Annotated in this window: 90 protein-coding genes, 1 tRNA gene and 1 pseudogene; 33 read left to right on the top strand and 59 right to left on the bottom strand. The window is 69.6% G+C overall.

Annotated elements, in window-relative coordinates; all coding sequences use genetic code 11:
• Positions 1-343: 343 nt before the first annotated feature.
• Positions 344-1,624: a tyrosine--tRNA ligase gene (gene tyrS / locus AWC24_RS01100; RefSeq protein WP_085081660.1), complete on the bottom strand. Its 1,281-nt coding sequence runs from the start codon at positions 1,622-1,624 to the stop codon at positions 344-346.
• A 17-nt stretch (positions 1,625-1,641) separates the two neighbouring features.
• Entirely contained in the window at positions 1,642-2,253 is a 612-nt protein-coding gene (locus AWC24_RS01095) for a DNA-3-methyladenine glycosylase (protein ID WP_085081659.1), read from the bottom strand.
• An 87-nt stretch (positions 2,254-2,340) separates the two neighbouring features.
• Between AWC24_RS01095 and AWC24_RS01090 the strand changes: the two genes are divergently transcribed.
• From AWC24_RS01090 to AWC24_RS01080, 3 genes are read left to right on the top strand one after another with little or no spacing between them, the layout of a single operon-like run.
• Positions 2,341-3,105: an ABC transporter ATP-binding protein gene (locus tag AWC24_RS01090; RefSeq protein ID WP_085081658.1), complete on the top strand. Its 765-nt coding sequence runs from the start codon at positions 2,341-2,343 to the stop codon at positions 3,103-3,105.
• On the top strand, positions 3,039-3,869 hold the full coding sequence (locus tag AWC24_RS01085; RefSeq protein ID WP_085081657.1) for an ABC transporter permease: 831 nt from the start codon (positions 3,039-3,041) through the stop codon (positions 3,867-3,869). The genes AWC24_RS01090 and AWC24_RS01085 overlap by 67 nt, the downstream gene beginning before the upstream one ends.
• The gene (locus AWC24_RS01080; protein ID WP_085081656.1) at positions 3,869-4,489 is read left to right on the top strand and encodes a TetR/AcrR family transcriptional regulator; all 621 of its coding nucleotides are present in this window, start codon (positions 3,869-3,871) and stop codon (positions 4,487-4,489) included. The genes AWC24_RS01085 and AWC24_RS01080 overlap by 1 nt, the downstream gene beginning before the upstream one ends.
• Here AWC24_RS01080 and AWC24_RS01075 read toward each other — a convergent pair.
• On the bottom strand, positions 4,455-4,679 hold the full coding sequence (locus AWC24_RS01075) for a Trm112 family protein (protein ID WP_085081655.1): 225 nt from the start codon (positions 4,677-4,679) through the stop codon (positions 4,455-4,457). The two genes, AWC24_RS01080 and AWC24_RS01075, sit on opposite strands and share 35 nt — an antisense overlap.
• Positions 4,676-7,663, bottom strand: a complete 2,988-nt coding sequence (locus AWC24_RS01070; protein WP_085081654.1) for an acyl-CoA synthetase — start codon at positions 7,661-7,663, stop codon at positions 4,676-4,678. Before AWC24_RS01070 ends, AWC24_RS01075 begins: the two co-directional genes overlap by 4 nt.
• 113 nt (positions 7,664-7,776) lie before the next feature.
• On the opposite strand from AWC24_RS01070, the gene AWC24_RS01065 reads away from it, so the two are divergent.
• A complete protein-coding gene (locus AWC24_RS01065; protein ID WP_085081653.1) occupies positions 7,777-9,555 on the top strand; it encodes an ABC-F family ATP-binding cassette domain-containing protein in 1,779 nt (592 codons plus the stop codon).
• Between the two features lie 30 nt (positions 9,556-9,585).
• On the opposite strand, the gene AWC24_RS01060 is transcribed toward AWC24_RS01065, so the two are convergent.
• Entirely contained in the window at positions 9,586-10,230 is a 645-nt protein-coding gene (locus AWC24_RS01060) for a M15 family metallopeptidase (protein ID WP_407663444.1), read from the bottom strand.
• Between the two features lie 119 nt (positions 10,231-10,349).
• Here AWC24_RS01060 and AWC24_RS01055 point away from each other — a divergent pair, with 119 nt between their 5' ends.
• Together AWC24_RS01055 and AWC24_RS01050 are read left to right on the top strand one after the other, a co-directional pair.
• Entirely contained in the window at positions 10,350-11,111 is a 762-nt protein-coding gene (locus AWC24_RS01055; RefSeq protein WP_085081651.1) for a siderophore-interacting protein, read from the top strand.
• 89 nt (positions 11,112-11,200) lie between these two features.
• Entirely contained in the window at positions 11,201-11,680 is a 480-nt protein-coding gene (locus tag AWC24_RS01050) for an MPT63 family protein (RefSeq protein WP_085081650.1), read from the top strand.
• 3 nt (positions 11,681-11,683) lie between these two features.
• On the opposite strand, the gene argH is transcribed toward AWC24_RS01050, so the two are convergent.
• The 13 genes from argH to AWC24_RS00970 form a co-directional block, all read right to left on the bottom strand.
• Positions 11,684-13,096, bottom strand: coding sequence for an argininosuccinate lyase (gene argH / locus AWC24_RS01045; protein WP_085081649.1), 1,413 nt, complete (start codon positions 13,094-13,096; stop codon positions 11,684-11,686).
• Entirely contained in the window at positions 13,093-14,289 is a 1,197-nt protein-coding gene (locus AWC24_RS01040; RefSeq protein WP_085081648.1) for an argininosuccinate synthase, read from the bottom strand. Before AWC24_RS01040 ends, argH begins: the two co-directional genes overlap by 4 nt.
• 29 nt (positions 14,290-14,318) lie before the next feature.
• Positions 14,319-14,804: an arginine repressor gene (locus tag AWC24_RS01035; RefSeq protein ID WP_085081647.1), complete on the bottom strand. Its 486-nt coding sequence runs from the start codon at positions 14,802-14,804 to the stop codon at positions 14,319-14,321.
• Complete coding sequence (gene argF / locus AWC24_RS01030; RefSeq protein WP_085081646.1) at positions 14,801-15,727, bottom strand: ornithine carbamoyltransferase; 927 nt, start codon at positions 15,725-15,727, stop codon at positions 14,801-14,803. The genes AWC24_RS01035 and argF overlap by 4 nt, the downstream gene beginning before the upstream one ends.
• A complete protein-coding gene (locus AWC24_RS01025; protein ID WP_085081645.1) occupies positions 15,720-16,898 on the bottom strand; it encodes an acetylornithine transaminase in 1,179 nt (392 codons plus the stop codon). Before AWC24_RS01025 ends, argF begins: the two co-directional genes overlap by 8 nt.
• Positions 16,895-17,764, bottom strand: coding sequence for an acetylglutamate kinase (gene argB / locus AWC24_RS01020; RefSeq protein ID WP_085081644.1), 870 nt, complete (start codon positions 17,762-17,764; stop codon positions 16,895-16,897). Before argB ends, AWC24_RS01025 begins: the two co-directional genes overlap by 4 nt.
• Positions 17,761-18,957: a bifunctional glutamate N-acetyltransferase/amino-acid acetyltransferase ArgJ gene (gene argJ / locus AWC24_RS01015; protein WP_085081643.1), complete on the bottom strand. Its 1,197-nt coding sequence runs from the start codon at positions 18,955-18,957 to the stop codon at positions 17,761-17,763. The genes argB and argJ overlap by 4 nt, the downstream gene beginning before the upstream one ends.
• Positions 18,954-20,012 (bottom strand): N-acetyl-gamma-glutamyl-phosphate reductase, encoded by a 1,059-nt coding sequence (gene argC / locus AWC24_RS01010; RefSeq protein WP_085081642.1) that lies wholly within the window; start codon positions 20,010-20,012, stop codon positions 18,954-18,956. Before argC ends, argJ begins: the two co-directional genes overlap by 4 nt.
• A gap of 116 nt (positions 20,013-20,128) precedes the next feature.
• Complete coding sequence (locus AWC24_RS01005; RefSeq protein WP_085081641.1) at positions 20,129-21,568, bottom strand: dihydrolipoyl dehydrogenase family protein; 1,440 nt, start codon at positions 21,566-21,568, stop codon at positions 20,129-20,131.
• 136 nt (positions 21,569-21,704) lie between these two features.
• A complete protein-coding gene (gene pheT, locus AWC24_RS01000; RefSeq protein WP_085081640.1) occupies positions 21,705-24,191 on the bottom strand; it encodes a phenylalanine--tRNA ligase subunit beta in 2,487 nt (828 codons plus the stop codon).
• The gene (gene pheS / locus AWC24_RS00995) at positions 24,191-25,252 is read right to left on the bottom strand and encodes a phenylalanine--tRNA ligase subunit alpha (RefSeq protein WP_085081639.1); all 1,062 of its coding nucleotides are present in this window, start codon (positions 25,250-25,252) and stop codon (positions 24,191-24,193) included. Before pheS ends, pheT begins: the two co-directional genes overlap by 1 nt.
• 110 nt (positions 25,253-25,362) lie before the next feature.
• Positions 25,363-29,469, bottom strand: a complete 4,107-nt coding sequence (locus AWC24_RS23230; protein ID WP_163705338.1) for a PGRS repeat-containing protein — start codon at positions 29,467-29,469, stop codon at positions 25,363-25,365.
• Positions 29,470-29,612: 143 nt separating this feature from the next.
• On the bottom strand, positions 29,613-30,518 hold the full coding sequence (locus tag AWC24_RS00970; RefSeq protein WP_085081638.1) for an adenylate/guanylate cyclase domain-containing protein: 906 nt from the start codon (positions 30,516-30,518) through the stop codon (positions 29,613-29,615).
• A gap of 157 nt (positions 30,519-30,675) precedes the next feature.
• Here AWC24_RS00970 and AWC24_RS00965 point away from each other — a divergent pair, with 157 nt between their 5' ends.
• Entirely contained in the window at positions 30,676-31,782 is a 1,107-nt protein-coding gene (locus AWC24_RS00965; protein WP_234807203.1) for an oxygenase MpaB family protein, read from the top strand.
• Here the strand turns inward: AWC24_RS00965 and AWC24_RS00960 are convergent.
• Genes AWC24_RS00960 through infC form a run of 4 tightly spaced genes read right to left on the bottom strand, consistent with a single transcriptional unit; the run spans position 31,779 to position 33,927 of the window.
• Positions 31,779-32,567 carry a TrmH family RNA methyltransferase gene (locus AWC24_RS00960; RefSeq protein WP_085081636.1) on the bottom strand — a complete coding sequence of 263 codons (789 nt, stop codon included), beginning with the start codon at positions 32,565-32,567 and terminating at the stop codon, positions 31,779-31,781. The two genes, AWC24_RS00965 and AWC24_RS00960, sit on opposite strands and share 4 nt — an antisense overlap.
• A 20-nt stretch (positions 32,568-32,587) precedes the next feature.
• Entirely contained in the window at positions 32,588-32,977 is a 390-nt protein-coding gene (gene rplT / locus AWC24_RS00955) for a 50S ribosomal protein L20 (RefSeq protein ID WP_013828758.1), read from the bottom strand.
• 55 nt (positions 32,978-33,032) lie between these two features.
• On the bottom strand, positions 33,033-33,227 hold the full coding sequence (gene rpmI, locus AWC24_RS00950) for a 50S ribosomal protein L35 (protein ID WP_085081635.1): 195 nt from the start codon (positions 33,225-33,227) through the stop codon (positions 33,033-33,035).
• 25 nt (positions 33,228-33,252) lie between these two features.
• Entirely contained in the window at positions 33,253-33,927 is a 675-nt protein-coding gene (gene infC, locus AWC24_RS00945; RefSeq protein ID WP_085081673.1) for a translation initiation factor IF-3, read from the bottom strand.
• 314 nt (positions 33,928-34,241) lie between these two features.
• On the opposite strand from infC, the gene AWC24_RS00940 reads away from it, so the two are divergent.
• The 3 genes from AWC24_RS00940 to AWC24_RS00930 are packed head-to-tail and all read left to right on the top strand — an operon-like array spanning position 34,242 to position 36,084.
• On the top strand, positions 34,242-34,673 hold the full coding sequence (locus AWC24_RS00940; protein WP_308494585.1) for a DUF6653 family protein: 432 nt from the start codon (positions 34,242-34,244) through the stop codon (positions 34,671-34,673).
• Positions 34,666-34,905 (top strand): hypothetical protein, encoded by a 240-nt coding sequence (locus AWC24_RS00935; RefSeq protein ID WP_085081634.1) that lies wholly within the window; start codon positions 34,666-34,668, stop codon positions 34,903-34,905. Before AWC24_RS00940 ends, AWC24_RS00935 begins: the two co-directional genes overlap by 8 nt.
• A 3-nt stretch (positions 34,906-34,908) precedes the next feature.
• Entirely contained in the window at positions 34,909-36,084 is a 1,176-nt protein-coding gene (locus AWC24_RS00930) for a winged helix DNA-binding domain-containing protein (RefSeq protein ID WP_085081633.1), read from the top strand.
• On the opposite strand, the gene uvrA is transcribed toward AWC24_RS00930, so the two are convergent.
• Positions 36,081-38,990 carry an excinuclease ABC subunit UvrA gene (uvrA, locus tag AWC24_RS00925; RefSeq protein WP_085081632.1) on the bottom strand — a complete coding sequence of 970 codons (2,910 nt, stop codon included), beginning with the start codon at positions 38,988-38,990 and terminating at the stop codon, positions 36,081-36,083. The genes AWC24_RS00930 and uvrA overlap by 4 nt on opposite strands.
• 57 nt (positions 38,991-39,047) lie before the next feature.
• Between uvrA and AWC24_RS00920 the strand changes: the two genes are divergently transcribed.
• The gene (locus AWC24_RS00920; protein WP_085081631.1) at positions 39,048-39,734 is read left to right on the top strand and encodes an MBL fold metallo-hydrolase; all 687 of its coding nucleotides are present in this window, start codon (positions 39,048-39,050) and stop codon (positions 39,732-39,734) included.
• A 116-nt stretch (positions 39,735-39,850) separates the two neighbouring features.
• A complete protein-coding gene (locus AWC24_RS00915) occupies positions 39,851-43,003 on the top strand; it encodes an ATP-binding protein (RefSeq protein WP_085081630.1) in 3,153 nt (1,050 codons plus the stop codon).
• 18 nt (positions 43,004-43,021) lie between these two features.
• On the opposite strand, the gene AWC24_RS00910 is transcribed toward AWC24_RS00915, so the two are convergent.
• A complete protein-coding gene (locus tag AWC24_RS00910; protein ID WP_085081629.1) occupies positions 43,022-43,468 on the bottom strand; it encodes a universal stress protein in 447 nt (148 codons plus the stop codon).
• Positions 43,469-43,947: 479 nt separating this feature from the next.
• Between AWC24_RS00910 and AWC24_RS22735 the strand changes: the two are divergent.
• A pseudogene (locus AWC24_RS22735) lies at positions 43,948-44,334 on the top strand (glycosyltransferase family 39 protein); the annotation flags it as partial.
• Positions 44,335-45,289: 955 nt separating this feature from the next.
• On the opposite strand, the gene AWC24_RS22730 reads toward AWC24_RS22735, so the two are convergent.
• Both AWC24_RS22730 and uvrB read right to left on the bottom strand, forming a co-directional pair.
• Complete coding sequence (locus tag AWC24_RS22730; RefSeq protein ID WP_085081628.1) at positions 45,290-46,729, bottom strand: MFS transporter; 1,440 nt, start codon at positions 46,727-46,729, stop codon at positions 45,290-45,292.
• A 58-nt stretch (positions 46,730-46,787) separates the two neighbouring features.
• Positions 46,788-48,968 (bottom strand): excinuclease ABC subunit UvrB, encoded by a 2,181-nt coding sequence (gene uvrB, locus AWC24_RS00895; protein WP_085081627.1) that lies wholly within the window; start codon positions 48,966-48,968, stop codon positions 46,788-46,790.
• Between the two features lie 81 nt (positions 48,969-49,049).
• Here uvrB and AWC24_RS00890 point away from each other — a divergent pair, with 81 nt between their 5' ends.
• Both AWC24_RS00890 and AWC24_RS00885 read left to right on the top strand, forming a co-directional pair.
• Positions 49,050-49,592: a ribonuclease FAU-1 family protein gene (locus AWC24_RS00890; RefSeq protein WP_085081626.1), complete on the top strand. Its 543-nt coding sequence runs from the start codon at positions 49,050-49,052 to the stop codon at positions 49,590-49,592.
• Positions 49,593-49,632: 40 nt separating this feature from the next.
• The gene (locus AWC24_RS00885; RefSeq protein WP_085081625.1) at positions 49,633-50,055 is read left to right on the top strand and encodes a hypothetical protein; all 423 of its coding nucleotides are present in this window, start codon (positions 49,633-49,635) and stop codon (positions 50,053-50,055) included.
• Between the two features lie 6 nt (positions 50,056-50,061).
• Here the strand turns inward: AWC24_RS00885 and coaE are convergent, their stop codons facing one another.
• On the bottom strand, positions 50,062-51,180 hold the full coding sequence (gene coaE / locus AWC24_RS00880) for a dephospho-CoA kinase (protein WP_085081624.1): 1,119 nt from the start codon (positions 51,178-51,180) through the stop codon (positions 50,062-50,064).
• Positions 51,181-51,195: 15 nt separating this feature from the next.
• Positions 51,196-52,635: a 30S ribosomal protein S1 gene (gene rpsA, locus AWC24_RS00875; RefSeq protein ID WP_085081623.1), complete on the bottom strand. Its 1,440-nt coding sequence runs from the start codon at positions 52,633-52,635 to the stop codon at positions 51,196-51,198.
• A gap of 171 nt (positions 52,636-52,806) precedes the next feature.
• On the opposite strand from rpsA, the gene AWC24_RS00870 reads away from it, so the two are divergent.
• Positions 52,807-53,943, top strand: coding sequence for a PrsW family intramembrane metalloprotease (locus AWC24_RS00870; RefSeq protein WP_407663425.1), 1,137 nt, complete (start codon positions 52,807-52,809; stop codon positions 53,941-53,943).
• Between the two features lie 108 nt (positions 53,944-54,051).
• On the opposite strand, the gene polA is transcribed toward AWC24_RS00870, so the two are convergent.
• Positions 54,052-56,790 carry a DNA polymerase I gene (gene polA, locus AWC24_RS00865; protein WP_085081622.1) on the bottom strand — a complete coding sequence of 913 codons (2,739 nt, stop codon included), beginning with the start codon at positions 56,788-56,790 and terminating at the stop codon, positions 54,052-54,054.
• Between the two features lie 96 nt (positions 56,791-56,886).
• On the opposite strand from polA, the gene AWC24_RS00860 reads away from it, so the two are divergent.
• Genes AWC24_RS00860 through AWC24_RS00850 form a run of 3 tightly spaced genes read left to right on the top strand, consistent with a single transcriptional unit; the run spans position 56,887 to position 58,784 of the window.
• Positions 56,887-57,330: a Zn-ribbon domain-containing OB-fold protein gene (locus AWC24_RS00860; protein ID WP_085081670.1), complete on the top strand. Its 444-nt coding sequence runs from the start codon at positions 56,887-56,889 to the stop codon at positions 57,328-57,330.
• Positions 57,327-58,526, top strand: a complete 1,200-nt coding sequence (locus AWC24_RS00855) for a lipid-transfer protein (RefSeq protein ID WP_085081621.1) — start codon at positions 57,327-57,329, stop codon at positions 58,524-58,526. Before AWC24_RS00860 ends, AWC24_RS00855 begins: the two co-directional genes overlap by 4 nt.
• A gap of 12 nt (positions 58,527-58,538) precedes the next feature.
• The gene (locus tag AWC24_RS00850; protein WP_085081620.1) at positions 58,539-58,784 is read left to right on the top strand and encodes a DUF167 domain-containing protein; all 246 of its coding nucleotides are present in this window, start codon (positions 58,539-58,541) and stop codon (positions 58,782-58,784) included.
• 79 nt (positions 58,785-58,863) lie between these two features.
• Here AWC24_RS00850 and prcA read toward each other — a convergent pair whose 3' ends face one another.
• From prcA to AWC24_RS00825, 5 genes are all read right to left on the bottom strand, one after another.
• Positions 58,864-59,580, bottom strand: a complete 717-nt coding sequence (gene prcA, locus AWC24_RS00845) for a proteasome subunit alpha (protein WP_085081619.1) — start codon at positions 59,578-59,580, stop codon at positions 58,864-58,866.
• Positions 59,577-60,461 carry a proteasome subunit beta gene (gene prcB / locus AWC24_RS00840; RefSeq protein ID WP_085081618.1) on the bottom strand — a complete coding sequence of 295 codons (885 nt, stop codon included), beginning with the start codon at positions 60,459-60,461 and terminating at the stop codon, positions 59,577-59,579. The genes prcA and prcB overlap by 4 nt, the downstream gene beginning before the upstream one ends.
• Positions 60,458-60,652 (bottom strand): ubiquitin-like protein Pup, encoded by a 195-nt coding sequence (locus AWC24_RS00835; protein WP_085081669.1) that lies wholly within the window; start codon positions 60,650-60,652, stop codon positions 60,458-60,460. The genes prcB and AWC24_RS00835 overlap by 4 nt, the downstream gene beginning before the upstream one ends.
• Positions 60,653-60,753: 101 nt before the next feature.
• Positions 60,754-62,262: a depupylase/deamidase Dop gene (gene dop / locus AWC24_RS00830; protein ID WP_085081617.1), complete on the bottom strand. Its 1,509-nt coding sequence runs from the start codon at positions 62,260-62,262 to the stop codon at positions 60,754-60,756.
• Between the two features lie 22 nt (positions 62,263-62,284).
• Complete coding sequence (locus tag AWC24_RS00825; RefSeq protein WP_085081616.1) at positions 62,285-62,926, bottom strand: TetR/AcrR family transcriptional regulator; 642 nt, start codon at positions 62,924-62,926, stop codon at positions 62,285-62,287.
• Positions 62,927-63,041: 115 nt separating this feature from the next.
• Between AWC24_RS00825 and AWC24_RS00820 the strand changes: the two genes are divergently transcribed.
• Positions 63,042-63,458: a hypothetical protein gene (locus AWC24_RS00820; RefSeq protein WP_085081615.1), complete on the top strand. Its 417-nt coding sequence runs from the start codon at positions 63,042-63,044 to the stop codon at positions 63,456-63,458.
• 27 nt (positions 63,459-63,485) lie between these two features.
• Here AWC24_RS00820 and arc read toward each other — a convergent pair whose 3' ends face one another.
• Positions 63,486-65,309, bottom strand: coding sequence for a proteasome ATPase (gene arc / locus AWC24_RS00815; protein WP_085081668.1), 1,824 nt, complete (start codon positions 65,307-65,309; stop codon positions 63,486-63,488).
• Positions 65,310-65,464: 155 nt separating this feature from the next.
• Here arc and AWC24_RS00810 point away from each other — a divergent pair, with 155 nt between their 5' ends.
• The 4 genes from AWC24_RS00810 (at position 65,465) to AWC24_RS00795 (ending at position 67,315) form a co-directional block, all read left to right on the top strand.
• On the top strand, positions 65,465-65,953 hold the full coding sequence (locus tag AWC24_RS00810) for an MTB12 family secreted protein (RefSeq protein WP_085081667.1): 489 nt from the start codon (positions 65,465-65,467) through the stop codon (positions 65,951-65,953).
• A gap of 17 nt (positions 65,954-65,970) precedes the next feature.
• Entirely contained in the window at positions 65,971-66,519 is a 549-nt protein-coding gene (gene lppK / locus AWC24_RS00805) for a lipoprotein LppK (protein WP_085081614.1), read from the top strand.
• A 2-nt stretch (positions 66,520-66,521) separates the two neighbouring features.
• Positions 66,522-66,815 (top strand): DUF503 domain-containing protein, encoded by a 294-nt coding sequence (locus AWC24_RS00800; protein ID WP_085081613.1) that lies wholly within the window; start codon positions 66,522-66,524, stop codon positions 66,813-66,815.
• Positions 66,816-66,877: 62 nt separating this feature from the next.
• Positions 66,878-67,315 (top strand): hypothetical protein, encoded by a 438-nt coding sequence (locus AWC24_RS00795; protein ID WP_085081612.1) that lies wholly within the window; start codon positions 66,878-66,880, stop codon positions 67,313-67,315.
• A gap of 28 nt (positions 67,316-67,343) precedes the next feature.
• Here AWC24_RS00795 and AWC24_RS00790 read toward each other — a convergent pair whose 3' ends face one another.
• Complete coding sequence (locus AWC24_RS00790) at positions 67,344-68,177, bottom strand: tRNA (adenine-N1)-methyltransferase (RefSeq protein WP_085081611.1); 834 nt, start codon at positions 68,175-68,177, stop codon at positions 67,344-67,346.
• Between the two features lie 64 nt (positions 68,178-68,241).
• Between AWC24_RS00790 and AWC24_RS00785 the strand changes: the two genes are divergently transcribed.
• On the top strand, positions 68,242-69,045 hold the full coding sequence (locus AWC24_RS00785; RefSeq protein ID WP_085081610.1) for a RecB family exonuclease: 804 nt from the start codon (positions 68,242-68,244) through the stop codon (positions 69,043-69,045).
• The gene (locus tag AWC24_RS00780) at positions 69,042-69,818 is read left to right on the top strand and encodes a thioesterase family protein (protein WP_085081666.1); all 777 of its coding nucleotides are present in this window, start codon (positions 69,042-69,044) and stop codon (positions 69,816-69,818) included. Before AWC24_RS00785 ends, AWC24_RS00780 begins: the two co-directional genes overlap by 4 nt.
• Before the next feature lie 10 nt (positions 69,819-69,828).
• Here AWC24_RS00780 and AWC24_RS00775 read toward each other — a convergent pair whose 3' ends face one another.
• From AWC24_RS00775 to metH, 5 genes are all read right to left on the bottom strand, one after another.
• A complete protein-coding gene (locus tag AWC24_RS00775) occupies positions 69,829-70,311 on the bottom strand; it encodes a DUF4126 family protein (protein ID WP_085081609.1) in 483 nt (160 codons plus the stop codon).
• A 59-nt stretch (positions 70,312-70,370) separates the two neighbouring features.
• Entirely contained in the window at positions 70,371-71,231 is an 861-nt protein-coding gene (gene hisG, locus AWC24_RS00770) for an ATP phosphoribosyltransferase (protein WP_085081608.1), read from the bottom strand.
• A 2-nt stretch (positions 71,232-71,233) separates the two neighbouring features.
• Positions 71,234-71,515, bottom strand: coding sequence for a phosphoribosyl-ATP diphosphatase (locus tag AWC24_RS00765; protein WP_085081607.1), 282 nt, complete (start codon positions 71,513-71,515; stop codon positions 71,234-71,236).
• 79 nt (positions 71,516-71,594) lie between these two features.
• Complete coding sequence (locus AWC24_RS00760) at positions 71,595-72,293, bottom strand: HAD family hydrolase (RefSeq protein ID WP_085081665.1); 699 nt, start codon at positions 72,291-72,293, stop codon at positions 71,595-71,597.
• 28 nt (positions 72,294-72,321) lie between these two features.
• A complete protein-coding gene (metH, locus tag AWC24_RS00755; protein WP_085081606.1) occupies positions 72,322-76,065 on the bottom strand; it encodes a methionine synthase in 3,744 nt (1,247 codons plus the stop codon).
• Between the two features lie 190 nt (positions 76,066-76,255).
• Between metH and AWC24_RS00750 the strand changes: the two genes are divergently transcribed.
• The gene (locus AWC24_RS00750) at positions 76,256-77,122 is read left to right on the top strand and encodes a PAC2 family protein (RefSeq protein WP_085081605.1); all 867 of its coding nucleotides are present in this window, start codon (positions 76,256-76,258) and stop codon (positions 77,120-77,122) included.
• A 1-nt stretch (position 77,123) separates the two neighbouring features.
• On the opposite strand, the gene AWC24_RS00745 is transcribed toward AWC24_RS00750, so the two are convergent.
• From AWC24_RS00745 to AWC24_RS00710, 8 genes are all read right to left on the bottom strand, one after another.
• The gene (locus tag AWC24_RS00745; RefSeq protein WP_085081604.1) at positions 77,124-78,008 is read right to left on the bottom strand and encodes an SDR family oxidoreductase; all 885 of its coding nucleotides are present in this window, start codon (positions 78,006-78,008) and stop codon (positions 77,124-77,126) included.
• 29 nt (positions 78,009-78,037) lie between these two features.
• A complete protein-coding gene (gene mshC, locus AWC24_RS00740) occupies positions 78,038-79,282 on the bottom strand; it encodes a cysteine--1-D-myo-inosityl 2-amino-2-deoxy-alpha-D-glucopyranoside ligase (protein ID WP_085081603.1) in 1,245 nt (414 codons plus the stop codon).
• A gap of 24 nt (positions 79,283-79,306) precedes the next feature.
• Complete coding sequence (locus AWC24_RS00735) at positions 79,307-80,089, bottom strand: 3'(2'),5'-bisphosphate nucleotidase CysQ (protein ID WP_109560270.1); 783 nt, start codon at positions 80,087-80,089, stop codon at positions 79,307-79,309.
• Between the two features lie 111 nt (positions 80,090-80,200).
• Positions 80,201-81,004, bottom strand: a complete 804-nt coding sequence (locus AWC24_RS00730; RefSeq protein ID WP_085081602.1) for an Rv2133c family protein — start codon at positions 81,002-81,004, stop codon at positions 80,201-80,203.
• On the bottom strand, positions 80,988-81,581 hold the full coding sequence (locus AWC24_RS00725) for an Rv2134c family protein (protein ID WP_085081601.1): 594 nt from the start codon (positions 81,579-81,581) through the stop codon (positions 80,988-80,990). The genes AWC24_RS00730 and AWC24_RS00725 overlap by 17 nt, the downstream gene beginning before the upstream one ends.
• A gap of 50 nt (positions 81,582-81,631) precedes the next feature.
• Positions 81,632-82,318: a histidine phosphatase family protein gene (locus AWC24_RS00720; protein ID WP_085081600.1), complete on the bottom strand. Its 687-nt coding sequence runs from the start codon at positions 82,316-82,318 to the stop codon at positions 81,632-81,634.
• Entirely contained in the window at positions 82,315-83,169 is an 855-nt protein-coding gene (locus AWC24_RS00715; RefSeq protein WP_085081599.1) for an undecaprenyl-diphosphate phosphatase, read from the bottom strand. Before AWC24_RS00715 ends, AWC24_RS00720 begins: the two co-directional genes overlap by 4 nt.
• A 47-nt stretch (positions 83,170-83,216) precedes the next feature.
• Positions 83,217-83,510: a hypothetical protein gene (locus tag AWC24_RS00710; protein ID WP_085081598.1), complete on the bottom strand. Its 294-nt coding sequence runs from the start codon at positions 83,508-83,510 to the stop codon at positions 83,217-83,219.
• A 136-nt stretch (positions 83,511-83,646) separates the two neighbouring features.
• Here AWC24_RS00710 and AWC24_RS00705 point away from each other — a divergent pair, with 136 nt between their 5' ends.
• From AWC24_RS00705 to AWC24_RS00695, 3 genes are read left to right on the top strand one after another with little or no spacing between them, the layout of a single operon-like run.
• Positions 83,647-84,666, top strand: coding sequence for a YncE family protein (locus tag AWC24_RS00705; protein ID WP_085081663.1), 1,020 nt, complete (start codon positions 83,647-83,649; stop codon positions 84,664-84,666).
• Complete coding sequence (locus tag AWC24_RS00700; RefSeq protein WP_085081597.1) at positions 84,663-84,929, top strand: DUF5703 family protein; 267 nt, start codon at positions 84,663-84,665, stop codon at positions 84,927-84,929. The genes AWC24_RS00705 and AWC24_RS00700 overlap by 4 nt, the downstream gene beginning before the upstream one ends.
• A 4-nt stretch (positions 84,930-84,933) precedes the next feature.
• Positions 84,934-86,001 carry a quinone-dependent dihydroorotate dehydrogenase gene (locus AWC24_RS00695; RefSeq protein WP_085081596.1) on the top strand — a complete coding sequence of 356 codons (1,068 nt, stop codon included), beginning with the start codon at positions 84,934-84,936 and terminating at the stop codon, positions 85,999-86,001.
• Positions 86,002-86,030: 29 nt separating this feature from the next.
• On the opposite strand, the gene AWC24_RS00690 is transcribed toward AWC24_RS00695, so the two are convergent.
• Entirely contained in the window at positions 86,031-86,561 is a 531-nt protein-coding gene (locus tag AWC24_RS00690) for a YbhB/YbcL family Raf kinase inhibitor-like protein (RefSeq protein ID WP_085081595.1), read from the bottom strand.
• A 21-nt stretch (positions 86,562-86,582) separates the two neighbouring features.
• On the bottom strand, positions 86,583-87,917 hold the full coding sequence (locus tag AWC24_RS00685) for a M20/M25/M40 family metallo-hydrolase (RefSeq protein ID WP_085081594.1): 1,335 nt from the start codon (positions 87,915-87,917) through the stop codon (positions 86,583-86,585).
• A 114-nt stretch (positions 87,918-88,031) separates the two neighbouring features.
• Here AWC24_RS00685 and AWC24_RS00680 point away from each other — a divergent pair.
• Both AWC24_RS00680 and AWC24_RS00675 read left to right on the top strand, forming a co-directional pair.
• Positions 88,032-88,117 (top strand) — tRNA-Leu (locus AWC24_RS00680).
• A 108-nt stretch (positions 88,118-88,225) separates the two neighbouring features.
• Complete coding sequence (locus tag AWC24_RS00675) at positions 88,226-88,906, top strand: phosphoribosyltransferase (protein WP_085081593.1); 681 nt, start codon at positions 88,226-88,228, stop codon at positions 88,904-88,906.
• Here AWC24_RS00675 and AWC24_RS00670 read toward each other — a convergent pair.
• Both AWC24_RS00670 and wag31 read right to left on the bottom strand, forming a co-directional pair.
• Positions 88,903-89,259, bottom strand: coding sequence for a DUF308 domain-containing protein (locus AWC24_RS00670; protein ID WP_085081662.1), 357 nt, complete (start codon positions 89,257-89,259; stop codon positions 88,903-88,905). The two genes, AWC24_RS00675 and AWC24_RS00670, sit on opposite strands and share 4 nt — an antisense overlap.
• A 65-nt stretch (positions 89,260-89,324) precedes the next feature.
• On the bottom strand, positions 89,325-90,128 hold the full coding sequence (wag31, locus tag AWC24_RS00665; RefSeq protein WP_085081592.1) for a DivIVA-like cell division protein Wag31: 804 nt from the start codon (positions 90,126-90,128) through the stop codon (positions 89,325-89,327).
• Positions 90,129-90,494: 366 nt separating this feature from the next.
• Between wag31 and AWC24_RS00660 the strand changes: the two genes are divergently transcribed.
• Entirely contained in the window at positions 90,495-91,304 is an 810-nt protein-coding gene (locus tag AWC24_RS00660) for a DUF2249 domain-containing protein (RefSeq protein WP_085081591.1), read from the top strand.
• Positions 91,305-91,364: 60 nt separating this feature from the next.
• Here the strand turns inward: AWC24_RS00660 and AWC24_RS00655 are convergent, their stop codons facing one another.
• The 6 genes from AWC24_RS00655 to murC all read right to left on the bottom strand — a co-directional run bounded on the left by AWC24_RS00655 (position 91,365) and on the right by murC (position 97,260).
• Positions 91,365-91,655, bottom strand: a complete 291-nt coding sequence (locus AWC24_RS00655) for a YggT family protein (protein ID WP_013828685.1) — start codon at positions 91,653-91,655, stop codon at positions 91,365-91,367.
• A gap of 70 nt (positions 91,656-91,725) precedes the next feature.
• Positions 91,726-92,397, bottom strand: coding sequence for a cell division protein SepF (locus tag AWC24_RS00650; RefSeq protein ID WP_085081661.1), 672 nt, complete (start codon positions 92,395-92,397; stop codon positions 91,726-91,728).
• 153 nt (positions 92,398-92,550) lie between these two features.
• The gene (gene pgeF, locus AWC24_RS00645) at positions 92,551-93,258 is read right to left on the bottom strand and encodes a peptidoglycan editing factor PgeF (RefSeq protein ID WP_085081590.1); all 708 of its coding nucleotides are present in this window, start codon (positions 93,256-93,258) and stop codon (positions 92,551-92,553) included.
• 17 nt (positions 93,259-93,275) lie between these two features.
• Positions 93,276-94,442, bottom strand: coding sequence for a cell division protein FtsZ (gene ftsZ, locus AWC24_RS00640; protein WP_085081589.1), 1,167 nt, complete (start codon positions 94,440-94,442; stop codon positions 93,276-93,278).
• A 320-nt stretch (positions 94,443-94,762) separates the two neighbouring features.
• Positions 94,763-95,779: a cell division protein FtsQ/DivIB gene (locus AWC24_RS00635; protein ID WP_085081588.1), complete on the bottom strand. Its 1,017-nt coding sequence runs from the start codon at positions 95,777-95,779 to the stop codon at positions 94,763-94,765.
• The gene (gene murC, locus AWC24_RS00630) at positions 95,776-97,260 is read right to left on the bottom strand and encodes a UDP-N-acetylmuramate--L-alanine ligase (RefSeq protein WP_085081587.1); all 1,485 of its coding nucleotides are present in this window, start codon (positions 97,258-97,260) and stop codon (positions 95,776-95,778) included. The genes AWC24_RS00635 and murC overlap by 4 nt, the downstream gene beginning before the upstream one ends.
• Positions 97,261-97,330: the final 70 nt, after the last annotated feature.

Here is a 97,330-nt window from a genome sequence, read left to right as displayed (position 1 = left end):
GGGCGCCAAGGATGCGGCAAAAACAACAACAAACAAAAACCACCAAACACACTATTGAGTTCTCAAACAACACGCCCCACCCGGACGCGCAGTCAACCCGCGGCTAAAAGCCGCGCATCGGCAGTGCGGACAGATGAGATGCCCCCGGAATCGCTTTGGTGAATCTCGTCGATTCCGCGGGCTTGTCGCGCTGACCGGGTCTGGCCTGGTCGCTGCGACGTGGACTAAGTTACGCGAGGTGAAACTGGGAGTCAAATCCGCTGCTAGCAGGGGTATTTCAACGCCTTCAAGATCAACTTCGCGCGGCGGCGGCCCGCGGCGGCGGCCCAGGTCGAGCCCGCGGCTAGCCGCCCTGGACGCGTTGGACGCCGGCCACGTTGCGCTTGCCGCGGCGCACCACCAGCCACCGGTCGTGCAGGAAGTCCGCCGGCTGCGGCGACCATTCCTCGCTGTCGACGCGGACGTTGTTCACCGAGACGCCCCCCTCGCCGATGGTGCGGCGGGCCGCGCCGCGACTGGCCGACAACCCGGTGGCCACCAGCAGATCGACGATGCCGTCCGGGCTGCCCGGCGCCAGCTGGGCCACCTGCGTCTCCTGTAGCGCCGCGGTCAGCGTCGCCTCGTCCAGCCGGTCCAGTTCCCCGCGGCCGAACAGGGCCTGACTGGCCAGCTCGACCGCCTCGGTGGCCGCCTCGCCGTGGACCAGGGTGGTGAACTCGCGGGCCAGCCGGCGCTGGGCGGCCCGCTCGTGCGGGCGTTCGGCCGTCGCCTGCTCCAACTCCGCCAGCTCGTCGGCGGACAAGAAGGTGAACCAGCGCAGGTAGCGGATCACGTCGGCGTCGGCGGTGTTGAAGAAGTACTGGTACCAGGCGTACGGGCTGGTCATCTCCGGATCCAGCCACAGGCTGCCGCCACCGGTGGACTTGCCGAACTTGGTGCCGTCGGCGGCGGTCACCAGCGGGACGGTCAGCGCGTGCACGGTCGCGCCCAGCTTCTGGCGCACCAGCCGGACGCCGGCGATGATGTTGCCCCACTGGTCGGAGCCGCCGATCTGCAGAGCGCAGCCGTACCGCCGATGCAGCTCCACGTAGTCGTTGGCCTGCAGCAGCATGTAGCTGAACTCGGTGTAGGAGATGCCCTCGGAGTCGAGCCGGCGCCGGATGGTGTCGCGGTCGAGCATCACGTTGACCGAGAAGTGTTTGCCCACGTCGCGTAGGAATTCCACCGCGGAGAGCGGTGCGGTCCAGTCCAGGTTGTTGACCACCACCGCACCGGTGGGACTGTCATCGAAGTCGACGAAGCGCTCCAGTTGGCCCCGGATCCGCTCGGACCATTCGGCCACCGTGTCGGCGGTGTTCAGGGTGCGTTCGCCGGCTTCGCGGGGATCGCCGATCAAACCGGTGGCCCCGCCGGCCAGCACGATGGGACGGTGCCCGGCGCGCTGGAAGCGCCGCAGCGCCAGCAGCGGCACCAGGTTTCCGGCGTGCAGGCTCGGCGCGGTGGGGTCGAATCCGGCGTAGACGGTGATCGGCCCGCCGGTCACGGCGGCGCTCAGCGCGTCCAGGTCGGTGGATTGGGCGATCAGGCCGCGCCAGTCCAGCTCGTCGAGAATCGTCGTCGGCATGGGTCGATTTTCCCGGATCAGTCGCTGGCGCCGGGCGCCGGTGCCCGCGGGCTTCGTCGGTAGGCCGAAACCTCGGGCTTCCCGGCCACCCATAATCGCCACGGACGGTCGGCGGCCTGGCTGACGCCTACTCGGGGCCCGGCCTGCGCGGGCAGTGGCGCAGCGAGCCGCAGCCGCACCGCGCTGCGGCGGTCGAACAAGTCGATGCCGTTGTCCGCCATGGCGATTCCCAACGCAGAACACAGATTGCCCGGCCCGCGCGCCAAGCCGGTGCCGGGCACCGCGTCGCCGCGTCGCGACTGCGCCACCGCCGATCCCTGGTCGATCACCGCCGCCCGCAGCAGCACCGCGGCCGCGGTGCCGTCCGGCCCGCAGGCCACGTTGGCGCAGACGTGCATGCCGTAGCTGCGGTAGGTGTACAACCGGCCGGCCGGACCGAACATCACCGTGTTGCGCCCGGTGGGACCGCGATAGGAATGCGCCGCCGGGTCCGGCCACGGCCCGTCGGGCACGCCGCCATAGGCCTCCACCTCGACGATCGTCGCGCGCACCCCGCGGGCATCCAGGGTGGCGCCGAGCAGCAGGTGAGCGGCCGCGAGCGGATCGACCGCCAACTGGACTGCACTCATCGCCCAGATTCTGCCCGAGCCCCCGATGACCTGCCCAATCCTCGGAAGGTCTTGACAGCGCGTCGCGACCGGCACAATATTCATCACATGATGATTTCATCGCGTGATGAATTATCGGGGCCGCGCCGGGTCCCGGCCGTCGACATCGAGCACCTGCGCGTGGTGCGCGGTAAGCGCCCGGTGCTGCACGACCTGTCGCTGCAGATCGCCCCGGGCGCCATCACCGGCCTGCTCGGCCCGTCGGGCTGCGGCAAGACCACGCTGATGCGCTGCATCGTGGGCACCCAGGTCATCACCGGCGGACAGGTCACCGTGCTGGGCGACGCGGCCGGCTCCGCGGCACTGCGTCACCGGGTCGGCTACATGCCGCAGCAGCCCACCATCTACGACGACCTGCGGGTCATCGACAACGTCCGCTACTTCGCCTCGCTTGCCGGCGTCGACGCCCGGGCCGCCGACGACGCCGTCGACTCGGTGGATCTGCAGGGTCACCGCGGCGACTACTGCGCGAACCTGTCCGGCGGGCAACGCGCCCGGGTCTCACTGGCCTGTGCGCTGGTCGGCCGGCCGGACCTGCTGGTGCTCGACGAACCGACGATCGGCCTGGACCCGGTGTTGCGGGCCGAGCTCTGGCAACAGTTCCAGTCGCTGGCCCGGCGCGGCACCACGCTGCTGGTGTCCAGCCATGTGATGGACGAGGCCGACCACTGCGGCGACCTGCTGCTGATGCGCCAGGGCCGGTTGCTGGCGCGAACCTCACCGACCCGACTGCGAGAGGAGACCGGATGTACGTCGATGGAGGAAGCGTTCCTGTCCGTCATCCGGCGCACCACCGCGCCCCGAGCCGGCTGACCCGGACGCTGCAGCTGCGGCCCTTCCTGGCCACCACGCAGCGGATTCTGCGGCAACTGGCCGGTGACCATCGCAGTGTCGCGATGGTCCTGCTGGTCCCCAGCCTGATCATCACGTTGATGTACTTCATGTTCGTCAACGTCCCGCATCCGCCGGGTACGCCGCCGCCGTTCAACGCCGCCTGCCTGATCCTGCTCGGCCTGTTCCCGCTGTTCCTGATGTTCGTCATCACCGCGATCACCATGCAGCGCGAGCGCGCCTCGGGGACCCTGGAGCGCATCTTGACCAGCCCGCTGCGCCGGCTGGACCTGCTCGCGGCCTACGGCACGGCGTTCTCGATCGCGGCGGCCGCCCAGGCCACCCTGGCCTGTGTGGTCGCGTTCTGGCTGCTGGGTTTCGAGACCTCGGGTAGCCCAGCATGGGTGTTCGTGATCGCGATCGTCAACGCGGTGCTCGGTGTCGGCCTGGGCCTGTTGTGCAGCGCGTTTGCCCGCACCGAATTCCAAGCGGTGCAGTTCATCCCGCTGGTGATGGTGCCGCAACTACTGCTGGCCGGGATCATCGTGCCGCGGGCCACGATGCCCGAGTGGCTGCAGTGGATCAGCAACGCGTTGCCGGCCAGCTACGCCCTGGAGGCACTTCAGCAAGTGGACGCCCATCCGCAACTGACCGGTGTCGCGGTGCGCGACATGGTCATCGTGCTGGTGTTCGCGGCCGCCGCGCTGGCGCTGGCCGCGGTGACACTGCGACGACGGACACCGTGATGGCCGCCGAGACCAACAGCCGGCGGCCGGGCCGGCCCGCCGGCTCCTCGGGCACCAGGGAACGCATCCTGACCTCGGCCCGGGACCTCTTCGCCCACAACGGGTTCCAGAACACCTCGATCCGCGCGGTGGCCGCCGACGCCGGCGTCGACGCGGCGCTGGTGCACCACTACTACGGCACCAAACAACAACTGTTCGCGGCGGCGACCGAGCTGCCGGTGGACCCGATGATCGTGCTGGGACCGTTGCGGGAGGCGCCCGTCGAACAGCTCGGCCGCATCCTGCCCGAACTGCTGCTGCCGCTGTGGGATTCGCAGGCCGGCACCGGGCTGATCGCAGCGATGCGCTCCATGCTCACCGGGACCGACGTGCCACTGGCGCGTTCATTCTTCCGCGACATCGTCGTCGCCGAACTCGCGAATCGCGTCGACGAGCCGGCCGGAACCGGCGTGTTGCGCGCCGAGTTCACCGCGAGCCAGTTGATGGGCATCGTGGTCGCCCGCCACATCATCGGCCTGGAACCGCTCGCGTCGCTGCCCGGCGACCAGGTGGTGGCGATGGTCGCCCCGACGCTGCAGCGTTATCTCACCGGGGATCTGCCGGACCGGCTTGGCCGATGAAGCGGGCATGCTCGTCGTCGCCGACGTCGGTGGCCTCGTCGATCAGCAGCACCGGGATGCCGTCCTCGATGCGGTAGGCGCGGCGCAGGCGCGGGTTGTAGAGCAGCTCATCGGCCGAGCCCCGCACCCGCAGCAACGGTCCACGGTCGTCCGGGCAGACCAGAATGGCCAACAGCTCGTCGTCGATCATTGGCGACCGCCGGCCAATTCGGCACGCACCGCGGCGGTCAACCGCTTGAACTGTCCACTCGCCGCATCGAAGTACCAGGCGTTGCGCCCAGCCTTGGGCAGCCCGGACTCACGCAGCTCACCCAGCGTCGGGCGGTAGACGGCGCTCAGCGGCAGATCCGGCAGGATATGCACGACATCAGGGCCGGCGCCCACGGGCAACTCGGCCACCGCCTCGCTGAGGCCCGCGGCGGTCACCGTCGATCCCGGCCGCACCGTCACCGCGGACACCACCAGATCCCCGGCACCGGCCGCCACCCGATACGTCACCGCCAGATCGACACCGCTGACGGTGCCCAGCGCGTCGGTGATCAGCACCGGATAGGCCATGCCGCGGCCGGTGTGGATGGCCGAACCGCGTCCGCCGGCCAGCCAGTAGTCGCCGTCGGCGTCGCGCCGGAACAGGTATTCGGTGGAGATCCAGGTGTCGGCCGGCGCGAACACGCCGCGCTTGACCGACGCCGACGGGTCGATCGGCCCGCGTGGCTTGGCCAGCAGCACCCCGACTTCGTTGGTCTCGGCTTTGCGCACGAAACCCCGTTCGTCCTCGAGGATCAGGTCCTGGTCGGGATCGTAGGCGGCCAGCTCCACCTCCACCGCTCCGGGCAGCGGGCGGCCCTTGCTGCCGACCTTGGCGCCCGAGACGTTGGCCAACACCGCCTGGCCGTCGGTGGTGGCGAAGAACTCCACGACCTGGGCCGGAGCGAACGCGTCGGTGACCCGGCGCCACAGCCCCACGGGCATGCCGGAACCGATGAACAACCGCACCGGATGGTTGCCCTGCAGCACGAAATTCGGGTCGTCGATGACCTCCCGCAGCATCGCCCAGGTGTAGGACACCACGCTCACCCCGTACTGGCGCACCTCGGCGACGAAGCGATCCGGGTTCAGCCCGCGCGACAGCGCGATGCGGGCGCCACCGACCACGGCGCCGCCGAGGCTGACCAGCAGCCCGGACTCGTGGTGCAGCGGCGTCAGGCAGTACAGCGTGTCGTTGGGGCCCAAGGCGGCCGTCGACGCGGTGCCGAACGCCGAGAGCGCCCACCGGTAGTTGGTGATCTGCTTGGCGACCAGTTCGCCGGCCACCATGCTGAAGGCCACGAAGGCCAGGTCGCGGGCGAAGCCCGAGTTGGGCCGGTACCAGCCGGGCAACTCAACGGCGTCGGGGTCGATCTGCTCCATGTCGACGACGGCTTCCGCGTCGGACGGCAGGTCCAGGTCGCGGGTCTCACCGCCACCGAGCACCAGCACCTGGCAGCCCAGGTCGCGCACGGCCGCCAGCGCCAGGTCGAGGTTGCCGGGGTCGGTGATGATCTCGGAGATGCCGCCCAGCCGCGCCGCCGCGCACAGGTCCCCGTCCGTGGGCATCAGCACCGCGACGGCGCCCAGCCGTGACAGCGCGGCGATGGCGACCATGGCGCTGGGTCGGGTGGCCATCAGCACCCCGACGTGGACGCCTTGCCGCACACCGACGTCGATCAATCCGCGGACAACGTTGTCGATGCGCTTGTTGACCGCGTCGTAGGTGTGGACCCGGCCGTCGAACAGCAGGAATTCGCCGTGTGGTGACTCGGCGGCCTGCTCATCGATGATGCGGCCCAGCGAGATTCGGGTGTGGTCGTTGATCTGTCCGAGCCGTGCCAGCCGCGGCAGGGTGCGCGCGGTCTCGATCGCCATGGTGCGCATCGACTTCTGGGCTGCGACCATGGCGTCGGCGGCGCCGCGCGCCAGCGTGAGCGCGACACCGGAGGCCTCGCCCAGCCCGTGGGCGATCCGCGACGTCATCGCGACCCCGCCCTTGCTGTCCTCGTGGGCCTGCTCGGCCATCAGCGCCACCCCGGCGGGCTGCGGGCCCTGGCCCTCCTGCCACAGCACCCAGTCGGCGACGGTCGGCCAGGTCAGTTCGGCCGCCTTGGAACCGACCACCAGCCCGAAGTGCCCGGCGCGCAGCAGGTACTCGAAGACCTTGGCGTTGGGCGCCGCGCGGCGGATACCGCGCACCGCCGCCGGCTGGCCGATGTCGTCAACCTCGCCGACGAACGCCAGTACCGGGCAGGTGATGTCGGTCAGCGTCACCAGTTGGCCGTTGATCGCGAAACCACCGGTCATCATCCGGTTGTGCGCGATGAACTGCTTGAGCAGCTCCGAGATCGCCGGACCCGACCAGGCGATCCAGCCCTCCGACTCCAGGAACCGCCGCTGCGCCTCGCGCGGCAGCAGCGCTTCCCGGTCGTGCAGCTGACGCAGGAAGTCCATCCGGGCCTTGGCGGTCTTGAGCGGGTCCATCATCTGGAAGCCCACGCGCGCCTGCCAGCCCGAGATGTCCAGCCGGTTGAAGACGTGGTCGGCCATGAACCCCGCGACGCCGGAGGCGATGTTGGGCGGCACTCCCATCGGCAGCGCGGCCAGGGTGTCCACCGGGGAGCCGAAGGCGATGATCGATGCGATGCTCTTCGAATGCCGGTAGGCCCCGGCCTGATAGGCGAACATGCCGCCCTGGGAGTAGCCGGCCAGATGCACGTCGCGTCCGGTCGTCTCGGCGATGGTGTCGACCGCCTGGCTGAGCCCGACGATGTGGTCGGCCAGGTTGCGTCGCATCCCGCCCTCGATCTCGTCGGGTGAACCGAAGTCGATCACCCAGGGATCCACTCCCGCCCCGCGCAGGATGCCGACCGCGCCGTCCTCGCGGGTGACGTCCCACATGTTCGCCGACATCATCATCGGGTGAATCAGCAGCACCGGCGGCCCGGGCTGCGGCTGGCCGGGCCGGTTGTCGGGCGGAAAGTAGCGCCGCAGCTTGTACATCGGGGTGCTCTCGACGATCTGGAACGGCGACGGCACGGTCCCGGTCTCCAGGCCGCCCCAGCGCAGCACCTCCAGGCCGTTCTGCGCGGTGGCCATCAGCCACTCGACCGGCCGGGTGATGGCCGACAGGTTCAGATCCACGCTGCTCCCCTACGTCGCGTCCGATCGTCAATGACGTGCACATTCTGGCACATCAGCGTGCCCGGTCCGGCTCGTTCAGTCGTCGGCGATCGGCAGGCAGTAGCGTTCTGGCAGTGGCACACCTGCTCGGCGCCGAAGCCCTTCACCTGCGTTACGCCACCGGTGTGGTGCTCGACTCGGTCACCCTCGGAGTGAACGACGGCGCCCGCATCGGCATCGTGGGCCGCAACGGCGACGGCAAATCCTCACTGCTGCGGCTGCTCACCGGCGCCACCACCCCGGACTCCGGCCGGGTCACCCGCCGCAGCGGCCTGCGGGTCGGCCTGCTCGATCAGGGCGACACCCTCGACCCGGACCGCACCCTGGGGGTGACGCTGGTCGGTGAGCAGGCCGACCATGAGTGGGCGTCCAACCCGCGGATTCGTGACGTGGTCGACGGCCTGGTCTCCGACATCGGCTGGGACGCGACCATCTCGGAGTTGTCCGGCGGGCAGCGCCGGCGGGTGCAGCTGGCCGCACTGCTGATCGGCGACTGGGACGTGATCGGCCTCGACGAGCCCACCAACCACCTCGATGTGGAGGGCATCACCTGGCTGGCCGGCCACCTGCAGCAACGCTGGGCCCGCAACACCGGCGGCCTGCTGGTGGTCACCCACGACCGCTGGTTTCTCGACGAGGTGGCGACCACCACCTGGGAGGTGCACGACCGCATGGTCGAGCCCTTCCAGGGCGGCTACGCGGCCTACGTGCTGCAGCGGGTGGAACGCGATCGGATGGCGGCGGCCAGTGAAGCCAAGCGGCAGAACGTGTTACGCAAGGAGCTGGCCTGGCTGCGGCGCGGCGCACCGGCCCGCACCTCCAAGCCGAAGTTCCGCATTGAGGCGGCCAACGCGCTGATCGCCGACGTCCCGCCGTTGCGCAACGAGGTCGAGCTGGTGAAGCTGGCGACGGCACGGCTGGGCAAGGACGTCATCGACCTGCTCGACGTGTCGGTCTCTTTTGACGGCAAGCCGGTGCTGCGCGACATCGAATGGCGGATCGGTCCCGGGGAGCGCACCGGGATCGTCGGCGCCAATGGCGCCGGGAAGTCCACCCTGCTGGGGCTGATCGCCGGGACGGTGACGCCGGATGCCGGGCGGGTCAAGCGCGGCAAGACGGTCCGGCTGGGCATGCTCGATCAGCAGTCCGGGGAGCTGGCCTCGCTCGCCGACGATCGGGTGGCCGACGTGCTGGGCCGGTTGCGCAACGACTACCAGGTCGACGGCAAGGAGATGACGCCGGCGCAACTGCTGGAGCGGCTCGGGTTCGGCCGTGCGCAACTGTCGGCCCGGGTCGGCGAGCTGTCCGGCGGGCAAGGCCGCCGGCTGCAGTTGATGCTCACCCTGCTGGCCGAACCGAACGTGCTGGTGCTCGACGAGCCGACCAACGACGTCGACACCGACATGCTCACCGCCACCGAGGATCTGCTGGACTCCTGGCCGGGCACGCTGATCGTGGTCTCCCACGACCGGTATCTGCTGGAGCGGGTCACCGATCAGCAGTACGCGATCCTGGACGACCGGCTGCGGCATCTGCCGGGCGGCGTCGAGGAGTATCTGCAACTGGCCGCCGAAGCGCGCCGCGCCCCGGCGTCACGCCCGGCGCCGGCTGCTACCGATTCCGGGACGCTCTCGGGAGCGGAACTGCGTGCCGCACAAAAGGATCTGGTCGCCATCGAGCGCCGGCTGACGCGACTGGCCGAACAGATCGAGGCCAAGCACCATGAACTGGCCGCTTTCGACCAGTCCGATCACGTCGGCCTGGCGACGCTCACAGCTGAGCTGCGCGGGCTGGAGGACGAGGTGGCCGAGCAGGAGGGCCGCTGGCTGGAGCTGTCCGAGGTTCTGGAATAGCCCCGAGTAGCGGCGCCGACTGCTGTCTGCTCAGCGGCGCTCGAAGTGCTGGTAGTCCCGCGGTGATTTCCAGTCGCCGCCCCAGCGCCAGCCGGCGTCGGTGAAGGCGCGCACCGCCGGATCGCCGGGATGCAGCAGCCCCGGCTCGATGCGGTGGCGGTCCAGATAGACCGCGGCGTTCTTGGGTTCGAATCCGCTGCGGGTCACCGACGGGTTCAGCAGCGGGTTGACGTCGACGGCGCGACCGTAGGCGTGCTGCGCCCAGTCGCCCGACCCGGGGATGCGCCGGCAATTGAACGCCGAGGTGTTGTTGTCGGCCATCGACAGCTCGTCGTCGCCGCCGCGGTAGTGGGCCGCCGAGCGCATCTTCTCGATCGGGAACTCCAGCCGGTAGAGCCGGTCGAAGATCGCGATGACCTGCGGCACCAGCTCGTGATGCACGATCAGCTCACCGCGGTGCGGCAGGGCGTCGAATCCCAGGTGGGTCAGCGTGACGCGCCGCAGTTGCTCCGGGGCAACCGGGCAGCCAGGACGCCAGGTGGCGCCGAGTTCGGCGGCGGTGACGGTAGCAACGGCGGCCGGTTCGGGTTGGGCGACAGCAGATGAGGCCGGTGTCTGCTCGGGCGGGCCGGCGCACTGTGTCAGCAGCCCGCAGACCGCGATCGCCGCCAGCAGGCGCCACGCGGTGGGTGTGTCTCGGCTGCCGTTGATCTGCTCACGCTAGCGCAGCACGATCTGTTACTCTCTTGCCTTAGGTAAGGCATACCTAACTAATTGCGATTGATGGGGTTTCCATGGCAGCAATCCTCGACTTTCCGCTCGTCAACACCCTGCGTGATGCGCTGTTCCTGTCCGCAACCGTCGATGAAGTCGAACAGCTGACCCCGAACCTGCGCCGCATCCGTTTCGCCGGCCCACGGCTGCGGGGGTTGACCTGGACACCGGGCCAGCACATCCGCCTGCAGGTCGCCGGCCTGCTCGATTCAATGCTGCGACTGCATCCGCACGACGCGCTGCGCACATACTCCGTCTATGACGCCGATGCGGACGCCGGAACGCTCGACATCGTGATGTTCGACCACAGCTACGACCGGGACGCGATGACACCGGCCAGGCGTTGGGCGACAGCGGTTTCCGTCGGGGACCATGTCCAATTCACCCGCCCCCAGGGGAACTTCGTCGTCCGCAGCGACGCGCCGTATCACGTGTTCGCCGGCGAGGAAACGGCGTCGGTCGCATTCGCCGCGATGCTGCGCACCCTGCCACCGGACACGGAGGTTCACGGCGTGCTCGAGGCCGCGACCACGGCCGACCACCTTCCGCTTCCCCGTTTGACCCACGCCGCGCGCGGGCAGGCATCGGCAGCGAACTCGCCCCTGCTCGCCGACGCCGTACGCGCACTGGAGCTCCCCGAGCATCCCGGCGTCGCCTATCTCGCCGGTGAGGCCCGCACGATTCAGACCCTGCGCAAGATCCTGATCACCGAACGCGGTTGGAGCCGGCGAGACATCCGTACCAAACCCTTCTGGACTCCCGGCCGCACCGGGATGGAATAGCCGCGCGAAATCGAGTACGGCGGTGCATGGTTAAGGCGTGGCGAACCCGGCTACCCGTCATCACATCCCCCGAATGAAAGGAGGACATCATGAATATCCGTGGGATGACGAAAACAGCGGTGGCCGCAGCGGCCATGGCGGCGATCCCGATGACAGTGGCGCCGACCGCGATGGCGGCCTATCCGGTCGTCGGCAAGCTGGGCAGCACCCTGCAAGCCACCGACACCGTCGGTCAGGTCGGGTACTCCTGGCGGGTGAGCGACCTCAAGCCGAGCAGCGACACCATGCCGGGTTACCCGGTCGCGGGCAAGGTCTGGGAGTCCACCGCGACGGTGAACGCGCTCCGGGGCACCGTGACCCCGGCGATTTCGCAGTTCAACGCCGTCGCTCCGGATCGGGCTTCCTACCGGGTGCTGTGGCAGGTCGCTGCTCCCAACGCCATCAGCGGCGCGACGATCCCGCAGGGCGCGCAGTCCACCGGCAAGATCTACTTCGACGTGACCGGTCCGCCGCCCACCACGGTGACGATGAACAACGGCATGGAGGACCTGATGGTCTGGGGGCCGTAGCGGTCAGCCGTTGACCCACTGCCGCTGATGCGCGGCACGCTCGCGCAGACCGGCCAGCTGCTCGGCGACCCGCGGCGGCGCGGTGCCGCCGCGGGCGTCGCGGGAGGCCACCGAGCCCTCGACGGTGAGCACCTCGCGGACCTGCGGGGTCAGCTCGGGGCTGATGGCGGCCAGTTCGGCGTCGGTGAGTTCGTCGAGACCCACGCCGCGCTGTTCGGCGGTCTTTACTGCGGCACCGGCCGCCTCGTGGGCGATCCGGAACGGAACCCCTTGGCGCACCAGCCATTCGGCGATGTCGGTGGCCAGGGTGTAGCCGGCCGGAGCCAGCGCGGCCATCCGTTCGGTGTCGAATGCCAGGGTGCCGACCAGCCCGGCGGTCGCCGGAAGGAGCAGTTCCAGTTGCGCCGCGGAATCGAAGACCGGTTCCTTGTCCTCTTGCAGGTCGCGGTTATAGGCCAGCGGCTGGGCTTTCAGGGTGGCCAGCAGGCCGGTCAGGTTGCCGATCAGCCGGCCGGACTTGCCGCGGGCCAGTTCGGCGATGTCGGGGTTCTTCTTCTGCGGCATGATCGAACTGCCGGTCGACCAGGAGTCGTGCAGCACCGCGTAGCCGAACTCCGTTGAGCTCCACAAGATGATGTCTTCGGCCAGCCGCGACAGGTCGACGGCGATCATCGCGAACACGAACGCGGCCTCGGCGGCGAAATCGCGGGCGGCGGTGGCGTCGATCGAATTGTCGGCGGCCGCGGCGAAGCCGAGTTCGGCGGCGATGGCGTCGGGGTTCAGGCCCAGCGACGAGCCGGCCAGCGCCCCCGACCCGTACGGTGACACCGCCGCGCGGGCGTCGAAGTCGATGATGCGGTCCACGTCGCGCAGCAGCGGGTGGGCGTGGGCGAGCAGGTGATGAGCCAGCAGCACCGGCTGCGCGGACTGCAGGTGCGTCTTGCCGGGCATGATGGCGTCCGGATGGGCGGCGGCCTGGTGGGCCAGCGCGTCGACCACGTCGAGCACCCCGGCGCCGACGCGGCGGACCGCGTCGCGCAGCCACATCCGAAACAGCGTGGCCACCTGGTCGTTTCGTGACCGTCCGGCCCGCAGCCGACCGCCCAGATCCGCGCCGACCCGGTCGATCAGACCGCGTTCCAGGGCGCCGTGCACATCCTCGTCGCTGCCCTGCGGCCCGAAGCTGCCGTCGGCGACGTCGGAGCCGAGGCTGTCCAGGCCGGCCAGCAGCCCGTCACGCTGTTCGTCGGTGAGCAGACCGGCGCCGTGGAGCACCTTGGCGTGCGCCTTGGACGCGGCGATGTCGTAGGGCGCCAGCACCCAGTCGAAGTGGGTGGATTTGCTCAGCGTGGCCAGCGCGTCGGACGGCCCCTCGGCGAACCGCCCGCCCCACAGCGATCCTTCATTGGTGCTCACCCCAGGTCCCGGCGGGCGGAGATCTTCGAGCTCAACCCGTGGATCTCGACGAAGCCACGCGCGGCGGTTTGGTCGAAGGTGTCGCCCTCGTCGTAGGTGGCCAGGTTGAAGTCGTAGAGCGACTCCGCGCTGCGGCGGCCGTTGACCGCGATGTGGCCGCCGTGCAGCACCAGCCGCACCTCGCCGCTGACGTGCTGCTGGGTGTGGGCGACGAAGGACTCCAGCGCGGCCTTCAGCGGCGAATACCACAGCCCGTCATAGACCAGCTCGGCCCACTTCTGGTCGGTGTGCCGCTTGAACCGGCCCAGCTCGCGCTCCAGGGTGACGTGCTCGAGTTCGGTGTGGGCGCTGATCAGCACCATCGCGCCGGGGGCCTCGTAGATTTCGCGGCTCTTGATGCCCACCAGCCGGTCCTCGACCACATCGAGGCGTCCCACGCCCTGGGCGCCGGCCCGCCGGTTGAGCTCGACGATGGCCTCCAGCACCGACACCGGCTTGCCGTCGATCGACACCGGGACACCGCGTTCGAAGCCGATGACCACCTCATCGGGGGTGTTCCAGTTGACGGTCGGGTCTTCGGTGTAGTCGTAGACGTCCTTGGTCGGCGCGTTCCACAGGTGCTCCAGGAACCCGGTCTCCACCGCCCGGCCCCACACGTTCTGGTCGATGGAGAACGGTGAGCGCTTGGTGACGTTGATCGGGATGTCGTTCTGCTCGGCGAACGCGATCGCCTTCTCCCGGGTCCAGGCGTAGTCGCGGACCGGGGCCAGTACCTTGAGATCCGGTGCCAGCGAGGCGAATCCGACCTCGAAGCGGACCTGGTCGTTGCCCTTGCCGGTGCAGCCGTGCGCCACGGTGCCGCCGCCGTACTCGCGGGCCGCGGCCACCAGGTGTTTGACGATCAGCGGCCGGCTGATCGCCGAGACCAGCGGGTAGCGGTCCATGTAGAGCGCGTTGGACTGGATGGTGGGCAGGCAGTAACCCTCGGCGAACTCGTCGCGGGCGTCGACCACGACGGATTCGACGGCCCCGCAGTCCAAGGCGCGCTGGCGCACCACTTCCATGTCCTCGCCGCCCTGGCCGAGGTCGATGGCGACGGCCACGACTTCGCGGCCGGTCTCCTTGCCGATCCAGCTGATCGCCACCGAGGTGTCCAGGCCACCGGAATACGCCAGGATGACGCGTTCGGACATCGAGTTCTCCTTGCTGTGTCTTACGGGTCTTACTGCAGGTCGTTGAGGGTGGCGGCGAGCTCGGCGCCGGTCATCGGCTCGCGCGCTGCCACGAAGATCGTGTCATCCCCGGCGATCGTGCCGACGACGTACGGTAGCGCGGCCCGGTCGATGGCGCTGGCCAGGTAGTCGGCCGCGCCGGGCGGGGTGCGCAGCACCGCGAGGTTTCCGGTGGCGTCGGTGGACACCAACAGCTCCCCCAGCAGCCGGCACAGCCGGTCGGTGCCGCCGGAGACCCGCAGCGGGCTGCCGTCCTCGGGGATGACGTATCCGCCGACTCCCCCGTCCGCGCCCCGCAGTTTCACCGCGCCGAGTTCCTCCAGGTCGCGCGACAAGGTGGCCTGGGTGACCTCGATGCCGTCGGCGGCCAGCAGGGAGGCCAGCTCGGTCTGGCTGCGTACCGGTTCGGCGGACAGCAACTCGACGATGCGGGCCTGGCGGCCCACCCGCGTGACGGAGCTGTCGGCTCGGCTCATCGGGACCGTTCCAGCAACCACACCAACAGCGCCTTCTGCGCGTGCAACCGGTTCTCGGCCTCGTCCCAGACCGCGCTGCGCGGCCCGTCGATCACCGCGTCGGTGATCTCGTCGCCTCGGTGCGCCGGAAGACAGTGCAGCACCGTGACTTCCGAGTCGGCCAGGGCGACCAGTTCGTCGTTGATCTGGTAGGGCCGAAACGGCGCCACGCGGTCCAGCCCGTCGTCCTCCTGACCCATCGAGGTCCAGGTGTCGGTGACCAGCACGTCGGCGCCGGCGGCCGCCTTGGCCGCGTCGGCGGTGAGGCTGACCGAGGCGCCGGTGTCGGCGGCGCGCTGCTGCGCCGCGGCGAGCACGGCCGGATCGGGGGTGAAACCGTCCGGGGCGGCGACGGTGACGTGCATCCCGGCGGTGACGCCGCCGAGCATCAGCGAGTGCGCCATGTTGTTGGCGCCGTCACCGAGGTAGGTCAGCTTGAGCCCGTTGAGTGCGCCTTTGCGTTCGGCGATGGTCTGCAGGTCGGCCAGCACCTGGCACGGGTGGAACTCGTCGGAGAGCGCGTTGACGATCGGCACCGTGGCGGTGGCCGCCATGGCGGTCAGCCGGTCCTGGGCGAAGGTGCGCCACACGATCGCGTCAACGTAGCGCGACAGCACCCGCCCGGTGTCCTCCAGGGTCTCGTCGCGGCCCAGTTGGGTGGAGCGGCCGTCGACGACGACGGCGTGCCCGCCGAGTTGGGCGATGCCGACCTCGAAGGAGAACCGGGTGCGGGTGGAGTTCTTGTCGAAGATCACCGCGACCCCGCGCGGGCCCTCCAGCGGCCGGCGGCTGAACGGTTCGGCCTTGAGTTCGGCTGCCAGCGCGAGGATTTCGGCCTGTTCGGCGGGGGTGATGTCGTCGTCGCGCAGAAAATTCCTAGGCATGTGCGGCCTCCTGCGCGGTGTCGAGCACGCCGGGCAGCGCGGTCACGAAACCGTCGAGCTGCTCGTCGGTGATGATCAGTGGTGGTGCCAGCCGGACGACGCCCGGCGCGGCAGCGTTGACCAGGAACCCGGCGTCGCGGGCGGCCAGCTCGACGGCCTTGGCCTTCGGCGCGGTCAGCACCACACCCAGCAGCAGTCCCTTGCCGCGGACGTGGTCGACCAGCGGGTGGTGCAGGTCCTCGATGCGGTGGCTCAGCGTCTTGCCGAGCACTCCGGCCCGGACGACCAGGTCACCGTCGGCCAGTGTCTGCAGCACCGCACGCGCGGCCGCGGTGCAGACCGGGTTGCCGCCGAATGTGCTGCCGTGGCTGCCGGGGGTCAACAGGTCAGCGGCCGCGCCGACGGCCAGACATGCCCCGATCGGCAGGCCGCCGCCCAAGCCCTTGGCCAGCGTGACGACATCGGGGGTGATGCCGTCGTGCTGGTGGGCGTAGAACGCCCCGGTGCGGCCGACGCCGGTCTGCACCTCGTCGAAGACCAGCAGTGCGCCGTGCGCGGCGGTGATGCCGCGGGCCTCGGCCAGATAGCCGGCGGGTGGTACGACGACGCCGCCCTCCCCCATGATCGGCTCCAGGATGACCGCCGCGGTGGTCGAGTCGACGGCCGCGGCAAGCGCTTTGGTGTCCCCGTAGGGCACGTAGGTGATATCGCCGGGCAGCGGTTCGAACGGTGTGCGCTTGTCGGGTTGGCCGGTCAACGCCAGCGACCCCATCGTCCGGCCGTGGAAGGCGCCTTCGGCCGCAACGATCTTCGTCCTGCCGGTGAGCCGGGTCAGTTTGAACGCCGCCTCGTTGGCCTCGGCTCCGGAGTTGCAGAAGAAGACCCGGGCCGGTGCGCCCAGCTGGTCGACGAGGGCTTCGGCCAGCGCGATACCCGGCTCGGTCGCGTACAGGTTCGAGGTGTGGCCCAGCGTGTTCAACTGGGTGGTGACGGCTTCGATCACCGCGGGGTGGCGGTGACCGAGCAGGTTGACGGCGATGCCGCCGAGCAGGTCCAGGTAGTCCTTGCCCGCTTCGTCGGTCACCACCGCGCCCTGGCCGCTGACCAGGGCCAGCGGCGGGGTGCCGTAGTTGTTCATCATCACCGCTTGCCAGCGGTTCTGCAGCGTCATGGATTCACCACCTTGGTTCCGGTGCCGGCGTCGGTGAACAATTCGACGAGCACGCAGTGTTCGACGCGGCCGTCGATGATGTGGGCGCTGGGCACCCCGCCGCGCACCGCACGCAGGCAGGCTTCGACTTTGGGGATCATCCCCGATTCCAGTTTCGGCAGTAGTTGCTCCAGCGTGGCGGTGTCGATCTCGCTGACCAGCGAATCGGTGTCGGGCCAGTCGGTGTAGAGGCCGTCGACGTCGGTGAGCATCAGCAGCTTCTCGGCGTGCAGGGCTTCGGCCAGCGCGGCCGCGGCGGTGTCGGCGTTGATGTTGTGCACCACGCCGTCGGCGTCGGGGGCCAGGGTGGAGACCACCGGAATCCGGCCCGCGGCAATGAGATCCCGTACCGCGTCGGTGTTGACCTGGTCGACGTCGCCGACCAGGCCGATGTCGGTGGCGACACCGTCGACGGTGACGCTGCGCCGCACCGCGGTGAACAGTGCGGCATCCTCACCGGTGATGCCGACGGCATAGGGCCCGTGGGCGTTGATCAGCCCGACGAGTTCGCGGCCGACCTGGCCGAACAGCACCATGCGCGCCACGTCGAGCACTTCCGGTGTGGTGACCCGGAATCCGCCCTTGAAGTCGCCCTCGATCCCGAGCCGCTTGAGCATGGCGCTGATCTGCGGTCCGCCGCCGTGGACCACCACCGGCTGGATTCCACAGTTGCGCAGGAACGCCATGTCGGCGGCGAATGCGTGCTTGAGGGTGTCGTCGGTCATGGCGTTGCCGCCGTATTTGACGACGACGATCTTGCCGTGCAGCTGCTTGAGCCAGGGCAGGGCTTCGGCCAGAACCTGGGCTTTGGTCGCGGTGCTGATCATGAGGAATACGCCGAGTTCTCTTCGACGTAGGCGTGGGACAGGTCGGTGGTGCGTACCCTGGCGCACCCACCGCCGAGGTTCAGCTCGACGACGACGTCGATGCCGGCGCCGGACAGGTCGACTTCGCGGGCGCCCGGCATCGGCAGGCCGTCACTGAATACCGGGGAGCCGTTGAACGACACCGTGATCCGGTCCGGGTCGACGGTGAACGGCACCATTCCCACGGCGGCCAGCACCCGGCCCCAGTTGGGGTCGGAGCCGAACAACGCGGTCTTGACCAGGCTGTCGCGGGCGATGAGCCGGGCCGCGAGCAGCGCGTCGCCGTCGCTGCCGGCGCCGGTGACGGAGATCGTGACCCGTTTGGTGACGCCTTCGGCGTCGGCCTGCAGCTGGGCGCACAGGTCGTCGCAGGCGGCCAGCACCGCGGCGTCGAGATCGTCTTGGCTGGGCGTGATCTCACTGGCTCCCGAGGCCAACAGCAGCACCGTGTCGTTGGTGGAGCAGCTGCCGTCGATGTCGAGGCGGTCGAAGGTCAGTGCGGCGGCGCGGCGCAGCGCGGCGTCGAGTGCGGCGGCGTCGGCTTTGGCGTCGGTGGTCAGCACCACCAGCATGGTGGCCAGCGACGGCGCCAGCATGCCGGCTCCTTTGGCCATCCCGCCCAGCGTCCAATTGTCCGCATGGTGCAGCGCAACCTGTTTGGGCACGGTGTCGGTCGTCATGATCGCCCGGGCTGCCTCGTCGCCGCCGACCAGTCCGCCGGCCATCTCCTGCACCACGTCGGTGACCCCGGCCAGCAGCTTGTCCATCGGCAACCGGTCGCCGATCAGCCCGGTGGAGCAGACCGCCACCTCGACGGCCCCGGTCTCGGTGCCCCACTCCGACAGTGCGGCGGCGACGGCCTCGGCGGTGGCATGGGTGTCGGCGAAGCCGCCCGGGCCGGTGCAGGCGTTGGCGCCGCCGGAGTTGAGGATCACCGCCCGCAGCCGGGCGCTCTTGAGCACCTGTTGGCTCCACAGCACCGGTGCCGCCTTGACCTGATTGCTGGTGAACACCCCGGCGGCCGCGTAATCGGGCCCCTCGTTGAACACCAGCGCCAGGTCCGGCGCACCGGAAGCCTTGATGCCCGCGGCGATTCCGGCCGCCCGGAAGCCGGCCGGCGCGGTGACGCCCTGTTCGCGCAGGATCCGGGTCACGGCGCGATGCCCACCGTCGAGAGCCCTTCGGACTCCGGCCAGCCCAGCGCGAGGTTCATCGCCTGCACCGCGGCGCCGCCGGTGCCCTTGACCAGGTTGTCGATCGCGGCGATCGCGATGAACGTCGAGGCGTCCTCGTCGACGGCGACCGCGAGGTGCGCGGCGTTGCTGCCGATCACCGATCCGGTCTTGGGCAGTTGGCCCTCGGGCAGCAGCCGTACGAACGGCTCGGCCTGGTAAGCCTTTTCGTAGGCGGCGCGCAGCTTGGGCAGCGGTGTGGTGGTTCTGGCCGTGCAGGTGGCCAGGATGCCCCGCGACGCCGGGATCAGCACCGGGATGAAGGAGACGGTGACGTCGCGGTGGGTGATCGCCCGCAGGCCCTGGCCGATCTCCGGGGTGTGCCGGTGCGCTCCGGCGATGTTGTAGGCCCGCGCCGAGCCGATCACCTCCGCGCCGAGCAGGTCGACCTTGGCGGCCTTGCCGGCGCCGGAGGTTCCGCTGACCGCGACCACGGAGACGTCCGGTTCGATCAGGCCGGCGGCGACGGCCGGGAACAGCGCCAGCAGCGCCGCCGTCGGGTAGCAGCCCGGCACCGCGATCCGGCGGGCGTCCTTGAGCTGTTCGCGCACCCCGGGCAGTTCCGGCAGCCCGTAGGGCCAGGTGCCCGCATGCGAGGTGCCGTAGAAGCGTTCCCAGTCGGTCGGGTCGCCCAGCCGGAAGTCGGCGCCGCAGTCCACCACCAGGGTGTCGTCGCTGAGCTGTTCGGCCAGTACCGCCGAATGTCCGTGCGGCAGGCCGAGGAACACCACGTCGTGGCCGGCGAGGATGTCGACCTCGGTGGATTGCAGCACCCGATCGGCCAGCGGCATGAGATGCGGGTGCTGTTCGCCCATGGTGCTGCCGGCGTTACCGCCGGCGGTCAGCGCGCCGATCATCAGCCGGCCGTCCGCGTACGCTGGGTGGCCCAGCAGCAGGCGCAGAATCTCACCGCCGGCGTACCCGCTCGCCCCGGCAACTGCCACTTTGATCGCTTTGGTCACTACGCGATTCTGCATGATTATGCGCGGGAACGCAAATAATTACGTCCGTCGTCGGCGGGTGCACCTGCATGCCGGGGACTCCGCGGGGTGTCGCGTACAACTGCGCACTCTCGCCGACGGTATCCCGACGCTCAGACCGGCGCGGAGTCGCGGTAGGCCTCCAGCAACCGCAGCCAGATCTCGCTGATCGTCGGAAAGCACGGTATGGCATGCCAGAGCCGGCTGATAGGCACCCGGCCGGCCACGGCAATGGTGGCCGAGTGCAGCAACTCGGCGACATCGGCGCCGACGAAGGTGGCGCCGAGCAGAAACTCTTCGTCGGCGTCGACCACTATCCGCGCCCGCCCGGTGTAGCCGTCGGCGTGCAGTTTGGCGCCCATCACCGCCTCGCCGATCTCCACATCCACGGTCTGCACCCGATGTCCGGCCTGTCGGGCCTGCTCGGCAGAGAGCCCGACTGCTGCGGCCTCGGGGTCGGTGAAGAACACCTGCGGCACCGCGTGGTGGTCGGCGGTGGCGGCGTGCGCGCCCCACGGCGCGGTGTCCAGCGGTGTCCCGTTCGCCCGCGCGCCGATGACGTCGCCGGCGATGCGCGCCTGGTACTTGCCCTCGTGGGTCAGCAGGGCGCGGTGGTTGGCGTCGCCGCAGGCGTACAGCCATCCGTCGTCGACGGCCCGAACCCGGCAGGTGTCGTCGACGTCGAGCCATTCGCCCGGTGTCAGCCCCACGGTTTCCAAGCCGATGTCACCGGTGAGCGGGGTCCGGCCGGTGGCGAACAGCACCTCATCGACTTCGAGTTGCCCACCATCGGTCAAGTCGAGCCGCACCGGCCCGTCGCCATCGCGGTGCAGCGCGGCGACCGAAACACCCGTGCGCACATCAACTCCCGCCTCGGTCAGCCCGCGCGCGACATACTCGCCGACGAACGGCTCCATCCGCGGCAGCAGCTTCGAGCCGCGCACCAACAACGTCACCGCCGAGCCCAAACCCTGCCAGGCGGTGGCCATTTCGACGCCCACACCGCCGGCGCCGACGACCGCGAGCCGACCGGGAACCGACGTGGCTTCAGTGGCTTCGCGGTTGGTCCACGGACGGGCGTCGGCCATTCCCGGCAGATCCGGCAGGGCCGCGCGGGTTCCGGTGCAGACCACGACCGCGTGCCGGGCGGACAGCGCCACGGTGTCGCCGTCGGGCGTGGTGACGGCCACGCGTCGCGGCCCGTCGAGGCGTCCGTGGCCGCGGATCGCTGTGGCGCCGATCCCGTTGATCCAGTCCACCTGGCCGGTGTCGTCCCAGTCCCCCACATACCGGTTGCGGCGCGCGAGGACCTCGCCGGCGTCGATCGCGGAGCTGACGGCTTCGCGGGCGCCGGCGACGCGCCGGGCGTCGGCGATCGCAAGCACCGGCCGCAGCAACGCCTTACTGGGCACGCAGGCCCAATAGGAGCATTCCCCGCCGATGAGTTCGCGTTCGACGATCGCCACGCTCAGTCCGGCCGCACGGGCACGGTCAGCGACGTTCTCCCCGACCGGTCCGGCCCCGAGTATGACGACGTCATAGGTCTCGGTCATCCAGGCACATCCTCTCGACGGCGGCACCTCAGCATGCCTGAGCCCGCCGCCGGGGAACAGCCCGTGAGAGTGCGCAACCCCGGGAATTGCCGCGGTGTGTCGACCGGGGGCACGCACGCTCGCGCAGGGGAGGTGGCTAGCGCAGGGTGGCGCCGACACGCTCGGCGGCGCAGGCCACCGCGGCGTCGCGGGCCGCACTGGCCTCGTCCTCGGTCAGGGTGCGATCCGCGGCGCGGAAGCGCAGCGCGAACGCCAGCGACTTGCGGCCGTCGGCGACCTGCGGGCCGGTGTAGACGTCGAACAGCGCGATGTCCTCCAGCAGCTCGCCGGCGCCGTCGCGCACCGCGTCGGCCACCGATTGGGCGGTCACCTTCTCGTCGACCACCAGCGCGACGTCCTGGAACACCGCCGGGAACGGCGACACCCGCGGCGCGGGCAACGACGACGCGATGGGCATCGCGTCCAGGTTCAACTCGACCGCGCAGGTGCCCTTCGGCAGCCCGCTGCGTTCGACGACGGCCGGGTGCAGTTGCCCGGCGTAGCCGATCACGGTCTCGCCGACCAGCACCTCGGCGCAGCGGCCCGGATGCCAGGGCAGCTGTGCCGCCGAGCGCAACGTGACCGCCACACCGCCGGCGCGGGCGATCACCCGGGCCGCCTCGATGGCATCGGCGGCCTCGACGGGCCGGCCCGGCCCCCACGGGCCGCGGGGCTCGGCCAAGCCGGTCAGCGCCACCGCGATGTGCTGCGGCTGGCGGGGCAGCATGTCATCGAGCGCAGAGAGCTCGGCGTCGGTGGGTCGGCGATCCACCGCGACCGGCCCGGCAGCGCCGGGCGCGGAGCCGTCGGGTTGCACCACCTGGGCGATGGTGAACAGCGCGACGTCGTTGATGCCGCGGGAAACATTGCGCCCCAACGCTTCCAGCAACCCGGGCAGCAGTGTGCTGGCCAGCTGCGGCCGGTCTGCCTCCAGCGGGTTGAGCACGGCCACGGTGGCGCGGCGCGGGTCGTCGTCGGCCAGGCCCCAGGCGTCGAACACCCCGGCGGGCATGAACGGGCTGGTGAGCGCCTCGACGTAGCCGGCCAGCGCCAGCGACTTGCCGATCGCGCGCCGGCGCCGCTGGGCGTCGGTCAGACCCCGCCCGGCCGGCGCCGCGGGCAGCACCGACGGGATGGACTCCAGGCCTTCCAGGCGCAGCACCTCCTCGACCAGGTCGGCGGGCTGGCGCAGGTCCGGCCGCCAGCTCGGCGGGGTGACGGTCAGTGTCGCGCCGTGAGCCGCCACCGTGCAGCCGACCTGGGTCAGCCGCCTGGCGGTGGTGCCCTCGGGGTAGCTCACCCCGGCGGTGCGGTCCGGCAGGTCGGCGGCGATCTCGATGGGCGCCTGGTCCCAGTTCTGCACGGGCGGGTCACCTTGCCAGTCGGTCAGGGTGGGTTCGACGACTCCCCCGGCGATCTCGGCCAGCAGGGTCGCGCAGCGGTCCAGCACGGCCACCGAGATGGCCGGGTCGACGGAGCGTTCGTAGCGGCGGGCGGCCTCACTGGGCAGGTGCAGCCGGCGTGCGGTGCGGGACACCGCCGCGGGATCCCAGATCGCGGCCTCCAGCAGCACGTCGGTGGAGTCGCCGCGCATCTCGGTGCTGCCCGAGCCCATCACGCCGCCGATCGCGGCGGTCGCGACGTCGTCGACGATCAGCACATCGGCCGGGTCCAGCTTGCGTTCGATGTCATCGAGGGTGGTGACGGTCTCGCCGGGCGCCGCGAAGCGCACACCGAATCCACCGGCGATGCGGGTCCGGTCGTGGGCGTGCATCGGGTGGCCCAGTTCGACCATCACGTAGTTGGTGGCATCCACGGCCGGCGAGATCGCCCGGATGCCGCAGAGCAGCAGTCGGCGTTGCAGCCACCACGGCGACACCGCCGCCGGGTCGATCCCAGTGACGCCGCGCAGCGCGAACCGGCGCACGCCCGTGTCGGGTTGCACGCGCAGCGGCCAGGCCTCGCCGTCGGCGGGCAACGGCGGCACGGCCGCCGGATCGGCGAAGTCGACATCCAGCGCCGACGCCAGGTCACGCGCCAGCCCGCGCACCGACATGCAGTAGCCGCGGTCGGGGGTGATGGCCAGCTCGTAGACCACGTCGTCGAGGCCGAGGACTTCGGCGGCGTCGGCACCGGGCTCGGCGGTCCCCTCGGGCAGCACCAGGATGCCGGAATGGTCGGTGCTCAGCCGTATTTCGGACGCCGAGCAGATCATCCCGTCACTCGTGCGGCCGTAGGTCTTACGGGTGGCGATCGCGAAGTCACCGGGCAGCACCGCACCGGGCAACGCCACCGCCACCAGGTCACCGACCACGAAATTGGTGGCGCCACAGACGATCTCGCGGGGCTGTTGTTCGCCGACGTCGACGCGGCAGGCCCGGATCGGCTTCTTGAACTCGGTGAGTTCCTCGATCTCGACGACCCGACCGACCTTGAACGGCCCGGTGACCGGGCCCAGGGTGTGCACGTCCTCGACCTCGTGGCCGACGCGCAGCAGCGCCTGCTCCATGTCGTGTGCGGAGATGTCCAAGTCGGGCGCGCCTGCGGTCAGGGCCTCACGCAGCCAGCTGTAGGGAATGCGCATCAGGCACCCACTCCGAACGGCAGCGAGAACCGGACATCGCCCTCGACCATGTCGCGCATGTCGGGAATGCCGTTGCGGAACTGCAGGGTTCGCTCCAGACCCATGCCGAATGCGAAGCCGGAGTACTCGTCGGGGTCGATACCCACGCCGCGCAGCACGTTGGGGTGCACCATGCCGCAGCCGCCCCATTCCACCCAGCCGGGGCCGCCCTTTTTGCCCTCGAACCAGATGTCGACCTCGGCGGAGGGCTCGGTGAAGGGGAAGAAGTGCGGCCGGAACCGGGTGCGCGTCGCCGGCCCGAACTCCGATTGCGCGAACGCGTCCAGGGTGCCGCGCAGGTGTGCCATGGTCAGCCCGCGGTCCACCGCCAGCCCCTCGACCTGATGGAACACCGGGGTGTGGGTGGCGTCGAGTTCGTCGGTGCGGAAGGTGCGGCCGATCGAGACGACGTAGACCGGCAGCTCGCGGGCCAGCAGGGCGCGGATCTGCACCGGGGAGGTGTGGGTGCGCAGCAGTTGGCACGAGCCGGGCGGGGCGATGTGAAAGGTGTCCTGGTCGCTGCGCGCCGGGTGGTCGACGGGGAAGTTCAGCGCGTCGAAGTTGAAGTGCTCGGCTTCGACCTCGGGGCCTTCGACCACCTCCCAGCCCATCGCGACGAACGTGTCGGCGACATGCTCGGCCAGTTGGGTGATCGGGTGGCGGGCGCCGACGGGCCGACGTGCCGAGGGCAGCGTGACGTCGATGCTCTCGGCGGCCAGCACGGCGGCGTCGCGTTCGGCGCGCAACGCCGCCAGCCGCTCGTCGTAGGCCTGCTGGGCTTGGGTGCGGGCGGCGTTGACGCGCTTGCCGGCGTCGGCCCGGTCGGCCTTGTCCAGTTTGGCCAGCGCCTGGCGGGCCAGCGCCAGCGGCGCCTTGTCACCGAGGTGCTCGGTTTTGGCGTGGGCCAGCGCATCCAGGTCGGCGGCGGCGGTGAAGCCGTGCTGTGCTGCGTGCAGGGCCGAGTCGAGGGTCGCGTCGGAGACGACGGACGGGTCGAACTGTTCAGCAGGCTGATTGCCCACGGACGAGACTCCCCCTATTGGCTGTGACTTGGGTTGGGACGCAAGCGTCGATCCTATCGACCCCACGGCGAAAGCCCCGCACGCGGTGTGCGGGGCTTTCGGCCGTTGGGTTAGCTATCGGCGTCCGGGTCCGGGTCCGGGGTCTTGGGCACAGCGCCCGCGCCGCCGGTGGTGCCTTCGCCTCCAGTGGTTCCGGTGGGCGCGGTGGGCGCGTCAGCGGTCTCGCCGGCCTCGCCGCCGGCCTTGCCGCCGGTACCACCGGTGCCGCCGGTGCCACCCTTGGTGCTGCCGACGCCGTTGCCGCCGGCACCGCCATCGCCGCCGTCGCCACCGTGGCCCTCGGTGTCGGTGGCGGTGCTGCTGCCGCCGTTGCCGCCGTTGCCGCCGGCGCCGACGGTGACCGGCTGGCCATTGGTCGGAGCGGTGCCACCGCCGGTCAGGGACCCGCCGGCACCGCCGTCGCCGCCCTGACCGCCGTTGCCCTCGGTGCTGTTGCCGCCGGCACCGCCGGCGCCGCCGTTGTGGGCCCGCCAGGTCGCATCGCCACTGTCGCCGCCATTGCCGCCGCCGCCGCCGTCGCCGGTGGTGCCGGTACCGCCCGCCCCGCCCGCGCCGCCGCTACCGGCGGAGCTGAACACGCTGCCGCCGGTCAGACCCTTCGCGGCGTCACCGCCGTTACCGCCGTTGCCGCCGTCGACGCCGTTGCCGCCGGCCCCGCCGGCACCGCCGCTGCCGCCGAAATTGAGGATCTGGCCCTTGCCGGCCAGGTCGCCGTTGGCGTCGTTCCAACCGGTGCCACCGGCGCCGGTGCCGCCGTCGCCGCCCTGACCACCTGCCTTGTCATCGCTGGCGCCGCCGGCGCCGCCGGCGCCACCGCTGCCGCCGGTGATGGTCCCTTCACCGCCGGCGCCGCCGTTACCGCCGTTCCCGCCCTTGCCGGATTCGACGGCCGGAGCCTCGGTGTCATCGCCCTCGTTCTCGCCGCCGGTGCCGCCGTCGCCTTCGCCGCCGTCACCGCTGCCATCGCCGTCGCCGTCATCGGCCGGGACGGTGGCCGCGCCACCGGCGCCGCCCTTACCACCGGCGCCACCCCAGATGACCCGGGTTCCGGCGTCGCTGGCGGCGGCGCCACCATTGCCACCGGTGCCGCCATCACCGCCGTTGCCGGTGATCGCGCTGCCACCGGCACCGCCGTCGCCGCCCTTGCCGGAGACGCCCAGGATGGTGCCGGAACCGAACTTGCCGCTGAATCCGTCGATACCCCAGGTGCCGTCGGAGCGCCAGCCGCTCGCCCCGGCGCCCTCGCCGCCGTTGCCACCCTTGCCGCCATTACCGTCCTCAGCAGTGGCGGCGCCGCCCTTACCGCCGTTGCCGCCGTTGCCGCCGTATTGGCTGCCCACCGCTGCGTTGCCGCCGTTGCCGCCATTGCCGCCGTCACCGTGCTCGGTGCCGCCGGCGCCGCCGTTGCCGCCGGCCCCGCCGTTACCGCCCGTCGTTGCTCTGCTGACGTCGGTGTCCTCGTCGTCGTACGCATTGCCGCCGTTGCCGCCGTTGCCGCCGTTGCCGTAGACCCCGCCGGTGCCACCGTCACCGCCGGCGCCGCCGTTCCAGTGCGTTTCATCGCCGTCCGCGCCGGCCCCGCCGTGGCCGCCTCGCCCGCCGGCAGTCGCGTCTTCGCCACTGCCGCCATCGGTACCGGCTGCGCCCTCGGTCCCGGCGCCGTCGCCGGCGGCGCCACCGGCACCACCGTTGCCCGCCGAGCCGACATCGCCGGCGTTACCGCCCGTGCCGCCGGAGCCGTAGCCGTACTGGCCCTTCGCATTCCAGTCACCCGCAGCGCCGTCGCCGCCGTTGCCGGCGGCACCGGCGTTGCCACCCTTACCGCCGCTGCCGCCGTCGCCATTGGCGCCGGACTCGGATGCGCCGCCGGCGCCGCCGGCGCCACCGTTGCCGCCGTTGTAGCCGTCGCCGCCGTTGCCGCCATTACCGCTGCCGCCGTCTTCGAAGCTGCCCAGTGAGCCGGTCTCGCCGTGCCCGCCATTGCCGCCGTCGCCGCCGTTGCCGCCCTTACCACCATCACCGGTGCCGGCGCCCGCGCCGCCGGCACCGCCGTCGCCGCCGTTACCTCCGGCGCTCGTCTTGACGTCGTCACCCACGGCGCTATTGGCGCCGTCGCCACCGTCGCCGCCGTCGCCGCCCTTGCCATTGCTGCCCTCGAACGCGTCACCGCCGTTGCCGCCGCGGCCGCCGTCGCCGCCGTAGGCACCGTCGCCACCGTCGCCGCCGCGGCCGCCGTCATGGTGCTCCGCGGTGCCGGCGGCGCCGTTACCACCGTTACCGCCCTTGCTGGCCTCGGTGGGATCTATGGCGCCGTCCGCGCCGTCTGCACCCTTGGCATCGGGGTTTTCGCCCTCGCCGCCCCACTCGCCACCAGCGCCGCCGTTGCCGGCGTGCTCGCCGTTGGCACCGGCCTGCCCGCCGTCGCCGCCGTTTCCGTTCCCGGTGCCGTCCCAGGTGCCGTTGGCGCCGTTACCACCGTCGCCGCCCGCGCCGACCGCACCGCCGGCGCCACCGGCGCCGCCGTCACCGTAGGCCCCGTCAGTGCCGGTGTCGGTCTGCGCCTTGCCGCCTACGCCGCCCTGACCGCCCTGGCCGCCGTCGAAGCCATTGCCGCCTTGGCCACCGTTGTCACCGTCGGCCCCTGCATCCTCAGCGTCATCCCCGGCCTCGCCCTTGATGCCGTCGTGCCCGGCGCCGCCGACACCACCGATGCCGCCGTTGCCGCCATTACCCGCCTCGGTACCACCGTCACCACCGGCACCGCCGACACCACCGGTACCACCCTTGGCCAGCGCCCCGCCCAAGAGATCGTCACCCGCGGTCCCACTGACACCACCGGCACCACCGGTACCACCCGTGCCACCGTTGCCGATCTTGCCGCCGTCACCACCAACGCCGCCATTGCCGCCGGTACCGGCGTCCTGAGTGGCATCACCAGCGCCGCCCGCACCGCCGGTTCCGCCTTGGCCGCCGTTACCGGCGTCCCCGCCGCTGCCACCGTTGCCACCGATACCGCCGTGACCGGCCTCGTGGTCAGCGGTCGCACCCACGCCGGCACCGCCGGTGCCGCCCTTCCCGCCATCCCCGTTGACCGTGCTGTCCTCGCCGGCCGCGCCCTTGCTGCCGAACGTGCCGCCGTTGCCGCCCGCCCCGCCGGAACCACCCGAGCCGCCTTCACCACCGTCGCCGCCCGCGGCGCCGTCGAGGTGCTCGGCATCGCCCGCAGCGCCGGCGCCGCCCTGGCCGCCCGCGCCGCCGGCACCCCCGGCGCCACCGGCACCGCCGCCACCGAACATCGACCTGGTCGCGTTACCGCCCGTACCGCCGGAGCCACCGGCGTTGCCGGCATCACCGACACCACCAGCCCCGCCGTTAAGGGCCCAATCACCGGCGGCGCCATCATCACCGGCCGTGCCCGCGCCACCGGCGCCGCCGACACCGCCGATCCCGAACAGCCAGCCCATGGCGTCGCCGCCGTTACCACCGTTGGCGCCCATGCCGCCGGCACCACCGGCGCCGCCGATGCCCATCATGGTGCCGCCGGCACCACCGGTACCGCCGGCCTGGCCGTCCCAGCCGGCACCGCCGACCCCGCCATTGCCGAACAGGCCGGCCGCACCGCCGTCACCAGGCGCGGTACCGTCCTCACCGGCGTAGCCGGCGCCGCCGTCGCCGAACCAGATGCCACCGGCACCGCCGTTGACGCTGTCCACCGTGCCGTCAGCGCCGTCGCCGAGATAGAACTGACCCTCGGGAGCCCAGCCGTTGACCATGTCGACGAGCCAGGAGTTGGCCGGGTTCTCGATAAAGGCGTCGATCGACGAATACAGCGGCTGGTAGAAGAACGTGTTGAACAGCGACGTCATGTCGAATGCGCTGGTGTCGACCGCGATGCCCGGGTCAGCCGAGGAGTCGAACCAGGAGCTGACGTCCCAGGTGCTGGTGTCCCAGGCGTCGGTGTCCCAGCCCCACGCCGAGTCCGACACCGGCGCGAACAGGTCGGTCAGCCAGTCGAAGTCGAGGTCGGCGTTCGCGGTGGGGGCCGCGGCCAGCGGAGCCATACCGAACGCCAAGAACGCCGCCACGGTGCTGCCGGCACCGGCCACCCGATGACGAACCCGGCGGTCGTTCCCGCGGCGCTGCTCCCGACCTGACATGATTTCCCCGCTTCTGCGCGCTGAAGGCGACCTGTGTAGAACTGCACAAATAGATGGCTTGTTCACGCAGACTATTCCAAGGAACGGGGTTCCTCCACTCGTGTGCGGGAATTCGACCGGCTCACAAGTAAGTTAAAGCCAGCTCAGTCGTCGGCGGGAGGCTCGCGGCGAACCGCCTTGAGCCGATACATCATCAGATCGGCCGGGACACCGCTGGTCTTGGCCGACAACACCTGCCGGCGGGCCCGCTTGGCCGTCACGCCCAACTCTTCGAGGTCACCGGGCTCGATACGCTCCAGCGTCGCCCCGGACACCACGATCCCGCCCTTGACGGCGCGCTCCATCACCCGGGCGGCGATATTGACGTCCACGCCCAGCCAATCGTCGGCCAACCGCTGCGGCCGTCCGGTGTGAACACCGGCCCGCATCCGCGGCGTGAATCCGTTGACCTCGACCGTTGCGATCGCATCCTGGGCTTGCAGCACCGCGCCGACCGCGATCAGCGGCTCGCGGAACACCGCCATGATCCCGTCGCCCATCCGTTTGACGATGCGGCCACCGGCGTCCAGCAGCGGCGGTTCGACCGCCTGCGACACCCGCCGCAGCAGGGTGAGGGTGGCGTCGTCCCCGGAGCGCAACGACCACGTCGAGAACCCGACCAGGTCGGTGAAGACCAGCGTCGCCTCAGGATTGCCGGGGGCGCGTGAGATCCGCTCGGTCAACGCCTGCCATATCTGCAGCGCCCCCAGGCTGACCTCGCGCGAAGCCGCGGAGCGATCGCCCATCAGCCGGCCGGCCGCCCGGGCCGCCGCCTGCGGTCCCCCGTCACCCGCGGTGGAGAGCGGATCGCCGAACTCGGGGTCGCCGGGCAGCGCTCGGCGCACCCGCCGGACCAAGTCGACCACCCGCACATCGTTTGTGGTGCGGTTCAACCAGCCCGCGGCTTCCTCGAGGGAGAACGAACGGCGGCGGCTCGACGAGGCATGCTCCGCTATCTCCACCACCTCCCCGAGCTCGTCAGCCTGCCGATCGACCGGCTCGAGGTCCATGCGCCCCAGCGTAGGTGGCGGTCGCGGCCACCGGCAACGGCAGAGGCACGTGGCACACGCCACGGTCGACGATCCCGTCGCGACGCGCCACCGATAATGTAGACAACATGTGTTGTCACAATTATGGTTGTGTCAGGTTCGTCAGACAGGAGACGTGATGACCGTTACGCCGACCACGTCCGCCGAGCGGGCATCCGAGCCCGCGGAGCAGAGTGCCCCCGCACCGACCCCGCCCAAACCCGCGCCGGCCGTGGAGCCGTTGAACGCCGAATCGCTGACCTGGAAGTACTTCGGGGATATCCGCACCGGCGTGATGGGCATGTGGATCGGCACCATCGAGAACATGTACCCCGGCCTGGGCGCCGGCGTGGAGGACCACTCCAGCCTGTGGCGTGAACCGCTGCAGCGGGTGACCCGGTCGGTGTACCCGATCATGGGCGTGGTCTACGACGGCATGCGCTCCCAGTCCACCGGCGCGGCGATCCGCGACTACCACCGCGACATCAAGGGAACCGATGCGCAGGGCCGGCGCTACCACGCGCTGGACCCTGAGACTTTCTATTGGGCCCATGCGACATTCTTCATGTTGATCATCAAGCTGGCCGAGTACTTCTGCGGCGGGCTGACCGAGGCCGAAAAGCACCAGCTCTTCGAAGAGCACGTGCAGTGGTACCGGATGTACGGCATGAGCATGCGCCCGGTGCCCAAGTCCTGGGACGAGTTCTGCGAGTACTGGGACCGGGTCTGCGAAGAAGAGCTGGAGATGACACCGGCCGCGCAGGGCATCCTGGACATGCGCATCCCCAAGCCGTGGTTCGTGATGATGCCCACCGGCGTATGGGATCAGCTGTTCAAGCCGGCGCTGGCCGCCCAGCGCTGGGTGGCCGCCGGGCTATTCGAACCGGTGGTGCGCGAGAAGGCCGGGCTGCGCTGGTCCGAAGGCGACGAGGTGCTGTTCCGGCTGCTGGGCAAGGCCGCCCACCTGGCGTTCAGCGTGGTCCCCGAGGAGATCCGGCTGCATCCGCGTGCGCTGGCCGGCTACCGGCGCGAGCAGGGCAAACTCCCCGCCGACGCACCGCTGGAAGAGGCGCCGTGGTTCAGCGGACCGCCGAAGGACCGGCGCCGCAACGGGATGCACTACGTCCCGCCGGTCAGCCGGGGCATGAAGCTGGTCGAGCGGGCCGGGGCGTTCGTGCACAGCACCTTCTCGCTGGCCGCCGGCGGCGGCCTGGCTCCGCGGCCGCCGCGCCGTAAGGCCGCCTAAGACCGGGCGCCGCGCTGCGCCCGCGCGCTCTGATACAGGCAGATCGCCGCGGCGGCAGCCACATTGAGGCTCTCCGCGCCGCCGGCCATCGGGATGTGCACCCGATGGTCCGCGGCGGTCACCGCGGCCGCCGGCAACCCCTGGGCCTCCGGGCCGAACAACCAGGCGCTGGGCGCGGTCAGCACCGGATCGGCATCGTCGAGACTCAGGTCGCCGTCCAGCGCCGTGGCCAGCAGCTGCAGCCCCGACTCCCGCAGCGCCGCCAGCACCGCATCGGTGTCGGCGGCCACCACCACCGGGACGTGGAAGACGCTGCCCGCCGAGGCGCGCAGGCACTTGCCGTTGTAGGGATCGACACTGTTGCCGGTCAACACCACCAGCCCGGCCCCGGTGGCGTCGGCGATACGGATCAAGGTGCCGGCGTTACCCGGCTCGCTGATGCCCACCGCGACGGCCACCAGTTGCGGCCCGTCGGCCAGCAACGCGCCCAGGTCCGGTTCGGGAATTGCGCAGACCGCGACCAATCCGGCCGGGGTGACGGTGTCCGACAAGACTTTTGCCGCCCTATCGGTGACCTGGTGCACCGGCGCGCATACTGACGCCAGCAGCTCGCTGTGCCGTTGCGCCGCCGATTCGGTGGCGAAGACCTCCAGGGCCAGACCGCGACGGACCGCCGCCTCGACCAGATTGGGACCCTCCGCCAGGAAGCGCTGTTCGCGCTTCCTGGCGACGTGCCGGTGCAACTTGACCGCCGCGACCACCCGGGCCGAGCGTTCGGTCAGCATCCCGGAAAGACCCAGCAGGGTCAGGCGGCCTCGCCGGAGGGCGCGTTGACATCCTCGGGCAGCGCGGCCTTGGCGACCTCGACCAGCGCGGTGAACGCTGCCGCGTCGCTGACGGCGATCTCGGCGAGGTTCTTGCGGTCCACCTCGACACCGGCGGCCTTGAGGCCCTGGATCAGGCGGTTGTAGGTCACGCCGTTGGCGCGGGCCGCCGCGTTGATCCGGGTGATCCACAGCTTGCGGAAGTCGCCCTTGCGGGCGCGACGGTCACGGTAGGCGTAGGTCAGCGAGTGCAGCTGCTGCTCTTTGGCCTTGCGGTACAGCCGCGACCGCTGGCCACGGTAGCCTTTCGAGGCCTTCAGGATGGTGCGACGCTTCTTCTGGGCGTTGACTGCCCGCTTCACGCGTGCCATGGGGTGTTCCTACTCTCGTTGGGACGTAAGGGATTTGCGTTGCGTAAAGCGGCTGTCAGCCGTTCAGCATCTTGTTGACGCGCTTGACGTCGGCAGCAGCCACCTCGGTGCGCCCGGCCAGCCGGCGAGTGCGGGTGCTCGGCTTGTGCTCGAGCAGGTGGCGACGGTTGGCCTTCTGCCGCATGATCTTGCCGGTGCCGGTACGACGGAACCGCTTCGAAGCGCCACTGTGAGTTTTCGCCTTGGGCATGTTTCCTCAGTTCTGATATTCGGTGTCAGTTTTCGGGTTTGGACTCGGCCGCGTCGGCCGCGCTGTCCGGGGCCGATGCGTTGGGCTTTGCGCCCGCACCGGCGTCTTCGGCAGCCTTGGCCCGGGTCTTCGCGCCGCGGTGCGGTGCCAGCACCATCGTCATGTTGCGCCCGTCCTGCTTGGCGGAGGTCTCGACGAACCCGTACTCGGCGACATCGGCGCCCAGTCGCTGCAGCAGGCGGTAGCCCAGCTCGGGCCGGGACTGCTCACGTCCGCGGAACATGATCGTCACCTTGACCTTCGCCCCGGCTTCGAGGAACCGGACCACGTGGCCCTTCTTCGTCTCGTAGTCGTGGGGGTCGATCTTGGGGCGCAGCTTCTGTTCCTTGACGACGGTCTGCTGCTGGTTCTTGCGAGACTCGCGCTCCTTTTGAGCCGCCTCGTACTTGTACTTGCCGTAGTCCATGATCTTGCAGACCGGCGGTTTCGCGGTCGGGGCTACTTCGACAAGGTCGAGATCGGCATCCGCGGCGACGCGAAGCGCATCCTCGATGCGCACGATGCCTACCTGCTCCCCTCCCGGGCCGATCAAACGGACCTCAGGTACGCGAATGCGCTCGTTGACGCGGATCTCAGTGCTGATGGGACCTCCCTGGGTAGTCTTCGGTTCGCGGCCGCCGCAGTGTTCGTCCGGACGCAGCGGCGGAAGAAACCACCCACCAGCAAAAAAGCCCTGCACGAAGCAGGGCCCGATGCCGACCGGTCGCGGCCCGAAACCATCGGGTCGCCTGCGCCCTGCGCAGAGCAGGCGGTTCGCACCGCCTGCGACCGGACCACTACACCTACGGATCACTCCGTGGCTAGTGGTGGGAGGGAACTCCACTTGCAGTCCTGGCGTACGCCGGGACGGTCGCGGCCTACAGTCTAACAGCAGTTCGGCATTCCTCCAGCCCGGCCGTTTCGCCCCGTCGCGCTCACGGCATTCTCCGGCTGAACTGCCTATCCTCGCGGGTTATGAGGCTCGGCAGTATCCGCCGCGCGGTGTTCGCCCGGCACGCCAACCCCTGGAGCGCCTGGAGCCGCTGGGCGACGACGCCGTTGATCCTGCTTCCGGTGTGGCGGCGGTCCTGGCGCGACGCCGCCTGGGTGTCGGTGTGGTTCGCGCTGAACCCGGTGATCTTCGGCGAACCCGCCGATCAGACGGCCTGGTCGACGCGCGCGATGCTCGGCGAGGAGCAGTGGATCACCGACCGGCCCCGCGACGCCGCCCTGCTGGTGAACCTCGCCGGCAGCGCCGCGACGGCAGGGGCCCTGCTCAGCGCCCGCCGCCGGCGACTGCTGCCGGCGGTGGCGGCCACCGCCGCGGCGATGACGCTGACCATGGGCTACTGGGCGTTGATGGTCCGCTACCTCGATCACCGGCGGTACCGTGGCGCACATGGGTGACGATCCAGGCGACCCGCAGCCCGACACCGGTTACGACGACACCGGCGTGCCGACCTTCGAATCGGTGCGCGAGAAGATCGAGAACCGGTTTCAGACCTCGATCGGCGCGCAGGAACTGGACGCGGAGACCCCGGAGGGCCGCACCGTCGAGAGGCAGTACCAGGACCGACAGCAGGCCGCCGCCGACCGGTTGGAGCAGATCCGCGCCTCGATGCGCGACGACGAGCACTGACAGGTGCGGGCCTTCACCATCGCCGAACGGCGAAACCGTTTGGCACGCCGGCATTTCCTGACACCTGAGACCGCGACTGAGCCGATCACGCGGATAGCGGCCACGCTGATCGGTCTGCACGCCACCGATCCGGCCACCCCGTATCTGTCGCTGTGGGCGCGCTCGTCACCGTTCACCGTCGCCGACCTGGACAGTGCGCTGTATGAGAAACGGTCCCTGATCAAACAGCTGGCGATGCGCCGCACCCTGTGGGTCATCGACTCCACCGGGCTGCCCGCCGTGCAGGCCGGCGCCAGCGACCGGGTCGCCGACGCCGAACGCCGCCGGCTCATCGCCGACGTCGCCAAAGCCGGTGTCGCCGAGGACGGCGCACGCTGGCTGGCGCGCGCCGGCGCGGCGGTGCTGCGACACCTCGGGGAACACGGCCCAGCCGGCAGCGCCGAGCTGCGCGCGGCACTACCCGAACTGGCCGGCACCTATGACCCCGCACCCGGCAAGGCCTACGGCGGTCAGACCCACCTGGCCCCGCGCGCGTTGACCGTGCTCGGCGCCCAGGGCGACATCGTGCGCGGACCCAACGACGCCGGCTGGACCTCGTCGCGGCCGCGGTGGGCGACCGCCGCGGACTGGCTCGGCGAGCCGGGCGAGCCGATCTCCGCCGAGGAGGCGCAGGAACGACTGGTCGCCACCTGGCTGCGCGCGTTCGGCCCGGCCACCGCCGATGACATCAAGTGGTGGTTCGGCACCACCAAGACCGCGGTCCGAAAAGCGTTGAGCGGCATCGGCGCCGTCGACGTCGACCTGCACGGAACACCCGGGTACGCGCTGCCCGACGACCTGGAATCCGAGCCCGAACCCGAGCCGTGGGGTGCGCTGCTTCCCGGCCTCGACGTCACCACGATGGGCTGGTATCACCGCGACTGGTATCTCGGCGAGCACCGCGGCCAGCTCTTCGACAACTACGGCAACGCCGGACCCACGGCGTGGTGGAACGGCCGGATCGTGGGCGGCTGGTGCCAGAACGACTCCGCCGAGGTGCAGTTGCAGCTGCTCGAGGATCCGGGCCGGCCGGCGCGTCAGGTGTTGGAGCAGCGGGCCAAGCAGCTCACCGCCTGGTTGGACGGGGTGCGAGTGGCGCCGCGGTTCCCGTCGCCGCTGGTCAAGGGAGCGCGCCGCTAAGCGCTGGCCTTGCGTCGCCGCTTCGCGGACTTGGCGGGTTTGGCCGGTGCGGCGCCGAGGATCTCGGCCAGGAACTTGCCGGTGTAGCTCTCCGGAACCGCCAGCACGTCCTCGGGTGTTCCGGTGGCCACCACCGTTCCCCCGCCGGCCCCGCCTTCGGGGCCCATGTCGATGATCCAGTCCGCGGTCTTGATCACATCCAGGTTGTGCTCGATGACGATCACCGTGTTGCCCTTGTCGACCAGGCCGTTGATGACGCCGAGCAGTTTGGCGATGTCCTCGAAGTGCAGCCCGGTGGTGGGCTCGTCGAGGATGTAGACCGTCCGGCCCGTGGAGCGCTTCTGCAACTCCGAGGCCAGCTTCACCCGCTGCGCCTCTCCCCCGGACAGCGTCGGCGCCGGCTGGCCCAGCCGTACATAGCCCAGCCCGACGTCGACCAGGGTGCGCAGGTAGCGGTGGATGCCGGTGATCGGCTCGAAGAACTCCGCCGCCTCCTCGATCGACATGTCGAGCACCTCGGCGATGGTCTTTCCCTTGTAGTGCACCTCCAGGGTCTCCCGGTTGTAGCGGGCGCCGTGGCATACCTCGCAGGGCACATAGACATCCGGCAGGAAGTTCATCTCGATCTTGATGGTGCCGTCGCCGGTGCACGCCTCACACCGGCCGCCCTTGACGTTGAACGAGAACCGTCCCGGTAGATAACCGCGCACCTTGGCCTCGGTGGTGGCCGCGAACAGGGTGCGGATCTTGTCGAACACCCCGGTGTAGGTGGCCGGGTTGGACCGCGGGGTGCGCCCGATCGGTGACTGGTCGACCCGCACCAGCTTGTCCAGGTGATCCAGGCCGGTGATCCGGGTGTGCCGGCCGGGAACCAGCCGGGCGCCGTTGAGCTTGTTGGCCAGCACCGACGCCAGGATGTCGTTGACCAGCGTCGACTTGCCCGACCCGGACACCCCGGTGACCGCGGTGAGCACGCCCAGCGGGAACGCCACATCGACGCCGCGCAGGTTGTGCTCCCGGGCGCCGACCACGCCGAGCTGGCGCTTGGCCTCCACCTGGCGGCGAATCTGCGGCACCGCAATGCTTTTCGCGCCCGACAGGTAGGCGCCCGTGATCGAGTCGGTGTTGGCCACCAACTCGGCGTAGGGCCCGCTGTGCACGATCCGCCCGCCGTGCTCGCCGGCCGCCGGACCGATGTCGACGATCCAGTCGGCGTGCGCGATGGTGTCCAGGTCGTGCTCGACCACGATCAGGGTATTGCCCAGGTCGCGCAGCCGCACCAGGGTTTCGATCAGCCGGCGGTTGTCGCGCTGATGCAGCCCGATCGACGGCTCGTCGAGCACGTAGAGCACCCCGACCAGACCCGAGCCGATCTGGGTGGCCAGCCGGATACGTTGCGCCTCACCGCCGGACAATGTTCCGGCCGCCCGCGACAGCGTCAGATACTCCAGACCGACGTCGAGCAGGAAGCTCAGCCGGGACTGGATCTCCTTGAGCACCTGGCCGGCAATGGCCTGTTCCCGCGGGCCCAGCGTCAGCGCGTTGAGGAAGTCCGAGCACTCCGCGATCGACAGCTCGCTCACCTGCGCAATGGATTTGCTGCCGTAGTCGCCGGCGGTCATAGTCACCGCCAGAATCTCCGGCTTGAGCCGGGTGCCGGCGCACTCCGGGCACGGCACATCACGCATGAAGCCGGCGTAGCGTTCCTTCATCTGCTCGGATTCGGTCTGCTCCATCTTGCGCTGCAGGAACGCCATCACACCTTCGAAATCGGTGTAGTAGGAGCGGGTCCGGCCGTAACGGTTGCGGTAACGCACGTGCACCTGTTCGTCGGAGCCCTCCAGGATCGCCTTGCGTGCCTTGGCCGGCAGCTTGCGCCACGGGGTGTCGACGTCGAAGCCCATCGACTCGCCGAGGCTGGCCATCATCCGGGTGAAGTACTCACTGGTGGGGCCCATCGACCACGGCGACACCGCGCCCTCGGCCAGGGTGCGGTCCGGGTCGGGCACCACCAGGTCCGCGTCGACCTCCTTGCGGATGCCCAGCCCGGCGCATTCGGGGCACGCCCCGTAGGGCGAGTTGAACGAGAACGACCGCGGCTCCAGGTCGTCGACCGCCAGCGGGTGACCGTTAGGGCAGGCCAGTTTCTCGGAGAACCGCTGCTCGCGGTGCGGGTGGTCGTCCTCGCGGTCGACGAACTCCAGCACCACGATGCCGTCGGCCAGCCCCAGCGCGGTCTCGATCGAATCGGTGAGCCGCTGCTTGGCGCTGGCCTTGACGGTCAACCGGTCGACGACGACCTCAATGTCGTGCTTCTCCTGCTTCTTGAGCTTGGGCGGGTCGGTGAGCGAATGCACCACCCCGTCGACCCGGACCCGGCTGTAGCCCTGGGTGTTGAGCTTCTCGAACAGGTCGGCGAACTCGCCCTTGCGGGTGCGCACCACCGGCGCCAGCACCTGAAACCGCAGCCCCTCGTCCATGGCCAGCACCTGGTCGACGATCTGCTGCGGGGTCTGGCGGGCGATGCGCTCACCGCAGACCGGGCAGTGCGGGGTACCGGCACGGGCGTACAGCAGCCGCAGATAGTCGTAGACCTCGGTGATGGTGCCGACCGTCGAGCGCGGGTTGCGGTTGGTGGACTTCTGGTCGATGGACACCGCAGGCGACAGGCCCTCGATAAAGTCGACATCCGGCTTGTCCATCTGGCCCAGGAACTGGCGGGCGTACGCCGACAGCGATTCGACGTAACGGCGCTGGCCCTCGGCGAAGATCGTGTCGAAGGCCAGCGAGGACTTACCGGAACCGGACAGCCCGGTGAAGACGATCAGCGCGTCCCGCGGCAGGTCCAGGTCGACACTGCGCAGGTTGTGTTCACGCGCACCCTTGACGATCAGCCGGTCAGCCACCCGTCCATGCTAGGTGGCGCTGCCGACACGCAGCTCACGGCCAGTACGGTGGCGGATATGACGCGTGAGATCTCGGTTGACGACACCTACACCGGCCACGTCGAGCCCGGCACCGCCGCCCGCCGCACCCTGCCCGGGGCCACGATCATCAAGACGTCGGTAGGCCCGATGGACAACAACGCCTACCTGGTGACCTGCACCAACACCGGCAAAACACTGCTGATCGACGCGGCCAACGACGCCGAGACGCTGCGGGCGCTGGTGCGCGACCACGCTCCGGAGGTAGCGCTGATCGTCACCAGCCACCAGCACTTCGATCACTGGCAGGCGCTGGCCGAGCTCGTCGAGGTGACCGGAGCGCCGACGGCGGCGCACGCGCTGGACGCCGAGCCGCTTCCGGTGACCCCCGACCGGCTGCTGGCCGACGGCGACACCGTGACCGTCGGAGAGCTGAGCTTCGACGTGATCCACCTGCAGGGCCACACCGAGGGCTCGGTGGCGCTGGCCCTGGACGGCACGGCCACCGGCGGGGTCACCCAGCTGTTCACCGGCGACTGCCTGTTCCCGGGCGGCGTCGGCAAGACCTGGCAGCCCGGCGATTTCGAGCGGCTGCTCGGCGACGTGAGCCGCAAGGTGTTCGACCGGTTCGGTGACGACACCGTCGTCTACCCCGGCCACGGCGACGACACCACAATCGGGACCGAGCGCCCGCACCTGTCGGAGTGGCACGAACGGGGTTGGTGACCGTACTCCGGTCCTGACGCGCCACCCCGATACTGCGCCGCAAAACCCCTTGCCATCAGGCACGACGCGCCTATACTGAGGCCCTTCGAGGGGGGCCGGAGGCTGCGGAGGGGCGGATGACGGCCACACCGGCGTGCGCAACATGCGGCACCGAACCGCGGTCGGGAGCGCGGTTCTGCGACGGCTGCGGTTCGCCGATCGCGCCGGCCGGCAACCACGCCGAATACAAGCAGGTGACGGTGCTCTTCGCCGACGTGGTGCATTCGATGCAGATCGCCGCGGCGGTGGGCACCGAGCGGCTCCGCGAGATCATGACCGATCTGGTGGCCCGGACGGCGGCGGTCGTACAGCGCTTCGGTGGCACGGTCGACAAGTTCACCGGCGACGGGATCATGGCGATCTTCGGGGCGCCGGTGGCCCTGGAGGACCATGCGGTGCGGGCCTGCCTGGCGGCGCTGGGTGTTCAGGAGCAGGCCCGCGGTCTCGCCGAGGAAGTCCGCGAACACGACGCGGTGGACCTGCGGTTGCGGGTGGGGATCAACTCCGGCGAGGTGATCGTCGGCGACATCGGTTCGGGCGCTCCGGGCTACACCGCGGTCGGCGAACAGGTCGGGATGGCACAGCGGATGGAGTCCGTCGCCCCGCCGGGCGGGGTGATGCTCAGCGCGGCGACCGCACAACTGGTGGCCGCGGTGTCGGTGCTCGGCGAACCGGAGTCGGTGCGCATCAAAGGTGTCGGCAATCCCGTTCCGGCACAACGACTGCTGAGCATGATACCGCGCCGCCGGCGGGACCGCTCCGCCGAATCGTTACTGGTCGGCCGCGAGCCTGAGCTGACCGAACTCGAGGCGATGCTGGGCCGCGCGGTCAACGGGCGCGGGTCGGCGGTATGCCTGGTGGGCTCGGCCGGAATCGGCAAGACACGCTTGGTCGATGAGGTTGTGCAGTGCGCGAAAGACCATGGCGTCGAAGTGTTCTCCGCATTCTGCGAAGCGCACACCACGGATGTCGCGTTCCACGTGGTCGCCGGACTGCTGGGCGCCGCTGCGCGCACCGGCGGTGTCGACGACAACGATATGCGCGCGACCGTGCGAGCCCGGGTGCCCGACGCCGACCCCGAGGACATGCTGCTGCTGGACGACCTGCTGGGCATCGTCGAACCCGGGACAGAACTGCCCAAGATCGACCCGGACGCGCGGCGACGGCGGTTGACCGCGCTGATCAACACCGCCCAACTGGCCCGCACCCATCCGGCGATCTTCGTCGTGGAGGACGTGCACTGGGTCGACGAGGTCAGCGAATCCATGCTCACGGACTTTCTGTCGGTGATCGCCGACACCTGCTCCCTGGTGCTGATCACCTGCCGGCCCGAGTATCGCGGACCCCTGCTGCAGGTACCCGGCGTCGCGGCGATGAGTCTGGAACCACTCGATGACCGGCAGACCTCGCTGCTGGTGGCCGAACTCCTCGGCACGCACCGGTCGGTGACCGAGGTCGCCGGGATCATCGCCGAGCACTCGGCCGGCAACCCGCTCTTCGCCGAGGAGATCACCCGCGAGCTCGCCCAGCGCGGCGTGCTGGTCGGTGACCGCGGCGACTACCTGTGCCGCACCGCCGCAACCGAGATCCACGTGCCGGCAACCCTGCAGGCGACGCTGGCCGCGCGCATCGACCGGCTCGGCGCGACGGCCAAACAGACCCTGGCGGCGGCCGCGGTCATCGGATCCCGTTTCAGCCGGGCACTGTTGGCCGGCCTGGGCGTCGACCCGTGCGTCGACGAACTCGTCAGCGCCGAGCTGATCGAACCACTGCCGCCGTCGACCCCGGACGCCGATTATGCGTTTCAGCACCCGCTGATCCGGATGGTCGCCTATGAGGCCCAACTGAAGTCCGGTCGCGCCGAGGTGCACCGCAGGCTCGCCGCCGCCCTCGAATCACGCGACCCGGCAGCGGCTGACCAGAACGCGGCGCTGATCGCCGAACATTGGGAGGCCGCCGGCGAACACCACAGCGCCTACGGCTGGCAGCTGCGCGCCGCGGCATGGGCACTGAACCGCGACATCACCGCGGCACGAATGAGTTGGGAGCGCGCCCAGAAGATCGCCGACACACTGCCCGCCGACGCCCCCAACCGGACCGCGATGCGGATCGCCCCGCGCACCATGCTCTGCGGGATCGCCTGGCGGGCAGGCTTGGACGACATCCCGTCACGGTTCGAGGAGCTGCGCGCGTTGTGCGACGCCGACGGAGACAAGCCGTCGCTGGCGATCGCGATGGCGGGTCTGGTGATCGGCTGCGTGTATCAAGACCGGGTTCACCAGGCCTCGGAGCTGGCCTCGGAAACGATGGCGCTGCTGGATTCCATCGGCGATCCGGCGCTGACGGTGGGGCTGTCGTTCGCGGCCATCTACGCCAAGACCGAACTGGACGGCTGGGACGACGTGGCCGAATGGTCACAGCGGGTCATCGACCTCGCCGACGGGGATCCCACCAAGGGCAGCTTCCTGCTCGGCTGTCCGCTGGCGGTCGTGTTGGCCGAGCGCTCCATCGCACGATGGCGGCTGGGGTATGCCGGATGGCGCGACGACCAGCAGTGCGCGCTCGCCATGGCCCGCGACACCGACCCGTTGTCGTTCGTCGTGGCGGTGGCATTCACCTACCAGTGCGGCATCGCCTACGGGGTCCTGCACCCGGACGATGCGACGGTGCGCACCATCGAGGAGGCGCTGAGTCATGCCGAACGCTCGGGTGACGACTACACCCTGGCCAAAGCACGACAGACCTTGGGTTTCGCGCTGCTACACCGTCCCACCGCCGGCGAACGCCGCCGCGGACAGCAGATCCTGGCCGAGGTCCGCGGCGTCGGCGAATTCCCGATCACGCTGGTCCTGCTGGCCCGGGAACGGGCCCGGCACGGGGAACGTGAGCACGCCCTCCCGCTCATCCGCACGATCGCCGACCAGCTGGTCCGCGGCGGCCAACTGCTGGGCTGGGGCTTTCACGCGACCAACGTCCTGGTGGAGACCTTGCTGGAGGGGGCCACCGCTACCGATCTGGCCGAAGCCGAGGCCGCGATCGAGCTCCTGGCGACCGCACCCGCGGAGGAGAATCTGGCGATCCGCGACATCTGGCTGTTGCGGCTGCAGGCCCTGCTGGCCAGGGCACGCGACAACACCGCGCAGTACGCCGACTTCCGTGACCGCTACCGCGGCATGGCCGAAACGCTCGGCTTCGAGGGGCATCTGGCCTGGGCCGAAGCGATGCCCTGACGAACAGGCCCGGCCCGGTCAGCCGGTGGTGTGCACGATCAACACGTCGACCTTGGCGCGCCGCGACACGTTGGCCGGCACCGACCCGAGCAACCGCCCGGCGATCGTGCTCAGACCCACGTTGCCGACCACCAGCAGGTCCGCGTTGACCGACTCGGCCAGTTCCACCAGCGCGTCCACCGGCGCGCCGACGACCGCGCGCTCCTCCACCTCGTAGGCCCCGGCCGCGACAGCGCGCTCCTTGGCCTCCTTGAGGATGGCGTAGATCGGGGCGCTGCCGGAGGCCTTGTAGCTCTCGTCCTTCAGAGCGTCGACGGCCCGCGGGTCGTCGGCGTGCGGCAGGTAGGCGGTGGCGATGACGACCTTCGCACCCTCACCCGACGCCAGGTGACCGGCACGGTCGACGGCACGCAGCGAAGAATCCGAGCCGTCCGTGCCGACCACCACCGTCTTGTAGCCGCTCATCCGTAACCCTCCCGGTGAAAAGTTGAAATGCGCTAATAAGCCATGGCGACACTAACGCGTCAGAGGCCCCGATGGGGGCGATTGGCGTCACATGTCGCCTGCGTTGCTGCACACACATCGGCGCTGGCCGGTACGAAAACCGCATCTCACCGCCGTCGTGACGTGGCTGACACCCGGCGCCGGGCGGTAGCGTGAACTGTCATAACCGTCATCGCTCGCGATAGCAGACGCCGTTGAGCCTGGTACTGGCCCGGGCTCCGGTGGGCACGGCGGCGGATTCGCCCCGCCGGCGGCGCCGGCCCCCGGATGCGGTCCTGATCGGGTTGGTGGCCACCGTGATCAGCGGCATCGGCGCGAGCCGGCCATCCCTGTGGTTCGACGAGTCGGCCACCATCTCGGCGTCGACGCATCGGTCGCTGCCGGAACTGTGGCAGCTGCTGACCCACATCGACGCGGTGCACGGCCTGTACTACCTGTTCATGCACGGCTGGTTCGCCGTGTTCCCGGCGACGGAATTCTGGGCGCGGGCACCCAGCTGCCTGGCGGTCGGCGCCGGCGCCGCCGGGGTGGTGGTGTTGTCTCGCCGGTTCACCGGCCGGCGCGTGTCGGTCTGCGCCGGCGTGCTGTATGCGGTGCTGCCACGGATGACGTGGGCCGGGGTGGAAACGCGCCCCTATGCGTTCGCGGCGATGTCCGCGGTCTGGCTCACCGTGCTGTGGCTGAGCGCGGCGCGCCGGAACACCGCGGCGCGGTGGCTGGGTTACGGCGCCGCGCTGGTGGCCTCGACCCTGCTGAACACCTTCACCGTGCTCATGGTGGCGGTGCATGCGGTGGGCCTGCGGGCGTGCGGGAGCGACCGCTCGGTGCAGCGGCGCTTTGCCGGCGCCGCCGGAATCGCCCTGGCCGTGCTGGCTCCGTTCCTGTGGTTCAGCCAACGGCAGATCTGGCAGGTCGCCTGGATACGGCCGGTGAACGGCCACACCGTCCTCGAGATCGCACAGCAGCAGTTCTTCGACGACAGCGTGCCGTTCGCGATCTCGGCCTGGTTGCTGATCGCCGTCGCCGTGGTGGGCGTGCGGGCCGGGATCCGTCCGGCACCGGCCGGCGCGGTGCGGCAACTGGTGATGCTCTGCGCCGCCTGGCTGGTCGTCCCCACCGTGGTCACGGTGGCCTATTCGGTGCTGGTGAAACCCGTCTACTACCCGCGCTACCTGATCGCCACCGCGCCCGCCATGGCGATCGCGTTGGCCCTCGCGTTGCACATCGCCGTGGCCGCGCTCGCCCGGCCGCGCCGCGCCGTCATCACTGGGCTGGCGGTACTGGCGATCGCGGCGGCGCCCAATTACGTTGTCAATCAACGCGATCGCTACGCCAAAGAGGGTTGGGACTACAGCGCGGTGGCCGACGTGATCGACGAGCACGCCCGGCCCGGAGACTGCCTGATGATCGACAACACCACCAGGTGGTTGCCCGGCCCGATCCGGGCACTGCCGGCCGGCCGGCCCGAGACGTTCGCCAAGCTGCGAGACCCCGGCCTGGGACCGCGCCGGCAGCAGCTGGGCCGGCTCTGGGACGGGCATCTGGCGGTGTGGGCGCTGACCGATCAGTTCGCCGACTGCCCGACGATCTGGACCATCACCGATCATGACCGTGCCCTGCCGGCCCATCAGGTCGCGGTCATGCTGGCGCCGGGCGCCCGGTTCGCCCGCACGCCCGACGGCCGGGTGCTGCACCGGTTGGGCTTCCACGTCGTCGAACGCTGGCAGTTCACCTACTCCCAGGTGATCAAGTCCACCCGGGTGAAATCCGCGAGACAACCCGTCAGGTGGAGGCGCCCGGCAACGGGCTGCTACCGCGGCTGGCCCGATAGGCCACCACGCACCCGACGGCGGCCATGGCGGCGAAGATCGCGAACAACCAGCGGGCGGCCGGCAGACCGGTGCTGATCGCGGTGTTGACCACCAGGCCGGCGAAGCCGGCCCCGAACGCCCCGCCGATCAGCGCGACGGTGTTGATCGCGGCCGCGGCCGTACCGCCCTCGGCGGGATCGTCGACACAGCTCATCGCCCACGCCGACAGGTGCGGCCAGCCGGCGCCCACGCCGATCCCGACGACCAACAACGCGACCGCCCAGATCGCACCGACCGCGGTCGGGTTGTAGTGGTTCATCCGGGTGAACGCGACCACCGCCAGCCCCGCCGACATCACCAGCGGCGCGCTGATCACCAGCCCGATCACCACCCGCGTCTTGCTCACCGAGGCGCTGGCGATCTCGCTGATCGTCCAGCCGGTGGACAAGGCCGCACCCAGGAACCCGGCCATCACCGGCGGCAGGTGGGCCAGCCGCTGACCCAGCAGCGGGATGTACAGGTTGGCCTTCGTGGTGGCCATCAGCAGGCCCAACGTCAGATAGATCCACTTCTCCCGGCCCGGGTGGAACGCGCTGGGCGGCAACACCGCCGCCGACGAGCGCTTGTCCAGGAACAGGAACACCACCAGCAGGACGCCGCCGACCAGCAACAGCCCCGCCGCACCGAACATGTTGTGCGGCAATTGCGCCACACTGACCGCCAGCGCGGCGGCACCGAGCAGCAGCAGCGACCGCACCGGGATCTTCATCGGTTCGCCGTGATGGCCGCCGCGACTCGCCGACATCACCACACTCACCGCCGCGGCCATCACCCCGGACAGCACCACCATGACGGCGAATGCCCATCGCCACAGACCGAACTGGGCGAACAAGCCACCGGCGGCCGGGCCGACCAACGTGCCGATCCCCCACATCGCCGATACCAGCCCTGATGCACGGGTCCACAGCCAACTGGGCAGGACGGCGTTGATCAGCGCATAACCCAATCCGGCCAGCAGGCCACCGCCCATGCCCTGCAGGGTGCGGCCGACCAGCAGCATCTCCATCTGGGGGGCCGCCGCGCACACCACACCGCCGGCGCCGAACGCCAGCAGACCCAACAGGTAGGACGACCGGGAGCCGATCCGGACCAGCACCGCGTTGGCCGCCGCGGCGGCGAGCACCGATCCGACCAGATACAAGGTGGTCACCCAGGAGTAGAAGCGCTCACCGCCGATGTCTTTGACCGTGCTGGGCAGCAGACTGACCGTCAGGAACTCGTTGGTCGCGTATAGGGCTACGCCCCCGGCCAGCACAGCCGAAGTCCCCAGATAGCGCTTTCCGAGCAGCTCACGCCAGCTGCCAGTGTTTACAGCGGAGTCGGTCGTCACCGCTTCAGTCAGATCCACCACCGCTTGCAGTCAATCACGGATCCCCGTGACACGCGAAAACGGTCCCCAAGCTGGCGCGTCACTTGATCCCGGCCGCGTCCATCCCCCGCAATTCCTTCTTGAGGTCGGCGATCTCGTCGCGGATCCGCGCGGCCAGCTCGAATTGCAGGTCACGGGCGGCGTTCATCATCTGATCGGTGAGGTCCTTGATCAGGTCGGCCAGTTCGGCGCGCGGCATGCTCGCCGTATCGCGGCCCTCGAACACCCCGGCACTCACCGCGCGGCCCGGTTCTCCCTGTGCCCGCCGGCCCCGCGAGGCGTTACGGCCCGACCCGGCGACCGCGATGTCCTTTCTGGCCTCGGTGTCTTCCGCTTCCCGGTACACCTGATCGAGAATGTCGGCGATCTTCTTGCGCAGCGGTTGCGGGTCGATACCGTTCGCCTCGTTGTAGGCGACCTGCTTGGCGCGGCGCCGTTCGGTCTCGTCGATGGCCTCGCGCATCGAGTCGGTGATCTTGTCGGCGTACATGTGCACTTCGCCGGAGACGTTGCGGGCTGCGCGGCCGATGGTCTGGATCAGGCTGCGGGTGGAACGCAGGAAGCCTTCCTTGTCGGCGTCGAGGATCGACACCAGCGACACCTCCGGCAGGTCCAGGCCCTCCCGCAGCAGGTTGATCCCGATCAGGACGTCGTAGTCGCCGAGCCGCAACTGTCGCAGCAGCTCCACCCGCCGCAGCGTGTCGACCTCGGAGTGCAGGTAGCGCACCCGGATCCCCATCTCCAGCAGGTAGTCGGTGAGGTCTTCGGCCATCTTCTTGGTCAGCGTGGTCACCAGCACCCGCTCGTCGGCCTCGGCGCGCTGCCGGATCTCGCCGATCAGGTCGTCGATCTGGCCCTTGGTCGGCTTCACCACCACCTTCGGGTCGACCAGGCCGGTCGGGCGGATCACCTGCTCGACGAACTCGCCGGCGGCCTGGCTGAGCTCATAAGGGCCCGGGGTGGCCGACATGTAGACCGTCTGCCCGATCCGGTCGGCGAACTCCTCCCAGGTCAGCGGCCGGTTGTCGCAGGCCGACGGCAGCCGGAACCCGAACTCCACCAAGTTTCGCTTCCGCGACATGTCCCCCTCGTACATGCCGCCGATCTGCGGCACGGTGACGTGCGACTCGTCGATGATCAGCAGGAAGTCCTCCGGGAAGTAATCCAGCAGGGTGGCCGGCGGGGAGCCGGCGCCGCGACCGTCGATGTGCCGGGAATAGTTCTCGATGCCCGAGCAGAACCCGACCTGGCGCATCATCTCGATGTCGTAGTTGGTGCGCATCCGCAGCCGCTGGGCCTCCAGCAGCTTGCCGTGGCGCTCCAGCTCGTCGAGCCGGACGGCCAGTTCCTCCTCGATGGTGGAGATCGCCTGGGTCATCCGCTCCGGGCCGGCCACATAGTGGGTGGCCGGAAAGATCCGCAGCGAGTCGACCTTGCGGACCACGTCCCCGGTGAGCGGATGCAGGTAATACAGTGCCTCGATCTCGTCGCCGAAGTACTCGATGCGGACAGCCAGCTCCTCATAGGAGGGGATGATCTCGACGGTGTCGCCGCGCACCCGGAACGAGCCGCGGGTGAACGCCATGTCGTTGCGGGTGTACTGGACATCAACCAACAACCTCAGCAGTCCATCCCGCGGCACCTCGGAGCCGACCTGCAGCTCGACGGAGCGGTCCAGGTAGGACTGCGGGGTGCCCAGGCCGTAGATGCAGGACACCGACGCCACCACCACCACGTCGCGCCGGGACAGCAGGCTCGAGGTCGCCGAATGGCGCAGCCGCTCCACGTCGTCGTTGATGGAGCTGTCCTTCTCGATGTAGGTGTCGGTCTGGGCGATGTAAGCCTCGGGCTGGTAGTAGTCGTAGTAGGAGACGAAGTACTCGACGGCGTTGTGCGGCAACATCTCTCGGAGCTCATTGGCGAGCTGCGCGGCCAGCGTCTTGTTCGGCGCCATCACCAGGGTGGGCCGCTGCAACCGTTCGATCAGCCAGGCCGCGGTCGCCGACTTGCCAGTGCCGGTGGCGCCGAGCAGCACCACGTCCTTCTCCCCCGCGTTGATGCGCCGGTCCAGCTCGGCGATGGCGGTAGGTTGGTCGCCGGCGGGCTGGTAGTCGCTGACCACTTCGAAACGGCCGCCGGCCCGCACGATGCCTTCGACGGCGTCCGCGGCAGGCCGGTACTCCGAATGCGCGACGACGGGGTGTTCGGTTGCGAAAGCCACGAACCCAGAGTAGGCCGGGTGTCTGACAGACGTCCGTCGACGACGCGGCCGCCCAGTGGCGGCCCGGGAGAGGCCAACACGGTGCATCCGCCCAAGCACGAGACCTTTGACCTGGTCGCGAAGACCAACACCGACCCGAAAGGGGTGGTGCGCGCCGTCGACGTCTACACCGTGCAACCGTGGGGTCTCTATCTGGCCCGGCCCACCCCGGGACGCGCCCAGTTCCGCTACCTGGAGTCATGGCTGCTGCCCGAGCTGGGGCTGCGTGCGACCATCTTCCACTTCAACCCGGGCCACGAACGCGACCAGGACTTCTACCTCGACGTCGGCGACTACACCCGGGGACCTGCGCAGTGGCGCTCCCGGGACCACTACCTGGACCTGGTGCTGCGCACCGGCCGCGACGTCGAACTCACCGACGTCGACGAGTTGATGGTCGCCGTGCGGGAGGGTCTGCTCACCCAGGACGACGCCGAGCGGGCGGTGATGCGCGCGGTCGCCGCCGTCGACGGCCTGGCCGGCAACGGCTACGACCTGCAGCGCTGGCTGACCGGCCTGGGCATGCCGGTGTCCTGGCCGGTCAACGACGGCCTGGCCGGGCCGCCGGCGGGGACGCACCGGTAACCACCGCAGCGCCGGCCGTTGTTTAGGTAATCTCGAAAAGATGAACGCCAACCTGCGAATCGGTGTCGCCACCGCGACGACCGCGGCCCTGCTCGGGTGCGGTCAGCTGATCCCGGCGACGGCCGCAGCCGACGAGCTGCACAACGTCACCTATATCGCGCGGGTCGACGCATGGACCACCGGCAGCGTGGTCACCTTCATGCTCAACGACACCCAGACCGCCAGCGGCGACATCGACGGCTTCGGGGCGCCGTTCGAGGCCAACGCGGTGCTCTCCGACCCGAGCAAGGCGGGCATGGTCATCCGGCTGCGCTGGCCGTCGTCGGCGAACGTGCACTGCGAGATCCACGTGGATGACCTCGTTGCGGTGAAGAGCGACCGCTTCGTCACCACCTGGAAAGACAGCAGCGACCCGCGCAACGGCGCGATGCTGTGCGGCGCGCTGATCAGCAGCATGGCCTGACCGGCCTTAAGGACCCCAGCCGGTGTCGTCGGCCCACGCCAGCGCCCGCCGGTAGGCGTCTTCGTCGAGTTCGTCGGAGGCGGCGAGGCGCTCGCCCGGGTTGGCCGCCAGCCAAGCCGGGACCAGCAGGGCGAACCGCTGATTGGGCCGGCCCTCGACGCGCAACTGAATGTGGGTGGGCCGTCCCGGGTCAGCCGACGCGTGAAACCGCTTCTCCCACAACGCCGGATCATCGCCGGTGGGCGCGGTGTCGGCGGTGACCCCCTCGACCCGGGGATAGCCGGCCGCCAGCAGCGGCTCGGCGAGCTCGTCGGCCACCGCCAGGGATTCCACCGTCACCTGCACCTCGATGACGTCTCGGGCGTCGCGCCCGGCCACCGCGGTATCGCCGACGTGATCGATGCGCAGTGCCCGGTGCCCGCAGCTGGTCTGCAGCCGGGCCAGAACGCGCTGCGCCTGATCCGGCCAGGTCGGGTCGGCCGGCACCGGCTGCGTCGGCGACGGCACGGTGCGGCGGGCGGCCAGGTTGTGGGCGAACGGCTCGATACGCTGCTGCCACAACTGCAGCGCCTGTGCCGCCAGCTCGTCGGGGTCCCCGGAGTTGTCCAGCCAGACGTCGGCGACCGCGCGGCGCTGCGGTTCGGTGGCCTGGGCGGCGATGCGGGCGCGCGCGTCTTCTTCGGGCATGCCGCGGTGGGTGCGGAGTCGGGTTACTCGGGTCTCGACGTCCGCGTGCACCACGATCACCAGCGGGAACATCGGCGCCATCTGCGATTCGACCAGCAGCGGGATGTCCTCGACGATGATCGCGTCAGCACCGGCCGCCGCGATCAACTCACTGCGGCGCCGCGCCACCAGCGGGTGCACGATGCCGTTGAGGGTCGCCCGCTTGTCGTCGTCGCTGAAGGCGATCGCGGCCAGCGCCGGACGGTCCAGCGCCCCGTCGGGCAGCAGAATCCCCGGCCCGAAGGCCTCGACCAGTGCGGCCAGGCCTTCGGTGCCGGGTTCGACCACTTCACGGGCGATGACGTCGCCGTCGACGACGACGGCGCCGAAGCGGCTGAAGGTCGCCGACACCGTCGACTTCCCGGCGCCGATACCGCCGGTCAGCCCGATGCGCAGCATCTGCGTTGCGCGTGACTAGGCGCTGTTACCGGCGAGCTTCTCCCGCAGCGCGGCGAGCTGCTCGTCGCTGGCCAGCGAACCGCCGGCAGGCGCCTCGTCGCGGTGCGACCCGTTGGCACCCGAACGAGACTCGGCGTGCTCGGCGGCAGCGAACTTCTCGATCTGCGCGGTGTGCATCTTGTGCCGGCGCTCGGCCTCGGCGTAGCGGGCCTCCCACTCGGAGCGCTGCTTGTCGAAACCCTCGATCCATTCGTTGGTCTCGGCGTCGAAGCCCTCGGGGAAGATGTAGTTGCCCTGCTCGTCGTAGCTGTCGGCCATGCCGTACTTCGAGGGGTCGAACTCCTCGGTGTAGTCCTCATTGGCCTGCTTGAGGCTCAGCGAGATCCGGCGGCGGTCCAGATCGATGTCGATGACCTTGACCATGGCGTCGTCGCCGACCGCGACCACCTGGTCGGGCACCTCGACGTGCTGCTCAGCCAGCTCGGAGATGTGCACCAGACCCTCGATGCCCTCCTCGACACGGACGAACGCGCCGAACGGCACCAGCTTGGTGACCTTGCCCGGCACGATCTGGCCGATGGCGTGGGTGCGGGCGAAGTGCCGCCACGGGTCTTCCTGGGTGGCCTTGAGCGACAACGAAACCCGCTCGCGGTCCATGTCGACGTCGAGCACCTCGACGGTGACCTCGTCGCCCACCTGAACCACCTCGGACGGGTGGTCGATGTGCTTCCAGGACAGCTCGGAGACGTGCACCAGGCCGTCCACCCCGCCCAGGTCGACGAACGCGCCGAAGTTGACGATCGAGGACACCACGCCCTTGCGGACGGCGCCCTTCTGCAGCTGGTTGAGGAACTCGCTGCGCACCTCGGACTGGGTCTGCTCCAGCCAGGCGCGGCGGCTCAGCACCACGTTGTTGCGGTTCTTGTCCAGCTCGATGATCTTGGCCTCGATCTCGCGACCGATGTAGGGCTGCAGGTCACGGACCCGGCGCATCTCCACCAGCGAGGCGGGCAGGAAGCCGCGCAGCCCGATGTCGAGGATCAGGCCGCCCTTGACGACCTCGATGACGGTGCCCTTGACGGCCTCGTCCTTCTCCTTGAGCTCTTCGATCGTGCCCCAGGCGCGCTCGTACTGGGCGCGCTTCTTGGACAGGATCAGCCGACCCTCTTTGTCCTCCTTGGTCAGGACCAGGGCCTCGACCTCGTCACCGACGGACACCACCTCGTGGGGGTCGACGTCGTGCTTGATGGACAGTTCGCGGCTGGGAATGACGCCTTCGGTCTTGTAGCCGATGTCGAGCAGGACCTCGTCCCGGTCAACCTTGACGATCGTCCCTTCCACGATGTCGCCATCGTTGAAGTACTTGATCGTTTTGTCGATGGCGGCGAGAAAATCCTCGGCCGAGCCGATGTCGTTGACGGCTACTTGCGGCGAGGTGACGGTGGGACTTGGCATGTGTTGGGTTGCTCCGGACAAGTTGTGGTCGTAGGGACAGGTGATATCACGCACGCGGGGCATGCGGTGGGCCACGACCCTGCTAGAACTGGTCGAGGACTACCTGTCGAGGCTACTCGACGCCTTGCACGCTGGACAAACCGGTGGTCATAACATCTAAGCTGCGTCGCTATGCCCCAGATGCGGAACCGCCGCAAGGTCGGAGCGCCGCTCTACGTCATCGTCCTGCTCAGCGTCCTCACCGCGTTGCTGCTGCTGTTCTTCACCGCGGCCAACCCGGGCGGCACGCTCACCGCGCTGGTGCTGGCCAGCATGTCAATGCTGGTGGTGCTGCTGTGCTACCGGTGGCTGGACCGGTGGGAGCCCGAACCACGCCGGTTGCTGCAGCTGGCGTTTCTGTGGGGCGCGTCGGTCGCCGTGGTGCTGGCGGTGGGGCTGGAAACGTTCGGATCCTCGTTGGCCACCGTGCGGCCGCTGGTGTCGAAGAGCTTCGACATGGCCGCGATCCAGGCGCCGTTCATCGAGGAGGCCGCCAAGGGACTGTTCCTGCTGATCATGCTGACCGGCCGCCGCCGCCATGAGCTCAACTCGCTGACCGACTGCATGGTCTACGCGGGCGTCGCCGCGGTGGGGTTCGCCTGGATGGAGGACATCGTCTACATCGCGCCCGCCGAGTCGCCGGCCAAGATGGCCGCGGTGGCCATCGCGCGACTGGTCGTCGGGCCGTTCGCCCACCCGCTGTTCACCACGATGACCGGTATCGGGGTGTTCTTCGCGCTGCGTCGCCGCGGGTTCTGGTCGAAGGCTTTCGTGATCCTGCTCGGCTATCTGGGGGCGGTCGGCATGCACGCCCTGTGGAACGCGTCGCTGTCGATGGGCGACGCCCGGTACTTCCTGACCACCTACCTGTTCTGGATGGTGCCGGTGTTCCTGCTGTTGGTGGTGCTGGGCGCGGTGAGCCGCCGGCACGAACAACACCTGGTCGCCACCAAGCTGCCCGCCATGGTGATGGGTGGGCTGATCAGCCCGAACGAGGAGACCTGGCTGGGCTCCATCCGGGCGCGCAAGCACGCGATCCGCGAAGCGCGGCGGATCGGCGGCAAGCCCGCGGCCCGCAGCGTCAAGAAGTTCGCCGCCCAGGTCGTGGAGTTGGCGTTCGTGCGGGATCGCATCGACCGCGGCTTCGGCGATCCCGAGGTGTTCGCCCTCCAGCACGAGGACGCCCACGGCGTGGCGGCGGCCCGGGCCGCGGCCCCGGTGCTGCAGGTGATGGCCGGTTACCGCTCGCCGCTGCTCGTCCGGCGTTAGGACCGCGATTTCTTGCCGAGCGCGCGTTTTGGCACGCGTTGGGCCGAATTTGCATGCCAAACCGCACACTCGACGACTACCTCGGCCGTCGTCGGTTGCGACAAGCCGCTAGTGCGCGGCGGCGTCCCAGCTGCGCCCGTAGCCGACCGCGACCTCCAGCGGGACGCTCAGCTGGTAGGCGCCGCCCATTTGAGCGCGCACCAGCGCCTCCAGCTCCCCGCGCTCACCCTCGGCCACCTCGAACAACAGCTCGTCATGCACCTGCAGCAGCATCCGCGACCGCAGCCCGGAGTCCTTCAACGCCCGATCGACGTTGATCATCGCCACCTTGATGATGTCGGCCGCGCTGCCCTGGATCGGGGCGTTGAGCGCGGCCCGCTCGGCGGACTCGCGGACCTGGCGGTTGCTGCTGTCCAGCTCCGGCAGGTAACGCCGCCGGCCCAGCACCGTCGAGGTGTAGCCGTCCTTGCGGGCCTGCTCCACGACGTCATGCAGGTAGTCGCGCACCCCGCCGAACCGGTCGAAGTAGGCGTCCATCTGCTCTTTGGCCTCTTCGGTGGAGATCTTGAGCTGCTGCGACAATCCGTAGGCGCTGAGGCCGTAGGCCAGGCCGTAGGACATCGCCTTGACCCGGCGCCGCATGTCCGCGGTCACCTCGTCGATCGGCACGCCGAACGCCCGCGACCCGACGAACGAGTGCAGGTCCTCACCGGTGTTGAACGCCTCGATCAGGCCCTCATCCGCCGACAGGTGCGCCATGATCCGCATCTCGATCTGGCTGTAGTCCGCGGTCATCAGCTCGGTGTAGGCCCCGTCATCATTTGAGCCGACGACGAACCCGTCGCGGATCTGTCGGCCTTCCTCGGTGCGGATCGGAATGTTCTGCAGATTGGGTTCGGTCGAGGAGAGCCGGCCGGTGGCGGCGATGGTCTGATTCAGCGTGGTGTGAATCCGGCCGTCGGAGGCCACCGCCTTGAGCAGCCCGTCGACGGTGACCTTGAGCCGGGTGACGTCGCGGTGCGCCAACAGGTGCTCCAGAAACGGGTGGCCGGTCTTGTCGAACAGTGACTGCAGCGCGTCGGCGTCGGTGGTGTAGCCGGTCTTGGTCTTCTTGGTCTTGGGCATGCCCAGCTCGTCGAAGAGCACCACCTGCAGCTGTTTGGGCGAGCCGAGGTTGATCTGCTTGCCGATCACCGCGTAGGCGGCTTCGGCGGCGTCGCGGATCTGGTCGCCGAACCGGCTCTGCAACTGCCCGAGGTGCTCAAGGTCGACGGCGATCCCGACGGACTCCATCTCGGCCAGTACCCGCTGCAGCGGCAACTCGATGTCGTCGAGCAGGGCGCCCGAGTCGATGCGGGCCAGCTCGGTGTCCAGCGCGTCGGCCAGATCGGTGACCGCGCGGGCCCGCAGGATCGCGGTCTGCACCGCCTGGTCGTCGACGCCGTCGGTGTCGTCGAGCAGCGAGAGTTGTTGCTGCTCATCGGATTCGGCGCGCAGCTCGCGGCGCAGGTAACGCACCGACAGGTCGTCGAGGCTGAAGCTGCGCTGGCCGGGCCGGACCAGGTAGGCGGCCAGCGCGGTGTCGCTGGTGACACCGGCCAGCGTCCAGCCGCGCCCGGCCAGATCGTGCATGGCCAGCTTCGCCTCGTGCAACGCCTTGGGTTTGGCCGCGTCGGCCAGCCAGGCCGCCAACGCCTCGTCGTCGGCGCCGGTGCACGTAGCGGTGTCGATGTAGCCGCCCTCGCCGTCGGCGGCGGCGATCGCCAGGGCGGTGGCGTCGCTGTCGTAGCTGCGGTGGGTGCCGATGACGGCCAGCCCGGCACGGCGGCCGTCGGCGGCGTGTTCGGCCAGCCAGGCGGCGACGGTTCCGGGCTCCAGCGCGCCGCCGCGCACCTCGAAGCCCTCGTCCACCTCCGGCTCGGCGGTGGCGAGCGTCTCGAACAGCCGGTCGCGCAGCACCCGGAACTCGAGGTCGTCGAAGAGTTGGTGGATCTGTTCGCGGTTCCACGGCACCAGCCGCAACGTGTCCGGCGTCTGGGCCAGCGGCACGTTGCGCACCAGGTCGGTGAGCTCCCGGTTGAGGATCACGCTGGACAGGTTGGCGCGCAACGCATCTCCGACCTTGCCCTTGACGGTGTCGACCTTGTCGACCAGTCCCTCCAGGGAGCCGTACTCGACGATCCATTTGGTGGCGGTCTTCTCCCCGACACCGGGGATACCCGGCAGGTTGTCGCTGGGGTCGCCGCGCAGCGCGGCGAAGTCCGGGTACTGCGCCGGGGTCAGGCCGTACTTCTCCACCACGGCGTCGGGGGTGAACCGGGTCAGCTCGCTGACCCCCTTGCGGGGGTACAGCACGGTCACGTTGTCGTTGACCAGCTGCAGGGCGTCGCGGTCGCCGGTGACCACCAGCACCCGGTAGCCCTCGCCGTCGGCCTGGGTGGCCAGGGTGGCGATCAGGTCGTCGGCCTCATAGCCGGGCTCGGACAAGGTGGTGATCCCCAGCGCGTTGAGCACCTCCTTGGTGATGTCGATCTGGCCGCGGAACTCGTCGGGCGTCGACGAGCGGGTGGCCTTGTATTCCGGGTAACGCTCGGAGCGGAACGTCTGCCGGGAGACGTCGAACGCCGCGGCGACGTGGGTGGGCGTCTCATCGCGCAGCAGGTTGATCAGCATGGCGGTGAATCCGTAGACCGCGTTGGTGGTCAGGCCGCTGCGGGTCTTGAAGTTCTCCGCGGGCAGGGCGTAGAAGGCCCGGTAGGCCAGCGAGTTTCCGTCCAGCAGCAACAGCGTCGATTTGGTCTGGGTTTCTTGCGCAGCGTCGGTCGGGGCGGTCTTGGCTGAGCTCACGCACCCAACTCTATGCACCCGGTGCGCGCGGCCGTCGACGCCGGCGGAATTGCAACACGTTTCAGTTCTGCCGTCGCGGTTCGGTACGCTGACCTGGTGCCAGATGTAGCCTCGCAGCCCGCGATCGACGGGTGGTACGCCACCGACGACGCCGGCCTCCCCCACCTGATCGGCGCCAAGTGCCCGCAGTGCGGCACCTATGTGTTCCCGCCGCGGGAGAACAACTGCCCCAGTCCCGCCTGCGACGGCGACGTGCTGGAGCCGGTCGCGCTGTCCCGGCGCGGCAAGATCTGGAGCTACACCGAGAACCGGTACTCCCCGCCGGCCCCTTACCCGCCGAGCGAACCGTTCGAGCCGTTCGCGATCGCCGCGGTGGAGCTGGCCGACGAGGGCCTGATCGTGCTGGGCAAGGTGGTCGAGGGCACCTTGGCCGCGGATCTGAAGGTCGGTATGGAGATGGAGCTGACCACCATGCCGCTCTACACCGACGACGACGGCGTGACGCGCACCGTCTACGCGTGGAAGAAGGTGGACGCATGAGCCCCGAGCCGCTGTACATCCTGGGTGCGGGCATGCACCCGTGGGGCAAGTGGGGCCGTGACTTCACCGAGTACGGGGTGGTCGCCGCCCGCGCCGCGCTGGCCGAGGCCGGCCTGAACGCGCAGCAGATCCAGTTCATCGCCGGCGCGGACACCATCCGCAACGGTTACCCCGGTTTCATCGCCGGTTCGACGTTCGCCCAGAAGCTGGGCTGGAACGGCGTTCCGGTGTCGTCCTCGTATGCCGCGTGCGCCTCGGGTTCGCAGGCGCTGCAGAGCGCCCGGGCCCAGATCCTGGCCGGGTTCTGCGACGTGGCGCTGGTGATCGGCGCCGACACCACCCCCAAGGGCGCCTTCGCCCCGGTCGGCGGTGAGCGTAAGAACGACCCGGACTGGCAGCGCTTCCACCTGATCGGCGCGATGAACCCGGTGTACTTCGCGCTGCTGGCACGCCGCCGGATGGACCTCTACGGCGCCACCTCCGAGGACTTCGCGAGCGTGAAGGTGAAGAACTCCCGGCACGGTCTTGCCAACCCGAATGCCCGCTACCGCAAGGAGTCCGCGGTCGAGGACGTGCTGGCCAGCCCGGTGGTCTCCGACCCGCTGCGCCAGCTGGACATCTGCGCCACCTCCGACGGCGCGGCCGCGCTGATCGTGGCCAGCGCGGAATTCGCCCGCAAACACCTGGGTTCGCTCGACGGTGTGCCGTCGGTGCGCGCGGTGTCCACCGTGACACCGAAGTACCCGCAGCACCTGCCGGAATTGCCGGATATCGCAACGGATTCCACCGCGGTGGTGGCCGCCCCGGAGCGGGTGTTCAAGGACCAGATTCTGGACGCCGCCTACGCCGAGGCCGGGATCGGCCCCGAGGACGTCAGCTTGGCCGAGGTCTACGACCTGTCCACGGCGCTGGAGATCGACTGGTACGAGCACCTGGGCCTGTGCCCCAAGGGTGAGGGCGAGCAGTTGCTGCGCAGCGGCGCCACCACGATCGGTGGTCGGGTGCCGGTGAACCCGTCCGGCGGGCTGGCCTGCTTCGGCGAGGCGATCCCGGCGCAGGCGATCGCCCAGGTGTGCGAGCTGACCTGGCAGCTGCGCGGCACGGCCACCGGCCGGCAGGTCGAGGGCGCCACCGTGGGTGTGACCGCCAACCAGGGCCTGTTCGGGCACGGCTCGTCGGTGATCGTCGCCCGATAGGTTCCCGGAGCGGTGACCGAAACCGTCGTCGTCAAGGTCAAACCGGGCAGCCGCAAGGGCCCGCTGGTGGAAGCCGACGCCGACGGCCAGTTGACGGTCTACGTGCGTGAACCCGCCGTCGACGGGAAAGCCAATGCGGCGGTGATCCGGTTGCTGGCCGAGCATTTCGGGGTGCCGCGCAGCCGCGTCGAGCTGGCTTCGGGAGCAGCGGCGCGGGTCAAGCGCTTCCGGATCGAGCTACCGTCCATACGAAATTGAACTGACGCCGGCCCGCACTCGCACTTGGCCTGCACGGTTGCAAACTCGGCGATGAGAAGTGCCCTGGTAGCGGACTCCCCTAGGAATCCGCCTGCGGCAAGAGCTCTTCCAACGTTGCGCGGGGAATCCGGCGAAATGCCCGCTTCGGCCGGTTGGCATCCAGGATGGCCACCTCGAGCGTTCCCGGCCCCAGCTCCCGCTGCTCGGCACCGTTTCCGGTGTCGGTCTGCTTGAGCGCGTTGACCGCGATGTGCAGCGCGTCGGCGAGCTCGGCGTTCTCGGTGTAGGACTCCTTGAGCGCCGAGATCACCGGTTCGGTGGTACCACCCATCACCACGAAGTGCGGCTCGTCGGTGATCGACCCGTCGTAGGTGATCCGGTACAGCTCAGGCGCTTTGGTCTGGCCCTGATAGGCGACCCCGGCCACGCACAGCTCGACCTCGTAGGGTTTGGCCTGCTCGGTGAAGATGGTTCCGAGGGTCTGCGCGTAGACGTTGGCCAACTGGCGCGCGGTCACATCGCGGCGGTCATAGGCGTAGCCGCGGGTGTCGGCGAATTGGATGCCGCCGCGGCGCAGATTCTCGAACTCGTTGATCCGCCCGGCGGCGGCGAACCCGACCCGGTCATAGAGTTCGCTGATCTTCTGCAGTGAGCGCGAAGGGTTCTCAGCAACGAACAGCACGCCGTCGGCGTAGGCCAGTGCAATCACCCCGCGGCCGCGGGCGATGCCCTTGCGCGCGAGCTCACCGCGCTCACGCATCGCCTGCTCAGGCGAGATGAAATACGGGAAGCTCATTTCTTACCCCGCTTGGTCTTCGCCGCCGAATCCCCTCCGCGCGTTCGGCTCTCGATGATCTCACGGGCCAATTCGGCGATGCGCTCCTCGGCGACGTCAACGGCGCCTTCGGAATCGATGGTGACCGCGGTCGGGTAGATGCCGCGCACCAGATCCGGTCCACCGGTCGCCGAATCGTCATCGGCGGCGTCATACAGCGCCTCGACAGCCACCCGCAACGCCGAATCCGCGTCGGCCACCTGGGCGTACAGCTTCTTCATCGACGACTTGGCGAACAGCGAACCCGAGCCCACCGCCTGGTAGCCCTCCTCCTCGACGTTCCAGCCACCGGCCGCGTCGAACGACACGATCCGCCCGGCGTGCTCCCCGTCCGGGTCATCGATGTCGTAGGCCACCAGCAGCGGCAGCGCCAACAGCCCCTGCATCGCCGCACCGAGGTTGCCGCGCACCATGATCGCCAGCCGGTTCACCTTCCCGGCGAACGTCAGCGGCACCCCTTCGAGCTTCTCGTAGTGCTCCAACTCGACGGCGTAGAGCCGGGCGAACTCGACGGCGATCGCGGCGGTGCCGGCGATGCCGGTGGCGGTGTATTCGTCGGTGACGTACACCTTCTGGACGTCGCGCCCGGCGATCATGTTGCCCTGCGTGGAACGCCGGTCCCCGGCCATCACCACGCCGCCCGGGTACTTCAGCGCGACGATCGTGGTGCCGTGCGGCAGCTCAGCGGTGCCGGCCGAACTCAAGCCCGCACTGCCCGCCGGCAGCAGGTCCGGCGCCTGCCGGCGCAGGAAATCCGAGAACGACGACAGGTCTACCGGGCTGGACGGCATCCCGGGAAGTGCGGAATTGACAGGAAGGCGATCATGGAACGGCCAGCTCACTGGCCGCCCTTTTGGACGTACGCGCGCACGAAGTCCTCTGCGTTCTCTTCCAGCACGTCGTCGATCTCGTCGAGCAGGTCGTCGGTCTCACCGGTCAGCTTCTCGCGACGCTCCTGGCCGGCCGCCGCGGGACCGGTGGGATCGTCGTCATCGCCACCGCCACCGCCACGCTTGGTCTGCTCTTGAGCCATCGCTGCCTCCTGCATCTCCATCGGCCCACGCATGACGCGCACGCCGGTTTCTCCACCCTACCGTCGGCACCGATGCGGACGCGGGCTAAGACGCGTAGTGCCTAAGTAGTGAGTTGTTCGACCAGTTCAGCCGCACTGTCCACCGAGTCGAGCAGCTCCCCGACATGGGCTTTGCTGCCGCGCAGCGGCTCCAAGGTCGGAATCCGGACCAGCGATTCCCCGCCCAGGTCGAAGATCACCGAGTCCCAGCTGGCTGCGGCGATATCGGCGCCGAACCGGCGCAGGCACTCGCCGCGGAAGTAGGCGCGGGTGTCGGTCGGCGGATTGTCGACCGCGTCGAGCACCTGCTGCTCGGTGATCAGCCGCTTCATCGACCCGCGGGCGACCAGCCGGTTGTAGAGGCCCTTGTCGAGGCGGACATCGGAGTACTGCAGATCGATCAGATGCAATCGCGGCGCCGACCAGCTCAGGTTCTCCCGCTGCCGGAAACCCTCCAGCAGCCGCAGCTTGGCCGGCCAGTCCAGCAGGTCCGCGCACTCCATCGGGTCGCGTTCCAGCTGGTCGAGGACGCGGGCCCAGGTCTCGATGATGTCGGTGGCCCGCGCATCCGGATCGCGCGCATCGACGAGCTTCGCCGCCCGGTCGAGGTAGATCCGTTGCAGCGCAAGACCGGTCATCTCCCGGCCGTCGGCCAGCGCGACGGTGGCCCGCAGTGTCGGGTCGCGGCTGATCACGTGCACGGCGCGCACCGGGCGGGCCAGCGCGAGATCGCTCAGGTCGATGCCGTGCTCGGGCCCCTCCTCGATGAGATCGAGCACCAGCGCGGTCGTCCCCAGCTTCAGATACGTCGACGTCTCGGCGAGGTTGGCGTCGCCGATGATCACGTGCAGGCGGCGGTACTTGTCGGCGTCGGCGTGCGGTTCGTCGCGGGTGTTGATGATGCCGCGTTTCAGCGTCGTCTCCAGGCCCACCTCGACCTCGATGTAGTCGGCGCGCTGCGAGAGCTGGAAGCCCGGTTCGTCGCCGGCCGGGCCCAGACCGACGCGGCCGGAGCCGGTGACCACCTGCCGCGACACGAAGAACGGGGTCAGGCCCGCGATGATCGCCGAGAACGGCGTCTGCCGGCTCATCAGGTAGTTCTCATGGGTGCCGTAGGAGGCGCCCTTGTTGTCGATGTTGTTCTTGTACAGCTGCAGCTTTGCCGCGCCCGGCACGCTGGCCACGTGGCGAGCGGCGGCCTCCATCACCCGCTCGCCGGCCTTGTCCCAGATCACCGCGTCCAGCGGGTCGGTGACCTCGGGTGCGGAGTACTCGGGGTGGGCGTGGTCGACGTAGAGCCGCGCCCCGTTGGTCAGGATCATGTTGGCCGCACCGACTTCGTCGGCGTCAATGATCGGCGGCGGGCCGCTCGATCGGCTCAGGTCGAATCCGCGGGCGTCGCGCAGCGGTGACTCCACCTCGTAGTCCCAGCGGGTGCGCTTGGCGCGCGGGATTCCGGCGGCAGCGGCGTAGGCCAGCACCGCCTGAGTCGAGGTGAGGATCGGGTTCGCGGTCGGATCCGATGGCGAAGCGATGCCGTATTCGACTTCGGTACCGATGATCCGTTGCATGCCTAGAGCCTAGGCGAGGGCCTCAACGACCCGGCGTCACCGTCGCCCGGCTGGTGCTCAGGGTGCGGTGGACCATCTCCTTGGCCGCCGCGATGACGGTGTCCGTATCCGGCTCGGCGTGCGCCAGGTAGGCAGCGTTCAGCAGGCCATCGACGGCGTAGTACAACAGCGCGGCGGTGGTGGGCGGATCGGTCACGGTCGCGGCCCCGGCTGCCACCGCCGCGGCAACGGTGTCGGCGAGCAGCGTGACGACTTTTGCATCAGCCTGGCGCAATTGGCGCAGCCCGTCGCCGGATGCTTGGGAGAACACCGCCCGGTGCAGAGCGGCATTGGCCATGTCGTAGCGGATCATCTGCTCGATCAGCGCATCGAGCGCTGCCGGCCACCCCGGTTCCGGAGGCATCGGTGCGGCGAGTTGGCCCCGCACGATGCCCAGGAAGGCATCGAGGTAGTCGGCCCACAGCCGCGCCAGCAGGTGATCTTTGGACTCGAAGTACAGGTAGAACGTTCCCTTGGCGACCTCGGCGGCGGCGGTGATCTTGTCCACCGTCAGCTCGGTCGGCCCATCTGCCAACAGCAGGTCCCGGGTCACCCCCAGCAGTTGGCGTTCCCGTTCTGCGGCGGGCAGCGTCGTGCGCCGTCTCCCGGATCCCTGCTGCCCCAAGACCTGTTCCTTTCCGCCCGACCGGTGCCGCCGTTGACAGCTCCGTAACGCCACCGCTACGGTAACATGACTGACGGTCAGTCAGTAGCTCGGATCGGTGAGCGGAGGAGCCCGTATGGCAACAACACCGGCAGCTACCGGTCAGGAGATCGCCGAAAGTCCCACCAGCCCGCTGAGCCTGATGGCGCTGGGCCGGGTGATTCTCGCCGGCGTGTCACTGGTCGCACCGCGAGGATTCGCCAAAATCCTCGGAGTCACACCGTGCCCCGAACTGACCTACATGACCAGGATCTATGGCGCGCGGGCGTTCGCGATGGGTCTGGGCTACCTCACCAGCGGCACCAAGGAACGCCGTCGCTGGAAGCGGCTCGCCCTGGTGGTCGACACCACCGACACCGTCAACGGTTTCGGCCACCTCGTGCGCCGCGATCTGCCGCTGCGCGCGGCCCTGAGCATGGTCGCCCTCACCGGGACCTATGCGGCCATCGGCGCCACGGAAGTCGCCGTCGAGCAGTTCGGCACACCCGCCTGACGCCGGCGTCGGGCTGTTCGCCCGGACCTACAGGTACTGGCCCAGGTTGGATTCGGTATCAATAGCGCGGCTCGCCGACGAACTCTTGCCGGTGACCAGGGTGCGGATGTAGACGATCCGCTCCCCCTTCTTGCCCGAGATCCGTGCCCAGTCATCGGGATTGGTGGTGTTGGGCAGATCCTCGTTCTCGGCGAACTCGTCGACGATCGAATCCAGCAGGTGCTGAATACGCAGACCGGGCTGACCGGTCTCCAGCACCGACTTGATCGCGTTCTTCTTCGCCCGGTCGACGACGTTCTGGATCATCGCCCCGGAGTTGAAGTCCTTGAAGTACATGACCTCTTTGTCACCGTTGGCGTAGGTGACCTCCAGGAACCGGTTGTCGTCGATCTCGGCGTACATCCGGTCGACGACCTTCTCGATCATCGCCTTGATGCAGGCCGCACGATCCCCGCCGAACTCGGCCAGGTCGTCGGCGTGCACCGGCAGCCCCACGGTGAGGTACTTGGAGAAGATGTCCTGGGCGGCTTCGGCGTCGGGGCGCTCGATCTTGATCTTGACGTCGAGACGGCCAGGCCGCAGGATCGCCGGGTCGATCATGTCCTCGCGGTTGGAGGCGCCGATCACGATGACGTTCTCCAGCCCCTCCACGCCGTCGATCTCACTGAGCAGCTGGGGAACCACCGTGGTCTCCACATCCGAGGAGACACCGGTGCCACGGGTGCGGAAGATCGAGTCCATCTCGTCGAAGAACACGATCACCGGCGTGCCCTCGGACGCCTTCTCCCGGGCCCGCTGGAAGATCAGCCGGATGTGGCGTTCGGTCTCGCCGACGAACTTGTTGAGCAGCTCCGGGCCCTTGATGTTGAGGAAGTACGACTTGGCCTCGTGAGCGTCGTCGCCGCGGACCTCGGCCATCTTCTTGGCCAGCGAGTTGGCCACCGCCTTGGCGATCAGCGTCTTACCGCAGCCGGGCGGGCCGTAGAGCAGCACACCCTTGGGCGGGCGCAGCGCGTACTCGCGGTAGAGCTCCTTGTGCAGGAAGGGCAGCTCCACAGCGTCGCGGATCTGCTCGATCTGGCGGCCCAGACCCCCGATGTCGCCGTAGCTGACGTCGGGCACCTCCTCGAGCACCAGATCCTCCACCTCGGCCTTGGGGATGCGCTCGAAGGCGTAGCCGGCCTTGGTGTCGACCAGCAGGGAGTCGCCGGGGCGCAGCTTGCGGGGCCGCCGGTCGTCCGAGTCGGTGTCCGGGTTGCGTTCGGGCAGGTCCTCTGCGACCAGCGGCTCGGCCAGCCACACGATGCGCTCCTCGTCGGCGTGGCCCACCACCAGCGCCCGATGGCCGTCGGCGAGCACCTCGCGCAGCGTCGAGATCTCCCCGACCGCCTCGTATGTTGTGGCCTCGACCACGGTCAGCGCCTCGTTGAGCCGCACCGTCTGGCCCTTCCTGAGGGTCGCGACCTCGATGTTGGGCGAGATGTTCAGCCGCATCCGGCGCCCCGAGGTGAACACGTCGACGGTCTCGTCCTCATGGGTTGCCAGCAGCACCCCGTACCCGCTGGGCGGCTGACCGAGCCGGTCGACTTCCTCACGCAGCGCCAGCAATTGCTGACGCGCCTCCTTGAGGGTGTCCATCAGCTTGGAATTGCGTGCGGTCAGCGAATCGATGTGCGCTTCGAGCTGACGGACGTCACGCCCGACGCGGGCAGTGTCCTGCGGCGCGTTGTCGAGTTGTTCGCGCAGCACCGCGGCCTCCCGGCGCAGCTCCTCCAGCTCCGCCAGGTCGTCGCCGGGCGTGCCGGATCCACTGGAAGCGTCGAAGGCCCCAGAACGCGCCGAGTCTCCCATGTTGTCCATGTTGCGCTCCTTTCCCGAACTGGAAGTTGAAGCGACGGATACCTCAACGCTACCGGCCATTGTGCATTCGCGTGCGCTGTGGCAATCCGACACACCGACGAACGCTGTTAGCCTGGGTGACGATTCAAGCCGTCGAAAGGATCTTTGTGACCGTGAAATACCTAGCCACAGGTATTGCAGCCGCCACGTTCGTGGGGGCAGCCGCAGCAGGTGTGACCTCGGTTGCAACCGTCTCCCCCCAGGTGCAATTGACGGTTTGGGGTGCGCCCCTGCCGCTGGAGCCGCCGGCCGCCATGCCGGCGCCCGAACAGTTGACCGACGTGCTGAACACCCTGGCCGACCCCGGCATCCCCGCCGCCGGCAAGTCCCACCTCATCGAGGGCGGCCTCGGCCCGGTCGAGAGCAGCGTGATGGACCGCAAGATGGCCAAGGGCGTCGCCAACGGCAAGTTCCCGCTGTCGATCAGCGTGGCCAACATCGCACCGGCCGGCCCGGGCGCGGCCACCGCGGATGTCACCGCCTCCGGGCCGCAGCTGGAGCCGCGTTCGGTCAACCTGATGTTCGTCGACCAGGGCGGCTGGAAGCTGTCCAAGACGTCGCTGATGACGCTGTCGCAGATGACTTCGTCCAACTGATGTCGAACTGATCGCCGATGTCCCGGCAGCGCATCGCCTTGAGCACCTTGGGTACCGCCCTGGCGGCGGTGCTGGCGCTGTCGGGCTGCGCCAGCCACCCGCAACCGGCTGAACCGCCGGCCGAGGTCTCGGTGACGGCGACGACAACGGTAGCGGCGCAACCGCCGTCGTCGCCGCTGCCTGCACCCGAGGCACTCACGGATGTGCTCTACCGGCTGTCCGATCCGGAGATTCCCGGCGCCGAGAAGGTCAGCCTCATCGAGAGCGCCAAGCCCACCGACGCCGCGACCATCGACAGGTTCGCCACCGCACTCAAAGACGGCGGTTACCTGCCGCTGCAGCTCGACGCCGCCGGAATCACCTGGTCGGACCGTCACCCGGGCAGCGTGACCGCCGACGTGACCGTCGACACCGCCAATCCCGACACCGGCGGGTTCGCATTCCCGATGGAGTTCACGCCGCGCGACGGCGACTGGCAGCTGTCGCAGGAGACCGCCAAGACCCTGCTGGCGTTCGGCAAGGCTCACGCCGGCTCGTCCACCGCGCCTCCCACGGCGACGCCGTAGCCATGTGGGTCGGCTGGTTGGAGTTCGACCTGCTGCTCGGTGACGTGCATTCCCTCAAGCAGAAGCGCTCGCTGGTGCGCCCGATCGTCGCGGAGTTGCGCCGCAAGTTCAATGTGTCGGCGGCAGAGACGGATTCGACCGATCTGCACCGGCGCAGCGGTGTCGGCGTGTCCGTGGTCTCCGGGGAGCGCCGACACGTGGTCGAGGTGCTCGATGCGGCCGAGCGGCTGGTGGCCGCCCGCCCGGAGATCGAGTTGCTGTCGGTGCGACGGGGATTCAGCCACAGTGACGACTGAGGTTGTCCCACTGGGCGATTCAGTCGGCGTAGGAAAGGGCCGAGAGGGAGGGCGATGAGCGGATGCCGAGCTGGCGCGACACCGTGACCGAACAGGCGCAGGCAGACCTTGACGGACTCACCGACGCCGCGGTCAACCTCGCCCTGGAGACCATCGCGGCCCGCGGCGAGTTCCTGCCCTTCGCGCTGGCGGTGTCCGTCGACGGTGAGCGCGTGGTGATCGCACCCGACGACCCGACATCAGCGAAGTCGACCGTCGTCGAACAACTGGCGGCGCAGTGGCGGGCGGTGACCGCGCTCAAGGACAGTCTGCGGGCCGCCGCCGTCGCCTTGAACGTCACGTTGAGCGATGCCCGCCGCGACGGGATCGAGGTCAGCGTCGAACACCGTGAGGGCGCCGCGATAGGGCTGATCTTCCCCTACACGACCGGCGCCGAGGGCACAGTGGAACTGGAGCCACCGTCGCAGCACGCCATGAATCCGCGCCTCTGGGGCCCCTGACCGTCGCAGCCCACCCGAGGTTCGCCGCTCACACCGGGCGTTTGCGTCCCAGCCGGGTCGGGGTCACCGTGCCCGGCGCCAGCCGGCGGGCGCAGACCAGGAACGCGGTGTGGCCGCGCATCGCATGCTGCGGGCGCACCGCCAGCCCGACGACGTTCCAGCCGCGTTGCATGGTCTCCCACGATCGCGGCTCGGTCCAGCACTGCTGTTCGCGCAGCGCCTCATTCACCTGGGAGAGCTGGGTGACGGTGGCGACGTAGATCACCAGCACTCCGCCGGGGATCAGCACCCGCGACACGACGTCGAGCACGTCCCACGGTGCGAGCATGTCCAGCACCACCCGGTCGATCGACCCGTCGGGCAGGTCGCAGTCGGCGACATCGCCCATCACCAGCCGCCAGTTGTCGGGCAGCTGCCCGACGAAGGTCTCGACATTGCGGCGGGCATGCTCGGCATGGTCGTCGCGCAGTTCGTAGGAGACCACCCGGCCCTCTGGCCCGACGGCCCGCAGCAAGGACAGGGTCAATGCGCCCGAGCCGGCGCCGGCCTCCAGCACCCGGGCCCCGGGGAAGATGTCGCCCTCGTGAATGATCTGTGCCGAATCCTTCGGGTAGATCACCTGCGCCCCGCGCGGCATCGACATCACGTAGTCGACCAGCAGCGGTCGCAGCACCAGGAACGGGTCACCGTTCGCGGACTTGACCACGCTGCCGTCCGGCAGCCCGATCACCTCGTCGTGCGGGATGGCGCCGCGATGGGTGTGGAAGTCACCGCCGGGGACCAGCACCGTGGTGTAGCGGCGGCCCTTGGCGTCGGTGAACTGGGCCCGGTCGCCTGCTTCGAAGATCCCGGATTCGGACACAGCCGTTCACCCTACGCAGCGTGTGAGGCGTGGGTGGTCGGAGCATGCCCGTAGGGTTCTGCCCATGAGTAGGCCTGCGTTGTCCCCGTCGCGGGCGGCCGACTTCAAGCAGTGCCCGCTGCTGTATCGGTTCCGGGCGATCGACCGGCTGCCCGAGCCGCCGTCGACGGCGCAACTGCGCGGCACCGTGGTGCACGGCGCACTCGAGCGCCTCTACGCACTGCCGGCCGCCCAGCGCGGCCCCGAGACGGCCCGCGTGCTGGCGGGACCGGCCTTGGAGCAGCTGGTCAGCGCCGAACCGGAGCTGGCGGTCGGGCTGGATGCCGAGCGGTTGCTGGCCGAAGCACGCAAGCTGCTGACCGGCTACTACCGGCTGGAGGATCCGCGCCGGTTCGATCCGCAGAGCTGTGAGCAACGCGTCGAGGTCGAACTCGCCGACGGGACGCTGCTGCGCGGTTTCGTCGACCGCATCGACGTCGCCCCGACCGGCGGGATGCGGGTGGTCGACTACAAGACCGGCCGGGCGCCGTCGCCGGGCAGCGCCTCGGCCCAGTCGAAGGCACTGTTCCAGATGAAGTTCTACGCGGTGGCGCTGCTGCGGTCACGCGGGGTGCTACCGGCACAGCTGCGGCTGATCTACCTGGCCGACGGCCAGCTCCTGGACTACTCCCCCGACCACGCTGAGCTGCTGCGCTTTGAGAAGACCCTGATCGCGATCTGGCGCGCCATCCAAACCGCCGGTGCCACAGGCGATTTCCGGCCGAATCCGTCGCGGTTGTGCGATTGGTGCGCGCACCGCGCGTTGTGTCCGGCGTTCGGCGGGACCCCGCCGGCCTATCCCGGCTGGCCGATGGACGGCGCGGCGTGAACGGCAGCTACTACCACCGGGCCGCCGGGTCCGACGGCGTCTACGAATCCAGCGATCTCACCCGCAGTAACTGGGGGCAGCTGCAGCACGGCTCTCCCCCGCTGGCGCTGCTCACCCGGGAGATCGAGCGGCTGCTCCCCGAGGGGCAGCGGATCGCTCGGCTGGGCCTGGACATCCTGGCGGCGATACCGGTGGCCCCGGTACGGGTGCAGGCCCGGGTGCAGCGGCCGGGTCGGCGAATCTGTCTGCTCGAAGCCGAGATGCACACCGTGGACGACGACGACCGGCCGGTGGCGCGGGTGAGCGCGTGGGCGCTGGCCACCGGCGACACCTCCGCGGTGGCCTCCGACCGGTACCCGCCGCTGGTCGACGGACCGTCGCAGCCGCCGCCGGAATGGTTCGCCCAGGCCAGCGGCTACGCCCGATCGGCGGACTGGCGCCTGCTGCCGGACTCGGCCGACGGCGCTGCGGTGTCCTGGCTGAGCCCGCGGGTGCACCTGGTCGACAGCGAGCAGACCACCGCCCTGCAGCGGCTGGCGATGGTGGTCGACTCGGCGAACGGGGTCGGCGCCGCGCTGGACGTCGACGAGTACATGTTCATGAACACCGACACCGTCGTGCATCTGCACCGGGAGCCGGCCGGGGAGGATTTCGGGCTGCGGGCCCGCGCCTCGATCGGGCCGGACGGGATCGGCGTGACCACCGCGGAATTGTTCGACCGCAGCGGGTTCATCGGAACGTCGGCGCAGGCGTTGCTGGTGCAGCGGCGCTGAACGTCTCAGCTCACAGCACAGCGGTGTACGCGGCGATCGCGATGCCACCCAGCACCGCCACGCTGTCCTCCACCAGCGCGATCGGCAGGTCGCGGCCGCCGCTGACGGCGACCAGGCGCTGCCGCACGGCGAAACCGGCCAGCGTGCCGATCACCGCACCGATAATGCCCGCGCCCAGAGACGTCCAGGTGTAGTTCCAGGCCGTGCCGAGCACCGCACCGGCGAACCCGCCCAGCACGATCCGGGCGGCGAACGACAGGGGCATCGTGCGGTTCGGGGTCTTGGGCAATTTATCGCTGACGAGTTCACCGACGGCCAGCACCGTCAGGATGGTGACGGTCGCCGGGTGACTCAACCACTGAGCCCAGGTGCCGTCCAGGTTGATCCAGTGCAGCGCGGCCGCCCAGGCCATCACGGCCGGCGCGGTCAGCGCACGCAGTCCGGCGACGACACCGATCAACAGCGCGAGGAGCAGCACGATGAAATGCGTCACTAGAGCCTCCTAGGTTCTCCCGGACGCTAACACGTCGACAACTCCCCGACCTGCACTGATCAAATTCGGCAGAATCTGATGTCCGAGGCGAGGATGGCTTTGGCCCCGATGGCGGCCAGTTCGTCCATGATCGCGTTGACCTGGCGGCGCGGCACCAGCGCGCGAACCGCCACCCAGTCCGGCTCGGCCAGCGGGGCGATGGTCGGTGACTCCAGGCCCGGAGTGATCGCGGCAGCCTGCTCGAGAGCCGCACGCGGACAGTTGTAGTCCAGCATCAGGTACTGCTGGCCGAAGACCACGCCGCGCACCCGGCCCGCCAGTTGGTCACGGGCCGCGGCCGTCTGTTCACTGCGGCCGTTCGGCTCGGCGGCCTCGATGAGCACCGCCTCCGAATCGCACAGTGTCTCACCGAAGGCCACCAGATCATGCTGGCGCAGGGTGCGGCCCGATCCGACCACGTCGGCGATCGCGTCGGCCACCCCGAGCTGTATCGAGATCTCCACGGCGCCGTCCAGACGGATGACGGTCGCATCGATTCCCTTGGCCGCCAGGTCTTTCCGAACGAGATTGGGATAGGCGGTGGCGATCCGCTTGCCGGCCAGATCCGCCACGGTCCAGTCCCGCCCGGCGGGAGCGGCGTACCGGAACCGCGACGAGCCGAATCCCAGTGCCAGCCGTTCGCGCACCGGCGCGGTGGATTCCAGGGCCAGATCCCGGCCGGTGACCCCGAGGTCCAGCTCCCCCGACGCGACGTAGATGGCGATGTCCTTGGGCCGCAGGAAGAAGAACTCCACCTTGTTGGACGGATCGAGGACCGTCAGGTCCTTGGCGTCGGTGCGGCTGCGGTAGCCGGCCTCCGCCAGCATCGCCGCGGCGGACTCACTGAGCGCCCCCTTGTTGGGGACCGCGACACGCAACATGTTCACAGCTTCCGATACACGTCGGACAGCGTCAGCCCGCGCGAGATCATCAGGACCTGGGCCCAATACAGCAGCTGACTGATCTCGCCGGCCAGTGCGTCATCGGACTCGTGCTCGGCGGCCAGCCACACTTCGCCGGCCTCCTCCAGAATCTTCTTGCCGATGGCGTGTACCCCGGCGTCCAGCGCGGCGACGGTGGCGCTGCCGGCCGGTCGGGTTGCGGCGCGCTCACCGAGTTCGACGAACAGCTCCTCGAAGGTCTTCACGAGCAGGGATTGTTTCATGCCCGGTCACGGGCAGTCACGGCAGTTTCGCTGCATCGCGCTTCCGGCGCCGGGGCGAGCGTGCACAGCCCGGCAGCTTTCACGGCGTGTCGGCGGGCAGCCATGCACCCTCGCGAGGGGAAGACAGCCGGGTGTAGATCTCGTGCAGGTCCGCCAGCCCGAGCCCGGCCAGCGACCCCACCTGGTGACGCATCGCGCCGAGCGGCACCGGTATCGCATTGGGCGCCACCAGCACCGCACAGCCCGCCGCCTCGGCCGAGGCCGCCCCGGTCGGCGAGTCCTCCACGGCCAGACACCGGCGCGGATCCAGCTCCAGCAGCTGCGCGGCCCGCCGATAGGGGTCCGGTGCCGGTTTGCCGCGGGCCACCTCGTCCCCGCAGACCACGACCGCGAAATAGTGCCGGCCGATGCTGTCCAGCGCCCGCTCGGCCAGCATCCGCGGGGTGTTGGTCACCAGCGCCATGGGCAGGGCCGCCGCCGCCAGTCCATCCAGCAGTTCGCGGGCGCCGTCGCACCAGGGCAGGCCCGCGTCGAAGAGCTCGCCGGTGTAGGCGTGCAGCCAGCGCGCCGACTCCGCCATCGCCGCCGGGTCCGGTTCCAGGCCCAGGTCGTCGTAGACGATCCGCATGGTGTTCTCCGCGCAGCCGCCGACGGTCGCCGCCCGCACCTCTGGCCGCAGCACCCCGCCGAGGCGGTCATAGAGCGCATCCATCGCGACATCCCAGAGCTTCTCGGAATCGACCAGGGTGCCGTCCATGTCGCACAGCACCGCGCGCAACTCACCCATCAGGGCAGCCTCTCAGGACTCAGTCCTCCGGGTTGTAGCCGAGGTTGGAGCCGAGCCAGCGCTCGGCTTCGGCCAGCGTCCAGCCCTTGCGCTTCGCATAGTCGGCGACCTGGTCCTGGGCCAACCGGCCGATCACGAAGTACTGCGACTGCGGATGCGAGAAATACAGGCCGCTGACGGCGGCACCGGGCCACATCGCCATCGAATCGGTCAGCTCGATGCGGGTCCGTTCCTGGACGTCCATCAACTTCCAGATCGTCGCCTTCTCGGTGTGCTCCGGGCAGGCCGGGTAGCCCGGGGCAGGGCGGATCCCCTGGTATTTCTCGGCGATGAGCGCGTCGTTGTCCAATGCCTCGTCGGGCTGGAATCCCCAGAACTCCTTGCGAACCCGCTGGTGCATCCGTTCGGCGAAGGCCTCCGCCAGCCGGTCGGCGACCGACTCCAGCAGGATCGCGCTGTAGTCGTCGAGCGCTTCCTTGAACTCTGCGATCTTCTCGCCGCTGCCGAGCCCCGCGGTGACGGCGAAGGCGCCGATGTAGTCGGCCAGACCCGTTTCTTTGGGGGCGATGTAGTCGCCCAGCGACCGGTTCGGGATACCCGGCCGGTGCGCGCCCTGCTGGCGCAGGTTATGGAACATGGTCAACACCTCGGTACGGGTGTCGTCGGTGTAGACCTCCACATCGTCGCCGACTGCGTTGGCCGGGAAGAACCCGATCACCGCGTTGGCCGTCAGCCACTTCTCCTCGATCGCGGTGTCGAGCATCTGCTGGGCCTCGGTGTACAGCTTGCGGGCGGCCTCGCCGGAAGCCGGGTTGTTGAGGATGTCGGGAAAGCGGCCCTTCATCTCCCAGGCGTTGAAGAACGGCTGCCAGTCGATGTACTCGCGCAACTCGGCGAGGTCGTAATCAAGAAATTCCCGCACTCCGGTCCCTATAACGGGCACCGGCGGCGTATAGCCGTCCCACTCGATGGGCGTCCGGTTGGCGCGGGCCTTCTCCAACGGCACCATCGGTCGCTCGTTCTTCTGGGCGTGCCGTTCCCGCAGCGACGCATAGTCGGCCGCGGTCGATTCCAGCAGCGCCGGGCGCTGCTTGTCGTCGAGCAGCGCGGCAACGACCGGAACGGAGCGCGACGCGTCCTTGACCCAGATCACCGGAGCACTACGACGCGGCGCGATCTTCACGGCCGTGTGGGCGCTCGAGGTGGTCGCCCCGCCGATCAAAAGAGGGATCTCCAGGCCTTCGCGTTCCATCTCGGCGGCGAAACCGGCCATCTCCTCCAGCGACGGGGTGATCAGGCCGGAGAGGCCGACCATGTCGGCGTCGTACTCCCTGGCCGCAGTCAGGATCTTCTCGGCGGGCACCATCACCCCGAGGTCGACGACGGTGTAGTTGTTGCACTGCAACACGACCCCGACGATGTTCTTGCCGATGTCGTGGACATCGCCCTTGACTGTCGCCATCACGATCGTGCCGTTGGTGTGATCGGCTTCGCCGGGCTGCTTCTCGGCCTCGATGTAGGGCAGCAGGTAGGCCACGGCCTTCTTCATCACCCGGGCCGACTTCACGACCTGGGGCAGGAACATCTTGCCGGCGCCGAAGAGGTCGCCGACGACGTTCATGCCGTCCATCAGCGGGCCCTCGATGACCTCGATCGGCCGGCCACCGGCGGCGGCGATCTCGGCCCGCAGCTCTTCGGTGTCCTCATCGACGTGCGCGTCGATGCCCTTGACCAGGGCGTGCGTGATCCGCTCGCGGGCCGGGAGGTTGCGCCACTCCGCAAGATCCGCGTCGCGGGTTCCTTCCCCGGAGGAGTTGAACCGTTCGGCGATCTCCAGCAGCCGCTCGGCCGCGTCCGCGCGGCGGTTCAGCACGACGTCCTCGATGCGCTCGCGCAACTCGGCGTCGATCGAGTCGTAGGGCACCAGCGCTCCGGCGTTGACGATGCCCATGTCCAGGCCGGCCTTGATGGCGTGGTAGAGGAACACCGCGTGAATGGCCTCGCGGACCGGGTTGTTGCCCCGGAACGAGAACGACACGTTCGAGATGCCCCCGGAGATGTGCACCCCGGGCAGGTTCTCCTTGATCCAGGCGCAGGCCTCGATGAAGTCGATCCCGTAGGTCGCGTGCTCCTCGATGCCGGTCGCCAGCGCGAAGCAGTTCGGGTCGAAGATGATGTCCTCGGCCGGGAAGCCGACCTGCTCGGTCAGTACCCGGTAGGCGCGCCCGCAGATCTCCTTGCGGCGCTCCAGGTTATCGGCCTGGCCCTGCTCGTCGAAGGCCATCACCACCACGGCGGCGCCGTACTTGCGGCACAGCCGGGCCTCGCGGATGAATTTTTCCTCGCCCTCCTTCATGGAGATCGAGTTGACGATCGGCTTGCCCTGCACGTTCTTGAGGCCCGCCTCGATGACCTCCCACTTGGAGGAGTCGATCATCACCGGGACGCGGCTGATGTCCGGTTCGCTGGCGATCAGTTTGGTGAAGCGGTCCATCGCGGCGACGCCGTCGATCATGCCCTCGTCCATGTTGATGTCGATGACCTGCGCACCGACCTCGACCTGCTGTAAGGCGACCGACAGGGCGGTGTCGTAGTCCTCGGCCTTGATCAGGTTGCGGAACCGGGCCGAGCCGGTGATGTTGGTGCGCTCACCGATGTTGACGAACAGCGAGTCGTCGGTGATGTTGAGCGGTTCCAGGCCGGCGAGCCGGGTGGCGAGGCCGATCTTCGGCAGCTCGCGCGGCGGCTTGCCCTCGACGACCTTGGCGATCTCGGCGATGTGCTCCGGCGCGGTGCCGCAGCAACCACCGACCAGGTTCACCAGGCCGGCCTCGGCGAACTCGGCGATGTAGCTGGCCTGCCGCTCCGGGTCCTCGTCGTACTCGCCGAAGGCATTGGGCAGGCCGGCGTTGGGGTAGCAGGACACGTGGGTGTCGGCGATGCGCGCCATCTCGGCGATGTAGGGCCGCATCTCCGGCGCGCCCAGGGCGCAGTTGAGGCCGACCGCGATGGGCTTGGCGTGCCGGATCGAGTTCCAGAACGCCTCGGTGACCTGCCCCGACAACGTGCGCCCGGACGCGTCGGTGATGGTGCCGGAGATGATGACCGGCCAGCGGCGGCCGCGCTCCTCGAACAGCGTCTCGACGGCGAACACGGCGGCCTTGGCGTTCAGCGAGTCGAAGATCGTCTCGATGAGGATGAGGTCGGCGCCACCGTCGACCAGACCGTTGGCGGCTTCGAGGTAGGCGGCGACCAACTGGTCGTAGGAGATGTTGCGGGCGCCGGGGTCGTTGACGTCCGGCGAGATCGACGCCGTGCGCGTCGTCGGCCCGATCGTGCCGGCCACATAGCGGGGCTTGTCGGAGGTGCGGTATTCATCTGCGGCCTTGCGGGCCAGGGCGGCTCCCGCATAGTTCAGCTCATAGCTGAGGTCCGCCATGTCGTAGTCCGACAGCGAGATCGCGTTCGCGTTGAAGGTGTTGGTCTCCAGGATGTCGGCGCCCGCCTCGAGATACTCGCGGTGGATGCCCTCGATGATCTCCGGTTGCGTCAAAGTGAGCAGGTCGTTGTTGCCCTGCAGTGGGCTCGGCCACTCGCTGAACCGCTCGCCGCGGTAACCGGCCTCGTCCGGCCGGTCGCGCTGGATCGCCGTACCCATCGCGCCGTCGATCACCACGATCCGCCGACGCAGTTCCGCCGTCAGCTCGTCGGTGCAGTCGGGCCGGAGATTGGGTTCAAAATTGTTCACGCGGGTCCCTTCCATGACGGAAGGCGTCCTTAACTCCGTCGAGCGTGGCGGCTACCGGTGTGAAGACCGGCGAACCGTTGCAACGCCTCTCGACGCCGAAAAGTCTACTTGCTCACCCGGCATGGGGACGAATCCCCCGACGACCAAGCCGACTCAGCCGGTCCGGTACGGCCCGTGATCTCCGCACAGGCCTTACCCTGGCGGTGTGACCCGACCGGATGACGGCACCGCGCTTCCCGACCTGCACGACACCATCGTGGTGGCTGCGTTCGAGGGCTGGAATGACGCGGGCGACGCCGCCAGCGATGCGGTGCAGCACCTGCACGACATCTGGGAAGCCCAGTTGATCGTCGACATCGACGACGAGGCGTACTACGACTACCAGGTGAATCGGCCGGTGATCCGCCAGCTCGACGGTGTCACCCGCGAACTGGTGTGGCCGTCGATGCGGGTCTCCCACTGCCGGCCACCGGGCAGCGACCGCGACGTGGTGCTGATGCACGGCGTCGAACCCAACATGCGCTGGCGGACGTTCTGCGCCCAGCTCCTGGCGGTCATCGAGCAACTCGACGTCGACACCGTGGTGATCCTGGGCGCGCTGCTGGCCGACACGCCGCACACCCGGCCGGTGCCGGTCTCCGGGGCGGCCTACTCGCCGGACTCGGCCACCCGATTCGGTCTGACCGAGACCCGCTATGAGGGCCCGACCGGGATCACCGGGGTCTTTCAGGACGCCTGCGTGGCGGCCGGGATTCCGGCGGTGACGTTCTGGGCGGCAGTGCCGCACTACGTCTCGCAGCCGCCCAATCCCAAGGCGACGGTCGCACTGCTGCGCCGCGTCGAGGACGCCCTGGACATCGAGGTGCCGCTGGGTGATCTGCCTGCGCAAGCCGAGGAGTGGGAGCTGGCGATCACCGAGATGGCCAGCGAGGACGAGGAGATCGCCGACTACGTCACCTCACTGGAGGAGCGCGGCGACGCCGAGGTCGACATGACCGATGCGCTCAACAAGATCGACGGCGACGCGCTGGCCGCGGAGTTCGAGCGCTATCTGCGGCGCCGCCGGCGCTGACCTACTTTTCGACCTTTTCGACGGCCTCGTTGTAGGCGCTGGTCGAACGGCCCAGCGCGGCGACCTCGGCGTCCATCCGGGGCATCATTTCGCCGGCCACCTTGGCGATCGGGGACTCCCCGACCGGGCTGGACAGCAGCGGCTTGAGCCAGCGGAACAACCCCACCCAGCGCGGGCAGTAGACCCGGGTCCGGCGGTTCTCGATCCCGTCGACGAACGCGTCGGCGCATTCGGCCACTGACGTGGTCTTGTTCAGCGGCCAGGGCAGTTTGGCCAGCAGCTCGCCGAACGTGGACAGATCAGACTTGGTGTCGCGCACCAGCGCGGTGTCGATCCAGGACATGTGCGCCGAGCCGACGGTCACCCCCAGGTGGGCGGCCTCCAGGCGCAGCGCGTTGGCCAGGTGCTCGACACCGGCCTTGGAGGCGTCGTAGGGGATCATGCCCGGCGCGGCGGCGAACGCCGCCAGCGACGACACGATCAGCACGTAGCCGCGGCGTTCGGCGATAGCCGGCAGCGTGGCCCGCACCGTGTTGAACACCCCGACCAGGTTGACGTCGATCACACGCTGAAACGCCTCGGGGTCGACGGCCAGCAGCGAGCCGTAGCTGGCGATGCCGGCGTTGGCCACCACGGTGTCGATCCGGCCGAAGCGTTCGACGGCCTGCTCGGCTGCGGCCTGCATGGCAGCCAGGTCACGCACATCGGCGGCCGCCGTCAGCACCCGGTCGCCGCCGAGCTCGGCGGCGAACGCCGTCAGCTGCTCGTCGTCCAGGTCGGTCAGCACCAGCTTGGCGCCCTGGGCGTGCAGCCGGCGGGCCGCCTCGGCGCCGATACCGTGCGCGCCGCCGGTGATGAAGATGACTTGGGAGTGAATCGCAACCATGCGGCCAAACTACCCCCGGCGCAAGCGGCTCAGAGCGCCACGCCCAGCAGTGCGTCGACCGCCGTGGCCACCAGCGCCGGGGTGGTGGTGTCGTGACCGCCGTACTCCAGTGCGTCGGTCACCCAACCGTCCAGCGCGGCAAGCGCCTGCACGGTGTCCAGGTCGTCGGCGAGGTAACGGCGCAACCGGGCGATCACGTCGTCGGCGGCCGGGCCGGCGGGCAAGGTGGTCGCGGCCCGCCAGCGGGCCAGCCGCGCCTGGGCGGCCGCCAGTATCTCGTCGTCCCAGAACCGGTCGCTGCGGTAATGCCCGGCCAGCAGGCCCAACCGGATCGCAGCCGGCTCCACGCCCTGAGCGCGCAGTTTGGACACCAGCACCAGGTTGCCTCGGCTCTTGGACATCTTGTGCCCGTCCCAGCCGATCATCCCGGCGTGCACGTAGTGCCGGGCGAAGCGCCGCTCCCCGGTGAGGGATTCGGCGTGCGCGGCGGAGAACTCGTGGTGCGGGAAGATCAGGTCGGACCCGCCGCCCTGGATGTCGATTCCGCTGCCGATCCGGCTCAACGCGATCGCGGCGCACTCGACGTGCCAGCCGGGCCGTCCGGCGCCGAACGGCGCGGGCCAGCTGGGTTCGCCCGGCCGGGCGGCGCGCCACAGCAGGGCGTCGAGCGGATCGGTTTTGCCGGCCCGGTCGGGATCGCCGCCGCGCTCGCCGAACAGTTCCAGCATCGCGGCGCGGTCGAGGCCCGATTCGTAGCCGAACTGGTCGGTGGCGTCGGCACGGAAATAGACGTCCGCATGATCAGAGGAGGCGGGATCGACGACGTAGGCCGATCCGGAGGTCAGCATCTTCTCGACCACCTCGACGACCTCGTCGATCGCCTCGCTGGCGGCCACGTAATGCTGGGGCGGCAGTACCCGCAGCGCGGTCATGTCCGCCGCGAACAGCTCGACCTGGTCGGCCGCCAGCCGCTGCCAGTCCACCCCGTCGCGGTCGGCGCGTTCGAGCAGCGGGTCATCGACGTCGGTGACGTTCTGCACGTAGTCCACCCGGTGGCCGGCGTCCAGCCAGAGCCGGTGAATCAGGTCGAAGACCAGATAGGTGGCGGCGTGGCCCAGATGGGTGGCGTCATAGGGGGTGATGCCGCAGACGTACATGGTGGCCGTCGGGCCCGGCGACACCGGGCGGACCTGTCGGTCGGCGGTGTCATACAGACGCAGCGCCGGGCCGTGCCCGGGCAGTGCCGGAACGGCCGGCGCGGACCACGATTGCATGCCCTCGACTGTAAGGCCCCACGTCTACAGCAATGTGCGCCGCATGGCGTCGAGCAGCGTCGGCGCCACCTCTGGCCGACACATCAGCAGGTCTGGCAGGTAGGGGTCGGGACGGTTGTAGAGCAGCGGCGAACCGTCGAGCCGGGAGGCGTGCAGCCCGGCCGCCCGCACCACACCGGCCGGGGCGGCTGAATCCCACTCCCACTGGCCGCCGGCGTGCAGGTAGGCGTCGACGTCACCGCGCACCACGGCCATCGCCTTGGCGCCCGCCGAACCCATCAGCACCGGTTCGACCGGCAGCACCTCCCGGATGATGCGCACCACCGCGGGCATCCGGGTGGCGCTGACCGCCACCCGGATCGGGTTCGGGACGCCGGCCGGCGCGGCGTTCGCGGTGACGGTGTCGGTGGCGAAGACGACGTTGCTCCTGTTGGCATAGGCCGGCAGCGACACCGCGGCGTCGGTGATGGCGCCCGGCCCCGCGCCGTCTCGCTGCCACAACGCGATGTGCACCGCCCAGTCCTCACGTCCGGGGGTGGTGAACTCACGGGTGCCGTCGAGCGGGTCGATGATCCAGACCCGGTCGGCCCGCAGCCGGGCCAGATCATCGGGCGACTCCTCGCTGAGCACCGCGTCGTCGGGGCGTACCTCCCGCAGCCGGCTGAGGATCAAACGGTTGGCGAGCGCATCCCCGGCGTCGCCGAGGCGCCACGGGTGGCCGAACCCCACCTCGTCGCGGACCTTGAGCAACAGCTTCCCGGCATCGACGGCCAGTTCGGCGGCCAGCACCGCGTCGGTCAGCGTCACGTCAGGAAGTATCCCCGACCCGGCTGGCAGGCCCCGCCGCGACTGTGCGGTTTGGTACGCCCGGAGCGAATTTTCCCGACCAGAACGCACACTCGCCGGGAGTGAAGGCGGTCAGAACGCCGGCCAGGGTATCGGGCGATGACTGTTCGGGCCGGGCATCACCGGATGTTCCAGCAGATCCTCGACGCGCCGGCGCAGCGCATCGATCTCGGCGCAGGTCAGGTGCGGTTCCAGGGTCTCGGTCAGCGGGCCGCCGAAGGCGTCCGACAGCCGGGTCAGCGCCGGCAGCAACTCCTCGTCGACCGGCTTGTCCGCCCACCCCCACAGCACGGTGCGCAACTTGTCTTGCGTGTGCAGGCTCACGCCGTGGTCGACGCCGTAGACGCCGCCGTCGGTGCCGCACAGGATGTGGCCGCCTTTGCGGTCGGCGTTGTTGATCACCACGTCGAACACCGCGATGCGACGCAACCGGGTGTCGTCGGCGTGCACCAGGGCGACCGGGTCTCCGTTGTGGCCGTAAGCCTGCAGCACCGGCAGGTAGCCGGCCGGAACCCGGTCGACGGGCACCACGTCCACCAGGCCGGGGGCCGACGCCAGCTCGTCTTCAGGTTGGTCCACCCACAGCTGCACCATGCCGGGACCGGCCGGGCCGCCGCGAATGATGGTGTAGGGCACCAGGTTCCAGCCCAGCTCGACCGAGATCAGGTGGGCGGCGAACTCGCGGCCGGCCAACGTGCCGTCCGGGAAGTCCCAGAGCGGCTGCTCACCGGCGATCGGCTTGTACACGCAGTGGGTGCGACGCTCGCCCAACGTCGCCTCGCACAGGAAGGTGGCGTTGCTCGCCGAGCGGATGCGGCCCAGGATCTCCAGCTCCCCGGAGCGCAACGCCTCCCTATCGTCAGATGCCGGAGTCATCGGGCTCGTCGTCGGGCCCGAATGCACCCCGCCGATAGCCGTTGGTGCGGACGCAGATGTGGCCGGCCGGATCCAGCGGCTCGTCGCAGAGCGGGCACGGCGGGCGGCCCGCGGAGATGACCCGGTTGGACCGGGTGGCGAACTGCCGCGCCGACTCCGGCGTCAGGAACACCCGCACCGCGTCCGGGCCCTCCTCGGTGTCGTCGAGCACCACCGACGCATCGAACTCGGTGTCGCTGACCGCGAGCAGTTCGACCACCACGGTCTGCGCCTCGGAGTCCCAGCCCAATCCCATGGTTCCGACCCGGAATTCGGCGTCCACCGGTGTCACCAGCGGGTTGAGGTCCTCGATCTCGGTGGGCTCCGGTGGTACCGGAGTACCGAATCGGCGGTTGACCTCCAACAACAGTGCACCGATCCGCTCGGCGAGCACCGCGACCTGCTGCTTCTCCAACACCACCGAGACCACCCGCTCGTCGTGCACCGCCTGCAGGTAGAAGGTGCGATTCCCGGGTTGGCCGACGGTCCCGGCCACGAAGCGGTCGGGTGTGCGAAAGACGTGGATTGCTCGGGACATGGCATCTCCAAAATACCGGCAGTCGGCGATGACACCGGTATCCCTGTCGACTAGGTGGTGGACCCACCGACGACGGCGTCGCTCGAAGAGCCGTCGGCGGGCGGCGAATTCTTGACCGCGGCGGCCAGTGACGCCCCGGTGTGATTGAGGTGGATGACGAACGGGCGCAACGGCGTGTAGCGGATCACGCTGGCCGACGCCGGGTCGGCGGTGATGCGCTGAAAACCGTCCAGGTGGACACCGAGGGCGTCGGCGATCACGGACTTGATCACGTCGCCGTGGGTGCAGGCCAGCCACAGCACGTCGGCGCCGTGCTGCTCGGCCAGCTCGCGGTCATGGTCGCGGACCGCGGCAACCGCGCGGGCCTGCACCTGCGCCAGCCCTTCGCCGCCGGGGAACACCGCCGCGCTGGGCTGCGCCTGCACCACTCGCCACAGCGGCTCGCCGGTCAGCTCGCTCATCTTGCGGCCGGTCCAGGTCCCGTAGTCGACCTCGGCGAGCCGATCGTCGATGAGCGGCTCCAGTCCGAGCGCGGCGGCCAGCGGCTCGACGGTGCTGCCGCAGCGCAGCAGCGGTGAGCGCACCAGCGCCCGGATGGGCAGGCCGGCGAGCCGGTCGACGAGCTGTGCGGCCTGCTCACGACCCAACGCGTCGAGCGCGACGCCTTCGGACCGCCCGGCCAGCACACCGGCGGTGTTCGCGCTGGACCGGCCGTGCCGGAGCAGGATGACCGTCATGATTGGGCCGCCAGCACCCCGGTGGCCAGCAGGACCAGGATCGTCGTCCCGACGACCACCCGATACCCGACGAACCAGTACATGCTGTGCGAGACCAGGAACCGCAGGAACCAGGACACCGCCGCCCAGCCGACCGCGAAGGCGATCAGGGTGGCCACCAACAGCTGCGGCCCGCTGGCGCTCATGCCCGTACCGGCCGGGTGAAACGCGTCGGGCAGCGAGAACAGCCCGGAGGCGAACACCGCCGGAATGGCCAGCAGGAAGCCGAAGCGGGCGGCCAACTCACGATCCAGGCCGGCGAACAAGCCGGCGCTGATCGTGGCGCCGGAGCGGGACACGCCGGGCACCAGCGCAAGGGTTTGCGCCGATCCCACCAGGACGGCATCACGCCAGGTCAGCTCTTTGGCGTGCCGGGTCTGGCGGCCGAGGTATTCGGCGGCGGCGATCACCGCCGAGAACACCACCAGCGCGGTGGCCACCACCCACAGGTTGCGCACCCCCGACCGGATCTGGTCGGTGAACACCAGGCCCAGCACGCAGATCGGGATGGTGCCGATGATGACGTACCAGCCCATCCGGTAGTCGACCTGGCGTTCGGCGGCCAGCGGCGTCTTGGCCAGCTTCGACGCCACCCCGGACAGCCACGCGGTGGCGATCCGGGCGATGTCCTTGGCGAAATAGACCAGCACGGCGGCCTCGGTGCCCAGCTGGGTCACCGCGGTGAACGAGGCACCGGCGTCACCGGCGAAGAACAACCGCGATACCAGGGCCAGATGCCCGGAGGACGAGACCGGCAGGAATTCGGTGAGCCCCTGGACGATCGCCAGGATGATGACCTGCGGCCATGACATCGCAGCCTCGAGTACCGACACGACGAAGACCGTACCGGGCGGGTCGCTCAGCGAGTCAGATCGGCTACCAGGTCGCGAACCGCGGCGGCCAGGCTGCGCTCGTCGGCGACGTCGATGTCGAACAGGTTCCGGCTCCCGGTGGCCACCACGTCCTCGTCGTGCGGGACCGGGCATTCCAGCATGGGCCGGTACACATCGACCACCAGCAGCTGCTGCTCGATGCGGAACGAGAAGCTACGCCCGTCACCGACCTGGCCGAACCCGCTCGCGAACGCGCCGGTCCAGATCTCCTCGACGAGAAAGTCCGAACATGCCAGTTGCCAGTCTTCGGCCACAGTCATGGCGGGAAGGTTACACCTAAGCGAACTTATAGTTACTCCGGACATGCCGATGCGGCGCCGGGCCTTCCTTAGAATCGGTGGTTCGTCCCGGCGTCGACCGTCGACCGCCCGAGAGCTGGAAGAGCTGCCCGTGCCGATGCACTCCCCCCGCCGGCCGTTTTGCGGCCTGCTGTTGTCGCTGCTGCTGCTGACGGCATGCTCAGCCAACCCCGTCACCGCGCCGCCACCGACCATCCCGGCGGCGGAGCCCGCCGTCTCACCGGCGGCGTCGCAGCGCCCGGCCGGCACGGTGCGCCCGCTGCGCGCTCCGGTCACCGGCGCGGTGTTCGACGCCGCCACCGGCCTGCTGGTGGTGCTGTCGCCCGGTCCCGACCCGCAGGCTCCCGCGCGCGTCAACCTGATCGGCGCGCCCGGCCACCCGGCGGTGGCGCTGCCCGGCCCGGCGACCGCGCTGGCCGGCGACAGCAGCGGGTTCGCCTACCTGTCCGGCCGCGGCGGCTACTTCACCGTCGACCTGCGCACCCGCCAGGCCAGCCGGGTCGACGTCGATGACGCCGCCGACGTCGATTTCACCGCGATCGCCCGGCGCAGCGACGGCACGTTGGTGTTGGGCAGTGCCGACGGCGCCGTCTATACCCTGACCGCCGACGGCTCCCGGACCGCAGAGCGGACGACGATCTTCGCCCGCGTCGATCAGATTGTGACGCAAGGCGATACCTCGATCGTGCTGGATCGCGGCCAGACGTCGGTGACCACCGTCGGCGCCGACGGGAAGCCGCAGTACGCGTTGCGCGCCGGCCAGGGCGCGACGACACTGGCCGCTGATCCGCACGGTCCGGTGCTGGTGACCGACACCCGCGGTGGCCAGTTGCTGGTGTACGGCAGCGACCCGCTGATGCTGCGGCAGGCCTACCCGGTGCCGGAATCCCCGTACGGGGTGGCCGGCTCGCACGGGTTCGCCTGGGTGTCGCAGACCGCGACGAACACCGTGGTCGGCTACGATCTGACCACCGGAATACCTGTGGAAAAGGTTCGATACCCGACCGTGCAGCAACCCAACACCCTGGCCTTCGACGACACGTCGGACACCCTGTACGTGGTGTCGGGCGCCGAGGCCGGAGTCCAGGTGATCGAGCACGCCACGAGGCAACGATGACCGCGCTGCGGCCACGCCGGTTGCCCGCGAGCTGGGAATCCGAACTGTCCGATGACTACGAGTGGATTCCGCTGCGGCTGCCGCCGGAGGTCACCCGGATCGGCGCCTCGACCCGGTTGGCGATCGAAGCCGAGTATCGCGGCTGGGAGCTGACCCGGGTGCGGCTGTATACCGATGGGAGCAGGCGGGTGCTGTTGCGCCGCAAGAAATCCCATATGAATGCGATCAGCGGGAACCGCTGCGTCGACCAGCCGGGGCTGTAGCCGGATGGGGTGGTACGGCGCGCTGCGCCGCGCACTGTTCCTGGCACCGCCCGAACGCAGCCACACGTTCGCGTTCGCCGCGCTGCGCGGGGCCACTGCGCTGTCCCCGACGCGCCGGTTGCTGCAACGCCGGCTGGCGCCCCATGATCCGGTGCTGGCGAGCACGGTGTTCGGTGTGCACTTCCCCGGTCCGCTCGGGCTGGCCGCCGGGTTCGACAAGGACGGCGTCGGGCTGAAAGCCTGGGGCGCATTGGGTTTCGGTTACGCCGAGGTCGGCACCGTGACCGCGGCGCCGCAGCCGGGCAACCCGGCGCCGCGGTTGTTCCGGCTGCCCGACGACCGCGCGCTGCTCAACCGGATGGGATTCAACAATCATGGTGCCGGCGCGCTGGCCACCCGGCTGGCCCGCCATCACGCCGACGTGCCGATCGGCGTCAACATCGGCAAGACCAAGGCCACCCCGACCGAGGACGCGGTTGACGACTACCGGGCCAGCGCCCGGTTGCTGGCGCCGCTGGCCGACTATCTGGTGGTCAACGTCAGCTCGCCGAACACCCCGGGTCTGCGCGATCTGCAGGCGGTCGAAGCACTGCGGCCCATCCTGGCCGCGGTGCGCGCCGAGACCACCCGGCCGGTACTGGTCAAGATCGCACCGGACCTGGCCGACGCCGACCTGGATGCCGTCGCTGACCTGTCGGTGGAGTTGGGCCTGGCCGGCATCGTGGCCACCAACACCACCGTGTCGCGTGCGGGCCTAGCCACCCCGGGGGTGGCAGAACTGGGGCCCGGCGGTGTCTCCGGTCCGCCGGTGGCGCGCCGGGCGCTCGAGGTGCTGCAGCGGTTGTACGCCCGCGTCGGTGACCGGCTGGTGCTGATCAGCGTCGGCGGGATCGAGAACGCTGACGACGCCTGGGAGCGCATCACCGCCGGCGCCTCGCTGCTGCAGGGCTACACCGGCTTCATCTACGGCGGTGGCCTGTGGGCGCGCAACATCCACGACGGCCTGGCCGACCGGTTGCGCGCCGGCGGTTACGCGTCGTTGACCGAAGCGGTCGGCTCGGCCGCCCGTTAGCAGGCAACCTCGCCGACCGGGAGGTTTGGCTACGTCTGTTCGTAGGTGCCGACGATCACCGCGCGGGCGATCGCGTGCATGAACAGGTTGAAGCCCAGGTAGGCCGGGCTGGCGTCCTCGGCCAGGTCCAGCTTCTCGGTGTCGACGGCGTGCACCGCGACGTAGTACCGGTGTGCGCCGTGCCCGGCCGGCGGGGCGGCGCCCACGTAGCGGCGCATCCCGGCGTCGTTGACCAGCGTGACGGCGTCACCGGGCAGCAGGCTGCCGTCACCGACGCCCTCGGGCAGCTCGGTGCAGGTCGCCGGCAGGTTGGCCACCGCCCAATGCCAGAAGCCGGATGCGGTGGGCGCGTCGGGGTCGTAGACGGTGACCGCGAAGCTGCGGGTCTCCTCCGGGAAACCCGACCAGCTCAGCTGCGGGCTGGCGTCCTCGCCGCCGGCCCCCATGATCCCGCTGACCTGCGGTTTGGCCAGCGATCCGCCGTCGGTCAGCGACGACGAGGTCAGCGTGAACGTCGGCAGCTGGGGCAGTGCGGCGTACGGGTCGGGAGCGTTGGTCATGGCTTCGTCCTCTCGTTGGGATCAACAGTGTGTCAGGAAGTGGTGCAGTACGCGGGCACCGAACTCCAGTGCGTCGACCGGAACCCGCTCGTCGACGCCGTGGAACAATGCGGAGAAATCGAGATCGGGCGGCAGCCGCAGCGGGGCGAACCCGAAGCAGCGAATACCCAATTGGCTGAAGGCTTTTGCATCCGTGCCTCCGGACAGCATGTAGGGCACGGTCCGGGCGTCGGGGTCACACGCCAGCAGCGCGGCATTCATCGCATCGACCAGATCGCCGTCGAAGGACGTCTGCACCGGCGGCAGGTTGGTGATCCATTCGCGGGTGACGTCCGGGCCGATCAGCGCGTCGACCTCGGCTTCGAACGCCGCCTGGCGGCCGGGCAGCACCCGGCAGTCCAGCACCGCCTCGGCCGTCGCGGGGATCACGTTGGCCTTGTAGCCGGCCTGCAGCATGGTCGGGGTGGCCGTGTCGCGCAGGGTGGCGTTGACGATGCGGGCGATCGGCCCCAGCTTCTCGACCATCCCTTCCAGGTCCGGCGAATCGACATCGATGGCATAACCGGTCTCCTCGGCGACCGCGGCCAGGAACTGCTCGACGGCCTCGGTGAGCACCAACGGGAACCGGTGGCTGCCCAGTCGGGCCACCGCCTCGGTCAGGATGGTGACGGCGTTGTCGTCGTTGATCATCGACCCGTGGCCGGCGCGGCCGTGGGCCCGCAACCGCATCCAGCACATCCCCTTCTCCGCGGTCTCGATCAGATAGAGCCGGCGCTCTCCCCCGTCACGACGCGGCACCGTCAGCGAGAAGCCGCCGACCTCGCCGATCGCCTCGGTGACCCCGGCGAACAGGTCCGGCCGGTTCTGCACCAGCCAATGCGCGCCGTACTTGCCGCCGGCCTCCTCGTCGGCCACGAACGCGAACACCAGATCGCGCGGCGGAGTGATGCCGGCGCGGGCCAGGTAGCGGGCCACCGCGATCATCATCCCGACCATGTCCTTCATATCCACCGCGCCGCGGCCCCAGACGTAGCCGTCGGTGACCGCGCCGGAGAACGGGTGCACGCTCCACTCGCTCGCCTCGGCGGGCACCACGTCGAGGTGGCCGTGGATCAGCAACGCCCCGCGGGAGGGGTCGCTGCCCTTGAGGCGGGTGAAGACGTTCCCCCGGCCCGGCGCGCCGGACTCGATGTATTCGGTCTGATAACCGACTTCCTCGAGCTGGGCGGCCACCCAGCGGGCGCACTCGGCTTCACCCTTGGTGGTTTCGGGCTCACCGGTGTTGGAGGTGTCGAACCGGATGAGCGCACTGACGAAGTCGACCACTTCGTCGGCAGGATCGGGACAGACCGTCACAGTTACCTTTCCTACCACTTCACCGGAACGGCCCCGGGACGACGCGGTGCGGGCTGGGTTTGGGTGCGGCGATCGGCATCCGTTAGCCTTAGCTGCCCGGCCTGCGCCGGGACGGTCCGAGTGGCGGAATGGCAGACGCGCTAGCTTGAGGTGCTAGTGCCCTATTAACGGGCGTGGGGGTTCAAGTCCCCCCTCGGACACCGCGTGCGATGAGTCGCGTCCGCGCTTCGATGCCACCAGCCTCCGCGGCGAGGCAGTTTCCCGGCCAGCAGCGACGACCTGCTCGGCGTCGTAGGCTCGATAGGGACATGACTCGTCCAGGCCGCTCGAACCAGACGTCGGCTCGCACCTTCCGCGACCGCCGTGACGCCGGCCGGGCGCTGGCCGAACGGCTGGCCGACTATCGCGACGCCGACGGCCTGTTGGTGCTGGGTCTGGCCCGCGGTGGGGTGCCGGTGGGCTGGGAGGTCGCAGCGGCACTGAATGCCCCGCTGGACGTGTTCCTGGTCCGCAAACTCGGTGTGCCGCAACAACCCGAGCTGGCGATGGGCGCGCTGGCCGGCGGGCAGGTGGTGATGAACGACCAGGTGCTCAGCAGCCTGGGTATCGGCGACGACGAGGTGCAGTCGGTGATCAACCGCGAATCAGCCGAATTGCGCCGGCGCGATCACGCCTACCGCGGCGACCGGCCTCCTGTCGATATGCACGGCCGGGTGGTGATCTTGGTCGACGACGGCATCGCGACCGGAGCAAGCGTGCTGGCGGCGGTGCGGGCGGTGCAGTCGGCCGAACCGGCCAGGACCGTGGTCGCGGTACCCGTCGGCCCGCTCATGGCGTGCCGCAAGATCGCCCAAGAGGCCGATGATGTGGTGTGCGCGACGACGCCCGACTCCTTCGACGCCGTCGGCCAGGCCTATCTCGACTTCCGTCAGGTCAGCGACGATGAAGTCCGCGACCTGCTGGCCACACCGACCACCGCTGCGAGCTAATCCGCAGGGTGCGCGACCGGTTCGTCGGCGTCCTCGCCGGCCGTCTCGTCGGCCGTCTCGTCGTCGTCCGTGCCGACCGCCTCGTCAGCCGCTTCGGCCACCTCGGACGTCTCGGCCGCGGCTTCGTCGTCCTCGTCGAGCACGGCATCGGAATCTTCGGGTTCCTCGCCCGGCTCCGGAGCGGCGGGCCGACTGCCGCGACGACGCTCGCGCAGCGCGTCGACAATCAACAACAGCACCCCCAGCAAGCTCGCGGCAATGCACACCCACGCCACCAACGCATTACTGGTGACCACGGCGAACACCAACGCAGCAAGCCCTATTGCGGCCAATACCAGCGCAATGATCAGCATCGATTCACCTCCCACCCGAAGGGCAGACTACGCGATTCCCGGGTGCGGCGGCTCGGCTCCCCGGCTCAGTTCGTACCGCGGTTGAAATGGTTGAACCCGCCGCCGTCGCTGGCCGCGCTGGTGTCGACCGGTGCCGCAGAACCCCGCTGCCCCAACTCCTCGAGCTGGGATTCCAGGTAGGTCTTGAGCCGGGTGCGGTACTCGCGCTCGAAGGTGCGCAACTGCTCCAGACGGCCTTCCAGCACGGTGCGTTGCTGGTTGATCGTGCCCATGATCTCGGAATGCTTGCGTTCGGCGTCGGCCTGCAGCGCATCGGCCTTCTCCTGCGCTTGGCGCAGCTGGGTCTCGGAGCGCGTCTGCGCATCGGTCAGCATGGCGTCGGCGCGCTGTCGGGCGTCGGCGACCGTCGTCTCCGCGGTCTGCCGTGCCTCGCTGAGGATCTGGTCGGCGTTGGCGCGGGCGTCAGCCATCAGCTTCTCGGACTCGGCCCGGGCGGTGCCGGTCAGCCGGTCGGCGGTGTCCTGAGCCAGGCTCAGCACACGAGCCGCCTTGAGGTGCTGGTCTTCGGTGGGGGGCTCCGGCGCGGCGGCGGCGACGACCGGCTGCGGCGCCGACGGCTCGGGAGACGGCTCGTAGACCGGGATCGCGGTGGTGGGCTGCTGGCCACCACCACCGGCGCGGGCCGCGGCGAGATCCTGGTCGAGTTCGCTGACCCGCTGGCGCAGGTCTGCGTTCTCCTCGATGAGGCGGGTCAGCTCGCCTTCCACCAAGTCGAGAAACGCGTCGACCTCGTCCTCGTTGTAGCCGCGCTTCCCGATCGGCGGTTTGCTGAACGCGACATTGTGCACGTCTGCCGGTGTTAGTGGCATGGTCTGCCCCCTTGAGTCAGGTAGTTAGCACCGATCGGGCAAGTGTAGGTCGACCGGGAATGCGCTAGCCGTGTAGTAACTGCCGTCCATCCTGTCACATCAGGCGCTGGGCTCGGCAATGAGAATGATATTAAGAGTGAATTTCAAATTGCTGCCACAGGAATCACGTTTCGGCAAACACAACTGATGGCGGCAATCGCCGATCCGGCAGGTGAGCCGCGCCGACGATCCGGCTCGTCCCGAGCCCCGCGGGCTACCGGGCCGACCGCCCGGGTCGTATTATCTACAACGCCGACCCGTAAATATTGACGGCAGGTGGCCGGAAAGGCCGACGCAGGTTACGACCAATCGGAAGGACTCTTCAGGATGACAACCAACGACGTGGTCGTGGCGACCAGCGCGGCGGACTCGGGCGCCGTCGATGACGTACGGTCCGGCTACGCGGAGCTGCTCGGCCGCCAGGCCGCGCTCGGGGCGGCGGTGTTCGCCGCGGTGGGTACGGCCGGTCCGGCCTTCGACGACGCCCACCGCACCGTGCAGGCATTCATCGAGCAAGCGGTACGGCCCCAGCTGCGGGCCGCGGTGGAACTGATCTATCCGGCGTCGGCGGGCGTCGAACGGTCGCGGCTGCTGGTCGAGGGGCTGCTCGGCGAGACCCACCTGATCGAGCAGGCCGCCGCGCGCATCGCCCGCGACACCGACCGGGTGCAGATCGCCGCGCACGTCGAGGCGCTGCGGGTGCTGCTCGAGGCACTGCTGGGCAAGGTCGCCGACCTGCTGCTGCCTGCGCTCGCGGAAGCCAGCGGGGTCTCATTGGCCGATCTGGCCGCCCAACTGCCGGCGATCCCCACCGAGCTGGGGACATCCGCTCAGCCCGGGCCGGCCGCGCACGGCCATGGCCACGGCCACGGCCACGGCCACGGCGGTTGCGGCTGCGGCGAGGAGGACGAGGAGATGCCCGAGCTCGACGTGCGCGAGATTCCGCACGCGATCCGGCACGCGACCGTGTTCGGGGCCTTCGATGCGGTTCCGACGGGCGGCTCGATGCTGCTGGTGGCGCCGCACGACCCGATTCCGCTGCTGCGTCAGCTCGCCGAGCGCAGCGGTGGCCGGCTGGCGGTCGGTTACGAGGAGCGCGGCCCTGAGGCGTGGCGGTTGCGGCTGACCCGGGTCTGAGGGCGTCCGGGGTGGCCCGGCACCAGAATCCGGGTCGCCCCGGCGCTTGGCCGCCGGGTTTCAGGCGGCGTGCTGGAGCGCCAGTTCCATTCCGATGAACGCGATCAGCAACAGCACCATGATCGACAGGTCGATGCGCACCGCCCCGATGGTCAACTGCGGTATCAGCCGCCGCAGCAGTTTCACCGGTGGATCGGTGATGCTCATGATCAGCTCCAGGATCACCACGGTGGCGCCACGCGGGTGCCAGTCCCGGCTGAACGAGCGGACGAACTCGATGACGATCCGAGCGATGAGCAACAGCCAGAAAACGAACAGCGCGATACCGAGAATCGTGAAGAACAGCGCCAACGGAATGCGACCTTACTGACGAGGGTGTGCCCGCATCAGCAACGCTGACCGGCCCGACTGTCGCTCCAGCCTACCGATAGGCGTAGAAGCCGGTTTCGGCGATGCGGCGACGCTCCTCGGGCGTCACGTCGACGTCGGCCGGCGAGAGCAGGAACACCTTGGTCGCGACCTTGTCGAACGAACCGCGCAGGGCGAACGCCAGCCCGGCGGCGAAGTCGACCAACCGCTTGGCGTCGGCGTTGTCCATCGACACCAGATCCATGATCACCGGGGTGCCGTCGCGGAACCGCTCACCGATGGTGCGCGCCTCGCTGTAGTCCTTGGGGCGCAACGTGGTGATCTTGGACAGCGGGCTGCTCTCGTCGAACATCATCGCCATCCGGCGCGGGTCCATCGCCAGGGCGCCGCGGGTCGAACCGCGCAGCGAGGCGAACCGCGAACGTTCGAAGTCGCGGGGCCGGTCGAAGTCGCGACCCCGGTACCGCGGGTCGCGGACATCCTCGTCGTAGCCGCCGCGGTAGCCGGCCGGCGCCTCGTCGTACTCACGGCCGTCGAATCGATCGTCGTAGCGACCCTCGGAGCGACCCGCGACCCGGTCGAAGACGTCCTCGGAGAACCGCTCCCCCCGGGGTGCGTAGTCGCGCGACGAGGCACGCTCATCGCCGTCGTCGTAGTAGTCGTCGTCGTAGTCCTCCATAGGAGCCATCCCGAAGTAGGCCTTGACCTTGTGGAGTGTGCTCATCATTGGACCCTTCTCTGATGACTGTGATGAAGGTGTGACTGAAGTGACTAATTATGGTGACGGTAATGGTCGAGTGCGCCTGGGTGCGGCAACGACACGCGGACAGGCGCAACCGGTTTCACGGCCCTCCGCCGGCGCACCGGCGCCGCCGGCTCATTCCAGCCACACCAACGACGCGAGCCGACCGGTGCGGCCGTCCCGGCGGTGACTGAACAGCTTCGGGTCGGCCGCCGTGCAGCGCGGGTCGGCGTCGATGGCCTCGACGCCCAATTCCCTTAATTGCCGGGCGATTCCGGCCCGCAGGTCGAGGCCGGGGGTGCCGGCCGACGTGCGGGTCCGGCTACCGGGCAGCGCCGCCTCGACCTCGTCGGCCATCGCCGCGGGCACCTCGTAGTGCGGCCCACTGATCGCCGGGCCCAGCAGCACCGAAATGCCACCGGGCTGCGCCCCCGCCGCGAGCATTCCCGCCAGCGCACGGGCCACGATCCCGCGCTGCGCGCCGACCCGGCCGGCGTGCACCGCCGCCACCACGCCGGCCCGCGCATCGGCCATCAGCACCGGTACGCAATCGGCGGTCACCACCACCATCGCCAGCCGGGGAACGCCGGTGATCAGTGCGTCGGTTGCGTCGACCGCCGTGTCGCGCGGTTCGTCGACGACCACCACCTGATCACCGTGCACCTGGTTCATCCACACCAGGCGGTCGGCACCGAGTCCGGTGGCCTTGGCCAATCGCGCACGGTTGGTTGCCACCGCCGCCGGATCGTCGCCGACGTGATCGCCGAGGTTGAAGCTGTCGAACGGGGCAGCCGAGACGCCGCCGGACCGGGTGGTGGTCACCCGCCGGACGCGGAAGGTCACCTGCTCCTGGCCGAACGCTAGTGGCGCATGAACGGCGGGACGTCGACGTCGTCGTCATCGCAGCCGTCATCGCCGTTCCGGCCGCCACCGACACTGACCGTCGCACCGTTGGTCGGGGCGGGCACACTGACCGCGTCGACCGGGTCGAACAACGACGACGTGACCTTGCCGGCCTGCCCGGGGGCCACGGCATGCCGTGGTTGGCCCGTCGTCCCGGTCACCGGCTTGCGGCCGGCACCGGCCGAGTCGAAGCCCGCCGCGATCACCGTCACCCGGACCTCGTCGCCGAGCGAATCATCGATCACGGTGCCGAAGATGATGTTGGCCTCGGGGTGAGCGGCGTCCTGGACCAGCGAAGCCGCCTCGTTGATCTCGAACAACCCCAGGTCGCTGCCGCCGGCGACCGACATCAGCACGCCCTGGGCGCCCTCCATCGAGGCCTCCAGCAGCGGCGAGTTGATGGCGATCTCGGCGGCCTTGAGCGCCCGCCCGTCGCCGCGGGACGACCCGATGCCCATCAGCGCGGTGCCCGCACCGCTCATGATGCCCTTGACGTCGGCGAAGTCGACGTTGATCAGCCCCGGGGTGGTGATCAGGTCGGTGATGCCCTGGACACCGTTGAGCAGCACCTCGTCGGCACTGCGGAAGGCGTCCATCAACGAGACCTGCGCGTCACCCATCTGCAGCAACCGGTCGTTGGGGATCACGATCAGGGTGTCGCAGCTCTCGCGCAGCGCGGCGATGCCCAATTCCGCCTGGTTGCCGCGCCGCTTGCCCTCGAAGGAGAACGGCCGGGTGACCACGCCGACGGTCAGCGCCCCGAGCTTGCGCGCGATGGTGGCGACCACCGGTGCGCCGCCGGTGCCGGTGCCGCCGCCCTCACCGGCGGTGACGAACACCATGTCGGCGCCGCGCAGCAACTCCTCGATCTCGTCCTTGGCGTCTTCGGCGGCCCGGCGGCCCACTTCCGGGTCGGCGCCGGCGCCGAGGCCGCGGGTGGATTCGCGGCCGACGTCGAGTTTGACGTCGGCGTCGCTCATCAACAATGCCTGTGCGTCGGTGTTGATCGCGATGAACTCGACGCCCTTGAGGCCCTGCTCGATCATCCGGTTGACGGCGTTGACGCCGCCACCACCGATACCCACGACTTTGATGACGGCCAGATAGTTGTGCGGTGGGGTCATCGTTCGTCTTCCTCCCTGGTGGGATCTGATCCCTCTCTGGGGCCTGGCTTACCGCTGAACTTCCCGAACTGCCTTACGAAAAACCCTGGCCAAACCCTCAACCTCAACCAAAGGCTTAGAATTATGTCAAGTTGTTCCGCGTAACCGCCACAGTAGGGCCGCCCCGCCCGTCCTCGGCTCCGACGCGCCGAGACACACCGGGCGAATTTTCTCGGCTGCGCCGCACCCGTTCCGCCCCGACCCCGTCGAGGCGGAGTATCGCGACGGGTTCGTCGCGTGTCGGTAGCAGGATTCCGGCTCGGCGGAAAGTACCGGCTGCGCTAGCGGACGGTGGGCAGGTCCGGACTCGACACGTCATAGGTGTGGCCGGGCTGGGTGAGCAACGCCGCCAGCTTCTGCGCCTTCTCCGCGGTGCGATCGGTACTGCCCCAGACCACCACCCGGCCGTCGGCCAACGTCAGGGTGATCGAGGCGACCGACGGGGCGGCCACCCGGGTGACCTGGCCGGCGACCTCGGGTGCCAGCGCGGTCATCACCTGCAGGGCGGCGCGGCTGGCCGGATCCGTCGGGCCGGGATTCTCGACGTCGAAGACCGGCAGCGGCGCCGGCGGCGGCGCCGTCGCGAAGTCGACGCCGTCCCGGTCGAACAGATGCGGGCCGTCTGGGTAGTCCTTGAACACCACCGGGACCCGCTCCGCCACCGTGATCGACAACACCGAGGGGTACTGCCGCTGCACCCGGGTGCTGGCGACCCGGCGGATCGCCGCGACCCGCTCGGCCACGCCGCCGGTGTCGATCTGCAGCAGCGGGGTGCCGGGCTGCACCTTCGCGACGTCGATGACCTCCTCGCGGGTCACCGCCGCAAGTCCGGTGACCTCGATGTCGCGCACCGACATCACCGGCGTGAAATACAGGATGAGCCCCAGCCCGACCAGCAGCACCACCGCAAGGAAGGTGGCCAGCACCATCTTCAGACCCCGGATGGCGCCCCGCGGAACGCCTTTCTGCGGCTCGCCGGAGCCGGCCCGGATCCGCCGCTTGGCGTCCCGGCGGGCCTGTTCGATCGCCTCGGCGCGCGCCTGAGCCGCACGCCGCTCGGCGCGCTCCCGCCGCGCCCGCCGCCGCGGGCCCTCGGCCGCCGCGGGCTCCTCGGACTCTTCGGACTCTTCGCCGGCCTCGGCGTCACCGGCATCGGTCTCCTGGCCGGCGTCGGTGCCTTCGACGACGTCGGTGTCCTGGCCGCCGTCGGTGTCCTCGACCGCTGCGGGTTCCTCGAGGCCCTGGGCCGCGGTGTCGCCCACCGGGTCATCCGGGGTTTCTTCAGGCGGCGTACTCACAGCACGCCCGGGCGGCCGGGAAGGGTCCGGTCCGACCGCGCCCGCAGCGCGGTCACGATCTCCGGGCCCAGCACGGTCACATCGCCGGCGCCCATGGTGACGATCACGTCACCGGGCCCGGCAGCCGCGGCCACCGCCTGCGGCACCGCGGCGAAGTCCGGCAGGTAGTGCACCGGAACGCTGACATGCTCGGCGACACTCGCTCCGCTCACACCGGGCAACGGCTGCTCGCGGGCACCGTAGACGTCGAGCACGAACACCTCATCGGCGCCGTTCAGCGACCGGCCGAAATCGGCCGCGAAAGCCTTTGTCCGCGAGTACAAATGCGGCTGAAAAACCACCAGGCTGCGGCCCGTACCGCACTCGGCGAGCAAGGCGCGGACCGCGGTCAGCGTCGCGGTGATCTCGGTGGGATGGTGTGCGTAGTCATCGAAGACCCGCACCGACCCCGACGTGCCCGCCGAGCCCACCAATTCGAACCTGCGCCGCACCCCGTCGAAACCGGCCAGACCATCGAGCACGGCATCCAGCGGCGCGCCGACCTCCACCGCAGCCAGCAACGCACCGAGCGCGTTAAGCGCCATGTGCCGGCCCGGTACCGCCAGGCGCATCGCCGCCCGGTGAGCCGATCCGGCCAGCGCGACCTCGGCGACCGCGCCGGTACCCTGCTGCTCCCAGCTCAGCAGCGAACCGGCCAACTCCCGCTGTCCGGGCCGCTCGGTGCCGTAGCGCAGCACCCGGATGCCCTGTGCCGCAGTGCGGTCCGCCAGCTCGGCGGCGCCGGGGTCATCGACGCACACCACCGCCGCGCCGCCCGGCGTGATGCGCTCCATGAACGAGTCGAAGACCCGGGTATAGGCCTCGGGACTGCCGAAGAAGTCCAGGTGGTCGGCTTCGACGTTGGTCACCACCGCGACGTTCGGGGTGTACTCCAGCAGCGAGCCGTCGCTCTCGTCGGCCTCGGCGACGAAGAACGGTCCGCTGCCGTGATGGGCGTTGGTGCCGGCTTCAGCACCGGCCGAACCCAATTCGCCACCGACCGCGAACGACGGATCCAGGCCGCAGTGCTGCAGCGCGACCACCAGCATCGACGTGGTGGTGGTCTTGCCGTGCGTGCCGGTGACCATCAGCGTGGTGCGCCCGGCCATCAACATGGCGAGCACTGCCGGGCGCAACACCACCGGAATGCCGCGGCGGCGGGCCTCGACGAGTTCGGGGTTGGTCTTGGGGATCGCCGCGTGGGTGGTCACCACCGTGGTGACGCCGCCCGGCAACAGATCCAGCGCCGAGGCATCGTGGCCGATCCGCACCTGCGCGCCCCGGGCCCGCAGCGCGTGAATCCCGCGCGACTCCTTGGCGTCGGATCCCGACACCAGGCCGCCGCGGTCCAGCAGGATGCGGGCGATACCGGACATGCCCGCTCCCCCGATGCCGACCATGTGCACCCGGCTCAGCTCCGGTGGGAGCTGTTCGGCGCTCACTGGTCTACCTTCCTGAGGTCATCGCTTCTGGATGAAGCGTTGATGCACCCGAGGTGCCACCAGGTCACTG

It is taken from the genome of Mycolicibacter senuensis (assembly GCF_002101885.1).
In the GTDB taxonomy this organism is placed as follows: domain Bacteria; phylum Actinomycetota; class Actinomycetes; order Mycobacteriales; family Mycobacteriaceae; genus Mycobacterium; species Mycobacterium senuense.
The sequence above is the reverse complement of the archived record's forward strand: the minus strand, read 5'-3'. Positions and strand labels throughout refer to the sequence as shown.

Coding starts and splice junctions, on each gene's coding strand:
- tyrS (WP_085081660.1), bottom strand. CDS start 1,624: ATGCCGACGACGATTCTCGACGAGCTGGACTGGCGCGGCCTGATCGCC.
- AWC24_RS01095 (WP_085081659.1), bottom strand. CDS start 2,253: ATGAGTGCAGTCCAGTTGGCGGTCGATCCGCTCGCGGCCGCTCACCTG.
- AWC24_RS01090 (WP_085081658.1), top strand. CDS start 2,341: ATGATGATTTCATCGCGTGATGAATTATCGGGGCCGCGCCGGGTCCCG.
- AWC24_RS01085 (WP_085081657.1), top strand. CDS start 3,039: ATGTACGTCGATGGAGGAAGCGTTCCTGTCCGTCATCCGGCGCACCAC.
- AWC24_RS01080 (WP_085081656.1), top strand. CDS start 3,869: ATGGCCGCCGAGACCAACAGCCGGCGGCCGGGCCGGCCCGCCGGCTCC.
- AWC24_RS01075 (WP_085081655.1), bottom strand. CDS start 4,679: ATGATCGACGACGAGCTGTTGGCCATTCTGGTCTGCCCGGACGACCGT.
- AWC24_RS01055 (WP_085081651.1), top strand. CDS start 10,350: ATGGCAGCAATCCTCGACTTTCCGCTCGTCAACACCCTGCGTGATGCG.
- AWC24_RS01050 (WP_085081650.1), top strand. CDS start 11,201: ATGAATATCCGTGGGATGACGAAAACAGCGGTGGCCGCAGCGGCCATG.
- AWC24_RS01040 (WP_085081648.1), bottom strand. CDS start 14,289: ATGTCCGAACGCGTCATCCTGGCGTATTCCGGTGGCCTGGACACCTCG.
- AWC24_RS01035 (WP_085081647.1), bottom strand. CDS start 14,804: ATGAGCCGAGCCGACAGCTCCGTCACGCGGGTGGGCCGCCAGGCCCGC.
- argF (WP_085081646.1), bottom strand. CDS start 15,727: ATGCCTAGGAATTTTCTGCGCGACGACGACATCACCCCCGCCGAACAG.
- AWC24_RS01025 (WP_085081645.1), bottom strand. CDS start 16,898: ATGACGCTGCAGAACCGCTGGCAAGCGGTGATGATGAACAACTACGGC.
- argB (WP_085081644.1), bottom strand. CDS start 17,764: ATGATCAGCACCGCGACCAAAGCCCAGGTTCTGGCCGAAGCCCTGCCC.
- argC (WP_085081642.1), bottom strand. CDS start 20,012: ATGCAGAATCGCGTAGTGACCAAAGCGATCAAAGTGGCAGTTGCCGGG.
- AWC24_RS01005 (WP_085081641.1), bottom strand. CDS start 21,568: ATGACCGAGACCTATGACGTCGTCATACTCGGGGCCGGACCGGTCGGG.
- pheT (WP_085081640.1), bottom strand. CDS start 24,191: ATGCGCATTCCCTACAGCTGGCTGCGTGAGGCCCTGACCGCAGGCGCG.
- AWC24_RS23230 (WP_163705338.1), bottom strand. CDS start 29,469: ATGTCAGGTCGGGAGCAGCGCCGCGGGAACGACCGCCGGGTTCGTCAT.
- AWC24_RS00970 (WP_085081638.1), bottom strand. CDS start 30,518: ATGGACCTCGAGCCGGTCGATCGGCAGGCTGACGAGCTCGGGGAGGTG.
- AWC24_RS00965 (WP_234807203.1), top strand. CDS start 30,676: ATGACCGTTACGCCGACCACGTCCGCCGAGCGGGCATCCGAGCCCGCG.
- AWC24_RS00960 (WP_085081636.1), bottom strand. CDS start 32,567: ATGCTGACCGAACGCTCGGCCCGGGTGGTCGCGGCGGTCAAGTTGCAC.
- rplT (WP_013828758.1), bottom strand. CDS start 32,977: ATGGCACGCGTGAAGCGGGCAGTCAACGCCCAGAAGAAGCGTCGCACC.
- rpmI (WP_085081635.1), bottom strand. CDS start 33,227: ATGCCCAAGGCGAAAACTCACAGTGGCGCTTCGAAGCGGTTCCGTCGT.
- AWC24_RS00940 (WP_308494585.1), top strand. CDS start 34,242: ATGAGGCTCGGCAGTATCCGCCGCGCGGTGTTCGCCCGGCACGCCAAC.
- AWC24_RS00935 (WP_085081634.1), top strand. CDS start 34,666: ATGGGTGACGATCCAGGCGACCCGCAGCCCGACACCGGTTACGACGAC.
- AWC24_RS00920 (WP_085081631.1), top strand. CDS start 39,048: ATGACGCGTGAGATCTCGGTTGACGACACCTACACCGGCCACGTCGAG.
- AWC24_RS00915 (WP_085081630.1), top strand. CDS start 39,851: ATGACGGCCACACCGGCGTGCGCAACATGCGGCACCGAACCGCGGTCG.
- AWC24_RS00910 (WP_085081629.1), bottom strand. CDS start 43,468: ATGAGCGGCTACAAGACGGTGGTGGTCGGCACGGACGGCTCGGATTCT.
- AWC24_RS00885 (WP_085081625.1), top strand. CDS start 49,633: ATGAACGCCAACCTGCGAATCGGTGTCGCCACCGCGACGACCGCGGCC.
- coaE (WP_085081624.1), bottom strand. CDS start 51,180: ATGCTGCGCATCGGGCTGACCGGCGGTATCGGCGCCGGGAAGTCGACG.
- rpsA (WP_085081623.1), bottom strand. CDS start 52,635: ATGCCAAGTCCCACCGTCACCTCGCCGCAAGTAGCCGTCAACGACATC.
- AWC24_RS00870 (WP_407663425.1), top strand. CDS start 52,807: ATGCCCCAGATGCGGAACCGCCGCAAGGTCGGAGCGCCGCTCTACGTC.
- AWC24_RS00855 (WP_085081621.1), top strand. CDS start 57,327: ATGAGCCCCGAGCCGCTGTACATCCTGGGTGCGGGCATGCACCCGTGG.
- prcA (WP_085081619.1), bottom strand. CDS start 59,580: ATGAGCTTCCCGTATTTCATCTCGCCTGAGCAGGCGATGCGTGAGCGC.
- AWC24_RS00835 (WP_085081669.1), bottom strand. CDS start 60,652: ATGGCTCAAGAGCAGACCAAGCGTGGCGGTGGCGGTGGCGATGACGAC.
- dop (WP_085081617.1), bottom strand. CDS start 62,262: ATGCAACGGATCATCGGTACCGAAGTCGAATACGGCATCGCTTCGCCA.
- AWC24_RS00820 (WP_085081615.1), top strand. CDS start 63,042: ATGGCAACAACACCGGCAGCTACCGGTCAGGAGATCGCCGAAAGTCCC.
- arc (WP_085081668.1), bottom strand. CDS start 65,309: ATGGGAGACTCGGCGCGTTCTGGGGCCTTCGACGCTTCCAGTGGATCC.
- lppK (WP_085081614.1), top strand. CDS start 65,971: ATGTCCCGGCAGCGCATCGCCTTGAGCACCTTGGGTACCGCCCTGGCG.
- AWC24_RS00800 (WP_085081613.1), top strand. CDS start 66,522: ATGTGGGTCGGCTGGTTGGAGTTCGACCTGCTGCTCGGTGACGTGCAT.
- AWC24_RS00795 (WP_085081612.1), top strand. CDS start 66,878: ATGCCGAGCTGGCGCGACACCGTGACCGAACAGGCGCAGGCAGACCTT.
- AWC24_RS00785 (WP_085081610.1), top strand. CDS start 68,242: ATGAGTAGGCCTGCGTTGTCCCCGTCGCGGGCGGCCGACTTCAAGCAG.
- hisG (WP_085081608.1), bottom strand. CDS start 71,231: ATGTTGCGTGTCGCGGTCCCCAACAAGGGGGCGCTCAGTGAGTCCGCC.
- AWC24_RS00765 (WP_085081607.1), bottom strand. CDS start 71,515: ATGAAACAATCCCTGCTCGTGAAGACCTTCGAGGAGCTGTTCGTCGAA.
- metH (WP_085081606.1), bottom strand. CDS start 76,065: ATGGAAGGGACCCGCGTGAACAATTTTGAACCCAATCTCCGGCCCGAC.
- AWC24_RS00745 (WP_085081604.1), bottom strand. CDS start 78,008: ATGGTTGCGATTCACTCCCAAGTCATCTTCATCACCGGCGGCGCGCAC.
- mshC (WP_085081603.1), bottom strand. CDS start 79,282: ATGCAATCGTGGTCCGCGCCGGCCGTTCCGGCACTGCCCGGGCACGGC.
- AWC24_RS00730 (WP_085081602.1), bottom strand. CDS start 81,004: ATGACTCCGGCATCTGACGATAGGGAGGCGTTGCGCTCCGGGGAGCTG.
- AWC24_RS00725 (WP_085081601.1), bottom strand. CDS start 81,581: ATGTCCCGAGCAATCCACGTCTTTCGCACACCCGACCGCTTCGTGGCC.
- AWC24_RS00720 (WP_085081600.1), bottom strand. CDS start 82,318: ATGACGGTCATCCTGCTCCGGCACGGCCGGTCCAGCGCGAACACCGCC.
- AWC24_RS00715 (WP_085081599.1), bottom strand. CDS start 83,169: ATGTCATGGCCGCAGGTCATCATCCTGGCGATCGTCCAGGGGCTCACC.
- AWC24_RS00710 (WP_085081598.1), bottom strand. CDS start 83,510: ATGACTGTGGCCGAAGACTGGCAACTGGCATGTTCGGACTTTCTCGTC.
- AWC24_RS00705 (WP_085081663.1), top strand. CDS start 83,647: ATGCACTCCCCCCGCCGGCCGTTTTGCGGCCTGCTGTTGTCGCTGCTG.
- AWC24_RS00700 (WP_085081597.1), top strand. CDS start 84,663: ATGACCGCGCTGCGGCCACGCCGGTTGCCCGCGAGCTGGGAATCCGAA.
- AWC24_RS00695 (WP_085081596.1), top strand. CDS start 84,934: ATGGGGTGGTACGGCGCGCTGCGCCGCGCACTGTTCCTGGCACCGCCC.
- AWC24_RS00690 (WP_085081595.1), bottom strand. CDS start 86,561: ATGACCAACGCTCCCGACCCGTACGCCGCACTGCCCCAGCTGCCGACG.
- AWC24_RS00675 (WP_085081593.1), top strand. CDS start 88,226: ATGACTCGTCCAGGCCGCTCGAACCAGACGTCGGCTCGCACCTTCCGC.
- AWC24_RS00670 (WP_085081662.1), bottom strand. CDS start 89,259: ATGCTGATCATTGCGCTGGTATTGGCCGCAATAGGGCTTGCTGCGTTG.
- wag31 (WP_085081592.1), bottom strand. CDS start 90,128: ATGCCACTAACACCGGCAGACGTGCACAATGTCGCGTTCAGCAAACCG.
- AWC24_RS00660 (WP_085081591.1), top strand. CDS start 90,495: ATGACAACCAACGACGTGGTCGTGGCGACCAGCGCGGCGGACTCGGGC.
- AWC24_RS00650 (WP_085081661.1), bottom strand. CDS start 92,397: ATGAGCACACTCCACAAGGTCAAGGCCTACTTCGGGATGGCTCCTATG.
- ftsZ (WP_085081589.1), bottom strand. CDS start 94,442: ATGACCCCACCGCACAACTATCTGGCCGTCATCAAAGTCGTGGGTATC.